The organism is gamma proteobacterium symbiont of Axiagastus rosmarus (assembly GCF_059730925.1).
This window is the reverse complement of the sequence record NZ_AP035925.1, coordinates 1,318,891-1,432,444: the sequence shown is the minus strand read 5'-3', so window position 1 is coordinate 1,432,444 and position 113,554 is coordinate 1,318,891. Positions and strand designations below refer to the sequence as shown.

The 113,554-nt window shown below is 58.1% G+C and carries 107 protein-coding genes, 1 tRNA gene and 2 pseudogenes (2 of these 110 running past the window's edge); 27 read left to right on the top strand and 83 right to left on the bottom strand.

From position 1 onward, the window contains the following. A protein-coding gene (lrhA, locus tag AC6I8F_RS06610) for a transcriptional regulator LrhA (RefSeq protein ID WP_021509211.1) crosses the window boundary here: on the bottom strand, positions 1-46 show its 5' end (the start). 878 nt of this gene lie to the left of the window's left edge; only the first 46 of its 924 coding nucleotides appear in the window; it begins with the start codon at positions 44-46; the stop codon falls past the left edge of the window. A 965-nt stretch (positions 47-1,011) separates the two neighbouring features. Here lrhA and AC6I8F_RS06605 point away from each other — a divergent pair. Together AC6I8F_RS06605 and yfbR are read left to right on the top strand one after the other, a co-directional pair. Continuing rightward, on the top strand, positions 1,012-2,229 hold the full coding sequence (locus tag AC6I8F_RS06605; protein ID WP_021509208.1) for a pyridoxal phosphate-dependent aminotransferase: 1,218 nt from the start codon (positions 1,012-1,014) through the stop codon (positions 2,227-2,229). A 70-nt stretch (positions 2,230-2,299) separates the two neighbouring features. After that, positions 2,300-2,899, top strand: coding sequence for a 5'-deoxynucleotidase (gene yfbR, locus AC6I8F_RS06600; protein ID WP_021509207.1), 600 nt, complete (start codon positions 2,300-2,302; stop codon positions 2,897-2,899). Positions 2,900-2,924: 25 nt separating this feature from the next. On the opposite strand, the gene AC6I8F_RS06595 is transcribed toward yfbR, so the two are convergent. The 3 genes from AC6I8F_RS06595 to yfbV all read right to left on the bottom strand — a co-directional run bounded on the left by AC6I8F_RS06595 (position 2,925) and on the right by yfbV (position 4,696). Continuing rightward, entirely contained in the window at positions 2,925-3,584 is a 660-nt protein-coding gene (locus AC6I8F_RS06595; protein WP_058769909.1) for a sugar phosphatase, read from the bottom strand. A gap of 14 nt (positions 3,585-3,598) precedes the next feature. After that, complete coding sequence (locus AC6I8F_RS06590; RefSeq protein ID WP_021509205.1) at positions 3,599-4,093, bottom strand: YfbU family protein; 495 nt, start codon at positions 4,091-4,093, stop codon at positions 3,599-3,601. A gap of 150 nt (positions 4,094-4,243) precedes the next feature. Continuing rightward, positions 4,244-4,696: a terminus macrodomain insulation protein YfbV gene (yfbV, locus tag AC6I8F_RS06585; protein WP_021509204.1), complete on the bottom strand. Its 453-nt coding sequence runs from the start codon at positions 4,694-4,696 to the stop codon at positions 4,244-4,246. Positions 4,697-5,035: 339 nt separating this feature from the next. On the opposite strand from yfbV, the gene ackA reads away from it, so the two are divergent. The 3 genes from ackA to AC6I8F_RS06570 all read left to right on the top strand — a co-directional run bounded on the left by ackA (position 5,036) and on the right by AC6I8F_RS06570 (position 9,858). Continuing rightward, entirely contained in the window at positions 5,036-6,238 is a 1,203-nt protein-coding gene (ackA, locus tag AC6I8F_RS06580) for an acetate kinase (RefSeq protein WP_021509203.1), read from the top strand. Between the two features lie 69 nt (positions 6,239-6,307). After that, entirely contained in the window at positions 6,308-8,452 is a 2,145-nt protein-coding gene (pta, locus tag AC6I8F_RS06575) for a phosphate acetyltransferase (protein ID WP_176428128.1), read from the top strand. A 146-nt stretch (positions 8,453-8,598) separates the two neighbouring features. Beyond that, a complete protein-coding gene (locus AC6I8F_RS06570) occupies positions 8,599-9,858 on the top strand; it encodes a 4-aminobutyrate--2-oxoglutarate transaminase (RefSeq protein WP_498028648.1) in 1,260 nt (419 codons plus the stop codon). A gap of 45 nt (positions 9,859-9,903) precedes the next feature. Here AC6I8F_RS06570 and yfcD read toward each other — a convergent pair whose 3' ends face one another. After that, positions 9,904-10,449: an NUDIX hydrolase YfcD gene (gene yfcD, locus AC6I8F_RS06565; RefSeq protein ID WP_498028647.1), complete on the bottom strand. Its 546-nt coding sequence runs from the start codon at positions 10,447-10,449 to the stop codon at positions 9,904-9,906. Between the two features lie 105 nt (positions 10,450-10,554). Further along, positions 10,555-11,196 (bottom strand): glutathione transferase, encoded by a 642-nt coding sequence (gene yfcF / locus AC6I8F_RS06560; RefSeq protein WP_021509199.1) that lies wholly within the window; start codon positions 11,194-11,196, stop codon positions 10,555-10,557. Between the two features lie 204 nt (positions 11,197-11,400). On the opposite strand from yfcF, the gene AC6I8F_RS06555 reads away from it, so the two are divergent. Further along, on the top strand, positions 11,401-12,297 hold the full coding sequence (locus AC6I8F_RS06555) for a TIGR01777 family oxidoreductase (RefSeq protein WP_262264420.1): 897 nt from the start codon (positions 11,401-11,403) through the stop codon (positions 12,295-12,297). A gap of 17 nt (positions 12,298-12,314) precedes the next feature. Here the strand turns inward: AC6I8F_RS06555 and AC6I8F_RS06550 are convergent, their stop codons facing one another. Beyond that, positions 12,315-13,202 (bottom strand): LysR family transcriptional regulator, encoded by an 888-nt coding sequence (locus tag AC6I8F_RS06550; RefSeq protein ID WP_498028646.1) that lies wholly within the window; start codon positions 13,200-13,202, stop codon positions 12,315-12,317. 172 nt (positions 13,203-13,374) lie between these two features. On the opposite strand from AC6I8F_RS06550, the gene AC6I8F_RS06545 reads away from it, so the two are divergent. Then, the gene (locus AC6I8F_RS06545; RefSeq protein WP_498028645.1) at positions 13,375-14,244 is read left to right on the top strand and encodes an MBL fold metallo-hydrolase; all 870 of its coding nucleotides are present in this window, start codon (positions 13,375-13,377) and stop codon (positions 14,242-14,244) included. Positions 14,245-14,300: 56 nt separating this feature from the next. On the opposite strand, the gene budC is transcribed toward AC6I8F_RS06545, so the two are convergent. Then, positions 14,301-15,065: a meso-2,3-butanediol dehydrogenase gene (gene budC, locus AC6I8F_RS06540; RefSeq protein ID WP_021509195.1), complete on the bottom strand. Its 765-nt coding sequence runs from the start codon at positions 15,063-15,065 to the stop codon at positions 14,301-14,303. 281 nt (positions 15,066-15,346) lie between these two features. Between budC and AC6I8F_RS06535 the strand changes: the two genes are divergently transcribed. Genes AC6I8F_RS06535 through AC6I8F_RS06525 form a run of 3 tightly spaced genes read left to right on the top strand, consistent with a single transcriptional unit; the run spans position 15,347 to position 19,071 of the window. Further along, positions 15,347-16,093 carry a gluconate 2-dehydrogenase subunit 3 family protein gene (locus AC6I8F_RS06535; RefSeq protein ID WP_498028644.1) on the top strand — a complete coding sequence of 249 codons (747 nt, stop codon included), beginning with the start codon at positions 15,347-15,349 and terminating at the stop codon, positions 16,091-16,093. After that, complete coding sequence (locus AC6I8F_RS06530) at positions 16,094-17,860, top strand: GMC family oxidoreductase (RefSeq protein WP_021509193.1); 1,767 nt, start codon at positions 16,094-16,096, stop codon at positions 17,858-17,860. It abuts the gene before it with no gap. Next, positions 17,857-19,071, top strand: coding sequence for a cytochrome c (locus AC6I8F_RS06525; RefSeq protein WP_058758428.1), 1,215 nt, complete (start codon positions 17,857-17,859; stop codon positions 19,069-19,071). The genes AC6I8F_RS06530 and AC6I8F_RS06525 overlap by 4 nt, the downstream gene beginning before the upstream one ends. 55 nt (positions 19,072-19,126) lie before the next feature. Here AC6I8F_RS06525 and AC6I8F_RS06520 read toward each other — a convergent pair whose 3' ends face one another. From AC6I8F_RS06520 to dalD, 3 genes are read right to left on the bottom strand one after another with little or no spacing between them, the layout of a single operon-like run. Further along, positions 19,127-20,407 (bottom strand): MFS transporter, encoded by a 1,281-nt coding sequence (locus AC6I8F_RS06520; RefSeq protein ID WP_021509191.1) that lies wholly within the window; start codon positions 20,405-20,407, stop codon positions 19,127-19,129. Positions 20,408-20,436: 29 nt separating this feature from the next. After that, positions 20,437-21,906 (bottom strand): xylulokinase, encoded by a 1,470-nt coding sequence (gene xylB / locus AC6I8F_RS06515; RefSeq protein WP_021509190.1) that lies wholly within the window; start codon positions 21,904-21,906, stop codon positions 20,437-20,439. A 12-nt stretch (positions 21,907-21,918) separates the two neighbouring features. Further along, positions 21,919-23,301: a D-arabinitol 4-dehydrogenase gene (gene dalD, locus AC6I8F_RS06510; protein WP_498028643.1), complete on the bottom strand. Its 1,383-nt coding sequence runs from the start codon at positions 23,299-23,301 to the stop codon at positions 21,919-21,921. A 196-nt stretch (positions 23,302-23,497) separates the two neighbouring features. Here dalD and AC6I8F_RS06505 point away from each other — a divergent pair, with 196 nt between their 5' ends. Then, a complete protein-coding gene (locus tag AC6I8F_RS06505) occupies positions 23,498-24,445 on the top strand; it encodes a sugar-binding transcriptional regulator (RefSeq protein WP_282996024.1) in 948 nt (315 codons plus the stop codon). A 102-nt stretch (positions 24,446-24,547) separates the two neighbouring features. Here AC6I8F_RS06505 and hisP read toward each other — a convergent pair whose 3' ends face one another. The 15 genes from hisP to AC6I8F_RS06430 form a co-directional block, all read right to left on the bottom strand. Continuing rightward, positions 24,548-25,321 carry a histidine ABC transporter ATP-binding protein HisP gene (gene hisP / locus AC6I8F_RS06500; RefSeq protein ID WP_058769896.1) on the bottom strand — a complete coding sequence of 258 codons (774 nt, stop codon included), beginning with the start codon at positions 25,319-25,321 and terminating at the stop codon, positions 24,548-24,550. An 8-nt stretch (positions 25,322-25,329) separates the two neighbouring features. Further along, on the bottom strand, positions 25,330-26,046 hold the full coding sequence (locus AC6I8F_RS06495; protein ID WP_021509186.1) for an ABC transporter permease: 717 nt from the start codon (positions 26,044-26,046) through the stop codon (positions 25,330-25,332). Continuing rightward, positions 26,043-26,729 carry a histidine ABC transporter permease HisQ gene (locus AC6I8F_RS06490; protein ID WP_282996022.1) on the bottom strand — a complete coding sequence of 229 codons (687 nt, stop codon included), beginning with the start codon at positions 26,727-26,729 and terminating at the stop codon, positions 26,043-26,045. The genes AC6I8F_RS06495 and AC6I8F_RS06490 overlap by 4 nt, the downstream gene beginning before the upstream one ends. 193 nt (positions 26,730-26,922) lie before the next feature. Continuing rightward, positions 26,923-27,705, bottom strand: a complete 783-nt coding sequence (gene argT / locus AC6I8F_RS06485; protein WP_031280032.1) for a lysine/arginine/ornithine ABC transporter substrate-binding protein ArgT — start codon at positions 27,703-27,705, stop codon at positions 26,923-26,925. A gap of 274 nt (positions 27,706-27,979) precedes the next feature. Next, on the bottom strand, positions 27,980-28,549 hold the full coding sequence (locus AC6I8F_RS06480; protein WP_058769895.1) for a UbiX family flavin prenyltransferase: 570 nt from the start codon (positions 28,547-28,549) through the stop codon (positions 27,980-27,982). Between the two features lie 113 nt (positions 28,550-28,662). Next, the gene (purF, locus tag AC6I8F_RS06475) at positions 28,663-30,180 is read right to left on the bottom strand and encodes an amidophosphoribosyltransferase (protein WP_021509182.1); all 1,518 of its coding nucleotides are present in this window, start codon (positions 30,178-30,180) and stop codon (positions 28,663-28,665) included. A 33-nt stretch (positions 30,181-30,213) separates the two neighbouring features. Continuing rightward, positions 30,214-30,699, bottom strand: a complete 486-nt coding sequence (gene cvpA / locus AC6I8F_RS06470; protein ID WP_021509181.1) for a colicin V production protein — start codon at positions 30,697-30,699, stop codon at positions 30,214-30,216. Positions 30,700-30,949: 250 nt separating this feature from the next. Then, positions 30,950-31,699, bottom strand: a complete 750-nt coding sequence (gene dedD, locus AC6I8F_RS06465) for a cell division protein DedD (protein ID WP_058769894.1) — start codon at positions 31,697-31,699, stop codon at positions 30,950-30,952. Beyond that, positions 31,689-32,957, bottom strand: a complete 1,269-nt coding sequence (gene folC, locus AC6I8F_RS06460) for a bifunctional tetrahydrofolate synthase/dihydrofolate synthase (protein ID WP_058758422.1) — start codon at positions 32,955-32,957, stop codon at positions 31,689-31,691. Before folC ends, dedD begins: the two co-directional genes overlap by 11 nt. A gap of 72 nt (positions 32,958-33,029) precedes the next feature. After that, entirely contained in the window at positions 33,030-33,938 is a 909-nt protein-coding gene (gene accD, locus AC6I8F_RS06455) for an acetyl-CoA carboxylase, carboxyltransferase subunit beta (RefSeq protein WP_021509178.1), read from the bottom strand. 132 nt (positions 33,939-34,070) lie between these two features. Then, positions 34,071-34,733 (bottom strand): DedA family protein, encoded by a 663-nt coding sequence (locus AC6I8F_RS06450; protein ID WP_010617492.1) that lies wholly within the window; start codon positions 34,731-34,733, stop codon positions 34,071-34,073. 27 nt (positions 34,734-34,760) lie between these two features. After that, a complete protein-coding gene (gene truA / locus AC6I8F_RS06445; protein WP_264442512.1) occupies positions 34,761-35,573 on the bottom strand; it encodes a tRNA pseudouridine(38-40) synthase TruA in 813 nt (270 codons plus the stop codon). Beyond that, positions 35,573-36,586 (bottom strand): aspartate-semialdehyde dehydrogenase, encoded by a 1,014-nt coding sequence (locus AC6I8F_RS06440; protein WP_498028642.1) that lies wholly within the window; start codon positions 36,584-36,586, stop codon positions 35,573-35,575. Before AC6I8F_RS06440 ends, truA begins: the two co-directional genes overlap by 1 nt. Positions 36,587-36,663: 77 nt before the next feature. Further along, a complete protein-coding gene (gene pdxB / locus AC6I8F_RS06435; RefSeq protein ID WP_338670940.1) occupies positions 36,664-37,800 on the bottom strand; it encodes a 4-phosphoerythronate dehydrogenase PdxB in 1,137 nt (378 codons plus the stop codon). A 57-nt stretch (positions 37,801-37,857) separates the two neighbouring features. Continuing rightward, on the bottom strand, positions 37,858-38,637 hold the full coding sequence (locus AC6I8F_RS06430; RefSeq protein WP_021509174.1) for an AraC family transcriptional regulator: 780 nt from the start codon (positions 38,635-38,637) through the stop codon (positions 37,858-37,860). 95 nt (positions 38,638-38,732) lie between these two features. Here AC6I8F_RS06430 and AC6I8F_RS06425 point away from each other — a divergent pair, with 95 nt between their 5' ends. Next, positions 38,733-39,638: a DMT family transporter gene (locus AC6I8F_RS06425; RefSeq protein ID WP_215480527.1), complete on the top strand. Its 906-nt coding sequence runs from the start codon at positions 38,733-38,735 to the stop codon at positions 39,636-39,638. Here AC6I8F_RS06425 and AC6I8F_RS06420 read toward each other — a convergent pair. Both AC6I8F_RS06420 and tctD read right to left on the bottom strand, forming a co-directional pair. Next, positions 39,625-41,001: a sensor histidine kinase gene (locus tag AC6I8F_RS06420; RefSeq protein WP_498028641.1), complete on the bottom strand. Its 1,377-nt coding sequence runs from the start codon at positions 40,999-41,001 to the stop codon at positions 39,625-39,627. The two genes, AC6I8F_RS06425 and AC6I8F_RS06420, sit on opposite strands and share 14 nt — an antisense overlap. Further along, positions 40,992-41,663, bottom strand: coding sequence for a transcriptional regulator TctD (gene tctD / locus AC6I8F_RS06415; protein WP_104093057.1), 672 nt, complete (start codon positions 41,661-41,663; stop codon positions 40,992-40,994). Before tctD ends, AC6I8F_RS06420 begins: the two co-directional genes overlap by 10 nt. Before the next feature lie 120 nt (positions 41,664-41,783). On the opposite strand from tctD, the gene AC6I8F_RS06410 reads away from it, so the two are divergent. From AC6I8F_RS06410 to flk, 4 genes are all read left to right on the top strand, one after another. Next, entirely contained in the window at positions 41,784-42,761 is a 978-nt protein-coding gene (locus AC6I8F_RS06410) for a tripartite tricarboxylate transporter substrate binding protein (protein WP_127834373.1), read from the top strand. An 11-nt stretch (positions 42,762-42,772) separates the two neighbouring features. Continuing rightward, entirely contained in the window at positions 42,773-43,204 is a 432-nt protein-coding gene (locus tag AC6I8F_RS06405; RefSeq protein ID WP_278427104.1) for a tripartite tricarboxylate transporter TctB family protein, read from the top strand. Positions 43,205-43,216: 12 nt separating this feature from the next. Beyond that, positions 43,217-44,725, top strand: a complete 1,509-nt coding sequence (locus AC6I8F_RS06400; protein WP_058782030.1) for a tripartite tricarboxylate transporter permease — start codon at positions 43,217-43,219, stop codon at positions 44,723-44,725. Between the two features lie 118 nt (positions 44,726-44,843). Next, positions 44,844-45,875, top strand: coding sequence for a flagella biosynthesis regulator Flk (gene flk / locus AC6I8F_RS06395; protein ID WP_021509167.1), 1,032 nt, complete (start codon positions 44,844-44,846; stop codon positions 45,873-45,875). 14 nt (positions 45,876-45,889) lie between these two features. Here flk and AC6I8F_RS06390 read toward each other — a convergent pair whose 3' ends face one another. After that, positions 45,890-46,333, bottom strand: a complete 444-nt coding sequence (locus AC6I8F_RS06390; RefSeq protein WP_021509166.1) for a rhodanese-like domain-containing protein — start codon at positions 46,331-46,333, stop codon at positions 45,890-45,892. Between the two features lie 86 nt (positions 46,334-46,419). On the opposite strand from AC6I8F_RS06390, the gene pdxR reads away from it, so the two are divergent. Then, a complete protein-coding gene (gene pdxR / locus AC6I8F_RS06385; RefSeq protein ID WP_132464970.1) occupies positions 46,420-47,838 on the top strand; it encodes a MocR-like pyridoxine biosynthesis transcription factor PdxR in 1,419 nt (472 codons plus the stop codon). A gap of 62 nt (positions 47,839-47,900) precedes the next feature. On the opposite strand, the gene fabB is transcribed toward pdxR, so the two are convergent. Next, the gene (gene fabB / locus AC6I8F_RS06380; RefSeq protein WP_021509164.1) at positions 47,901-49,121 is read right to left on the bottom strand and encodes a beta-ketoacyl-ACP synthase I; all 1,221 of its coding nucleotides are present in this window, start codon (positions 49,119-49,121) and stop codon (positions 47,901-47,903) included. 155 nt (positions 49,122-49,276) lie between these two features. On the opposite strand from fabB, the gene mnmC reads away from it, so the two are divergent. Then, the gene (gene mnmC, locus AC6I8F_RS06375) at positions 49,277-51,289 is read left to right on the top strand and encodes a bifunctional tRNA (5-methylaminomethyl-2-thiouridine)(34)-methyltransferase MnmC2/FAD-dependent 5-carboxymethylaminomethyl-2-thiouridine(34) oxidoreductase MnmC1 (protein WP_498028640.1); all 2,013 of its coding nucleotides are present in this window, start codon (positions 49,277-49,279) and stop codon (positions 51,287-51,289) included. 29 nt (positions 51,290-51,318) lie between these two features. Here the strand turns inward: mnmC and AC6I8F_RS06370 are convergent, their stop codons facing one another. From AC6I8F_RS06370 to prmB, 6 genes are all read right to left on the bottom strand, one after another. Next, on the bottom strand, positions 51,319-51,600 hold the full coding sequence (locus AC6I8F_RS06370) for a YfcL family protein (RefSeq protein WP_010617478.1): 282 nt from the start codon (positions 51,598-51,600) through the stop codon (positions 51,319-51,321). Positions 51,601-51,633: 33 nt separating this feature from the next. Next, complete coding sequence (locus AC6I8F_RS06365) at positions 51,634-52,179, bottom strand: elongation factor P hydroxylase (RefSeq protein ID WP_021509161.1); 546 nt, start codon at positions 52,177-52,179, stop codon at positions 51,634-51,636. Positions 52,180-52,245: 66 nt separating this feature from the next. Continuing rightward, on the bottom strand, positions 52,246-53,043 hold the full coding sequence (locus AC6I8F_RS06360; RefSeq protein WP_021509160.1) for a sulfite exporter TauE/SafE family protein: 798 nt from the start codon (positions 53,041-53,043) through the stop codon (positions 52,246-52,248). Between the two features lie 9 nt (positions 53,044-53,052). Continuing rightward, complete coding sequence (gene mepA, locus AC6I8F_RS06355) at positions 53,053-53,880, bottom strand: penicillin-insensitive murein endopeptidase (protein ID WP_428833746.1); 828 nt, start codon at positions 53,878-53,880, stop codon at positions 53,053-53,055. Between the two features lie 5 nt (positions 53,881-53,885). Beyond that, complete coding sequence (gene aroC / locus AC6I8F_RS06350) at positions 53,886-54,971, bottom strand: chorismate synthase (RefSeq protein WP_058758410.1); 1,086 nt, start codon at positions 54,969-54,971, stop codon at positions 53,886-53,888. A 46-nt stretch (positions 54,972-55,017) separates the two neighbouring features. Then, complete coding sequence (gene prmB / locus AC6I8F_RS06345) at positions 55,018-55,950, bottom strand: 50S ribosomal protein L3 N(5)-glutamine methyltransferase (RefSeq protein WP_498028639.1); 933 nt, start codon at positions 55,948-55,950, stop codon at positions 55,018-55,020. A gap of 153 nt (positions 55,951-56,103) precedes the next feature. Between prmB and smrB the strand changes: the two genes are divergently transcribed. Continuing rightward, entirely contained in the window at positions 56,104-56,652 is a 549-nt protein-coding gene (smrB, locus tag AC6I8F_RS06340; protein WP_021509156.1) for an endonuclease SmrB, read from the top strand. 328 nt (positions 56,653-56,980) lie between these two features. Here smrB and sixA read toward each other — a convergent pair whose 3' ends face one another. From sixA to AC6I8F_RS06320, 4 genes are all read right to left on the bottom strand, one after another. After that, complete coding sequence (sixA, locus tag AC6I8F_RS06335; protein ID WP_021509155.1) at positions 56,981-57,463, bottom strand: phosphohistidine phosphatase SixA; 483 nt, start codon at positions 57,461-57,463, stop codon at positions 56,981-56,983. A gap of 195 nt (positions 57,464-57,658) precedes the next feature. Continuing rightward, positions 57,659-59,788, bottom strand: coding sequence for a fatty acid oxidation complex subunit alpha FadJ (gene fadJ, locus AC6I8F_RS06330; RefSeq protein ID WP_262264402.1), 2,130 nt, complete (start codon positions 59,786-59,788; stop codon positions 57,659-57,661). Beyond that, positions 59,788-61,098 (bottom strand): acetyl-CoA C-acyltransferase FadI, encoded by a 1,311-nt coding sequence (gene fadI, locus AC6I8F_RS06325; RefSeq protein ID WP_021509153.1) that lies wholly within the window; start codon positions 61,096-61,098, stop codon positions 59,788-59,790. Before fadI ends, fadJ begins: the two co-directional genes overlap by 1 nt. Positions 61,099-61,266: 168 nt before the next feature. Continuing rightward, positions 61,267-61,563, bottom strand: a complete 297-nt coding sequence (locus AC6I8F_RS06320; protein WP_021509152.1) for a YfcZ/YiiS family protein — start codon at positions 61,561-61,563, stop codon at positions 61,267-61,269. Between the two features lie 358 nt (positions 61,564-61,921). On the opposite strand from AC6I8F_RS06320, the gene fadL reads away from it, so the two are divergent. Beyond that, positions 61,922-63,205, top strand: coding sequence for a long-chain fatty acid transporter FadL (gene fadL / locus AC6I8F_RS06315; RefSeq protein ID WP_498028638.1), 1,284 nt, complete (start codon positions 61,922-61,924; stop codon positions 63,203-63,205). Positions 63,206-63,276: 71 nt separating this feature from the next. On the opposite strand, the gene mlaA is transcribed toward fadL, so the two are convergent. Genes mlaA through ccmA form a run of 10 tightly spaced genes read right to left on the bottom strand, consistent with a single transcriptional unit; the run spans position 63,277 to position 71,036 of the window. Further along, a complete protein-coding gene (mlaA, locus tag AC6I8F_RS06310) occupies positions 63,277-64,044 on the bottom strand; it encodes a phospholipid-binding lipoprotein MlaA (protein ID WP_021509150.1) in 768 nt (255 codons plus the stop codon). Positions 64,045-64,079: 35 nt separating this feature from the next. Further along, positions 64,080-65,291 (bottom strand): c-type cytochrome biogenesis protein CcmI, encoded by a 1,212-nt coding sequence (gene ccmI / locus AC6I8F_RS06305; RefSeq protein ID WP_058769878.1) that lies wholly within the window; start codon positions 65,289-65,291, stop codon positions 64,080-64,082. Further along, the gene (locus AC6I8F_RS06300; RefSeq protein WP_394521553.1) at positions 65,291-65,746 is read right to left on the bottom strand and encodes a cytochrome c-type biogenesis protein; all 456 of its coding nucleotides are present in this window, start codon (positions 65,744-65,746) and stop codon (positions 65,291-65,293) included. The genes ccmI and AC6I8F_RS06300 overlap by 1 nt, the downstream gene beginning before the upstream one ends. Further along, positions 65,743-66,300, bottom strand: a complete 558-nt coding sequence (locus tag AC6I8F_RS06295) for a DsbE family thiol:disulfide interchange protein (protein ID WP_010617464.1) — start codon at positions 66,298-66,300, stop codon at positions 65,743-65,745. Before AC6I8F_RS06295 ends, AC6I8F_RS06300 begins: the two co-directional genes overlap by 4 nt. Then, positions 66,297-68,255: a heme lyase CcmF/NrfE family subunit gene (locus tag AC6I8F_RS06290; RefSeq protein ID WP_498028637.1), complete on the bottom strand. Its 1,959-nt coding sequence runs from the start codon at positions 68,253-68,255 to the stop codon at positions 66,297-66,299. Before AC6I8F_RS06290 ends, AC6I8F_RS06295 begins: the two co-directional genes overlap by 4 nt. Beyond that, positions 68,252-68,737 carry a cytochrome c maturation protein CcmE gene (ccmE, locus tag AC6I8F_RS06285; RefSeq protein ID WP_021509145.1) on the bottom strand — a complete coding sequence of 162 codons (486 nt, stop codon included), beginning with the start codon at positions 68,735-68,737 and terminating at the stop codon, positions 68,252-68,254. The genes AC6I8F_RS06290 and ccmE overlap by 4 nt, the downstream gene beginning before the upstream one ends. Next, entirely contained in the window at positions 68,734-68,967 is a 234-nt protein-coding gene (gene ccmD / locus AC6I8F_RS06280) for a heme exporter protein CcmD (protein ID WP_058769876.1), read from the bottom strand. Before ccmD ends, ccmE begins: the two co-directional genes overlap by 4 nt. Then, on the bottom strand, positions 68,964-69,704 hold the full coding sequence (locus AC6I8F_RS06275) for a heme ABC transporter permease (protein ID WP_498028636.1): 741 nt from the start codon (positions 69,702-69,704) through the stop codon (positions 68,964-68,966). Before AC6I8F_RS06275 ends, ccmD begins: the two co-directional genes overlap by 4 nt. Positions 69,705-69,762: 58 nt before the next feature. After that, complete coding sequence (gene ccmB / locus AC6I8F_RS06270) at positions 69,763-70,422, bottom strand: heme exporter protein CcmB (RefSeq protein ID WP_058758454.1); 660 nt, start codon at positions 70,420-70,422, stop codon at positions 69,763-69,765. Continuing rightward, positions 70,422-71,036 carry a cytochrome c biogenesis heme-transporting ATPase CcmA gene (gene ccmA, locus AC6I8F_RS06265; RefSeq protein WP_498028635.1) on the bottom strand — a complete coding sequence of 205 codons (615 nt, stop codon included), beginning with the start codon at positions 71,034-71,036 and terminating at the stop codon, positions 70,422-70,424. The genes ccmB and ccmA overlap by 1 nt, the downstream gene beginning before the upstream one ends. A gap of 243 nt (positions 71,037-71,279) precedes the next feature. On the opposite strand from ccmA, the gene AC6I8F_RS06260 reads away from it, so the two are divergent. From AC6I8F_RS06260 to AC6I8F_RS06250, 3 genes are all read left to right on the top strand, one after another. Beyond that, positions 71,280-72,212, top strand: a complete 933-nt coding sequence (locus AC6I8F_RS06260) for a formate/nitrite transporter family protein (RefSeq protein WP_058775841.1) — start codon at positions 71,280-71,282, stop codon at positions 72,210-72,212. 88 nt (positions 72,213-72,300) lie between these two features. Beyond that, positions 72,301-72,375, top strand: a tRNA-Arg gene (locus AC6I8F_RS06255). Positions 72,376-72,833: 458 nt separating this feature from the next. Beyond that, entirely contained in the window at positions 72,834-73,154 is a 321-nt protein-coding gene (locus AC6I8F_RS06250) for a tyrosine-type recombinase/integrase (RefSeq protein WP_498028787.1), read from the top strand. Positions 73,155-73,394: 240 nt separating this feature from the next. Here the strand turns inward: AC6I8F_RS06250 and AC6I8F_RS06245 are convergent, their stop codons facing one another. The 28 genes and pseudogenes from AC6I8F_RS06245 to AC6I8F_RS06110 all read right to left on the bottom strand — a co-directional run bounded on the left by AC6I8F_RS06245 (position 73,395) and on the right by AC6I8F_RS06110 (position 106,584). Continuing rightward, on the bottom strand, positions 73,395-74,099 hold the full coding sequence (locus tag AC6I8F_RS06245; RefSeq protein ID WP_498028634.1) for a retron Ec48 family effector membrane protein: 705 nt from the start codon (positions 74,097-74,099) through the stop codon (positions 73,395-73,397). After that, positions 74,092-75,276, bottom strand: a complete 1,185-nt coding sequence (locus AC6I8F_RS06240) for a reverse transcriptase family protein (RefSeq protein WP_498028633.1) — start codon at positions 75,274-75,276, stop codon at positions 74,092-74,094. Before AC6I8F_RS06240 ends, AC6I8F_RS06245 begins: the two co-directional genes overlap by 8 nt. 473 nt (positions 75,277-75,749) lie before the next feature. Continuing rightward, a complete protein-coding gene (locus AC6I8F_RS06235) occupies positions 75,750-77,114 on the bottom strand; it encodes a VasL domain-containing protein (protein ID WP_498028632.1) in 1,365 nt (454 codons plus the stop codon). 124 nt (positions 77,115-77,238) lie between these two features. After that, complete coding sequence (locus AC6I8F_RS06230; RefSeq protein ID WP_072208960.1) at positions 77,239-77,628, bottom strand: YdcA family protein; 390 nt, start codon at positions 77,626-77,628, stop codon at positions 77,239-77,241. 62 nt (positions 77,629-77,690) lie between these two features. Further along, positions 77,691-78,146: a type VI secretion system baseplate subunit TssE gene (gene tssE, locus AC6I8F_RS06225; RefSeq protein ID WP_498006989.1), complete on the bottom strand. Its 456-nt coding sequence runs from the start codon at positions 78,144-78,146 to the stop codon at positions 77,691-77,693. Further along, the gene (tssJ, locus tag AC6I8F_RS06220; protein ID WP_498028631.1) at positions 78,146-78,691 is read right to left on the bottom strand and encodes a type VI secretion system lipoprotein TssJ; all 546 of its coding nucleotides are present in this window, start codon (positions 78,689-78,691) and stop codon (positions 78,146-78,148) included. Before tssJ ends, tssE begins: the two co-directional genes overlap by 1 nt. Continuing rightward, positions 78,669-79,754 (bottom strand): type VI secretion system baseplate subunit TssG, encoded by a 1,086-nt coding sequence (gene tssG / locus AC6I8F_RS06215; protein WP_477529529.1) that lies wholly within the window; start codon positions 79,752-79,754, stop codon positions 78,669-78,671. The genes tssJ and tssG overlap by 23 nt, the downstream gene beginning before the upstream one ends. Beyond that, complete coding sequence (tssF, locus tag AC6I8F_RS06210; RefSeq protein WP_498028630.1) at positions 79,718-81,472, bottom strand: type VI secretion system baseplate subunit TssF; 1,755 nt, start codon at positions 81,470-81,472, stop codon at positions 79,718-79,720. The genes tssG and tssF overlap by 37 nt, the downstream gene beginning before the upstream one ends. A gap of 41 nt (positions 81,473-81,513) precedes the next feature. Further along, positions 81,514-83,115, bottom strand: a complete 1,602-nt coding sequence (tssA, locus tag AC6I8F_RS06205; protein ID WP_498028629.1) for a type VI secretion system protein TssA — start codon at positions 83,113-83,115, stop codon at positions 81,514-81,516. Next, complete coding sequence (locus AC6I8F_RS06200; protein WP_498028628.1) at positions 83,112-86,552, bottom strand: ImcF-related family protein; 3,441 nt, start codon at positions 86,550-86,552, stop codon at positions 83,112-83,114. Before AC6I8F_RS06200 ends, tssA begins: the two co-directional genes overlap by 4 nt. Beyond that, positions 86,536-87,675 (bottom strand): KPHS_23130 family T6SS system protein, encoded by a 1,140-nt coding sequence (locus AC6I8F_RS06195; protein WP_059009082.1) that lies wholly within the window; start codon positions 87,673-87,675, stop codon positions 86,536-86,538. The genes AC6I8F_RS06200 and AC6I8F_RS06195 overlap by 17 nt, the downstream gene beginning before the upstream one ends. Next, entirely contained in the window at positions 87,672-87,929 is a 258-nt protein-coding gene (locus tag AC6I8F_RS06190) for a PAAR domain-containing protein (RefSeq protein ID WP_059009080.1), read from the bottom strand. The genes AC6I8F_RS06195 and AC6I8F_RS06190 overlap by 4 nt, the downstream gene beginning before the upstream one ends. 18 nt (positions 87,930-87,947) lie before the next feature. Beyond that, entirely contained in the window at positions 87,948-90,395 is a 2,448-nt protein-coding gene (locus tag AC6I8F_RS06185) for a T6SS phospholipase effector Tle1-like catalytic domain-containing protein (protein ID WP_059009079.1), read from the bottom strand. Then, on the bottom strand, positions 90,383-90,913 hold the full coding sequence (gene tli1a / locus AC6I8F_RS06180; protein ID WP_059009078.1) for a Tli1a family immunity protein: 531 nt from the start codon (positions 90,911-90,913) through the stop codon (positions 90,383-90,385). Before tli1a (AC6I8F_RS06180) ends, AC6I8F_RS06185 begins: the two co-directional genes overlap by 13 nt. A 98-nt stretch (positions 90,914-91,011) precedes the next feature. Then, a pseudogene (locus AC6I8F_RS06175) lies at positions 91,012-91,201 on the bottom strand (hypothetical protein); the annotation flags it as partial. Beyond that, positions 91,189-91,719 carry a Tli1a family immunity protein gene (gene tli1a / locus AC6I8F_RS06170; RefSeq protein ID WP_059009076.1) on the bottom strand — a complete coding sequence of 177 codons (531 nt, stop codon included), beginning with the start codon at positions 91,717-91,719 and terminating at the stop codon, positions 91,189-91,191. The pseudogene AC6I8F_RS06175 and the gene tli1a (AC6I8F_RS06170), both read right to left, overlap by 13 nt. A 98-nt stretch (positions 91,720-91,817) precedes the next feature. After that, a pseudogene (locus AC6I8F_RS06165) lies at positions 91,818-92,054 on the bottom strand (hypothetical protein); the annotation flags it as partial. Next, positions 92,042-92,572, bottom strand: a complete 531-nt coding sequence (tli1a, locus tag AC6I8F_RS06160) for a Tli1a family immunity protein (RefSeq protein ID WP_059009074.1) — start codon at positions 92,570-92,572, stop codon at positions 92,042-92,044. The gene tli1a (AC6I8F_RS06160) and the pseudogene AC6I8F_RS06165, both read right to left, overlap by 13 nt. A 57-nt stretch (positions 92,573-92,629) precedes the next feature. Further along, positions 92,630-93,415: a toxin Tle1 chaperone Tla1 gene (gene tla1 / locus AC6I8F_RS06155; protein WP_127834385.1), complete on the bottom strand. Its 786-nt coding sequence runs from the start codon at positions 93,413-93,415 to the stop codon at positions 92,630-92,632. Next, positions 93,416-95,794, bottom strand: a complete 2,379-nt coding sequence (locus AC6I8F_RS06150; protein WP_498028627.1) for a type VI secretion system Vgr family protein — start codon at positions 95,792-95,794, stop codon at positions 93,416-93,418. It lies immediately after the preceding gene. Further along, positions 95,791-98,448 carry a type VI secretion system ATPase TssH gene (gene tssH / locus AC6I8F_RS06145; RefSeq protein ID WP_498028626.1) on the bottom strand — a complete coding sequence of 886 codons (2,658 nt, stop codon included), beginning with the start codon at positions 98,446-98,448 and terminating at the stop codon, positions 95,791-95,793. Before tssH ends, AC6I8F_RS06150 begins: the two co-directional genes overlap by 4 nt. 338 nt (positions 98,449-98,786) lie before the next feature. Beyond that, positions 98,787-99,278 carry a type VI secretion system effector Hcp gene (gene hcp, locus AC6I8F_RS06140; RefSeq protein WP_058776563.1) on the bottom strand — a complete coding sequence of 164 codons (492 nt, stop codon included), beginning with the start codon at positions 99,276-99,278 and terminating at the stop codon, positions 98,787-98,789. 3 nt (positions 99,279-99,281) lie between these two features. After that, positions 99,282-100,988: an OmpA family protein gene (locus AC6I8F_RS06135; protein WP_498028625.1), complete on the bottom strand. Its 1,707-nt coding sequence runs from the start codon at positions 100,986-100,988 to the stop codon at positions 99,282-99,284. Beyond that, on the bottom strand, positions 100,985-101,674 hold the full coding sequence (gene tssL / locus AC6I8F_RS06130) for a type VI secretion system protein TssL, short form (protein WP_498028624.1): 690 nt from the start codon (positions 101,672-101,674) through the stop codon (positions 100,985-100,987). Before tssL ends, AC6I8F_RS06135 begins: the two co-directional genes overlap by 4 nt. After that, positions 101,671-103,011 (bottom strand): type VI secretion system baseplate subunit TssK, encoded by a 1,341-nt coding sequence (gene tssK, locus AC6I8F_RS06125; protein WP_498028623.1) that lies wholly within the window; start codon positions 103,009-103,011, stop codon positions 101,671-101,673. Before tssK ends, tssL begins: the two co-directional genes overlap by 4 nt. 17 nt (positions 103,012-103,028) lie before the next feature. Further along, a complete protein-coding gene (gene tssC, locus AC6I8F_RS06120) occupies positions 103,029-104,576 on the bottom strand; it encodes a type VI secretion system contractile sheath large subunit (RefSeq protein ID WP_031280019.1) in 1,548 nt (515 codons plus the stop codon). Between the two features lie 33 nt (positions 104,577-104,609). Next, positions 104,610-105,107 carry a type VI secretion system contractile sheath small subunit gene (gene tssB, locus AC6I8F_RS06115; protein WP_498028622.1) on the bottom strand — a complete coding sequence of 166 codons (498 nt, stop codon included), beginning with the start codon at positions 105,105-105,107 and terminating at the stop codon, positions 104,610-104,612. A 613-nt stretch (positions 105,108-105,720) separates the two neighbouring features. Next, positions 105,721-106,584: a helix-turn-helix domain-containing protein gene (locus tag AC6I8F_RS06110; RefSeq protein WP_021509109.1), complete on the bottom strand. Its 864-nt coding sequence runs from the start codon at positions 106,582-106,584 to the stop codon at positions 105,721-105,723. A 182-nt stretch (positions 106,585-106,766) separates the two neighbouring features. On the opposite strand from AC6I8F_RS06110, the gene AC6I8F_RS06105 reads away from it, so the two are divergent. Further along, entirely contained in the window at positions 106,767-107,666 is a 900-nt protein-coding gene (locus tag AC6I8F_RS06105; protein WP_498028621.1) for a DMT family transporter, read from the top strand. A 36-nt stretch (positions 107,667-107,702) separates the two neighbouring features. On the opposite strand, the gene AC6I8F_RS06100 is transcribed toward AC6I8F_RS06105, so the two are convergent. After that, positions 107,703-107,942 (bottom strand): hypothetical protein, encoded by a 240-nt coding sequence (locus AC6I8F_RS06100; RefSeq protein WP_021313687.1) that lies wholly within the window; start codon positions 107,940-107,942, stop codon positions 107,703-107,705. A gap of 280 nt (positions 107,943-108,222) precedes the next feature. Here AC6I8F_RS06100 and AC6I8F_RS06095 point away from each other — a divergent pair, with 280 nt between their 5' ends. Next, positions 108,223-109,440 (top strand): L-lactate MFS transporter, encoded by a 1,218-nt coding sequence (locus AC6I8F_RS06095; protein WP_498028620.1) that lies wholly within the window; start codon positions 108,223-108,225, stop codon positions 109,438-109,440. Positions 109,441-109,722: 282 nt separating this feature from the next. Beyond that, the gene (locus AC6I8F_RS06090) at positions 109,723-109,875 is read left to right on the top strand and encodes a hypothetical protein (protein ID WP_021509106.1); all 153 of its coding nucleotides are present in this window, start codon (positions 109,723-109,725) and stop codon (positions 109,873-109,875) included. Positions 109,876-109,948: 73 nt separating this feature from the next. Here the strand turns inward: AC6I8F_RS06090 and AC6I8F_RS06085 are convergent, their stop codons facing one another. From AC6I8F_RS06085 to AC6I8F_RS06070, 4 genes are all read right to left on the bottom strand, one after another. Next, positions 109,949-110,230 (bottom strand): membrane lipoprotein lipid attachment site-containing protein, encoded by a 282-nt coding sequence (locus AC6I8F_RS06085; RefSeq protein WP_021509105.1) that lies wholly within the window; start codon positions 110,228-110,230, stop codon positions 109,949-109,951. Between the two features lie 255 nt (positions 110,231-110,485). Further along, on the bottom strand, positions 110,486-111,289 hold the full coding sequence (locus tag AC6I8F_RS06080; protein ID WP_498028619.1) for a hypothetical protein: 804 nt from the start codon (positions 111,287-111,289) through the stop codon (positions 110,486-110,488). 9 nt (positions 111,290-111,298) lie between these two features. Beyond that, positions 111,299-111,751, bottom strand: coding sequence for a universal stress protein (locus AC6I8F_RS06075; RefSeq protein ID WP_058758371.1), 453 nt, complete (start codon positions 111,749-111,751; stop codon positions 111,299-111,301). 7 nt (positions 111,752-111,758) lie between these two features. After that, positions 111,759-112,544, bottom strand: a complete 786-nt coding sequence (locus AC6I8F_RS06070) for an IclR family transcriptional regulator (protein ID WP_058770796.1) — start codon at positions 112,542-112,544, stop codon at positions 111,759-111,761. A gap of 149 nt (positions 112,545-112,693) precedes the next feature. Here AC6I8F_RS06070 and AC6I8F_RS06065 point away from each other — a divergent pair, with 149 nt between their 5' ends. Then, positions 112,694-113,554, top strand: the 5' portion of a protein-coding gene (locus AC6I8F_RS06065) for an MFS transporter (protein ID WP_394516004.1). It continues 741 nt past the right edge of the window; the window shows 861 of its 1,602 coding nt (coding positions 1-861); the start codon lies at positions 112,694-112,696; its stop codon lies off the right edge, out of view.

Here is a 113,554-nt window from a genome sequence, read left to right as displayed (position 1 = left end):
GCAGATCGAGGTCGAGATTCAGTATCGGACGATTTGCATTAGTCATGTTATTTCTTCACTTATAAGATTTTTTGAAACTACTACCCTGGTGTATTACCATACTTATCAAAGAGATAAGTGGTAATGGTGCTTAATGATCGCCCTGTGTGAAGGCGCTCATGAAAAAAACGAGTCAGGCGGATGCCGACGAACACATCACCGCAAAACGGGCAATGGCGTCGTAAAAGTCAGAACAACTTCCTGGGCCAGGGACGTCAGTAGAACGTTGCTGGAAGCTGTGTAGTTGCCTGGTTTCCCGCCAAACTGTCCTGCGGGGCAAAAAGGAATAACATCTTGTTATGCTGATGCGAAGCGATAAAGTGCATCAAATAATAAATTATACTTAATCATTTTTACGCTATAAATGGAAATGTTTTTGTTCAAAACATCGTAATTTTTGACCAAAAGCCATTTCCGGCACATCCTGCCACAACGCTGCTGATTTTTTAACCCGCCTGGTTCTTAAACTGAATGATAAGCGTTAAAGTGACAGCGTAAATGCTATTTAAGCCGCTGCCACGCGGTTTTATCCCCGGCTGACGGGGCCTGGTTTCAACCGCCTGGCAAAGCAAATAACCGTCGTCATCGCCTCATGCCAGATAGTGCTTAATCATTGCTGCACATTTTTTCGGCATCTAACAAGATTTCTTTAACTATTTCATCAAGTCGCTAACCATTCCTCAGACCGCAGTTAAATGAAAAATTGCTGAATGGCGCGGCGCGCGGCTGGATATCCCGGTTTACAGGCGACCCGATCAGCGCAAGCATTTAATGTTGATTCCTGCCATTTTAATAGATAATTAAACCAGTTTTAATAGTTAAAAATGCGTTTCGCGCCACTGAATCCGGCAAAGCCTGGCTATCGCGCCAAAACCCAGCGCTGCCCTTCTTTTGTTACGGTGAGAGGAGTAAATTGAGCAGGTTTGATTTTAGTGGCAGGTTAAAAGGACTCTGCCCATTAAGGCGGTAACGATGAATTTTCAAATTGATAAATCCGGCAAGCTGGAAAATGTCTGTTACGACATTCGTGGCCCGGTACTGAAAGAAGCTAAACGTCTCGAAGAAGAAGGCAACAAAGTTCTCAAACTCAACATCGGCAACCCTGCCCCGTTTGGTTTTGAAGCCCCTGATGAAATCCTGGTAGACGTGATTCGTAACCTACCGAGCGCGCAAGGCTATTGCGACTCGAAAGGTCTCTATTCAGCACGTAAAGCCATCATGCAGCACTACCAGGCGCGCGACATGCGCGACGTTACGGTAGAAGATATCTATATTGGCAACGGTGTGTCTGAACTGATCGTGCAGGCGATGCAGGCGCTGCTGAACAGCGGCGATGAGATGCTGGTGCCCGCGCCAGATTATCCGCTGTGGACGGCGGCGGTTTCGCTGTCGAGCGGCAAAGCGGTGCACTATCTGTGCGACGAATCCGCGGGCTGGTTCCCGGATCTGGATGATATCCGCAGCAAAATCACACCGCGTACCCGCGGGATCGTGATCATCAACCCCAACAACCCGACCGGTGCGGTGTACAGCAAAGAGCTGCTGCTGGAGATCGTGGAGATCGCCCGCCAGCATAACCTGATCATCTTCGCCGACGAGATCTACGACAAGATTCTGTATGACGAAGCCCAGCATCATTCGATTGCCGCGCTGGCACCGGATCTGCTGACCGTGACCTTCAACGGGCTGTCCAAAACCTACCGCGTGGCCGGTTTCCGCCAGGGCTGGATGGTACTGAACGGACCGAAGAAGCACGCCAAAGGCTATATCGAAGGTCTGGAGATGCTGGCCTCGATGCGTCTGTGCGCTAACGTGCCAGCGCAGCATGCCATTCAGACTGCGCTGGGCGGCTATCAAAGCATCAGCGAGTTTATCGCGCCGGGTGGACGGCTGTTCGAGCAGCGCCAGCGCGCCTGGGAACTGATCAACGATATTCCCGGCGTCAGCTGCGTGAAGCCGCAGGGCGCGCTCTATATGTTCCCGCGCATCGATGCGAAGAAATTCAACATCATGGACGACCAGAAAATGGTGCTGGATTTCCTGCTGCAGGAAAAAGTGCTGCTGGTGCAGGGCACCGCCTTTAACTGGCCGTGGCCGGATCACGTGCGCATCGTTACCCTGCCGCGCGTGGACGACCTCGAGATGGCCATCAACAAGTTTGGTCGCTTCCTGCAAGGCTATCGCCAGTAATCTGTGACGCGTATACTGTTTGACTTTCGGGGAGCCGCACAAGCTCCCCGCCGTGCAACAGGAACCGTCCATGACCCGTAGCCACTTTTTCGCCCACCTCTCCCGCCTGAAACTCATCAACCGCTGGCCGCTGATGCGCAATGTGCGCACGGAAAATGTCTCCGAGCACAGTCTGCAGGTCGCCATGGTGGCGCACGCGCTGGCCATCATTAAAAACAAAAAATTTAACGGCAATCTGAATGCCGATCGCATCGCCATGCTGGCGCTGTATCACGATGCCAGCGAAGTGCTGACCGGCGATCTGCCCACGCCGGTGAAGTACTACAACGCGCAGATTGCCCATGAATACAAGAAGATCGAAAAGATTGCGCAGCACAAGCTGATTGAGATGCTGCCACCTGAGTTGCAGGACGCGTATCGTCCGCTGCTGGATGAGCACCTGCATAGCGAGAGCGAGCAGGCGGTGGTGAAACAGGCTGATGCGCTGTGCGCCTACCTTAAGTGCCTTGAAGAACTGTCGGCCGGCAACAACGAGTTTCTGCTGGCCAAAGCCCGTCTGGAGAAGACGCTGGCGCAGCGGCGATCGCCGGAGATGGATTACTTCGTTGAAGTCTTCATCCCCAGCTTCAGCCTGTCGCTGGATGAAATTTCCCAGGATACGCCGCTGTAATCTGCGCCGCTCAGCGTGGGCTGTTTCAGGCGCGGAGCGTCACGCTGAAATAACCGTCCGGCTGTTTACTGATGTGCAGCGGCTGCAGATTTTCCACCTGCAGCGCCACTTCACTCAGGCGTGGCGCATCGGCTGGTGGATTGACCGCCACCACCGCGCTGCCTGCTTCCAGCCCGGCGATAATGCCCGCCGGTGCATCTTCCACCACCACGCATTCTGGCGCAGAAAGCCCGAGCCGCTCAGCGCCCAGCAAATAAGGTTCAGGATTGGGCTTACCGAATTTAATGTCCTCGGCGGTAATAAACACCTCCGGCAGCGGTAAACCGGCCGCTTTGTGACGGGCATGCGCCACCGGGATCGATCCCGAAGTCACAATCGCCCAGGGAATGTCGAGTGCGTTCAGGGTGGTCAGCAACGCGTGTGCACCGGCAATCGCCTGCACGCCTGCCGTGTCTTCTGCTTCCAGCTGCTCCAGCCAGCGAAATTCGGCCTGGATCGCTGCTTCAGACTGGCCCGCCATAAAGTGGCGCAGCGAGTTGATCGCCGGTTTGCCGTGAATGTAGTCCAGCACCTGCTGCGCAGCAAGGCCGTGGCGTGCGCCCCAGCTTGACCAGGCGCGATTCACGGCCGGCAGTGAATCCACCAGCGTCCCGTCTAAATCAAACAGAAACCCCCTGTACTTCACACGTTGCTCCTTATTCAGGCATTGAGGATTTGCGCGATCTCATTCTCGCTGAGGTGATACTGACGCGGACAAGTGTGCCACACCGCCAGCATGCGTTGGTATTTTTCCCACATCGGGGTTTGCGCATTGAAGCCGTGGGTGCCGGAATCGAAATGGGTATAGCGCCCTTCCACGTTAACCATAAAGCGTACGTAGCCGAGGTAACGCGCTTCGGTGGCCGCGTCGAAGCCGAGAAACGCCAGGCGACGCTCTTCAATGTTGCACGGCGCCTTGTGATTGGACCAGGAAACATGCAGCGCATGATGCATTTCCATAATGTCGATCAGCGTACGGCAGGTCGCCTCGCTCAGCTCGCCGAACTCTTTGTCCAGCTCGCGCAATTGCAGTCCATAGCCGCGTTCAATAATGGTCTGATAGCGGCGATAGCGCTCGGCGTTATCCGGCTCAAGCATCGCCATCATCTGGTATTGATTAGAAAGAATCAGTCGCTGTGCATGGGTCATTTCCATGGTTTACTCCCGGGCCGCAGGGCCGCTTAAGTTTTAAACAATGCAGAAATGATTACACAACGAAAGCGATGCGTGTATGTCCGCATCACTATTCTTTGATTTGAACCGGGATTGGGCGCAAATTCTCTGGCAGAGAAAAGCGCCATTTGATCAAAGATCGTCGAGGAAAGTACGGTCGAGCTGCTTAAAAGCACGCTTGAGCACATCCGCCAGCGCCTGGTAAGTCGGCTTGCCGTCGACGGGGGCAATGGCCTGTCCGGCCTCTTCCAGTTTGGCGCGCACTTCGTGGAACCAGTGCAGCAGCGTTGGCGGCAGCGGCGTGACGGAACGTTTACCCAGCCACCATAATCCCTGCATCGGCAGGCTACAGGCAAACAGCGCGGTGGCAATCGCCGGACCGAGCTGCCCGCCGAGCGCGATTTGCCACGTCAGCGTAAAAATGGCCAGCGGTGGCATAAAGCGAATCGCAAAGCGGGTTGCCGTCACCACACGGTTCTCAGGAAACACCGGCGCCAGACGTTTGTCGGCGGGCCAGGTTTTCATGTAGTGCTGGCCGCGCTGAAATAAGCCGAACCAGCCTGGATTGCCTGCGTCATTCGCCATGGTAGACCTCAACTATTACTACAACATTTAAAAAAATTTTATAACTACACAACTTTACGTGACATCCTTCAAAAGATTTTGTCTTTGCGGGCCACAGTGGGTATTCTGACGCCGTTTTTGCAACATTACCGGAAGCCGCAGCTCAATAAAAGAGCGCGCTGGAGCCATGTTTCGCTTCGTGGATTTCAAAAATCTGCGTAAAATTACCGAAATTTTTTGCGTGTCGTTTCTTTTTTGACTAGCGCATGATGTTAATCATTAATCTACCAGCTTTCATAGGCTACGCTGTTAGTCTGATTGCGTTATTTTTAGCCACTATTTAACAAAATAGGTACTTCCATGTCGACGAAGTTAGTACTGGTCCTCAACTGCGGCAGCTCCTCTCTTAAGTTTGCCATCCTCAATCCAGCCAGCGGTGACGAATACCTTTCCGGTCTGGCGGAGTGTTTCCACCTGCCGGAAGCGCGCATCAAGTGGAAACTGGACGGCAGCAAACAGGAAGCCCCGCTCGGCGCGGGCGCAGCGCACAGCGAAGCGCTGAACTTCATCGTTAAAACTATTCTGGCACAAAAACCAGAGCTTTCGGCACAAATCGCTGCAATCGGCCATCGTATCGTTCACGGCGGCGAGCAGCTGACGCAATCGGTGGTGATTGACGAGTCCGTCATTCAGGGCATCAAAGACGCGTCGTCCTTCGCGCCACTGCACAATCCGGCGCACCTGATCGGTATCGACGAAGCCATGAAAAACTTCCCGCACCTGTCGGATAAAAATGTCGCCGTTTTCGACACCGCCTTCCATCAGACTATGCCGGAAGAGTCCTATCTCTATGCCCTGCCGTACAACCTGTATAAAGAGCACGGCGTACGTCGTTACGGCGCGCATGGCACCAGTCACTACTATGTGACGCAGGAAGCCGCCAAAATGCTGAACAAGCCGGTCAGCGAGCTGAACATCATCACCTGCCATCTCGGCAACGGCGGTTCTGTTGCGGCCATCCGTAACGGCCAGTGCGTGGATACCTCAATGGGTCTGACGCCGCTGGAAGGCCTGGTGATGGGCACCCGCAGCGGTGACATCGATCCGGCTATCGTCTTCTTCCTGCACGATACGCTGGGCATGAGCGTCGATGCGATCAACAAACTGCTGACCAAAGAGTCCGGCCTGCTCGGCCTGACCGAAGTCACCAGCGACTGCCGTTATGTGGAAGATAACTACGCCACCAAAGACGATGCCAAACGTGCGATGGATGTGTTCTGTCACCGCCTGGCGAAGTACATCGGCAGCTACACCGCGCTGATGGAAGGCCGTCTGGATGCGGTGGTGTTTACCGGCGGTATCGGTGAAAACGCGGCGATGGTGCGTGAGCTGGCGCTGGACAAACTGGGTCTGCTTGGCTTCGAGGTTGACCACGAGCGCAACCTGGCTGCACGCTTCGGCAAGTCCGGCTTCATCAATAAAGAAGGTACCCGCCCGGCGGTGGTGATTCCAACTAATGAAGAGTGGGTCATCGCCCAGGACGCCGCGCGCCTCACCGCGTAATGTTTCTCTCCGTCAGCTTCGGCTGACGGTGTTGTTTTTGACACCCTGTAACACCGCGAGGTTTCTATAGTGTCACGTACAATTATGCTTATTCCTACCGGCACCAGCGTCGGCCTGACCAGCGTCAGCCTTGGCGTGATTCGTGCCATGGAGCGCAAAGGCGTGCGCCTGAGCGTGTTCAAACCGATCGCCCAGCCGCGCGCTGGCGGCGATGCGCCAGACCAGACCACCACCATCATTCGCAAAAACTCCGCTATTCCGGCCGCGGTTCCGCTGCCAATGTCCCGCGTTGAGTCGCTGCTGGGTTCTAACCAGCAGGATGTGCTGATGGAAGAGATCATTGCCAACTACCACGCCAACGCCAAAGATGCGGAAGTGGTGCTGGTGGAAGGCCTGGTTCCGACGCGCAAACATCAGTTTGCCTCGGCGCTGAACTATGAAATTGCCAAAACGCTGAATGCGGAAATCGTCTTCGTCATGTCGCTGGGTAACGACTCACCGGCACAGCTGAAAGAGCGCATCGAACTGACGCAGAGCAGCTTCGGCGGCAGCAAAAACAAAAACATCACCGGCGTCATCATCAACAAACTCAACGCGCCAGTAGATGAGCAGGGCCGTACCCGTCCGGATCTGTCAGAAATTTTCGACGACTCCTCGAAAGCCAGCATTGCCAACATCGATCCTAAGCAGCTGTTCGCCAACAGCCCGCTGCCGGTGCTGGGCTGCGTGCCGTGGAGCTTTGATCTGATCGCGACGCGCGCCATTGATATGTGCCGCCATCTCAACGCGGAGATCATCAACGAAGGTGAAATCCACACGCGTCGCGTCAAATCCGTCACCTTCTGCGCGCGCAGCATCCCGCATATGCTGGAGCACTTCCGTCCGGGCTCGCTACTGGTGACCTCAGCCGACCGTCCTGACGTGCTGGTGGCGGCCTGTCTGGCGGCGATGAACGGCATCGAAATTGGTGCGGTGCTGCTGACCGGCGGCTATCAGATTGAAGCGCCGATCGCCCGTCTGTGCGAACGCGCCTTCCAGACCGGCCTGCCGGTGTTCATGGTAAAAACCAACACCTGGCAAACCTCGCTCAGCCTGCAGAGCTTTAACCTGGAAGTGCCGGCTGACGACACGCAGCGCATCGAAAAAGTGCAGGAGTATGTGGCCGGCTTTATCAATGCTGACTGGGTTGAATCACTGACCGCCACATCCGAACGCAGCCGTCGTCTGTCACCGCCGGCATTCCGCTATCAGCTCACCGAACTGGCGCGTAAAGCCGGCAAGCGCATCGTCCTGCCGGAAGGCGACGAACCGCGTACCGTTAAAGCGGCGGCGATTTGTGCCGAGCGCGGCATCGCCACCTGTGTGCTGCTGGGCAATCCGGATGAGATTCAGCGCGTGGCCGCAGCGCAGGGCGTTGAGCTCGGTAAAGGCATTGAAATTGTCGATCCGCAGGTGGTGCGTGACAACTACGTGCCGCGCCTGGTTGAGCTGCGTAAGAGCAAAGGCATGACCGAAGTGGTCGCGCAGGAGCAGCTGGAAGATAACGTGGTGCTGGGCACCATGATGCTGGAAAGCGGCGAAGTTGACGGTCTGGTCTCGGGCGCGGTTCACACCACCGCCAACACCATTCGTCCGCCGTTGCAGCTAATCAAAACCGCGCCGAACAGCTCGCTGGTCTCCTCGGTGTTCTTCATGCTGCTGCCAGAGCAGGTGCTGGTGTACGGCGACTGCGCCATCAACCCGGATCCTAATCCGGAGCAGCTGGCCGAGATCGCGATTCAGTCCGCCGACTCCGCTAAAGCCTTCGGCATCGATCCACGCGTAGCGATGATCTCCTACTCTACCGGTAACTCCGGTGCCGGTAGTGACGTAGAGAAAGTGCGTGAAGCAACGCGCATTGCGCAGGAAAAACGCCCGGATCTGGTGATTGATGGCCCGCTGCAGTACGACGCCGCAATCATGGAAGACGTCGCCAAGTCTAAAGCACCGAACTCAGCGGTGGCCGGACGTGCGACGGTATTTATCTTCCCGGATCTCAACACCGGTAACACCACTTACAAAGCGGTGCAGCGTTCTGCCGACCTGATCTCCATCGGGCCGATGCTGCAGGGCATGCGCAAACCGGTTAACGACCTGTCACGCGGTGCGCTGGTCGATGATATTGTCTACACCATTGCGCTGACGGCGATTCAGTCGCAGCAGGCTGAAGGCTAATCCCCTTCCCCGCTCCGCATCAGCACGCCCGCCCGGGCGTGCTTTTTTTTATCCTGCGCCACAACCCTGCCCGTATAAACGCACTGGCAAAATCCCGCCTGCGCGCTAACACTGATTACACTCTCCCGCGACTTACGAGGTCAGCAATGAGCAACAGTGATGTGCACAGCCGTCGGTTACAGGCCACGCCGCGAGGCGTGGGCGTGATGTGTGATTTCTTTGCGGCGAAAGCCGAAAACGCCACGCTGTGGGACCAGCAGGGGCGGGAATATATTGATTTCGCCGCCGGCATTGCGGTGCTCAATACCGGACACCGGCATCTCAAAGTGCTGGCGGCGGTACAGCAGCAGCTGACGTGCTTCACCCATACCGCGTTTCAAATCGTGCCCTATGAGAACTACATTCACCTTGCGGAGCGTCTGAATGCGCTGGTGCCGATTGAAGGCGCCGTGAAAACCACTTTCTTCTCTACCGGCGCCGAGGCGGTTGAGAACGCGGTGAAAATCGCGCGCGCAGCCACCGGCCGCCCGGGGATTATCGCCTTCAGCGGCGCGTTCCACGGTCGCACCAATATGACCATGGCGCTGACCGGCAAAGTGCTGCCTTACAAAACCGGCTTCGGCCCGTTTGCCAGCCCGGTGTTTCACGCGCGCTACCCCAATGCGCTGCATAACGTCAGCGTGCACGATGCGCTCGACAGTCTGGAGACGATTTTCCGCAGCGATATCGCGCCACAGCAGGTGGCGGCCATCATCTTTGAACCGGTTCAGGGCGAAGGCGGATTCTATGTCGCGCCGCCAGAGTTTGTGACGGCGCTGCGCCAGCTGTGCGATCGCCACGGCATCCTGCTGATCGCCGATGAAGTACAGAGCGGTTTTGCGCGCACCGGCAGGCTGTTTGCCAGCGAATATTATGAGGTACAGCCGGATCTGATCACACTGGCGAAAAGTCTGGCAGGCGGGTTTCCGCTGTCGGCGGTAAGCGGCCGGGCCGCGGTGATGGATGCACCGGAGCCGGGTGGTCTGGGCGGCACCTATGCCGGCCATCCGCCAGCAATTGCCGCCGCGCATGCGGTGCTGGATATTATCAGTGAGGAAAAGCTGTGCGAGCGTGCGCAATGGCTCGGTACGCAGCTGGCGGAAGCGTTGAACGGCGCCGGCTGCCGTGCGCTGGCCGAGGTACGCGGCTATGGCTCAATGATGGCGGCGGAGTTTCATGACGCCAGCGGCCGGCCCTCGGCGGAAATCGCCAAAGCGATTCAGCAGCAGGCGCTGGCCGAAGGATTGATTCTGCTGACATGCGGCGTGCACAGCAACGTGATCCGCTTTCTTTATCCGCTAACCATTCCGGACGCCCAGTTCAGTACGGCGCTGAACATTCTCACCCGCATTCTCAGCCAGCATTAAACACAAAAGGCACCCTTAGGGTGCCTTAATGCGGAAGCGCAGGAATCAGGCTTCGCTGCTTTGCTTACTGCGCACCGCGTCACTGTTGCGGCTCAGCCACAGCGACAGGGCTTTGAGTGAATCATCGGTGAATTCATCACAGCGGGCGGTGATCTCTTCCGGCGTCATCCAGAACACTTCATCCACTTCCTCTTCCTGCATGGCAAACGGACCGTGCGACACGCAGCTGAACAGTCCACCCCATACGCGGCAGTGCTGATCTTCGAAGTAGAATTTGCCGTGCTCGGCGAACGGGACATCGGCGATGCCGAGCTCCTCTTCCGCTTCACGACGGGCGGATTCCAGCAGGTCTTCACCGCTTTGCACCACGCCGCCCGCAGTGGCATCCAGCATACCCGGCATGAAATCTTTGCTCTCGGTACGGCGTTGCACCAGAATCTTGCCCAAGCCGTCGTGCACCACAATATAGGTAGCGCGATGGCGCAGACATTGCGCACGCATCTGCGCACGGCTGGCCTGCGCAATCACTTCGTTTTCTTCGCTAACGATATCCACCCACTCGATACCGTCACCTGCCGTTTGATCCACCATCCGGTAACCCTTTCTCTGTTTTCGGCGTGCCCAGCACGCGCCTGTTTGCGATGCTTTATTAGAATGAGCGCTAAGGTAAAGCGTTCTTTTCGCCGCCGCAAGGTTTTAGCGTGCTTTACCCGACTCGGCCAGCCACAGCTGCACCGAGGCGCGCTGCCACTGGAATTCTGCATAGTGCTGCAGCTTCACCGGCAGCGGATCGCCGTGCAGCGCCAGCCGGTTAATCATCACCGCCAGGTCGGTGTCGGCAATCGACCACTCGCCAAACAGGTTCTGTTGGCCGTCCGGCAGCAGGCGCTGCACCGCGGCAATCAGTTTACTGGCGGCCTGTTCGCCAGCGGGGGTGAGCGGAGCAAAGCGTTCAGCAGCAAACAGCACTTCGGTGGGTCGCTCCGTGCGCAGCGCCAGTAAATCGCTGCGCAGCCATGCCTGCACTTCGCGCGCGTGAGCACGTTTTTCGCGATCGCGCGGATAGAGGCGCTCAAACTCCGGCGCCGGAAAACGCTCTTCGAGGTATTCGGCGATGGCCGAGGATTCATTCAGGCTGACATCATCAATTTGCAGCGTGGGCACACGGCAGGTCAGCGACAGGCCGCGGTATTCATCGTCAAGCTGTGCATTGCGCGACAGGTCAACGCGCCTGACAGTAAAGGGAATGCCTTTCTCGGTAAGCGCAACATAAACTGACATGGCATACGGGCTAAAAAAACAGGAATCGGACCACAACGTAATGGCGGGATAGTTCATCAGCTGCCTCGGCTAAGCGTCAGGTGTGCATCATGTTTACCGATTTTTGCCGGCTAAGGCAATGGCGCGCTGGTCCGATGTTTTGCCGCAGGACCACGGCAAACTGGCGGTTTTTCATCATAAGCGTAAGCGCTGTCACGCCCCAGCGGCACTTCTCTTCTATGCTCAATTCAGAGCAGATAATTAATGACAGGGAGACTAAACATGCACCTGCTTATTACCGGCGGTACCGGCTTGATAGGTCGCCATTTAATTCCGCGCCTGCTGCAGCTGGGCCATCAGGTGAATGTGGTAACGCGTGACGTGGCGGCCGCGCGGGAAAAACTCGATGCGCGCGTGATGCTGTGGTCGGGCATTAACCAGCAGTCCGATCTCAATGCTATTGACGGCGTCATCAATCTGGCGGGAGAACCGATTGCCGACAAGCGCTGGACCGAGCAGCAGAAGCAGCGCCTGTGCGAAAGCCGCTGGCAAATCACTGAACAGATCGTCTCGCTGATCCACGCCAGCAGCAATCCACCGCGCCTGTTGATTTCCGGCTCGGCTACCGGCTTTTATGGTGATACCGGCGATGTGGTGGTGACCGAGGACGATCCGGGCCACGAGGAGTTTACTCACACCCTGTGCGCCCGCTGGGAGCAGCTGGCGCTGAAGGCGCAAAGCGAGCGCACCCGCGTGTGCCTGCTGCGCACCGGCGTGGTGCTGGCGCGCGAAGGTGGCGCGCTGAGCAAAATGAAGCTGCCGTTCAAACTTGGCGTCGGCGGACCGATTGGCAGCGGCAAACAGTACCTGCCGTGGATCCACGTGGACGATCTGGTCAACGCCATCCTGTGGTTGATCGATAACGATCAGTTGCAGGGCCCGTTCAACATGGTGGCGCCTTACGCGGTGCGCAACGAGCAGTTCGCCGCCACGCTGGGCCAGGTGATGCATCGTCCGGCCTTTATGCGCACACCGGCCAGCGCCATCAAACTGATGATGGGAGAATCCGCCGTGCTGGTGCTGGGCGGGCAGCACGTGCTGCCGAAGCGGCTGGAGGAGTCCGGCTTTGGTTTCCGCTGGTACAATTTGCAGGAAGCGCTGCAGGATGTCGCCGGCTGATGCGTCTCCGCTCAGGCTTACCGCGGCGCCACGGCGGGCGTGAGGCAAAGCTGCTGCAGAAAACGCGCCGTTAACGGCCGGGTATCCTGCCTGCGCCAGACGGCATACAGCACAATCTCCAGCGCCAGATCGGGTAGCGGCATCAGCACAACGTTATCCGGTACGATGCGCGCCAGGCTATGCTGGATCAGGGTGAAACCCAGCCCGGCTTCAACGCAGGCAAGCGCGGCCAGCGGACCATTCACTTCAAAACGAATATCCGGCTGGAAGCCGGCGCGCTGGCAGGCTGCCAGTAATCGCGCCCGCGCGGCAGGGTTGAGATTTTCCTGGTCGGCAATCCACGCCCGGCCGTGCAAATCAGCCGGTACGGGCGCGGTCAGCGCACTGGATGCTGGCATCGCCAGCAGCAACGGTTCGGTCGCGATCTTCTTATGCACAAAATCCGCGTCATCGTGCGGCAGCGTATGCACAATGGCAATATCGATCGCCCCCGCCTCTAACCGGGCAATTTGCTGTGCGGAACGTAACGCATGCAGCCGGACATCAATGCCCGCCCCCGGTGCCAGCCGCGCCAGTGCCGCGGGCAGCAGGCGCGAGTGAATAGCCGCCTCCACATATCCTATATCCAGCCGGCCGACGTCACCCTGCTGCAGATGCTGCGCATACTCTTTTAACCGTTCGTGATGCTGCAAAAAGGGCGTCACCTCGGTGAGAAAGCGCTTACCCTCGTCCGTCAGGCGCAGACGTTTCTTTTCACGGTGAAACAGCACCATGCCCAGTTCGCTTTCCAGCTGCTGAATTTGCCGGCTAAGCGGTGACGGCGAAATATGTAACCGTTCCGCAGCCTGACCAATATGCTCCAGCGCCGCGACAGTGGCAAAGGCGCGCAAAATTTTTATGTCCATGACAATCCGGGTCTCAACTCTGTCAAAAATGACACTGGTCACCTTAACGGTGTTAGCGTCATTATCGCGCTAACAGCCACTGACGCAGCATTATCATCGCGCTAATCCGCCGCGAAAATTGCCGCGTTATTTTGTTTAACGTGAACGAATAAATTAGCGCACAGAGATCATTATGAGCCAGGCAATATTTTCATACACCACAGGGAAATATCAGGTCAGCGCCATCAGCGACGGCACTATGCAAGCCAGTCTGAGTTTATTAACGGATATTCACCACGACGATGCGGTCGATCTGCAACGCCAGGCAGGCATAGCACAGCCGGGCGACATCCATGTGTTTTGTTATCTGATCCGCGGTCAGGGACGCGTGATTCTGGTGGATACCGGGATGGGAAAACGCGATGCGCAGAGCGGCAAATTACTGCCTCATCTGCAGCTGGCCGGGGTGACGCCGGACGACATCGATACCCTGTTATTAACCCATGCGCACCCCGATCATATTGGCGGCTTGCTGGACAGCGCGGGTCAGCCGGTCTTTCGCCATGCCCGGCTCTGCCTTAGCCACAGCGAAGCCGCCTTCTGGCAGGATGATGCGGCGATCAGCCAGCTGAGTGAACGCGCGCAGTTAAACGCGGCGCTGGTGCGGCGCACCCTGCAGGCTTATGGCCCGCGGCTGCAGCTGATGGCGGATGAGGAGATCAGCCCGGGAATCCGTGCGCTGGCGTTACCCGGCCATACCCCGGGGCATTGCGGTTTTCGCATTGATTCAGACGGCGAGCGTTTATTGATTTGGGGTGATATTGTGCATTACCCGCCTGTTCAGCTGGCCTGTCCGCAGGTTTCTATCGCCTTCGATATTGATCCCGTCATGGCCAGCGAGACGCGCCGGCGTATTTTGCAGCAGGTGGCAGCGGAAAATACGGTGATTGCCGGCATGCATTTTGGCGCGTCTGGCTTTGCCAGAATCGTGGCGTTAGCGAACGGCGGTTATACGGCCAGCTATGTGTCAGCGTGTCACGATGGCGAAGCGGGTGAGCAATGACCGAATAACAGGCGGATTGACGGTGTGATTACACCTGATGCTCCGCCTGTTATCACTCACGCCTGTTTCGGCTGGCCGTTCGACGCCGTCAGGCCGCCATCGACCGGCAGGTTAACACCGGTGATATAACGCGCGTCGTCGCTGGCGATGAAAGCAATCGCGCTGGCGATATCTTCCGGTTCACCGGCGCGGCCCAGCGGAATACGGTCATAGAAGCGTGCAAGCAGCGCCTCATCGTTTTTCATCTCTTCGGTGAGATCGGTGAAGGTAAAGCCGGGACAAACGGCGTTAACGCGCACGCCGTCCGTGCCATAATCCATCGCCAGCGCGCGGGTAAAATTGGTCACCGCGCCCTTGGCAGCGTTGTAGACACTCATGCCCCAGTCGCCGCCCAGTCCGGATACCGACGAGGTATTTACCACGTTGCCTTTACTGTTGAGCAGCGCGGGCATAAAGAAGTGGGTGCAGTAAAATACACCGTCGAGGTCAGTGCTCATCAGCGACTTCCAGTCCGCTATCGACACTTCGTGAATTTTGCCCTGCACGATGCTGCCGGCGTTATTCACCAGCACATCCACGCGCCCATACTGCTGCTGCACCTGCTCTGCCAGCTGTTTAACCTGATCCGCATCGCCGACGTCGCAGGGTGCCACCAGATGCTTCTCGCCGCTCAGCGTGCTCAGCACCTGTTCCAGCTTGTCGCGGGTTCTGCCCACCAGCACCACCTGTGCGCCTTCACTGGCGAAACGCTGCGCCGCTGCGGCACCAATGCCGGATCCGGCTCCGGTAATCACCACCACTTTCTCTGCAAAGCGCGACATATTTCCTCCTGGTTATTTCGTGGTTGAAACGGTTAAGCCTGGCAGCCAGCGCGCTGAGTTCAAGCGAAGCCTGCAGATTTAACGTGGCGCTTAGTTCAGGAAATAACCGGCGGATTATCAAATAGTGCACTTTTTTGTACGGTTATTGGTCGCCACCACCCAGCCCGTCTACAGTTAACATTCGCCATAAAAATTTACAAAAACTGAAGATTCCGGCCCGTTGTGTCGCCGCACACGCCGGCCGGTTACGCCTTATCTTGTTACTCTGTCTGGAAGCGATAATGAAAAAACGAGCCAAAACCCTGCCTGGTGTCACACGACGCCAGGTACTGACCTGGTCGACGCTGGGCGTTGCCGCTGGCGTCACCCGCGCCGCCGATGCTGTCTCCCTCAAGGGCGCTCCCGGCTGGACACCCTTCGCCGATAACCCACCGGAACAGCTCCAGGCTCAGGGCTGGCTGTTCTTCACCGAGGAAGAAGCGCGCACCGTGGAAGCCATGGTTGACCGCATTATCCCGGCGGACGAGCTGAGCGTGGGCGGCAAAGAAGCCGGCTGCGCTGTCTTTATCGACCGCCAGTTGCACGGCTTTTATGGCACCTTCGAACGCCTCTACATGCAGGGCCCGTTTCAGCAGGGCACCACCGAGCAGGGCGACCAGTCGCCGCTGGTGCCGCAACAGCGCTATCGCCTGGGGCTGGCGGCGCTCAACCGCTACGTGCAGCAAACCTCGCAAAAGAACTTTGTCGATCTGACGCCGGCGCAGCAGGACGCGCTGCTGGCAGACATGGAAGCCGGAAAGGTGCATTTCAGCGGCTTTGATGCGCAGTCGCTGTTTCTTGAGGTGCTGAACAACACCATGGAAGGCTTCTTTGCCGATCCGATCTACGGCGGCAACAAAGACATGGTGTCATGGAAGATGCTGGGCTTTCCCGGCGCGCGCTACGACTATCGCGAATACGTTGAGCGCCACAACGAAAATCTGGGCTTAGAGCCGATCAGCATTGCGCAATGGAAAGCACGGGGATAGATGATGAAGAAATTACCGAAAACCGATGTGGTGGTGATTGGTCTCGGCTGGGCCGGATCGATTATCGCCAATGAACTGGCCGACGAAGGCCTGGAAGTGATCGGCATTGAGCGCGGCCCGTGGCGCGACACCGCGCGCGACTTCAATATTGGCACCGTCACCGACGAGCTGCGCTACGTGATGCGCGAAGAGCTGATGCTACGCACGCGGCAGAACACCTGCACCATGCGCAACAATCCGTCGCAAACCGCCCTGCCGATGCGTACCTGGGGCTCGTTCCATCCGGGCAACGGCACCGGCGGCGCGGGCAACCACTGGGCCGGCATTACCTTTCGCTTTCAGCCGGAAGAGTTTCGCCTGAAAAGCCACCTGACCGAACGCTACGGCGCCAGTGCCATTCCGGATGAGCTGGTGCTGCAGGACTGGGGCACCAGCTGGGAGGAGATGGAGCCGCACTACATGCAATTTGAGCGCGTGGCCGGCACCTCGGGTTACGCCGGCAATATTCAGGGACAGAAACGGGCGGGCGGCAATCCGTTCGAAGGTGCGCGGTCGGCCGACTATCCGACGCCGCCGCTGCGCCAGCCCTATGGTCCGACGCTGTTTGCCGAAGCAGCAAAAAATCTCGGCTACCAGCCGTTTCCGGTGCCGTCCTCGCTGGTCTCCGAGGCGTACACCAATCCCTATGGCGTCACCATGGGTCCCTGCACCTTCTGCGGCTTCTGCACCAACTACGGCTGCGCCAACTACTCGAAAGCCAGCGCCATCACCACCGTGCTGCCGGCGCTGATGCGCAAAGAGAACTTTACCGCGTACACCAACTGCGAAGTGCTGGAAGTGCTGACCGATGCCAGCGGCAAACAGGCCACCGGCGTCACCTACATCGACTCCTCCGGCGATAAGTGGGAACAGCCGGCCGATCTGGTGATCGTCGCCGCCTTTACCTTTGAAAACGTGCGCCTGATGCTGCTCTCCGGCATTGGCCAGGCCTATGATCCGGTCACCAATAAAGGCACCACCGGTCGCAATTACGCCTACCAGACCGCCAACGGCGTCACGCTGTTTTTCGACAACAAAAACTTTAACCCGTTTATCGGTGCCGGCGCGGTGGGCATGGGCATTGATGAATTCAATAACGATAATTTTGACCACAGCGGTCTGGGCTTCTTCGGCGGCGGCAGCATCCGCGTGACGCCCATCGGCTCGGCACCGATTGGCTACCGGCCTCTGCCGCCCAACACGCCCAAATGGGGCTCGAAGTGGAAGCGCGCGCTGAAAGACAACTACCTCAGCACCATGTCGATTGGCTGCGAGGCCAGCAGCTACACCACGCGCACCAACTATCTGTCGCTGGATCCCAACTACAAAGATCCGCACGGCCGACCGCTGCTGCGCATCACTTTCGACTTTGCGGCGAACGATCTGAAAATGGCGCAGTACTGCACGGGTAAAGTGGCGGAAATCGCTAAATCGATGAACCCGCGCGAGATGATTGTCAAACCGATGACCGGCCACTGGAGCAGCGTGCCGTATCAGTCGTCGCACGTGGTTGGCGGCTTTATCATGGGCAGCGATCCCTCAACCAGCTCGGTCAATAAACATCTGCAGGTGTGGGATGTACCGAACCTGTTCGTGGTGGGCGCGTCAGCCTTTCCACAAAACCCGGGCTATAACCCGACCGGCACCGTCGGCGCGCTGGCATTCAAAGCGGCGCATGCGATTCGTCACTACTATCTGCAACGTCCCGGGGAGATGATTACCGCATGAAAACACGCCTCTCTCTGTGCGCTGCCGCGCTGCTGCTTACCAGCTTTGTGTCTCACGCCCAGCCGGAATACGATCAGTACGCGCGCGGCAGCTATATCGCCACGCTGGCGGACTGCACCGCCTGCCACACCGCCGACCCGCAACAGCCGTTTGCCGGGGGCGTCAGGTTGCAGACGCCGTTTGGTACACTGGTCGGCGCTAACATCACGCCGGACCGCGAAACCGGCATCGGCAACTGGCGCTATGAAGATTTCCGCCGCGCCATGACCGAGGGTATCGGCCACGGCGGCAAGCGGCTGTACGGCGCGATGCCGTTCACCGCGTACACCAAAATGTCGGATAAGGATCTGCAGGATTTGTGGGCATGGATGCAGACGCTGCAGCCGATACACAACCCGGTCGAGACCAATCAGCTGCCCTTCCCTTTCAACATCCGCACCAGCCTGATGGTGTGGAACTGGATCAACTTTGACCAGGGCGCGTTCCAGCCGGACGCCCGTCAATCCGCCCAGTGGAATCGCGGTGCGTATCTGGTGCAGGGCGCGGGCCACTGCGGCACCTGCCACACGCCGAAAAACCTGCTCGGCGGCGATAAAAATGGCGCGTTCCTGCGTGGTGAAGTGGTCGAAGGCTGGATGGCGCCGGACATCACCGCGAACCCGCACAGCGGACTGGGCAAATGGAGCCAGCAGGATATCGTCAGCTACCTGCGTACCGGCGTGAACCGTTTCGATATCGCTTCCGGTCCGATGGCCGACGCGGTGCGTCACTCCACGCAGCACTGGCGCGATGAAGATCTGCAGGCGGTGGCGGTGTACCTGAAAAGCGGTGAATCGCGTGATGAGAAAGCCCCCGCCGCACTTGCCGCGACGGACGATCGCATGAAGCTGGGCGCGCAAATCTATGCGGCGAAGTGCTCAGCCTGCCACAGCCCGGGCGGCCGCGGTGAGAAGAATATCTTCCCGCAGCTGGCGGACAATCCGTTGCTCAATCAGGAGGATGCCACCTCGCTGATTCGGGTGGTCGCCGCCGGCAGTCGCGGTGTCGATACCGATGCCCGCCCGACGGCACCGGCAATGCCGGCCTTTGCCGGCACGCTGGGTGATGAGGAGATCGCCGCAGTGGTGAGCTACATCCGCAACAGCTGGGGAAATGCCGCCGCACCGGTCAGCGCTGACGACGTGAAGAAAGTGAAACAGAAGCTGGAATAGCGCCGTGTCAGCACCGGCAGTCCTTGCTGCCGGTGCGACAGGTTGACACTTAGCTTTAGCTGCGCTGCTGCACCACCGACGACTTCACCGCTGACGCTTCCCGCGTGTGTCCCGGCTGCGGCACGCGGATGATAAAGGTCAGCACGCCGGCGAACAGGTAGAGCGCGGTATAGGCCCACACCACCCCGACGATATCGAAGAACGGCAGCAGCAGCGAGGCAATCGCCGGGGCAACAAAGTTACTCAGCCCGGCCGACAGATTGTAAATCGATACCGCTGCGCCCTTATGATGCGGTTCCAGCGTCGGGAACACCGCGGTCATCGGCACAAAGGCAGCGACAAAGATCCCCAGCATAATCGCCGGAATCAGCGCCACCCAGAAGTTATGCCCGGCATACAGCGGCAGGTAGTAAAACGCCAGGCTGGAGATCGCCATACCGAGACAGCCGAACCAGCGCACCTGACGGATCCAGCCCAGCTTCTCACCGGTAATGCCCCAGAAAATATTGGTAAAGATGGTGACGAAGAAAAACACCGCCCAAATCTGCAGCCATTCGGAGATGGTAAAGCCGAGCCGATCGACAAACAGCAGCGGCATGATGATGGCAAAACCGAACAGCGACAGCGTATTGATGATGCGGATCAGGCAGGCATAAAACACATGCTGGTTGGTGAACAGAATGGTTACGGCACGCGACATCTCCGTCATCTTATCGCGCAGCGGCAGATTAACGCGGGAACGGTCCACCGGCACGTTGCGCAGGCTGAAGTAGGCCAGCACGCCGCCGCACGCCACCCAGACAATCGCCAGCCATAAGGTGCCGGTTTCGCCCAGCATCGGGATGGTCAGGCTCGGCAGATAGCTGCCCACCACGCCAATTCCCACGGAGTACATCGCCCAGAACCAGCCGGTAGCGGCGGCCAGTTTGTCACGCGGCAGCACCTGCACCAGCATCATCATGAACGAGTAGATAAACAGCGGATAGGCCAGGCCGCGAATGCCGTAGAACAGCACCATCAGCGGATAGTTACGCAGCCCAAGCCCCAGCGACATAAACAGCGCATGCATGACGATCCACAGCACAAAGCCAATCATCATGGCGCGCTGCGGCGTAATCAGCTCCGCCACCACGCCGGAGGCCCACGCCGCCAGCGCGGCGGCCAGGCCGTAAAACGTAAACACCACCGCCGACTGGGCCGGCGAAAAGCCCATGTCAGTGATGTGGCGCGAGAGAAACGCCATTTCGAAGCCGTCGCCGGCCATGAAAATGGCGATGGCCAGAAAGCCCCAGAACATCTTTTTCGGTAAGCCAAACCAGTATGCGTTCGATTGCATGACAATCTTCCTTCCGTTCGCTAATCCGATCAGGCAGGCAGCAACGCGCGCGCCTGCTGTTGTTGTACATAGAGTTCACGGAACAGGCGCAGCCGCTGCTGCAGCACGGCCCCGCGCGCCGCATCGGGCTGATAGCGCGCCTGCACCGGCGGCTTCAGGCACACGTCGGCTTCACTGCCGCCGTCGGCCAGCCACGCCAGCCGTGCCGCACCCAGCGCGCCGGAGGCGCTGGCCGGATGGGTCACTATCGGCAGCTGCAGCACGTCGGCAATCAGCTGCGCCCACAGCGTGCTGCGCGCACCGCCGCCGGTCAGGCTGCACTGCTGAATCTGCTGCTGCGTATCGCCCAGCACCGCCAGACCATCCGCCAGGCCAAACGCTACGCCCTCAATCACCGCATAGCCGAGCAGCGCGCGCGGCGTTTCGTGGCGCAGATGGAAAAATGCCCCGGTCGCCTGCGGATCGTTATGCGGCGTGCGTTCGCCGGAGAGATACGGCAGAAACAGCGGTGCCTGACGCAGCTGTTCCGCGCTGAGCTGTGCCATCTCATCCATCAGCTGGCTTTCGGTGACCGACAGCAGATTGCACAGCCAGCGCAGACAGCTGGCGGCGCTGAGCATCACGCTCATCTGGTGCCAGCGTCCCGGCAGCGCATGGCAGAAAGCGTGCACGCCGGATTGCGGATCGGCACGCAGCCGATCGTTAACCACAAAAATCACGCCCGACGTGCCGAGCGAGATAAAGGCATCGCCCGCATTAACCGCACCGACGCCCACCGCCGATGCGGCGTTATCACCGCCGCCGCCGGCCACGCTCACCGTGGCGGCTAAGCCCCATTCGCTGGCCAGATCGGCGCGCAGCGTGGCGCTGACCGCGCTGCCCTCAACCAGTTCGGGCATCTGTGCGCGCGTCAGCCCGCTGATCGCCAGCAGTGCGTCAGACCAGTCGCGCTGCGCCACGTCGAGCCACAGCGTACCGGCGGCGTCCGACGGCTCGCTGACAAAGCGCCCGGTCAGACGCCAGCGCAGGTAGTCCTTGGGCAGCAACACCTTGTCGATGCGGCGGAAGATTTCGGGCTCATGTTCCGCCACCCAGTGCAGTTTCGGCGCGGTAAAGCCGGGCATAATCAGGTTGGCGGCGATTTCCATCATCTGCGGATGGTGCTGGCGCAGCGCATCACACTGCGCCGCGCTGCGCGTGTCGTTCCACAATATGCACGGCCGCAGCACCTCACCGGCGGCATCCAGCAGCACGGCGCCGTGCATCTGACCGGAGAGACCGATGGCGCGAATCGCGGCCCACGCGTCCGGTGCCTGCTGGCGCAGCCCGGCGATCGCCTGACCACACGCCTGCCACCAGCGCTCGGGGTCCTGCTCCGCCCAGTGCGGATGCGGGCGCTGCACGCTGAGCGTGGCGTGATTCGACGCCACAATCTCGCCCTGCGGGTTGACGATCAGCGCTTTGAGTTCTGAGGTGCCAATATCAATGCCGAGATACATGCTGTGCGCTCCTTACACCGTCGCCGGCTGCAGCAGTTGCTGCTCAATGGCGTCTACGCTGCGCGTCACCAGCGCATGAAAAGCGCGGTCATCGGCCAGTTCGGCAAACAGCGCGCGGTCGCTGAGGAAGGTTTGTAGCGCATTCTCGCCGCTCAGCTGCTGGCGCAGCGCGTCAGCATTGAGCACGCCATCCGGATACGCATACGGCAGCTGGTTGCTGGCCCAGCGTTGCAGGAACAGGTAGAACAGCGCCGGCAGCACGGCGGTAGCGGTCGGTTCTGCGCCGCGCTGATAGCATTCGCGCAGCGTCGGCGTCACCATGCCGGGGATTTTCGATAGCCCATCGGCACCAACGCGCTGGTTGGTATCTTTGATATAGGGATTGCTAAAGCGCGCCAGCACCACGTCGCGATAATCCGCCAGATCGAGCGGGCTGGGCGACAGCGACGGGATCACGTCCTGCGTGATGTAGTCATACGCCAGCTGATAAATCGCAGGCTGACGCGTGCTGTCATCAATGTAGTCATGGCCGGTGAGCGTGCCGGCCCAGGCAATCGCTGCGTGCGTGGCATTGAGAATGCGGATTTTCGCCTCTTCCCACGGCAGCACCGACGCCACCAGCTCCACGCCCACCTTTTCCAGCGCCGGGCGTCCGGCGATGAAATCATCCTCAATCACCCACTGGATAAACGATTCCGCCATCACCGCCGCGCCATCGTCTTTGCCGGTGGCCGCTTTGACGCGTTCGGCGACATCCGGCGTGGGGCGCGGCGTGATGCGATCCACCATGGTGTTTGGCGAAGTGGTGTTATCGCGCACCCAGCTGGCCAGCGCACTGTCGCCCTGCGCGGCGAGAAACGCCAGCATGCCGTGACGGAAACGTTCGCCGTTGTGACGCAGGTTGTCGCAGTTGAGCAGCGTGACCGGCGCACCGCCGCTGGCCACGCGCTGGCGCAGAATGCGGGTCAGCGCGCCGTAAATAGTGCGCGCCTCACCACGGAGATCGGCCTGGATATCCGCCTGGCTGAGATCGAGCTCATGCGCCGGCGTCAGGTAATAACCGGCTTCGGTCACGGTAAAACCGATCACTTTTGTCTCAGCGCTGGCGCCCTGTGCCACCAGCGCACTGATCTCCGCGTCCCACGGCAGAATGGTGCGCAGCGAAGTGATGGTTTCATACGCGCGCTCGCCCTCCGGCGTCACGGTTTCCAGCACGTACTCGCCGTTTTGCGCCTGCAGCTGGTTGAGCAGCGCTACCGCATCGCCGCGGATGTTGCCGAGCGCGATGCTCCAGCTGTCATCGCCCTGCTGGCGCAGCTGGTGCAGATACCACGCCTGATGCGCGCGGTGAAAAGAGCCTGCGCCGATATGCATCCACACTGATTTCGTCGTCATAGTCGCCTCGAAATAAACATTTGCCACAATTGAGGGCATTTGCCCGATGAGGCGTAGCATAGTCGCCGCCGGGGCGATCGTTCTGCGAGATCCATCACATTTAATACTTTTGCTCTTTTTTAGGGCTTTTGCTCAGTTAACGCTTCAGGGGCAAGACGCGATAAACTGGCGTATCGGAGTTTGACGGAACAAGGCGATGAGCAGAGAAGAGAAGAAGCAGGAGCTGGCGGCGCGGGCAGCGTGGATGTATTACGTGGCGGGCGTCACGCAGCAGGAGATTGCGCGCGCGCTGGGCTTATCGCGGCAGGTGGCGCAGCGGCTGGTCTCCAGCGCGCGTGAAATGGGCATGGTCAGCGTGAAGATCGACCATCCGGTCACGCACTGCCTGCATCTGGCGCGCGAGATCGAACAAAAGTTTGGCCTGACGCTGTGCCGCGTGGTGCCGTCAGCCGGGCTGGATGATGAGGCGATTCAGCAAATGCTGGCGGTGGAAGGCGCGGCGGTGATGGCGCAGTTTATCAACGAAGAGACGCCGCAGGTGTTTGGCATCGGTTCCGGCAAAACGCTGCGCTCAATGATTGATGCGCTGCCGTGGGTTGAACGGCCACAGCATCAGTGTGTGTCGATGATCGGCGCGATTGCGCGTGACGATTCCGGTACCCGCTACGACGTACCGCTGAAAATGGCGGAGAAGATGCAGGGCAAATATTTCTTCATTCCGGCGCCGCTGTATGCTGACACGCCGCAGGATAAGACGATGTGGGTGCAGCATCAGGTCTATCAGCGCGTCACCCAGCGTGCGCTACAGGCGAACGTGGCGTTTGTCGGCATTGGCGAAGTAATGCCGGGCTGCCCGCTCAATGCCGAAGGCTTTATCACCGATGCGCAGGTAGAAGCGCTCAACGCGCGCGGCGTGGTAGGTGAAATGCTGGGGCATTTTTTCAATCGGCAGGGAGAGCGGGTGTACGGCGAAACCGATGAGCTGCTGACCAGCGTGCTGCTGGAGAGCCAGACGCAGCGCAATATCATCGGCTTTGCCGGCAGCGCGCGCAAATACGCAGCGATTCACGCCGCGCTGCACGGCGGCTGGATCTCCGGGCTGGTGACGGATGAAGACACCGCGCTGAAACTGCTGAATGATTAATTAAAAATTTCTGTGATTCGTCGCGGCGCGCTGTATCGCGTGGATTTGTCCGCCGCATCGCCGGGAAACGCGCAGTACATTGCGCCGCTACGGTTCAGAAACCTATTTCAACGATCCCTTCAAAAACTGCTGCAGGCGCGGGCTTTTCGGGTTGCCGAACAGTTCGTCTGGCGCGCCCTGCTCTTCGATTTTGCCCTGATGCAGGAAAATCACGTGGTTGGATACGTGACGGGCGAACTCCATCTCGTGCGTTACTACCACCATGGTTTTGCCCTCTTCGGCCAGCTTCTGCATGATGCGCAGCACTTCGCCTACCAGCTCCGGATCGAGCGCCGAGGTCGGTTCGTCAAACAGCAACACTTCCGGCTCCATCGCCAGCGCGCGGGCAATCGAGACACGCTGCTGCTGGCCGCCTGACAGATGCACCGGGTATTTGGCACGCGCGCGCGCATCAATACCGACTTTATCGAGGTATTTAATTGCCCGCTCACGCGCTTCGGCTTTGCTCAGCCCCAGCACCTGAATCGGTGCTTCAGTGACGTTATCCAGCACCGTCATGTGGCTCCACAAATTAAAGTGCTGGAACACCATGGTCAGCCGGGTACGCAGCGAACGCAGCTGCTCCTTGTTGGCCACTTTCAGCTGGCCATCGGTGTCGCGCACCAGGTTTATCGCCTCGTTGTTAACCGCGATGGTGCCTTCACTCGGCTTTTCGAGGAAGTTGATGCAGCGTAAAAAGGTACTTTTCCCGGAACCGGACGAGCCAATAATGCTGATCACATCGCCGGCGTTGGCCTGCAGCGACACGCCCTTCAGAACTTCATGTTCACCGTAACGCTTATGCAGTTCGGTAACGCTTAATTTATTTTCAGCCATAGTCATACTCAGTGCGACGAAGAGGGTTTCACATGCGCGAGGAAGCGGCGCTCCGCAAGGCGGAACAGGCTAATCAGCACGTAAGAGATAATCAGGTACAGCACCGCAGCGATGCCGAACGCGGTGAACGGCTGATAGGTCGCCGAGTTGATATCGCGCGCGATTTTTAGCAAATCCGGCACGGTGGCGGTGAACGCCAGCGCGGTGGAGTGCAGCATCAGAATCACTTCATTGCTGTAGGCGGGCAGCGCGGTGCGCAGCGCCGACGGCAGAATGATGCAGCGGTAAAGTTTAAACGGCGAGAAACCATAGGCGCGCGCGGCTTCGATTTCACCGTGTGGCACGGCGCGAATGGCACCGGCAAAAATCTCGGTGGTATAAGCACAGGTGTTCAGGGTAAATGCCAGCAGCGTACAGTTCAGGCCGCTGCGGAAGAAGGCGTTCAGCAGCTCGGAGCCTTTCACCACCTCCAGCGTGTACATGCCGGAATAGAACACCAGCAGCTGCACATACAGCGGCGTGCCGCGAAACACATAGGTAAACAGCCACACCGGCGTGGAGATATAGCGATTTGGCGACACGCGCGCGATGGCCAGCAGCACCGCAAGGCTGCCGCCAATTACCACGGAAAGAATCAGCAGCCACAGCGTGATGGCCACGCCGGTAAAACGGTAACCGTCGGTCCAGAGCAGTTGTTTCCAGTACTCCTGAATAATCTCGATCATAACTCTGCCCTTTTCACCCCTACCGAGTAGCGGCGTTCAAGCCACCACAGCACGCCGTTGGACAGCGTGGTAAACACCAGATAAATCACCCCGGCAACAATCGCGAAGTAGAACGGTTGCCAGGTACTTTTGCCAGCCAGCTGCGTGGCTTTTACCACATCTTCAAGGCCGAGCAGCGACACCAGCGCGGTGGCTTTGAGGATCACCTGCCAGTTGTTGCCGATGCCGGGCAGCGCAAAGCGCATCATCGCCGGGAACAGAATGCGACGGAAAGTTTGCGAGCCGGTAAAGCCGAAGGCGGTGGCGGCTTCAATCTGCCCTTTCGGCACCGCGAGAAACGCGCCACGGAAGGTTTCAGTGAAGTAAGCACCGTAGATGAAGCCGAGCGTAATAATACCGGCCACCATCGGGTCGATATCAAACTGCGCCATGCCGAGCGCATCGGTTACGGCGTTGAGGGCAATCTGCAGACCGTAAAAGATCAGCAGCATCAGCACCAGGTCGGGCACGCCACGGATGAGCGTGGTGTAGCCTTCAAAAATCATCGCCAGCGGGCGATTGCGGGAGAGTTTGGCGCCGGCCCCTATCAGGCCCAGCACCACGGCCAGTACCACCGAGCTGAGCGCCAGCTCAAGGGTCACCAGCGTGCCTTTGAGAATTACTTCAGAATAGCCATAAAACATGGGTTCGATCCTGTCGTGAGGGAAATAAACAAACGCTGTCCAACAACACACGGACAGTCCTGACCAGGATGTGAATCACGGAAGGATGGTGGCAAGCGTATGAACTCCGGGAGTTTACATAAGTAAGCGCCCGGAGTGAATAGTTATGACCCACGTTAGCGTGACTCAATACACCCGTTCAGGAACAGGAGTCTTAATCGCCGTAAACGTTGAAATCAAAGTACTTCTTCGCAATCTTGTCGTAGGTACCGTCTTTGCGCATGTCGTTAAAGGCTTTGTCAATGGCAGCTTTCAGATCGGCGTCATCTTTACGCAGGCCCATACCGGTGCCGACGCCAAAGATTTTGTCATCTTTCACCGCAGGACCGGCGAACGCGTAGTTTTTCCCGACCGGCTGCTTAAGGAAGCCTTCGCTCGCCTGCACTTCATCCTGGAACGCCGCATCAATACGGCCAGCGTTCAGGTCCTGATACACCAGATCCTGGTTGGCATACGGCGTGACGGTCACCCCTTTTGGACGCCAGTATTCATTGGCGTAGGTTTCCTGCGTGGTGCCCTGCAGCAGGCCGATGTTCTTGCCCTTCAGCGACTCAATGGTCGGCTGCAGTTTAGACCCCTTCGGCGCCACTAAACGCGCGTTCGCTGCATACAGTTTTTCCGAGAAGGCGATCTCTTCCTGACGTTTCTCGGTGATCGAGAGTGAAGAGATGATGGCGTCGATCTTCTTCGCTTTCAGCGACGGGATCAGCGCATCGAAATCACTTTCCACATAAGTACATTTGGTCTTGATACGCTTACAGATCTCGTTGGCCAGGTCGATATCAAAGCCAACCAGCTGGCCCTGCGCGTTCTTGGACTCAAACGGCGGGTAAGTTGGATCGGTCCCGATGCGCAGCGACTGCGGTACCGCTGCGAACACGCTCGCAGCGCCGGACATAGCCAGCATCAGAGAAAGAGCCAGAACTCGCTTTTTCATAGGTAACCCTCAAGTGAAGTGCTTATTGTTATGTGGTGCGTGATGTGTTTGCGCTGAATGTTTTGCAGGTTTCATGCCAGTTGTGCAAATCGGCGAAACTGTGCGCAGGCGCACTAAATACCGCGTCCATCTGGGACGCAAGCACTTAGTTTGTGAGGGAAATATAACAGCGGTGTGAGGAAGAAAAAGTGAGATTGTTAACTTTTGGTGCACAAGATGCACGAACAGTGATCGGCCCCGCGCTTTTGCACGCATTCAGTGCATTATTGCACCATCATGCACCCTGCCAGCGGGTAAACAGATCTTCCGGCAGCTCGATATCAAACTGGTCCAGCACGCGGTTGACCGTCTGATCAATCAAATCGTCGATGCGCTGCGGGCGGTGATAAAACGCCGGCACCGGCGGCATAATCAGCGCGCCGAGTTCGGCGGCCGTGGTCATCATGCGCAGATGACCGAGATGCAGTGGGGTTTCCCGCACGCACAGCACCAGCCGGCGCTGCTCTTTCAGCACCACGTCGGCGGCGCGCGTCAGCAGACTGTCGCTGTAGCTGTGCACAATGCCGGACAGGGTCTTCATGGAACACGGCAGAATTGCCATACCCAGCGTTTTGAACGAGCCGGACGAGATGCTGGCGGCGATATCGCGCACATCGTGCACCACATCGGCCAGCGCCTGCACGTCACGCAGGCTGTAATCGGTCTCCAGCGCCAGCGTTTGCCGCGCCGCCGGGCTCATCACCAGATGGGTTTCCACTTCGGCTAACGGTTGCAGCACCTGCAGCATACGCACGCCGTAGATCGCGCCGCTGGCGCCGGAAATACCAATGATGAGTCGTTTCATAATTCAGCCTTGCTGCAAAAGAGTGCGCCAATAATAGCCGCTCCGCCGCCATAAATACAAAAACAAACAGGGCGGGATTGCGCCCGCCCTGTTTCGTCTGCCTGAGACTGACCTTAACCTTCGTTATGCAGTTCCAGGTTCTCCACTTCGTTCTGACGCGCAATCGCTTTGGCATCGTCGTTACGCAGCGACTGCAGATATTCCAGATACTGCAGATCAACGTCTTTGGTGACGTAGATGCCGTTGAACACTGAGCATTCGAACTGGGCAATATCCGGGTTCTCTTCACGCACCGCGTCGATCAGATCCTGCAGATCCTGGAAAATCAGCGCATCGGCTTTAATCAGCTGACGAATCTCTTCCACTTCACGGCCGTGCGCAATCAGCTCGGTAGCGCTCGGCATATCGATGCCGTAGACGTTAGGGAAGCGAATTTCCGGTGCCGCCGACGCCAGATAGACGCGTTTCGCGCCCGCTTCACGCGCCATCTCGATAATCTGCTCAGAGGTGGTGCCGCGCACAATCGAGTCATCCACCAATAGCACGTTTTTATCGCGGAACTCAGCGCGGTTGGCGTTGAGCTTACGGCGCACCGCACTGCGGCGCAGCTGCTGGCCCGGCATAATAAAGGTACGGCCCACGTAGCGGTTTTTCACAAAACCCTGGCGGTACGGCTTATCAAGAATACGGGCGATCTCCAGCGCGGTATCGGTCGAGGTTTCCGGAATCGGGATCACCACGTCAATATCGAGATCTTCCCACTCGCGGGCAATTTTCTCGCCCAGCTTGGTGCCCATGCGCACGCGTGCGCTGTAGACGGAGATCTTGTCGAGGAACGAGTCCGGACGCGCAAAGTAAACGTACTCGAACAGGCACGGATTGCTTTTCGGGTTCTCTGCGCACTGGCGCGTCGAGAGCTGCCCCTGCTCGGTGATGTACACCGCTTCGCCTGGCGCAACGTCACGAATAAATTCGAAGCCGAGCGTATCCAGCGCCACGCTCTCTGAGGCCACCATGTATTCGGTGCGGCCATCGGCCAGCTCACGCTTGCCCAGTACCAGCGGACGGATACCGTTAGGATCGCGGAACGCAACCATGCCGTGACCGATAATCATCGCCACCACGGCGTAAGCACCGCGCACCTGCTGATGCACCGCCGCCACGGCAGCAAAAATGTTGTCAGCTTCCAGCGGATAGTGCTGAAAACGATCCAGCTCCTGAGCAAAGATGTTGAGCAGGATTTCGGAATCTGAGGTGGTATTCACATGACGGCGACCGACTTCGAACAGCTGCTTGCGCAGTTCATGGGCGTTGGTCAGGTTACCGTTGTGAGCCAGCGTGATGCCGTACGGCGAGTTCACGTAGAAGGGCTGCGCTTCAGAGGCGCTGGAGCTGCCGGCAGTCGGATAACGCACGTGGCCGATACCCATATTTCCCTGCAAACGCTGCATGTGGCGCGCTTCAAACACGTCGCTGACCAGGCCATTGGCCTTACGCAGACGGAAGCAGTTCAGCGCATCGATGGTACAAATGCCGGCGGCATCCTGCCCGCGGTGCTGCAGCACCGTTAACGCGTCATAGATCGACTGGTTTACTGGCATAAAACCGGTGATACCAACAATACCGCACATGTTGTCATTTCCTCATTAGCCGCACTCCCGGTGTTACCGGGGTAAAAAACTCGACGTGCTTTTCAGGTAATCGAAAAACCACCTGATGATGTAACTGAACTGGGGAATGAGTTGAGACTGTTGCCAGTCCGGACTTTTTGAAAAGCCGGTGAATGTATCAAGGAAGAAGAGAATGGCGGATACAATCAGCACGCCACGCAACGCCCCGAAACAGACCCCCAACACCCTGTCGGTTCCCGACAAGCCGGTTTTCTCAACCAGCGAGCCGATCACATAGTTCACGATGGCACCCACAATCAGGGTGGCAACGAATAACACCGCGATGGCGATGCCGTTGCGAACCAGTTCGTCGTCAAAACCTGTAAACCAGACTGCAAGGTAGGCGTAGTAATGACTGGCGACAAAAAACGCGCATCCCCAGGTAACAAGAGATAAGGCTTCCCGGACAAACCCGCGAATCAGGCTGACCAGAGCCGAAAAACCAACTACCGCAATAATGACGTAATCAATCCAGATCATGAACGCTTCCAGTACAGTGCATTTGCACCCCTGCATCCAGTTCGGGGCGCATTCTAACAGAAAAAGAAAACGTTTGCGTAGGGTTTTCCGGTTCTGTCCCGAGAAAAAGGGCGATGAAAAAAACTTTCCTCGCCCTTGTTGATGTCAGCCATTTAACCTGCTGATATTCCATAAATTTTCAGTAACGCTTCGCTAAAAAACACGCCAAAAGCCGCGCCTGTTTCTGCTATCGGCGCGGCTTATCAGTTGATCAGCGTGTGCTGTACGGCTTCACAACGCCGCCGAGGCCGGAGATGCCTTTCAGCTCGCCGAGTGCGCCCTGCAGTTTCGCTTTGGACGCATCCGGCCCCACGTAAATACGGGTGATCTGCCCCTGCACCGGCGTCGACGGCACGGTAAAGGCGCGATAGCCGGAGAGCCGCAGCTGCGCCACGATCTCATTCACTTTGGCGGCGTTCTTCAGCGCGCCGAGCTGTACCACATACGCCTGTCCTGCTGGCGCGGCCGGTTCGCTCTGCTTCGGCGTTTCCGCCGCTTTAGGTTGCTCTGTAGTTTTTGGCTGTTCTGTCGCTTTCGGTTGTTCTGCCGGCTTCGGTTTCGGCTGCTCCACCGGTTTAGGCTTCGGCTGCTCCACCGGCTTCGGCTTCACCTGCTCTGCCGGTTTCTGCTGCTGGTGCACCGGCGGCGGCGTCACGACGCTGGGCTGGCTGTTTTGCGCTGGCTGCGTGCTGCCGCTGGCGGCACTGCTCTGCGTTGCGCTGCTGGCGGGCGCCTGCTGCGCCGCGCTTGCCCCTTCCGGCGGCTGCGACGGCAGCGGCTGCGTCACCGGCGGCACCATTTCGCTGTCCTGCTGATCGTCAGGCTTTGGCACCAGCGGAATCGCCGCGAACTCCTCTTTATAATGCTTTTTCTTACCGTCCAGCAGACCCGGCAACACGATGACGCCAATCGCCACCAGAATCACCGTGCCCACTAAACGATTCTGAAACTTACTTGCCACTGCCGTTCTCCGCTGCCATCGATTGCATTACCTGCGCCACGGTGTGGAACGAGCCGCACACCAGAATCACATCGTCGGGCTGAGCCTGCTGCCGCGCCGCCTGCCACGCGGCTTCAACGCTCTGCCAGGCGCTGCCGCCCTGCAGATGCGCCATCAGCTCATCAGCGGACGCCCCGCGCGGGCCGTCGAGCGGCGCGCAGTACCAGCGGTTGACCTGCGGTGCCAGCGCAGCCAGCGTCCCGGCGATATCCTTGTCGTGCAACATGCCAACCACCGCATGCACCGTGCCGTGTGCCGGCAGCTCAGCGAGACGTGAAGCCAGATAATAAGCCGCATGCGGATTGTGTGCCACATCAAGGATCACGCGCGGCGCGGTGCTGACCGTCTGGAAACGTCCCGGCAGAATCGCCAGCGGCAGATGCTGACGAATCAGCGCCTCGCTCACCGTCAGGCCGGAAGCGCGCAGCGCCGCAATGGCGGTGGCCGCATTGGGGAGCGGCACCTGGGGCAGCGGCAGATCGCGCAGTTCACCCTGGGCATCCTGCAGCGTCCAGCTGTCGCCCTCGCGCTGCCACTGCCAGTCGCGGTTAATTTGTAACAGCTGCGCGCCCTTCTCCGCGGCCACCTGGGCAATGGTGTCGGGCATATCAGCCTCGCCGACCACCGCCGGTTTACCGCCGCGGAATACGCCGGCCTTCTCGCGGCCGATGCTGGCGCGATCAGGCCCCAGCCAGTCGGTGTGGTCCAGCGCAATGCTGGTGATCACCGCCACGTCGGCGTCGACAATGTTTGTCGCATCCAGCCGGCCGCCCAGCCCCACTTCCAGAATCACGACATCCAGCTGCGCTTCACGGAACAGATTGAGCGCGGACAGCGTGCCAAACTCAAAGTAGGTGAGCGAAATATCGCCGCGTCCGGCCTCAATGGCGGCAAAGCTGGCGCTGTGCCGGGCTTCATCCAGCTCAGCACCCTGCACGCGCACGCGTTCGGTGTAACGCACCAGATGCGGCGAGCTGTAGACGCCAACGCGATAGCCTGCGGCCATCAGCAGGGTTTCCAGCGTACGGCAGGTGGTGCCTTTGCCGTTGGTGCCGGCGACGGTGAAGACAAACGGAGCGGGTTTTAGCAGGTCGAGGCGTGCGGCGACGCGCTGAATACGGTCCAGGCCCAGATCGATAGCCTGAGAATGCAGATGCTCAAGATAATGAAGCCACGTGGCCAGAGGCGACGTGGCTTGCGGGAGGTGAAGAGTGTCCATGTGCCCTGTTAGCTCTTTACGATGTGGTGCATGAATAAAAAGGCGCATCACTCTGCACCTTTCGGTTGCCTGTCAGGCTTCGTTGCTCTCCGGCTCAGCCGCAGTCGGGCGATCACCATCCTGCAGCGGTGCCGGCAGGTTCATCATTTTCGCCAGCAGGCTGGCCAGCTTAAAGCGCATTTCCGGACGACGGATGATCATGTCGATCGCGCCTTTTTCGATCAGGAACTCACTGCGCTGGAAGCCCGGCGGCAGCTTTTCACGTACCGTCTGTTCAATCACGCGTGGGCCGGCAAAGCCGATCAGCGCTTTTGGCTCTGCGACGTTCAAATCGCCCAACATCGCGAAGCTGGCGGAGACGCCACCCATGGTCGGGTCAGTCAGTACCGAAATATACGGCAGACCGCGCTCCTGCATTTTTGCCAGCGCCGCACTGGTTTTCGCCATCTGCATCAGCGACTGCAGCGCTTCCTGCATACGCGCACCACCAGAGGCGGAGAAGCAGATCAGCGGGCAGTTGTCTTCCAGCGCCTGCTCAACCGCACGCACGAAACGGGCGCCGACCACCGAGCCCATTGAGCCGCCCATAAAGGAGAACTCAAACGCGGCAGCCACCACCGGCATACCGTGCAGCTGGCCTTTCATTACCACCAGCGCATCTTTCTCGCCGGTCTCTTTCTGTGCCGCAACCAGACGATCTTTGTACTTCTTCGAGTCGCGGAACTTGAGCAGGTCTTTCGGTTCCAGCTCGCTACCCAGCTCTGTCATCGAACCTTCATCCATCAGGCTATGCAGACGCTCGCGCGCGTGCATACGCATGTGGTGGTCGCACTTCGGGCAGACTTCAAGGTTGCGCTCCAGCTCGGCGCGGTACAGCACCTGACCACAGCTATCGCATTTGGTCCACACCCCTTCCGGGATGCTGGCTTTGCGCGAAGGCGTGGTAGTGCTTTTATTCAGTATGCGTTCAATCCAGCTCATTGATGACCTTTCTGTTTAATGCTGACCTGGTCCAGTCTTGTCGTTACTGCTGAAATCACCTTCAGCAGGCCGTAAATGTCGCTCATTAAACCACAACCCGTTCACGCTGTGGATAAAAATCTGGTAACAGGCTTACTGCGACTTGTGCTGACGCGCCTGGCGGCGGTGACGCCACACTTCAATCACGCCTGGCAGTACCGAGACAATGATGATGCCAACAATCAGCAACTTAAGGTTTTCCTGCACCACCGGCAGGTCACCAAACAGGTAACCGGCATAGGAGAATAGCAGCACCCACAGCAGCGCGCCTGTCACGTTAAAGAGCGCGAAGTGGCGATAAGACATGTGTCCCATTCCCGCCACAAAGGGGGCAAAGGTTCGCACGATTGGCACAAAGCGCGCAAGTATAATGGTTTTGCCGCCGTGGCGATCGTAAAACGCGTGGGTTTTGTCGAGGTAGCTGCGGCGGAAAATTTTCGAGTTCGGGTTACTGAACAGCTTCTCGCCAAACAGCCGGCCAATGGTGTAGTTAACCGCGTCGCCGAGAATGGCGGCAATCACCAGCAGCGTCACCATCAGGTGCACGTTGAGGTCGTTGCCCGGCAGCGCCGCCAGCGCACCGGCGACGAACAGCAGCGAATCACCCGGCAGGAACGGCGTAACCACCAGCCCGGTTTCACAGAACAGAATCAGGAACAAAATGGCGTAAATCCAGATGCCGTACTGCGCCACCAGCTCGGCCAGATGCACGTCAATGTGCAGAATGAAATCGACGATAAAGTGGATAAACTCCATAACAGCTAACTCCCTGACACTTTCCGATTAAAATGAATCCGCGAGGAACAACGGTCCCAGCGCAGGCTGAGGTAACGCAAACTGAGCAGGGTAATCCACCGCCACCAGATACAGCCCTTCGGCTTTCGCCGTTGCCGCCGCCAGCGTGCGATCTTTTGCCGCCAGCAGCGTGGCCATCCACGTTTCCGGCTGATTGCCGCAGCCAATCTCCAGCAGACTGCCGACGATATTGCGCACCATGTGATGCACAAAGGCGTTGGCTTTGATATCCACAATCACGTACGGCCCCAGGCGCGTGACGTTGAGATGCATCACGTTGCGCCACGGCGTGCGCGACTGGCACTGCACCGCACGGAACGAGGTAAAATCGTTCTCACCCAGTAAAGCCTGAGCGGCGCGGTGCATCTTTTCCGCATCCAGCGGATGGTAAAAATGGGTAATGCCGTTGCCGAGAATTGCCGGGCGCAGCCGCTGGTTGTAAATCACGTAGCGATAACGGCGCGCGGTGGCGCTGAAGCGCGCGTGAAAGGTTTCCGGCACCGCTTTCACCCAGCGCACCGCAATATCGTCCGGCAGGTTGGCGTTCACGCCCAGCGTCCAGGCGCTGTCGGCACGTGAGGAGGTGGTCTCAAAATGCACCACCTGGCCGGTGCCGTGCACGCCCGCGTCGGTGCGTCCGGCGCAGAACACGTTTACCGGGTGATTGGCCACTTTCGCCAGCGCTTTTTCCAGCTTTTCCTGCACGCTGCGTACTTCATTCTGGCGCTGCCAGCCGTAGTAACGGCTGCCGTCATATTCAATGCCAAGCGCCAACTTAAACGGGGTCGCGTCTTCCAGCATTAATACAGATACTCCTGCTGCACCAGCTTCTCTGCGGTTTTCACCGCCATCAGCGCGCCGCCGAAGCGGATGTTGTCGGCCACCGACCAGAACTGCAGCAGCTCCGGGATGCCGTAGTCGTTGCGCACGCTGCCGATGCTCAGGGCTTCACTGCCGGAGGCGTCGCTGACCGGCGTCGGGTAATCACCGTCGTCGCTCAGGCTGATATCGTCGGCGCGCGCCAGTTCGTCACGCGCTTCCTCCGCCGACAGCGGCCGCAGGTTTTCGATATAGACGATCTGCGCGTTGCCGTAGAACACCGGCGCCTGCACGCTGCTCACCGCAATCGGTAATCCTTCGTCCTGCAGCACTTTACGCACCTGATCGACCAGTCGGCGCTCGCTCGCCACGCTGCCGGCACTGTCCGCCTGCTGCGGCAGCAGGTTGAACGCCAGCTGGCGGCCAAAATAGTGCTCATCGGCCGGTACGCCGTTCAGCAGCCGCGCGCTCTCACCGGCCAGTCCATCAACTGCTGCTTTACCGTGGCTGGAGACCGACACCAGGTTGGTCACCTGCAGACGGCCTAAACCGGCGGTATCCACCAGCGGTTTGATGGCGCTTAACAGCTGGCTCACCAGCGCATCGGCCACGGTAATGATGTTGCGATTACGGTAATCCGCCAGCACCTGTGGATTGACATCCGGCACCACCAGCGGCACGTCCGGCTCCAGCGCGAACAGGTCGCTGCTGTCGATTACCAGGCAACCCTGGCTGGCGGCTTCTTCGGCATAACGCGCCGACGCCTCGCGACCGGCGGTAAAGAACGCCAGCTGCGCCTGCGACCAGTCAAATTCCGCCGCGTCCTGCACGCGCAGCGAGCGGCCGTCAAAACGCACGCTTTCACCGGCGCTGTTTTCACTCGCCAGCAGATACAACTCACCAACCGGGAACTGGCGTTCCGCCAGCAGTTCCAGTACAGCGTTCCCCACTGCGCCTGTCGCGCCCAGTAGCGCAATATTCCAGCCGTCAGACATGTTGGTTTACTCCAGACAATGACATAAAAAAGAGAGGCGATGACATGCATCGCCCATTAATTCAGAAAAATCAGAGATTAGTGATTCGCCTGCAGCGTGGCGCTGAAGCCAAGCTGATTGAGCAGTGCCGCGCTCTCCGCCTCATCACAGATCACCTGCAGCGAAGACCACTCGCGGCGCTCGACATACTGCTTGCGCAGGCGATCAAATTCGCCCGGCTGCGCGGCCACTTTGCGCAGCGGCGCATCGTCGCGGCGCACATCATACACCAGATGCACCAGGCGTTTCAGCGTCGGCTGATCGAGCTTGCCGTGCAGCGTAAGGGTGTCAAATTCGGGGCGCGGCAGCAGCGTGTCCAGCGCCACCTGCTGCGGCTGACCAATAAATTTGCTCCACGCCTCAAACACCTGAGTGGTGCCGCGCGCTTTCCCTTCAAGGGTATAACCGGCGATATGCGCGGTGGCGATATCGACCTTGTCCAGCAGATCGAGGTTGAGATCCGGCTCCGGTTCCCACACGTCCAGCACCACGCTGAGATCGTTACGCAACCGGAGCACCTCCAGCAGCGCGGCGTTATCCACCACCGGACCCCGGCAGGCATTGATCAGAATGGTGTTGGGGCGCAGCGCCATCAGCAGCGCGGCATCCGCCAGATGCCAGCTTTTGTAGCGGCCGTCTTTAAACAGCGGCGTGTGAAAGGTCAGGATATCGGCCTGGGCCACCAGCGCGTCGAGCGAGTGGAAATCTTCGTCATCGCCGCGATCGGCGCGCGGCGGATCGCACAGCAGGGTTTTTACTCCCCACGCGGCGAGGCGTTTAGCCAGCCGTCCGCCCACATTACCGACGCCGACGATGCCCACGGTGCGATCGCGCAGATCAAAGCCGTCGCGTTCGGCCAGCAGCAGCAGCGCGGAGAACACATATTCCACCACCGCAATCGCGTTACAGCCCGGCGCGGCCGAGAAGCCGATCCCGGCCGCCGCCAGCGAGGCATCATCGACATGATCGGTGCCGGCAGTGGCGGTGCCGACAAACTTCACCGGCGTGCCGGCCAGCAGCGCGGCATCCACTTTGGTGACGGAGCGCACCATCAGCGCGCTGGCATCCTGCAGTTCGGCTGCCGGCAGCGGGCGGCCCGGCACCGCCACCACCTCTCCGGTGCGGCTGAACAGTTCACGGGCGTAGGGCATATTTTCATCGACGAGAATTTTCACGGCGGCGGTCCTGTCTGCTTGAAATAAACGGGGCATATCATGGCACAAAGCCGGGGATTAACCTAACCGACTGCGATAGCGATCCGGCGTGGTGCCAGCCTGCTGCTGAAACATCACGATCAGCGCGGAGGCGGAGCTGTAGCCCAGCTCGTGGGCGATGCCCTGCACGCTGCAGCCCTGCTCCAGCAGCGCGATTGCGCGCAGGAAACGTAAACGCTGGCGCCACTCGCTGAATGACATCTGCAACTGCTGCTGACAGCGCCGCGCCAGCGTACGCTCAGTGGTAAACACGCGCTTCGCCCATTGTGCCAGCGTGGTGTTATCACCCGGGTTCTCTTCCAGCGCGCGCAGAATCGGCGCGAGGAATTTATCGTCGGACATCGGCAGATAGCTGGTGTTCACCGGTGCAAGACGCAGCCGATCAATCAGCACTTCGCACAGCCGCCAGTCGGCGTCGCTCTGCGGCTGCTCCAGCGCGCGGCGGGCAAAATCATTCATGATGGCGTGCACGATGGCATCCACGCTCAGCAGGCAGGCTTTTTCCGGCATGCCGGCGCATAAATCAGCGGCAAGGTTGAAGGTGCGAAACTGCGCCTGACAGTGGTTGTAGCTGCTGTGGCGCTGGCCCGGCGGGATCCAGATCGGCATTTCGGCCGGCGTCAGCAGCCGCTCGCCTTCCACTTCCATCTCCAGCACGTGGCTGGTGACAAATATCGCCTGGCCCCAGTCGTGCTGATGCGGCAGGTATTCGGTTTTGGCGTTGGTTTGCTCATAGCGCATGAAAAAACGCAGCAGCGGCGCGTCGCGCGGTGGCTGATACTCAACCTGAAGATTCATTCTGTCCGGTCACTAACGAATTTTGTCCGATTTTAACTATCTGCTTTAAACCGGTCAAACGTAAGCTAGTCGCGATTTACATTTGGAGCCGTACTATGAACTTATTGTTACCGCTGGTGGCGGTGCTGATCTGGTCGATCAACACCATCGTCAGCAAGCTGTCTGCCGGCAGCATCGATCCTGCTGCCATCTCTTTTTACCGCTGGTTGCTGGCGCTGCTGGTGCTTACGCCCTTCTGCCTGCCTGGCGTATGGCGCCATCGTCACACCATCAAAACCCAGCTGTGGCGCTTACTGGTGCTGGGCCTGCTCGGCATGGTGCTGTACCAGAGCCTCGCCTATTATGCGGCACACAGCGTTTCGGCGGTGATGATGGGGATTCTCGGCGCCACCATTCCGCTGCTGACCATCCTGCTAAGCCTGGTGGTACTGCGCCTTGCACCGACGCGCGGTATTCTGATTGGCGGCCTGCTGTCGTTTGCCGGGCTGGTGTGGCTGGTGAGCGCCGGCAATCCGGCGCAGCTGCTCAGCCAGCGCCTCGGCAACGGCGAGCTGATGATGCTGGCGGCCTCAACCTCCTACGCGCTGTACGGCGTACTGACGAAGCGCTGGGCAATCCCGCTGCCGACGTGGCAAAGCCTGTACGTGCAAATCTTCTTCGGCGTGCTGTTGCTGCTGCCCGGCTTCTGGCACGCGCCGGAGGTGGCGCTGAACGCCGACAATATTCCGCTGGTGCTGTTCGCCGGGCTGTTTGCCTCGATTGTGGCGCCGTTCCTGTGGATCCTTGGCGTGCAGCGCCTCGGCGCCAGCACCACCAGTATTTTCATGAACTTCGTGCCGGTGTTTACCGCCATCATTGCCGTGCTGTTCCTGCACGAACAGTTGCATGCTTACCACTGGATTGGCGGCGGTCTGACGCTGGTCGGGGTGATTCTGGCGCAGCGGCTGAAAACTCCGCTGCGTAAAGCGCGCGTGATGGCTCCGCCGATCAGCGAAAGCTAACCGTCACCCGCAGTCCGCCCAGCTGCGGGCTGCGGTCCAGCTGCAGCTGCGCGCCGTGCCAGGCGCAGATATCCTGCACCAGCGCCAGTCCAATGCCCGCGCCGGGCTGGCTGTCGTGATCGAGCCGGCCAAACGGCTGCAGCGCCTGCCGCTGCTGATCCGCCGCGATGCCCGGCCCGCTGTCTTCAATTTCCAGCACCTTTTGCCGCAGCCGCGCGGTCACCGTGCCGCCGTGCGGCGTGTATTTGATGGCGTTATCCAGCAGGTTGGCGCACAGCTCGGCCAGCAGCAGCGCATCGCCCTGCACCTGGCTCGCCGCCTGCTCTTCAAAACCCAGATCGATCTGTTTACGCCGCGCCGCCGCATAGCCGCTGAAACAGGCCTGCTGCACGATGTCGCTGAGATTGACCTTACTGAAGGGCTTATCTTCGCCGTGGCGCGCCTTAATTTGCGCCAGCTGCAGCAGGCGATCGGTGAGCTGGACGGTGTCATCCAGCGTATGACGCATGCCCTGCAGGCTTTCACGCCACTGTTGCGGATCGTCGCTGCTGAGCGCGACGCCGACCTGGGTTTTCAGGATGGTGAGCGGCGTGCGCAACTGGTGAGACACATCGGCGCTAAAACGCTCCTGCCGCGCCAGCAGTCCGCGCAGCCGCTCCAGATGGCGGTTGAAGGCGATGATCAGCGGCTGCAGTTCTGACCACGGCAGCAGCGACGGCAGCGGTGTCAGTTCTCCCGGCGCGCGGCGCAGCATCATGCGCGATAGCCGGCGCAGCGGGCGCAGCACTTTACGCAGCAGCAGCCCGGCCAGCAGCAGCGTGATCAGCACCAGAAAACTCTGGCTGATCAGCGCGGTGCGCAGCAGACTGTCGGCAAAGGCGTGGCGTGAGTTAAGCGTTTCCGCCACCAGCACCAGCGCCATGCCCTGTACGCCTTCCTCGTTCACCGGCTGCCACAGCGCGGCCACGCGAATCGGCTGCTTGCGGTAGTGCGCATCGTAGAAGTGCACCAGCGCCGGATAGACATCGGACAGCGGCGCGTTGCCCGGCACCAGCGGTAAATCCGGGTAGCCGGACAGCGTGCGACCTTCGGGCGAAATCACCTGATAGAACAGCTGATCGTTCATGTTGCGCTCAAAGCTGTCCAGCACCACCCAGGGCACATCCACCTCCAGGCGTTGATGACGCACCACCAGCCGCTCGGCCACGGTGCGCGCCGAGGCCAGCAGCGAGCGATCGTAAGCCTGATTCGCCGCCTGCAGCGCGCTCTGATAATGGGTGTAGACCGACAATCCCCACAGCAGCAGCAGCGGCGCGCCCAGCCACGCCAGCAGTTCACCGCGCAGCGAGTGGATCAGTCGCACGGCTGGCACTCCAGGCTGTAACCGAGGCCGCGCAATGTGACGATCGCCACGTCGCTGCCCGCCAGCTTTTTACGCACCCGATGCACATACAGCTCAATGCTCTCCGGGCTGGCCTCATCCGCCAGCGTGAACGTTTGCTCGTACAGATGCTGGCGCGACACCGGCCTTCCCGGGCGCTGCATCAGCGTCGACAGCACGCTGGCCTCGCGCGGCGTCAGCGGCAGCGGCTTGTGATTCAGCAGGAAATAGCCTTCCGCATCGCGCTCCAGCTGGCCGAGGCTTTGCGTCTGCGTGGCCTGGCCCTGACTGCGGCGCAGCAGCGCGCGCAGCCGCGCGTCCAGCTCGTCCAGCTCAAACGGCTTGGTGAGGTAATCATCGGCGCCCGCATTCAGCCCCTGCACGCGCTGTTGCAGCGCGCTCTGTGCGGTCAGCAGCAGCACCGGCACGCGTTGTCCGCGCTTGCGCAGGCGCGCCAGCACCGCCAGGCCATCGAGCCGCGGCAGCGACACATCCAGTACCACCAGCGCATAATCCTCACTCTGCAACACATGATCCGCCGCCACGCCGTCGGCCACCCAGTCCACGGCGAAGCCTTTTTGCGTCAGCGCTTTCTGCAGCCAGTTGGCCAGCTCGACGGTATCTTCCACCAGTAAGAGACGCATATCACATCCTGTTAGTTTTGCCGATGGCTGAAAGGTAAATGAAAGGTTGCTGTTTTAACAATTCAGCAACCCCGAATGTTCGGTGGCAATCACACTCTGGAAGAAACAATGGAGCGACAGATGAAAAAAACAATGCGCACCGCCTTTGCCACAACCCTGCTGGCTTTTTCCCTCGCGGCGGCTCAGGCCGCAGCACCCGAGCGTACCGAATGTATCGCCCCGGCCAAACCCGGCGGCGGTTTTGATCTGACCTGTAAACTGATCCAGGTTTCCCTGCAGGAAACCGGGCAGATCACCACGCCGATGCGCGTCACCTACATGCCGGGCGGCGTCGGTGCCGTGGCATATAACGCCATCATTGCGCAGCGGCCCGCCGAAGCAGGCACGCTGGTGGCCTTCTCCGGCGGGTCGCTGCTGAACCTGTCACAGGGCAAGTTTGGTCGTTACTCAGTGGATGACGTGAAGTGGCTGGCGGCCATTGGTACGGACTACGGCATGGTCGCCGTGCGCGCTGACGCGCCGTGGAAAACGCTGGGCGAACTGCTGGAGGCGATGAAACAGGATCCGACTAAAGTGGTGGTCGGCGCTGGTGCCTCCATCGGCAGCCAGGACTGGATGAAAACCGCGCTGCTGGCACGGGAAGCCGGTATCGATCCGCGCAAAATGCGCTATGTGGCGTTTGAAGGCGGCGGCGAGCCGGTTACCGCGCTGCTCGGCAACCACATCCAGGTGGTATCAGGCGACATGAGTGAAATGGTGCCGCACCTGCAGGGCGGCAAGATGCGCGTACTGGCGGTAATGAGCGACAAACGCCTGCCGGGCGAACTGGCTGACATCCCGACCGCCAAAGAGCAAGGCTTTAACGTTGAGTGGCCGATTATTCGCGGCTATTACCTCGGCCCCAAAGTCAGCGATGCCGATTATCAGTGGTGGGAACAGACGTTTAAAAAACTGGTGACCACCAAAGAGTTTCAGCAGCAGCGCGATCTGCGCGGCCTGTTTGAGTTCAACCTGTTTGGTAGCGAGCTGGACGCCTACGTCAAGAAACAGGTGGCAGATTACCGTGAACAGGCGAAATCGTTCGGCCTGGCGAAATAACGGAGGCACAGATGAGCGATCGTATCTTTGCGGCGGTGTGGCTGGTGCTGTGCCTGGCCGGACTGTTTATCGGCTGGCAGATTCAAAGCGAGTACAGCTACGAGCCGGTTGGCCCGCGTCCTTTCCCGCTGCTGCTGCTCGGCCTGATGGCGATCTGCGCGGTGATGATGCTGCTGCGCAAGCCGGACGCCGTACAGTGGCCGGTGGCGGCAACGCTGAAAAAGCTGCTGGCGCTGTGCGTAATGCTGATGGTGTACGGCTGGCTGTTTGAGAAGCTGGGTTTTGCCCTGTGTACCACGCTGCTGACCTTCGGCATCGGCATGCTGTTTGGCGCACGCTGGTGGGCAGCCGTCCTCTCCGGTGTGGTAATGGGTGTGGCGCTGTTTTACGCCTTCGATCGTCTGCTGGATGTTACGCTGCCGGTCGGCAGCTGGTTCAGTTAACAGGAGTCAATTATGGATACCTGGTCTTTTCTGATGCAGGGTTTCGCCGTCGCCATGACGCCGGAAAACCTGATGATCGCCCTGATTGGCTGCTTTATCGGCACCATCGTCGGCCTGCTGCCGGGGCTTGGGCCGATTAACGGCGTCGCGATCCTGATGCCGCTGGCGTTTGCGCTGCACTTACCGGCGGAATCCGCGCTGATCCTGCTGGCAACGGTGTACATCGGCTGCGAATATGGCGGGCGCATCTCGTCGATTCTGCTCAACGTGCCGGGGGATGCCGGCGCGATCATGACCGCGCTGGATGGCTATCCGATGGCGCAGCAGGGCAAAGCCGGCGTGGCGCTGTCGATCTCGGCGGTCAGCTCATTCATCGGCTCAACCATCGCCATCATCGGCATCATTCTGTTTGCGCCAATCCTCGCCAACTGGTCGCTGGCGTTTGGTCCGGCAGAGTACTTCGCGCTGATGGTGTTCGCGATTGCCTGTCTCGGCAGCATGATGAGCCACAATCCGCTGAAGTCGTTTCTTGCTGCGCTGATTGGCCTCGGCATGGCGACGGTGGGCGTTGATGCCAACACCGGCGTCTATCGCTTTACCTTCGACAGCGTGCATCTCTCGGACGGCATTCAGTTTGTGGTGGTGGTCATCGGCCTGTTCTCGGTGAGCGAAATTCTGCTGATGCTGGAATCCACCAGCAGCGGCCAGAAAATGGTGCGCGCCAGCGGCCGCATGCTGTTCAACATGAAAGAAGCGGCGCAGGCTACCGGCGCAACGCTGCGCTCCTCGTTCATTGGCTTCTTTGTCGGCGTGCTGCCGGGTGCCGGCGCCACCATCGCCAGCGCCATTGCCTATATGAGTGAGAAGAAAATCAGCGGCAGCGATCAGTTTGGCAAGGGCGACATTCGCGGCGTGGCAGCGCCGGAAGCGGCGAACAACGCCTCAGCGTGCGGATCGTTTATCCCGATGCTGACGCTGGGCATTCCCGGCTCCGGCACCACGGCGGTGATGGTCGGCGCGCTGACGCTGTATAACATCACGCCCGGTCCGGCGATGTTTACCGAGCAGCCGGACATCGTCTGGGGGCTGATCGCCGCGCTGCTGATCGGTAACGTGATGCTGCTGATCATGAACATTCCGATGATCAACATCTTTGCACGCATGCTGACCATTCCGCTGTGGTTCCTGGTACCGGCAATTGCCGCGATTTCGGCGGTGGGCGTGTATGCGGTGCACAGCACTACGTTTGACCTGCTGCTGATGGTCGGGCTGGGCATTTTCGGCTATATCCTGCGTAAGATGGATTTCCCGATGTCGCCGCTGATTCTCGGCTTTGTGCTGGGCGAAATGCTGGAGCAGAACCTGCGCCGCGCGCTGTCAATCAGCAACGGCAACCTGCCAATTCTGTGGGAAAGCCTGATCTGTAAAGTGCTGCTGGTGCTGGCTGTCGCCGTGCTGGTGGTGCCGCCGCTGTGGAAGCGCTGGCGTCGCAAGCGCATGAAGCTGGCCGCCGCCGAATAAATCCGTGTCTTATTGTTTTTCTCCCTGCCGCCCCCGTGGATTTCCCGGGGGCTTTTGCTATCATGTGCCATCGTTTTTCCGGCGCACCCGGATCTGACTCGTTTTCAAGGATTCCGCCATGCAACCTCTCAGCGGTCCCGGTGTGCCCGCGGGCGATCGTTCCTCTGTTAACCCGGCTAACGGCACCGGCCGCCCCGGCGCGGCACTGGGCGACCAGCCGCTCTCCCCGGCCCAGCGCACCACGCTGGAACGCCTGATCGTCCGTATCATGTCACTCAGCACGCTGAAAGCGCCCGAACTGTGGGCTGGCATACGCCACGAAGTGGGCGTGAAAAATGATGCCGAACTGCAGTCGCGCCACTTTCCGGCGGCGGAGCAGCATCTTAACAGCCGTCTGACGCAGGTGCAGAACAGCCACGCCACGCGTCAGCTGTTGCAGCAGCTGCTGGAAAAGCTGCCGCAGGGCAACAATCGCCAGGCGGTGAGCGACTTTATCCGCCAGCAATTTAACCAGACGGTGTTAAGCGCGCTGAGCCAGGATCAGCTGCGTCAGGTGCTGACCATGCTGCAGAACGGCCAGATGGCCATCCCGCAGCCGCAGCAGACGCGCACCACCGATCGCACCCTGTTACCGGCCGAACAGCAGGCGCTTAACCAGCAGGTCACGCGCCTTGCCGCCGCGACCGGGGAATCGCCGGTAAAAGTGCTGGCCGACACGCTGAAACTGGTCAATCTGAAGAGCGGCGACCCGGTTCCGTCGCGCCACTTCCCGCTGCTGACGCAGTTTTTACAGGTGCGCCAGACGCTGAGCCAGCACAGTGCGCCGACGCTGCAGCTGCTGGAAAGCTCGCTCAAACAGCCGCTGAGCCACGACGAGCAGCGTATGCTGGAGGATTACAGCCTGCAGCGCTTCCAGGCCACGCCGCAGACGTTGCTGACACCGGCGCAGAGTCAGGATCTGCTGATGCTGCTGTTCAGCCGCCGCGCCGAGCGCAACAGCGAAACGCCGCTGGCCGACAGCGAGCTGCGTCCGCAGCCAATCTGGGCACCGTTTGTCGAAATTCTGCCGCGTCCACTGGCGCAGCGCCCGGCGCTGACGCTGGTGCTCGGCCTGGCGCTGTTCTTCTTTTTGCTCTGGCTGCTGCTGTAGTTAAGCCATCGCGCTCAGCAGCCGCACTCCGCCGCGGATGTCGCGGCGGGCCACTCGCCTGCCGCCGCGCCCCACGCCATCGGGTGGCCGTCGCGCTTCCAGAAATCCAGCCCGCCAATCAGCTCTTTAACCTGAAACCCCAGCTCAGCCAGCTTTAGCGCCGCTTTGGTCGAACCGTTGCAGCCAATGCCGTCGCAGTAAGTCACATAGACGCGGTGACGATCGAGCCGAGCGGTGCTGGCCGCATCCATCTCGCGATGCGGCAACGACAGCGCGCCGCAGATATGTCCGGCCTGATATGCGTCGCGGCTGCGGGCATCAATCACCACAATCTGCGTGACGCCCTGCGCCAAATCCGCCGCCAGATCCCAGGCATCGGTGTAATAGCTGAGTTTGTGCTGCAAATAAGCCACGCTGTGCTGCGGGCTGGCGGGCGGATAAAACAAAACGGCTGACATGGCATTCTCCTGTTGTGATGTCCCTGCAGTGTACGGCAAAGTGGTCTGCATCCTGATACCACTTTGACTGTAGCGATAAGACCATTATGCAGCACGCCTTTTTGCCACTGTTTCGCCATCAGACGCAGGGCGGTTTACGTCAGCGGCTGTGCGCCACGCTGCGCCAGGCCATTGTCAGCGGCCATTTGCGCTTCGGGCAGAAGCTGCCTTCGAGCCGCCAGCTGGCTGCCGATCTGGCGCTGTCACGCGTGACGGTTGAAGCCGCTTACAGCCAGCTGGAGAGCGAAGGCTACGTGCAGCGGCACAGCGGACGCGGCACCTTCGTCGCTATCGCCCTGCCGCCACCGGCGGAAAAGGCGACAGCGCAGCGCGCACCGCGCTTTTCGCAGCGCGGCACGCAGGTGCTGGCGACCGGTGGCTGCCAGGATCCCCCTTTTCCCCTTGCCTTTGCCGCCGGATCACCGGAACTGCGCGCGTTTCCGCACCGCCAGTGGCAGCGGCTGAGCCACAGCGTACAGCGCGCGCTGGGCAGTCAGGTGATGGGCTATGGCGATCCGCTCGGTTATGCGCCGCTGCGCCAGGCGGTGGCGGATTATCTGGCGCTGTCGCGCGGCGTGCGCTGTACGGCTGAGCAGGTCATCATGCTCACCAGTTCACAGCAGGCGCTGCAGCTGCTGGCGCTGATGTTTCTGGATGCAGAGGATGAAGTGTGGCTGGAGGAGCCGGGCTACCGTGGCGCGCGGAACGCCTTTCTCGCCGCCGGTGCCCGCTGCCGCGCCATGCCGCTGGACGATCAGGGCGCGCTACCACTCAGCGGCCGGGCGCAACTGGTGTATCTGACGCCCGGCCACCAGTATCCGACCGGCACACCGATGAGCCTCGCGCGGCGGCTGCAGTGGCTGGCGTGGGCACGTCAGCACGATAGCTGGCTGATCGAGGATGACTACGACAGTGAATTTCACTATGACGGTCGCCCGGCGCCGGCGCTGCAGGGCATGGAAGCCGATAGCCGGGTTATCAGCCTGGGGACCTTTTCCAAAACCCTGTTTCCGTCGCTGCGGCTGGCGTGGATGGTGGTGCCCGCAGCGTTGGTGACGGCGCTGGGTCGCGCGCGCAGCGTACTGGACGGCCACAGCGCCCTGCTGCCGCAGGCGATCACCGCCGAATTTATCCAGCAAGGCTATTTCGCCAGCCATCTGCGGCTGATGCGTCAACTCTATCATAGCCGGCGCGATCGGCTGCTGATGCAGCTGGAACAGCATCTGCAGCCGTGGCTGCGGCCGCTGCCGGCGACAGGCGGGTTGCAATTGACGGTTGAGTTATTACAGGGAGATGAGGCGCGGCTCACGCAGCAGGCGCAGGCCGACGGTCTGCTGCTGCCGCCGCTGTCACCCCTTTACGCCGGCGCATCGCGACAGCAGGGCTGGATACTCGGCTTTGCGGCGTTGACACCCGGCGAAATTGACCGCGCCTGCGCGAAGCTGGTAAGGCTGCTGGCAACCTGAATCCGTCAGCGACAAAAACAACAAAGGCCGGATTAACCGGCCTTTGAGCATTAGCGCAAGCGTTACGCCTGGTATTTACGCAGGGTCAGCGTGGCGTTGGTGCCACCGAAGCCGAAGCTGTTGGACATCACCGTGGTCAGCGCTTTTTCGGTTGGCTGCGTCACAATGTTCATGCCTTTCGCTGCGTCATCCAGCTGTTCCACGTTAATGCTTGGCGCGATGAAGCTGTGCTCCAGCATCAGCAGGGTGTAAATCGCTTCCTGCACGCCTGCCGCACCCAGCGAGTGACCGGTCATGGCTTTGGTCGCAGAGATGTATGGCGTGTTGTCGCCAAACACTTCGCGAATCGCGCCCAGCTCTTTCACGTCGCCGACTGGCGTTGACGTGCCGTGAGTGTTGAGGTAGTCGATTGGCGTATCCAGACCCTGCATCGCCATCTTCATGCAACGCACCGCGCCTTCGCCTGACGGTGCCACCATGTCAGCGCCGTCAGAGGTTGCGCCGTAGCCGACGATCTCAGCGTAGATGTGGGCACCACGCGCCAGCGCATGCTCCAGCTCTTCCACTACCACCATACCGCCGCCGCCGGCGATCACGAAACCGTCACGGCTGGCATCGTAAGTACGCGACGCTTTTTCCGGGGTTTCGTTGTATTTAGTCGAGAGCGCGCCCATGGCGTCGAACTCACAGGCCATTTCCCAGCTCAGCTCTTCGCCGCCGCCAGCAAATACCACATCCTGTTTGCCCAGCTGAATCTGCTCCACCGCGTTACCGATGCAGTGTGCTGACGTCGCGCACGCCGAGCTGATGGAGTAGTTAACGCCGTGGATTTTGAACGGCGTGGCCAGGCAGGCAGAGACGCCGGACGCCATCGCTTTGGTCACCACGTACGGGCCAACGCCTTTCAGGCCGCGCGGGCCACGCATTGCGTCGGCACCGAACACCTGATAACGCGGGGAACCGCCACCGGAACCGGCAATCAGACCGACACGCGGATTGTTCTGGTACTGCTCATCCGTCAGGCCGGAATCTTTGATTGCTTCTGCCATCGACAGATAGGCATAGATTGAGGCATCACTCATGAAACGCACGATTTTGCGATCGATGAGCCCGTTAGTGTCCAGTTTGACGTTACCCCATACATGGCTGCGCATGCCGGCATCTTTCATCTCTTCGGAGAAAGTGATTCCGGAACGGCCTTCACGCAGGGAAGCCAGCACTTCCTGCTGGTTATTACCAATACTGGAAACGATACCCAGGCCAGTAATCACTGCACGTTTCATTCAATAGTCCTCATTCCACTTCTTTTGGATTGACGTGCACTCTAGCTTACAGTTGTACGCCGAACAAGTCCGATCAGCCATTTCCTTTTGTAAATTTGCGTCATGTGACGCCACTCGCTAAAATCGCGCCACTGCCTGAAAAATGAGCCTTTCCCGTGAAGTTATCCCCGGTTGAACACGCGCAATTAAACTGGAACGATCAGGGTACACCTGTTTCCCGAGCGTTCGACGACGTCTATTTCTCCAACGACAACGGACTGGAGGAGACGCGCTATGTGTTCCTCGACGGTAACCATCTTCCGCAGCGATTTGCCACACATCCGCGCGATCTGTTCATCGTTGCCGAGAGCGGTTTTGGCACCGGACTCAACTTTCTTACCCTGTGGCAGGCATTCGATCGCTTCCGCGCCGCCCATCCGCAAGCCGGGTTGCGCCGCCTGCACTTTATCAGCTGCGAAAAATACCCGCTGACCCACGCCGATCTGGTGAGCGCGCACGCGCACTGGCCGGAACTGGCCCCGTGGGCCGGACAGTTACAGCAGCAGTGGCCGCTGGCCCTGCCCGGCTGTCAGCGCCTGCTGTTCAATGGCGGCGAGGTGACGCTGGATCTGTGGCTGGGTGATATTAACGCGCTGATTGATACTTTTGATGACAGCCTCAACGGTCAGGTTGACGCGTGGTTTTTAGATGGCTTTGCGCCGGCGAAAAACCCGGAGATGTGGACGCCTTCCCTGTTCGCCGCCATGGCGCGGCTGGCGCGTCCCGGCGGCACCTTCGCCACCTTTACCTCGGCGGGCTTTGTGCGGCGGGGCTTACAGCAGGCCGGATTCAGCGTGGCGAAGCGCAAAGGCTTCGGCCACAAGCGTGAAATGCTGACCGGCGTGCTGGACAGCGCGCCCGGGCCGCTGCCGGCTCAGCCGTGGTATGCGCGTCCGCAGGCCGACAGCCACGAGGTGGCGCTGATTGGCGGCGGCGTGGCCAGCGCGGTGCTGGCACTGGCGCTGCTGCGCCGTGGCTGGCAGGTTACGCTGTACTGCGCCGATGCCGCCCCGGCGCTCGGCGCATCGGGTAACCGTCAGGGCGCGCTCTATCCGTTGCTTAACCAGCACGATCCGGCGCTCGCCACTTTTTTCCCGGCGGCGTTCAGCTTTGCCCGTCGCCTGTATGATGCGCTGCCGGTGATGTTCGAACATCAGTGGAGCGGCGTGCTGCAGCTCGGCTGGGATGCCAAAAGCGCGGAGAAGATCGCGCAGATGCTGAGCATGGATCTGCCGCACGCGCTGGCGCACGGCGTCAGCCCGCAGCAGGCGCAGCAGCTGGCCGGCGTCGATCTCGACTGCGGCGGCATTTTTTATCCGCAAGGCGGCTGGCTGTCGCCGTCACAGCTCACCAGCAATCTGCTGGAGTATGCCCAGACTCAGGGGCTGCGCATGCACTGGCTGCATCGCGTGACGCAACTGGTCCGCCAGCAGGCAGGCTGGACGCTGCAGTTCGCCCAACAGCCTGCGGTAAGCCATCAGCAGGTAGTGCTGGCCAACGGCCATGCGCTGCAGGCGATCGGGCAAAGCCGCGATTTGCCGGTGTATGCGGTGGCCGGTCAGGTCAGCCATGTGCCGACCAACGCGGCGCTGAACCCGCTGCGCACCGTGCTGTGTTACGACGGCTATCTCACCCCGGTCAGCCCGAACTTTGCCACGCACTGCATCGGTGCCAGCTACCATCGCGGTGAAACGACAACCGCTTTCCGCGCCGACGATCAGCAGGAGAATCGTCAGCGGCTGATTAACTGTCTGCCGCAGGTCAGCTGGCCGACACAGGTTGACGTCAGCGCTGATGAAGCGCGCAGCGGCGTGCGCTGCGCCACGCGCGATCATCTGCCGATGAGCGGCAGCGTGCCGGATTACGCGGCGACGCTCAGTGAGTATGCGGATTTACCGGCGCAGCGCGCGCGCGGCGAGCAGATTGCGGAAGCGCCGGTGCATCCCGGCCTGTTCGTGCTTGGCGCACTAGGGTCGCGCGGACTGTGCAGCGCACCGCTGGCGGCAGAAGTGCTGGCGGCACAAATGAGCGGTGAGCCGCAGCCGCTGGACAGCAGCACGCTGGCGGCGCTGCATCCCAACCGTTACTGGGTGCGCAAATTGCTGAAAGGGAAAAAGGCAGGACGCTAAAGCGCGGGGCGAGCGATCGCCCCGGCCAGTCAGGCAGTGAGGCGCGCCTGGGTAAACAGGTTATCCCACATGCCCACCACCAGCGCCTGGTCGCGCGGCGACAGTTCACCGGCGGCGATGGCGTTTTGCAGGCTGTTGGTGACCTGAATCTGCAGCGCTTCCGGCGTGTGTTCGCCGCTCTGCTCAATTTCCGCTACTGCCAGCGTCAGATGGCCACGCAGATAACCGCTGGCAAACAGTTCGTCGTCGCTGGCGTGTTCGACCATATCGTCAATCAGCGCCAGAATGCGGGACTCGAATTCTACGATCATCTTCTCATCATCCTTCATTTATCGGAGTGCGGCTCACAGATCTTCCGGCCACGGAAACTGTGCCGCCGTCAGTGCAGGCGTACCATAATAGCTGGCTAACGCATCAATAAAGCGCGCCGGACGCGCCGGAATACCGTGCTGCAGATAATGCATTACCTGCGCATGCACCTTGCGCTGAAACGCGATGCGATCCGGTTCACAATCGCCGTCGAGATTGTCACAGCTGACGTTGAAGGGAAAGCCGGCTGCCACACAGAACAGCCACTCCAGCGCCTGCGGCTTAATCTCCACCGCTTCAAACTGGCCCTGCGTTTGCGCATCGCGCCCGTCCGGGCAGTACCAGTAACCAAAATCCACCAGCTTACGCCGCGCTTCACCGGCAATGCACCAGTGCGAAATTTCGTGCAGCGCGCTTGCGTAAAAGCCATGGGCAAACACCACGCGGTGCCACGGCGAGGTGTCATCCGCTGGAAGATAAATAGGTTCATCATCGCCTTTAATTAGACGCGTCTGAAAATCGTCAGCAAAGCAGCCGTCAAAAATCTCCACCAGCTGCTGATAATGGTGCTCTTTACTCATAATATTTTAATCTTTAAACAAACCGCCGCCATTGTCGCACTGGCGGCCGGTTTTGACGAGTGCAGATTACAGTGCGGCAAACCAGGCGAGAATGACACTGCCGTGGCTGTCCCACAACAGCTTAGCGCTCATCACGGCAGACACCGTCACCACCATCGGGCGAATCAGCTTCTGACCGCGGCTCAGCACCAGCCTGGCGCCGAGGCGTGCGCCAATAAACGCCCCCAGCAGCATAATCACGCCGGTGCCCCACACCACCTTGCCGCCGAACATAAAGAACAGCAGACTGGCGAAGTTGGAGGTGAAATTTAGGATTTTGGCGTGGGCGGTGGCTTTGGCCAGATTGAAGCCGCAAAGCGTGACGAAGGCCAGCGCATAGAACGAGCCGGCACCCGGGCCGAAGAAGCCATCGTAAAAGCCGACGCAGCCGCCGCCCACCAGCGCAAACGCCAGGCCATGCAGGCGCTGCTCGCGATCGGCCTCGCCAAGACGCGGCATCAGCAGGAACCACAGCCCGATGCTGATCAGCAGCAGCGGCAGTATCTGGCGCAGTATCTCAGCCTGAATATGCTGAATCAGCAGCGTTCCGCCAATCGCGCCGAGAAAGGTCATGGCGATATTCAGCCGCTGCTCGCGCAGTTTCACCGCGCCGCGCCGCACAAAATAGAGGCTGGCCGAGAAAGAACCGCCGACCGACTGCAGCTTGTTGGTCGCCAGCGCCTGCGCCGGCGAGAGACCGGCCGCCAGCAGCGACGGCACGGTCAGCAGACCGCCACCGCCGGCGATGGAATCAATAAAGGCCGCCAGCACGGCGACCAGAAACAGCACGCCAAGCACGATCGGACTCACAACAAACAGATCCATCTCAGGTTCCTACAGTAGATGCTTATCAAGTAACGCCTGGCAGGAAGGCGGCAACGGCGGCGGCGACTTCTTCACCGGCGGCGTAGTGCCCGGCTTCTTCGGCAGGAACCAGCTCTCCAGCTCTGCGCCGCAGCCATCGCCCGGCGGCGGTGGCGCCTGATCTTCACACTCCAGGCTGCCCGGCGGGCAGCGCAGGCGCACGTGCATGTGTGCCCGGTGGGCGAACCACGGCCGCACTTTGTGGAGCCACGCACGATCGCTACCGGCATCGGCACAAAGCTGCTTTTTAATCGCCGGATTGACGAAGATGCGCGTGACGTCGTCATCTTTCGCCGCCAGCTTGATCAGGCTGTCGATCTGCGGCTGCCAGTGACGCGCGATGACCTGGCGGTCGTCCGGCCCAACCAGATCGAGCGGCTGCGGCTTCAGCAGCTGCTGTGCCGTCCAGCGGCTCTGCGGCAGCTGCAGCCAGATATCCACGTCGAGACCGGTCTGATGGCTGGCGTGACCGCTGCTAAAACGTCCGCCGGCGGCCATGCCCATATCACCAATCAGCACCTGGCCCAGCTGCAGCTGGTGCGCCTGGGTGCTGAGGCGCTGGATAAAGGCGATCAGGTCCGGGTGGCCGTAATAGCGGCGCTGATCCTGACGCATCACCTGATAGTTAGGCGAGTTGAGCGGCAGCTGCTGCGCCCCGACGATACAGCCGTTGGCAAAGCTGCCGATGGACTGCGGGCTGCCGGCAATCGGTTGATGGATTTGCTGCCACGGCGTGGCAGCCAGGCTGGCCGCACTGCACAGCAGCGCGGCAAGGGAGAGAAGCAGGCGACGTATCATGCGGCTTACCAGCGCGGGACGCTGCTGTTGACGTCAGCGTTCTGCCCACGCTGGCGCAGCAGGTGATCCATCAGCACAATCGCCATCATCGCTTCCGCGATCGGCACCGCGCGGATGCCAACACAGGGATCGTGACGGCCTTTGGTAATCATCTCCACTTCCGCGCCGTCGCGGGTGATGGTGTTGCCCGGCACGGTGATGCTGGAAGTGGGCTTCATCGCTAGGTTGGCGCTGATGGTCTGGCCGCTGCTGATCCCGCCGAGAATGCCGCCGGCATGGTTGCTTTGAAAACCATTGCTGCGGATTTCATCACGGTGCTGACTGCCGCGCTGGTTGATTACCGCGAAACCATCACCGATCTCCACGCCTTTCACCGCGTTGATGCTCATCAGCGCGTGGGCCAGGTCGGCGTCAAGGCGATCGAACACCGGCTCACCGAGGCCCGGCGGCACGTTTTCGGCCATCACCGTGACTTTGGCACCGATGGAGTCGCCCTCTTTTTTCAGCGCGCGCATCAGTTCGTCCAGCGCATCGAGTTGGTCGGCATCGGGGCAGAAAAACGGGTTATCTTCCACGATACTCCAGTCTTTCAGTTCGCAGGCAATGTCGCCAATCTGCGCCAGATAGCCGCGCACCACGATGCCGTGCTTCATCTGCAGATACTTTTTAGCAATGGCACCGGCCGCCACGCGCATGGCGGTTTCGCGGGCCGAGGAGCGGCCGCCGCCGCGATAGTCGCGCAGGCCATATTTCTGTTCGTAGGTGTAATCCGCATGGCCGGGACGGAACAGATCTTTAATCGCGCTGTAATCCTGCGAACGCTGGTCGGTGTTTTCAATCAGCAGACCGATGGAGGTGCCGGTGGTGACGCCTTCAAACACGCCGGACAAAATCTTCACCTGATCCGGCTCGCGGCGCTGGGTGGTATAGCGCGAAGTGCCGGGACGACGACGATCGAGATCGTGCTGAATATCGGCTTCGGTCAGCGGGATGCCGGGCGGCACGCCATCAACAATGCAGCCAAGCGCAATACCGTGCGACTCGCCAAAGGTGGTAACGCGAAAAAGTTGTCCGATGCTGTTTCCGGCCATGGGGGTTCCTTGTTGCGATGTTGCGGGCGAGCGCTCGCCCCGATTTTTAGTCTTTATAGAATGAGAAGTGCGACTGCGCCGCGACGATTTGATCGCGCGTCAGCATGAACACGCCGTCACCGCCGTTATCAAACTCCAGCCAGGTAAAGGGCACATCCGGATACTGCTCCATCATGTGCACCATGCTGTTACCGACTTCGCAAATCAGCACGCCCTGCTCGCTGAGGTAGTCCGGCGCGCAGGCCAGGATGCGGCGCACCAGCTTCAGGCCGTCGCTGCCCGCGGCCAGGCCGAGTTCCGGCTCGTGGCGATATTCGTTCGGCAGGTCGTCCATGTCTTCGGCATCGACGTACGGTGGATTGGTGACGATCAGGTCATATTTAACCTGCGGCAGATTGCGGAACAGGTCGGCGCGAATCGGCGTGACGTGATGCAGCAGACCGTGCTCTTCGATATTCTGTTCAGCCACGGCCAGCGCGTCGGTGGAGATATCGACAGCATCCACTTCCGCTTCCGGGAAGGCGTACGCACAGGCGATGGCGATGCAGCCGCTGCCGGTGCACATGTCGAGAATATGGCGTGGCGTTTCGTAGATCAGGCCGGCAAAGCGGTTTTCGATCAGCTCGCCAATCGGTGAACGCGGCACCAGCACGCGCTCATCGACGTAGAATTCATGGCCGCAGAACCAGGCTTTATTGGTGAGGTAGGCCACCGGAATGCGCTCGTTAACGCGACGGATTACTCGTTCCACGATGCGGTGACGTTCGCTGGCGGTCAGGCGCGCGTGGCGCATGTCTTCCGGAATATCCAGCGGCAGCCAGAGCGTCGGCAGCACCAGTTGGACCGCTTCGTCCCAGGGATTGTCCGTGCCGTGGCCGTACCAGATGCCCGCCGCCGAAAAGCGGCTTACTGCCCAGCGCAGCATATCCTGAATGGTGTGCAGTTCGTTCACTGCCTCATCGACGAAAATCTTGTCCACGTAGCCCTCCGCAGGCCATAAAATCAATCGGCCGATAGTGTGCCATGAAGCCGGGCAGAATTCAGCGCAGCGAGGTGAAAAAGCTGACATTTGTTGACGCTTAGCGGTAAGGTAACGGCCAGACACCCGCCATTTCTGATGATTCACTAAGACATGAGTAAAAAGACGCCGCTAAGCCAGGACGACCAGGCGCTGTTCCGCCAGCTAATGAGCGGTACGCGCCAGCTGAAACAGGATACGATTGTGCACAAACCGGCAGTGAAAAGCCGTGAAGTGCCGCTGAAGCGGCTGCTGTCTGAGCAGGCCGATAACAGCCATTATTTCTCCGACGAGTTTCAGCCCCTGCTCTCCAGCGACGGGCCGACGCGCTATGTACGCGCCGACGTCAGCCATTACGAGCTGAAAAAATTACGGCGTGGCGATTACACGCCAGAGATTTTTCTCGATCTGCACGGGTTAACCCAGCTTCAGGCGAAACAGGAACTCGGCGCGCTGATTGCCGCCTGCCGCCGCGAGCATATTTTTTGTGCCAGCGTGATGACCGGCCACGGCAAGCACATTCTCAAGCAGCAAACCCCGCTCTGGCTGGCACAGCATCCGCACGTGATGGCGTTTCACCAGGCACCCAAACTGTTTGGCGGCGACGCCGCGCTGCTGGTATTGATTGAAGTCGAAGAGTGGCAGCCGCCGGAATTACCCTGACCGGCAAAGGGGCAGCGAGTGGGAAATAAAGTGATCTCTATTATTCCCCAAAATAATTCAGGTTGCAGCAAGGCGGCAAGGAAATGAATCCCCGGGAGCTTACATTAGTAAGTGACTGGGGTGAATTGACGCAGCCAACGCCGCTGCGGCCTGAAGTATGACGGGGAATCCCCGGGAGCTTACATCAGTAAGTGACTGGGGTGAATTGACGCAGCCAACGCCGCTGCGGCCTGAAGTATGACGGGGAATCCCCAGAAGCTTACATCAGTAAGTGACTGGGGTGAATTGACGCAGCCAACGCAGCTGCAGCCTGAAGTATGAAGGGGAATTACATGGCTTTGGCTAATTTGGCCGGACTCACCTGCCACGCCAGCTTGCCTTCGCAGGCGTCGGCATCGAACTCCACGCAGGCAATGGCGGAGGTGGCGAACATCGGTGGCGCTTCCTGCGGGCAGAGTTCAGATACCAGATAACCCACCAGCGGCAGATGCGAAATCACCAGCACTGCGTGCGCACCCTGCACCGCCAGCGCCTGTAAATGACAGGCGACCATGCCCGGATCGCCGCCTGGCGTCAGTTCTGGCAGCACTTCCTGCCCTTCCGGCAGTTTCAGCGCTTCACGTACCGTGGCGAGCGTTTGCCCGGCGCGCAGATAAGGGCTGACCAGCACCTTATCGATTCCCGGCGTCTGACCATTCAGCCAGCTCGCCATCTGACGTGATTCGTCGCAGCCACACAGGGTGAGAGGACGAACCGCATCACTCGCTGCTTCCAGAGCTGCGTCGCCGTGACGCATGATAAAAACTTGCATAAAGCACCGCTGTTGTTTGTCGATATCGCCGGGTACCACAGCACCAGACGCTTCATTCTGCGAATGAACGCTGTGTTTTACCCCAATGGCTTGAGTATAGTCAACCGGTTGTTTATTAAATAAGCACATCTCAGAATGGTGCCGCGCCAGGCACTGCGCGGCCCCGATTCTAACCCGCTGAATCCGTGCGGCTATTCATGAATGTGCAGAAGTGTAAAAATTCGTTTTCCCTTCTGACATTGCCACTAACGCGTCACAGGGCGTAAAACGCTCGCCGTATTGCTGCATTAATGTACGTAATGTATTGACGATCTCGCCCGCACCACGCTGGTCAATATAGCGGAACGGCCCGCCGAGAAACGGCGGAAACCCGATGCCAAACACTGCCGCGATGTCGCCGTCGCGGGCGCTGCGGATCACCGCTTCGTCGAGACAACGTACCGCCTCGTTAAGCATCAGCATCACACAGCGCGTGGCGATCTGCTGCTCGCTCTGTTTCGCCTGGGGTTTTAACTGCAGCAGGCGGTACAGACTGGCATCGGCCTGACGTTTGCGCGGCCAGCGCGTGCGCTGATAATCATAAAAACCTTTCTGGTTTTTGCGCCCTTTGCGATCGTCGGCCAGGATAGCGCTCACCGCCTGCGGCGCGCTGAAGCGTGAACCGTAGGCCTGTTCGAGAATCGGGCTGATTTTGCTGCCGACATCAATACCGACTTCATCCAGCAGCTGCAGCGGGCCGACCGGGAAACCAAATTTCACCAGTGCGCTATCAATGTGTTCAATGGGCTCGCCCTCCAGCAGACAGCGCATGGCTTCATTTATATAGGGCGCGAGAATGCGGTTAACATAAAAGCCGGGACGGTCAGCCACCACCACGGCGGTTTTGCCCTGACGACGCGCCAGATCCACCGTGGTGGCCAGCGTCTGTGCTGAAGTGCCGCTATGCGGAATCACCTCGACCAGCGGCATCTTGTCTACCGGACTGAAGAAGTGCAGGCCGATAACATTCTCCGGGCGCTGCGCGCCGGCGGCGATCTGCGCAATCGGCAGCGAGGAGGTGTTAGACGCAAAGATAGTGTGCGGCTGACAGTGTTCTTCAATCTCGGCCACCATTTGCTGCTTCAGCGCCAGATCCTCAAACACCGCTTCGATCACCAGATCGCGCTGGCGGAAGCCCTGATAATCGGTGCCGCCGCTGATGCGCGCCATCTGCTGCTGGCGTTCCGCCGGCTTGAGCTGGCGACGTTTTACCTTTTTGCTCAGCAAATCCCAGCTGTACTGCAGCGCGTGGTTAACGCCGTTAAGGTTGATATCGCGGATTCGCACCGGCAGACCGGCTTTCAGCGCGGTGACGCTGGCAATCCCGCCGCCCATCAGCCCGCCGCCCAGCACGCCAATCTGCTGCAGCGGGCGCGGCGGCGCATCCGCCATCGGCTCTTTCTTCAGGGCGGTGGAAGCAAAAAACAGGCTGCGCAGTGCGGCCGACTGCGCGGTCATCGCCAGCTCGCCAAACGCACGCGCTTCCGCGGCGTGACCGGCGGCGCTGCCCTGCTCCAGCCCGATGCGCACCACCTGCAAAATGCGGTCGGTGGCCGGATAGTTACCGTGGGTTTTACCATCGGTCTGGCGTTTGGCCAGCGTAAACAGCAGCGGACGCGCCAGCGGCCCCTGCAGCAGGCGATCGCGGCGCGACAGGCTGCGTGCGGCGTGCTTTCCTTTATGTACACGTGCCACGGCGGTTGCCAGCAGAATCGCCTGCGGTACGGCATCATCCACCAGGCCAAGCTTTAGCGCCTGCTTAGCGCGCAACTGTTTGCCGCTGAGGATCAGCGGCAGCGCCTGCTGCACACCTATCAGACGCGGCAACCGCTGGGTGCCGCCGGAACCGGGCAGCAGGCCGAGCTGCACCTCCGGCAGGCCGAGACGGGTTTTCTCATCCAGCGAGCAGATGCGCGCATCGCAGGCCAGCGCCAGCTCCAGCCCGCCGCCAAGACAGGCTCCGTGAATGGCGGCGACCACCGGGAACGGCAGCGCGGCGATCTCCGCCATCACTTCCTGTCCCTGCCGCGCCAGCGCTTCAGCCTGCTGCGCCGTTTCACAACTGGCGATCATGCTGATGTCCGCACCGGCGACGAAGTTGTCGCGTTTGCCTGAAATCAGCACGATGCCCGCCAGCTGCGCATCGCTGCGCGCCTCCGCCAGCACCGCGCGGATTTGCGGCACAAACTCCGCTTTCAGGGTGTTCATCTTTTCGCCCGGCACATCAATGGTGATCACCGCAACGTGATCCGGACGCATCTGTAAATGGAATGCAGATTCGCTCATTATTCGGCCTCCAGAACCATCGCGCTGCCTAATCCGCCAGCGGCACAGGCGGTCACCAGCCCTAAGCCGCCGCCGCGCCGCCGCAGCTCATGCAGCGTTTGCGTGATCATGCGCGCGCCGGTGGCGGCGAACGGATGACCGTAGGCGATGGAACCGCCCAGCACGTTGAAACGCGTCTCGTCGACTTCGCCCAGCGCGCGATCGCGCTTCAGCACCTCGCGCGCAAAGCGTTCATCGTTAAACAGCCTGAGGTTGGCCAGCGTCTGCGCGGCAAAGGCTTCATGCATGTCGATCAGCGTCAGATCGCCGAGGGTAATGCCGGCGCGATCCAGCGCCAGCGGTGATGCGTAAGCCGGTCCGAGCAACATGTCCTGCCAGACATCAATCGCGGCAAACGCATAGCTGCGCAGGTAACCGAGCGGTGTAATGCCCAGCTCACGCGCGCGCCCTTCACGCATCAGAATCAGCGCCGCCGCGCCATCGGTCAGCGGCGTGCTGTTGGCCGCGGTGACCGAGCCGTGGCGACGGTCAAACGCCGGACGCAGCTTTGCATAATCCGCCGCACTGGCGTTAAAGCGAATGTTGTTGTCCTGCTCAATCGGTGCTTTCCACGGCGGCACAAACGCCGGCATCACTTCCTGCGCCAGCACGCCGGATTGCCAGGCCTGTGCCGCACGCTGGTGCGAGCGCAGCGCCAGTGCGTCCTGCTGCTCACGCGTAATACCGTGCGTTTTGGCCATCTGCTCGGCGGTGTCGCCCATGCGTAAACCGGTGGAGTATTCCGCCACGGCCGGCGGCACCGGCAACAGATCGCGTGGGCGCAGGCGGCGTAAGATGTGTAATTTTTTGCTCAGGGTGCGGGCTTTGTTGAGGTCAACCAGCGCGCGCGCCAGCGTTTTGCTGACGCCAATCGGCAGCACCGAGGAGGAGTCAGCGCCACCGGCAATACCTGCATCAATGGTCCCGGCCATCAGGCTTTCCGCCACGTTGGCCACCGCCTGAAAGCTGGTGGCGCAGGCGCGGCTCACGCTGTAGGCATCGGTGTGCACGCTCAGTCCGCTGCTCAGCACGATTTCACGCGCGATATTGGGGGCTTCCGGCATCTGCACCACCTGGCCGAACACCAGCTGATCGATCACCTCCACCGGCAATTCGCTGCGCGCCATTAATTCGCTGACCACCATGCGCCCCAGCTCCAGCGCCGGAATGCCATGAAAGTCGCTTGCCTGGCGGGCAAACGGGGTGCGTAATCCGTGGGTAATGGCGATACGTTCGCCCTGACGCGTCAGCAGCGGCTGCGCTTTGCTCATTGCACTCACCTGTAATTTACGACCTGAGCATCATTGCCCAACAGGTCTGACCTGATCATCAGTGTTAACCAGGTGTTGCTAAGTCGCCAATAACAGAAGAAAAAAAGTGCGAGGAGTAACACGAAAAAGAGGCAACGCTGCCGAAAAAGCGGGTCGGCAGCGGCGGGATTAGCGTAAGCCGAGCTGGAAAATTAGCGTTTCGGCCTGGCAGGCAAAGGTGAAATCGACGTCCAGGCGCACGCCGTCTGCTTCGTCGGTAAAGCGCGAATGAATCTCACACGGATCGGACTCGACCTGACGCGCTTTGGCGCTCAGTTCGGCCAGCATTGCTTCAGCCGCCTGACGGTCAGCGAACACGCCTGACCAGCTGGCGCTGCAATCGGTATTGTCCATCACGGTGCCCACGTCAACGCAGCAGCAGGCTGCCGTTTCGTTCGCACTACAGTTTCTAATGGCATCAGTCATGTTTTTCTCCTGACGATAAATCAACACTATCGGATCATTTTCTGCTGCAAAGTGTACGCCGGATGCCACGTCGCGGCTATCTTCCGCCCGCTAAGTGACGAATATCACACTAAAATTTGATCCAAAACAAATTTGACTCGCTATGCTGGAGCAGAACCGCAAGGATTTTGTTAAGCAGATCTGATTTTATCGATCAAAGCAGAAATATTTTAAAAACAATATTGCAACAAATACACAGGTCGGACCTATACTCGTCGCACTGGTCTGATATGTGTCTGTATCGTCAGTCCCTACAATCCGCCGTCCTTTGTTACGCGACGTAACTACGTTTAATAATAATTTAGATGAGGTTGTGGTCATGAACCATAAGAACCTGTTTGCAAAGTCAGCTGTGGCAGCTGCAGTGGCGCTCGTCTCTTCTCACGTCTACGCCGCAGGCTTTCAACTTAACGAATTCTCAGCAATCGGCCTGGGCCGCGCCTATTCCGGTGAAGGCGCCATGGGTGATACCGCCGCCTCTGCCAGCCGTAACCCAGCCACCATGGCCCTGATGGACCGCCCTTCTTTCTCCATCGGTGCCGTCTATATCGACCCGAAAGTGGATATCAGCGGTAACAGCCCGACCGGCAACAGCCTCAACGCCAGCAATATTGCGCCAAACCAGTGGATCCCGAACATCCATTATGTGCATCCGATTAACGATCAGTGGTGGATTGGCGCCTCGGCCACCTCGAACTACGGTCTGGCCACCGAATTTAATAACGGCTACACCGCGGGCGGCTTTGGTGGCAAAACCGATCTGATGACCGGCAACTTCAACCTCAGCACCGCTTATCGGTTAAATGATAACTTCAGCTTCGGCGTTGGCTTTGACGCGGTGTACGCCAAAGCGAAAATTGAGCGCTACGCCGGTGAAGCCGGTGCCCGCGCCGGTCTGCCGGCCGATACCCAGGTCGCGCACCTGAAAGGTGACGAATGGGGCTACGGCTGGAACGCCGGTATCCTGTATGAAGTGGATAAAAACAACCGCTTCGGCTTCACCTATCGTTCTAAAGTGAAGATCGACTTCGACGGCGATTACAAGAGCAATATCCCGCGCGCCTTCAACGGCACACCGCAGGCGATTGCGCTGGGTCTGCCGTATGGCACCAGCGGTGCCACCATTCCGGGTTCGCTGACGCTGAACCTGCCGGAAATGTGGGAAGTGTCCGGCTGGCATAAAGTGGCGCCACAGTGGGCGGTTCACTACAGCCTCGCTTATACCAGCTGGAGCCAGTTCCAGGAGCTGAAAGCCACCGGCAGCAACGGCCAGACGCTGTTCTATAAAGATGAAGGCTACCGTGATGCATATCGCATCGCGTTAGGTACCACTTATAACTACGACGATAACTGGACGTTCCGTACCGGTATCGCGTTTGATGACAGCCCGGTGCCGGCGGATAAACGCTCTATCTCGATTCCGGATCAGGATCGCCTGTGGCTGAGCGCCGGTGCGTCTTACGCCTTCACGCCGGATGCGTCGGTTGATGTCGGGGTTTCCTATATGCACGGTCAGCACGTGACGGTGAAAGAAGGTCCTTATACCTTTAATTCCGAAGGTAAGGCCTGGCTGTACGGCGCTAACTTTAACTACAAGTTCTGATAATCAGTGCAGCGGCCCATGCGGGTCGCCAGCTGAAAACAAAACGGCGACCTGTTGGTCGCCGTTGTCATTTATTGAGAGTCGATATCTTTTAAATCGTCCTGAATCGCGCTGGCGTTCGGGTTCTCCTCCGGCTTCAGCTTGCCGCCGCTGGCGAGGAAATCGTTACGCTGGAAATAGGCGTTGCGGATAAAGGCGTACGGATCCTGCTGCTGTCTGAGCAGGCCGTCGGAATCAAGCAGCTGCGCGCGCGTTTCCACCCCTTCCAGCGTCCATTTACCGATCGACATCGGCCAGGTAAGCCAGCTCAGCACCGGATAAAGCGTATCGACGTAGTCGCCGCCATCCTGACGCACGGTAAAGCTGCCGTAACCTGGCAGTACCACGTACGGACCGTAGCCAACGCCATAACGGCCCAGCGTGCTGCCAAAGTGGTGCGGCACTTCACGCGCCAGCTGGGGATTAGCTTTGCCGGCGACGTCGATGAAACCGCCGAGGCCGAGCACGGTATTCAGGAAGAAACGGGTAAAGTGAATGCCCGCCTGACGCGGCTCGCCGACCAGAATCGAGTTCACCATGCTGGCCGGTTCATCAAGGTTACCGAGGAAGTTGCTCAGCCCGGTACGGGCCGGCACCGGCACGTAATCACGCCAGGCAACCGCCACCGGGCGCACTACATAGGGATCCAGCACGTTGTAGTTGAAGTTAAACATCGTGCGGTTGAACCCTTCGAGCGGATCGCTGCGCTGCGCAGGCGTCGTCTCGTCGGCCGGTTTGGAACTGGCACATCCCACCAGCAGTAAACTGGCCAGCGCCAGGCCGGTCAGGCGATTATTCATTCTTCTCTCCCTGTGCAGATAAAAGGTGTATCGCTTCAGGGCTGCTGCTGATTGACCTCAACAGCCATCGGCTGGTGACCATCCCAGGGGGTGACCGCGCTTAAACCAAACCAGTCGCCGGACTGCGGATTAGCACTACCATCGCGCGAAATGCGCACCCTGACCTGCACCTGATGCTGCGCCGAAAGCAGGCGATCCGGCATCATGGCGTTGCTGTCATCCAGCGTAAGCGATAGCGGGAAGTGGCTGAGCGGTAAACGCTTTACAGCCACAGGCACCGGTGAAACACCGTCAGACACAGAAATATACAACACTCCGCCCGGCGGTAACATTTTTTCTGCCTCTGGCGTTAAGCTCACCGTCAATGCCAACTGGCTATTTTGCTGTCCCGCGTCGGTTTTCGCTTGTTCAATGCTGCGCTCTATCATGGTAATGCGTCGATCGCCGGCCGGCAGCAGCTTCAGCATCACCTGCCAAGCGCCAATCGCTTCGCCATACTGCTGCTGCTCAAAGGCATTGAACGCCAGCAGACTGAGGGTGCGCACGTTGCTGTGGTCGCGCTTCAGCAGGTCTTTCAGCAGCATATTGGCCTGGCGGTTATCCTGCGGATCGCTGGAGCGCGTCAGCACTTCGGCATAATCCTGCTGCAGTTCAAGGTTGTCCGGCGCCAGCTGCAAAGCGTGCTCAAAGGCCTGGCTGGCATCGGTGGCATTGTTCAGCACCATGCCGAGGCGGCCCAGCATCGCCCAGTCATTGAGGTTTTGCGGATCGTTTTGTAGCGAGGTGCGCAGGCCGAGCTGCAGACGCGCCAGCTCTTCCATGGTCAGCGGCTGCGCATTGGGATCCATCACCCGCGCGCGCAGCGCCGGGTACTCCTGCTGCACGCTCTGCCAGCCCGCCAGCTGGGCGAGGCCACCGGTTTTCAGATAAACGCCCACCGACACCAGCACCAGGACGATCACGCCCGGCAGCAGCACCCAGCGGCTGCTGTGATGCGCGCGGGCCGCCGCGTCGCCGGGCACGTCGGTCAGCAGCGTTTGCTGCAGTTCGCGCACCATCTCCGGACGTTCACTGACCACGCCCTCGGCTTCATCATGCTCCAGCTCGCGCAGACGCTGCTGATAAAAATCGGTATTGAGACGATCGCGATCGCCGCTGCTGGCCTGACGCTGCCGCCAGCCGGCACCGACAAACAGCGCCGTCGCCGCCGCCAGTAAAATAATCAGGGTAATCCAGAATCCAGTCATTACGGCTTCCCGTCACGCTTCAGAATCGCCGCAAGGCGCTGTTGTTCATCGTCATCCAGCTCGCTGCGCGCGTTGCCGCGTCGGCTGCGCAGAATAATAATCAGCCCGCCGAGCACCACAAACAGCGCCGGTCCGACCCAAAGAATCAGCGTCGACGGCGTCACCGGCGGTTCATAAGTGACGAAGTTGCCGTAACGCGCCACCATGTAATCAATGATCTGCTGGCGGCTCTGGCCCTGCTTCATCAGCTCATACACTTTCAGCCGCATGTCGGCGGCAATCATCGCGTTGGAGTCGGCAATACTGTTGTTCTGGCACTTCGGGCAGCGCAGCGATGCGGTGAGCTCGCGATACTGCTCCTCCTGCTGGACCGAATCGAACTGATAAGTATCGATCGCGGCCCACAGGCTGGTGCTCAGCAGCAGACCCGTGAGCAACATAAGCAGCTGTTTCATACGCCTGCCTCCTTGCTGTATTTCTGCCACAGCGGCTTCACCTCTTCATTCCATACCCGGTCGTTCATGTCGCCGGCGTGGCGGTAACGGATAATGCCGTGGCCATCAATCAGGAAAGTCTCCGGCGCGCCGTAGACGCCGAGATCCAGACCGAGCATGCCGTCGCCGTCATACAGGCTCAGCGCATACGGATTGCCGAGCGTGTTAAGCCAGGTGACGGCTTTGCTGCGGTCGTCTTTGTAGTTGAGGCCAACCACGCGAATGCCCTGCTCCGCCAGCGTGTTGAGATATTGATGCTCGGCGCGGCAGGTCGGGCACCAGGTGGCCCAGACGTTCAGCAGCAGCGGTTTGCCATCGGTCAGCACCTGCTGGTTATAGATTTTACCCGGCTGATCCAGCGCTTCGAGTTTAAACACCGGCACCGGTTTACCGATCAGCGCCGATTCGAGTCGCGTAGGATCGTCACCGCTGGCGTTGCGCGTCAGCTGCCACAGCAGCGCTGCCGCCAGCAGCAGAAACAGGACTAAAGGAATAAACAGGATCTTTTTATTCATGCCAGTTCCTCGCGCTGCGCTTTTTTGCGCGAGCGATAGCGCGGATCGAGCAGGCACAGCAGGCCGCCCACCGCCATAAACACGCCGCCGAACCAGATCCAGCGCACAAAGGGTTTGTAATAAATACGCACCGCCCAGGAACCGTCATCCAGCTCTTCGCCCAGCGCCGCGTAGAGATCGCGCGTGAAGCCGCCGCTGATCGCCGCTTCCGTCATCATGGTGCGCGCTGCGGTATAGAAGCGCTTCTCTGCATGCAGCACCGCTTCTGGCTTACCGTTGCGTGTGACATCGATAATCGCCACGCTACCGCTATAGTTAGGGCCCTGCAGATTGTGCACGTCGCGGAAAATAAAGTGATAGTTGTGGATATCCACGCTGTCGCCGGCCTTCATGCGCACGTCACGCTCAACGCTGTATTGGGTGCTGAAGGCAATGCCCACCACCGTCACCGCCACGCCAAGATGGCCCAGCACCATGCCCCAGTGGCTGCGCGACAGATGGCGCAATCCCGCCAGAAAACGATGCCGATGGGTAGCGCGTTCGTGCAGCTCCATCAGCGTCAGCAGGATCACCCAGATGGCCATCAGCAGGCCAATCACCGTCATCGCTTCAATGCGATCCTGCAACAGCCACGGCAGCACGATCGACAGGATCAGCGTCACCAGCAGACCCACGCCGAGCCGCTTCCACAGCTTTTGCGGCTCATCGCGGCGCCAGCGCACCAGCGGCCCGATGCCGAGCATCAGCGCGAACGGTGCCATCAGCCAGGTGAACATGGTATTGAAGAACGGCTCGCCAACCGAAATGCTGCCCAGCCCGAGCTGTTTATGCACCAGCGGCAGCAGCGTACCGAGCAGTACCACCAGCATTGCGGCAATCAGCAGCACGTTGTTGCCGAGCAGGAAGGATTCGCGCGACCATGCTTCGCTCTGCACGCGGCTGCGCACCTGGCCCCCTTTCAGAGCGTACAGCAGCAGCGAACTGCCGATGACAATCACCAGGAAGGCGAGGATAAACATCCCGCGCGCCGGATCCGAGGCGAACGAGTGCACCGATACCAGCACGCCGGAACGCACCAGGAAGGTGCCCAGCAGGCTTAATGAGAACGCGGTAATCGCCAGCAGCACCGTCCATGACTTAAAGCTGCCGCGTTTTTCTGTCACCGCCAATGAGTGCATCAGCGCAGTACCGGCCAGCCACGGCATAAAGGACGCGTTTTCGACCGGATCCCAGAACCACCAGCCGCCCCAGCCGAGTTCGTAATACGCCCACGCGGAACCGAGCACGATACCAATAGTCAGAAATACCCATGCCGCGGTGGTCCACGGACGTGACCAGCGCGCCCAGGCGGTATCCAGCCGGCCCGCCATCAGCGACGCGATGGCAAAGGCAAACGCCACCGAGAAGCCAACATAGCCCATATAGAGCAGCGGCGGATGGAAGATCAGCCCGATATCCTGCAGCATCGGGTTGAGGTCGCGCCCATCAATCGGAAAGTTCGGCAGCGTGCGGGTAAAAGGATTCGAGGTGAGGATGATGAACAACAGGAAGCCGAGGTTGATCATCCCCATCACCGCCAGCACGCGCGCCAGCGCATCCTGCGGCATGCCGCGGCTGAAAATCGCCACCGCTAATGTCCAGGTGCTGAGCAGCAGTACCCATAGCAGCAGCGATCCTTCATGCGCACCCCAGGTGGCGGCGATGCGGTAATACACCGGCAGCAGCGAATTGGAGTTGGTGGCAACGTAGCCGACGGTAAAATCGTTGACCACAAACGCGTGCACCAGCACGAGCAACGCGGCGGCGATGCACAGGAACATGCCCCAGGTGAGCGGACGCGCCAGCGCCATCAGTCGGCCATCCTGACGCGCTGCGCCCCACAGCGGATAAATACTCAATAACAGCGCTAAGCCCAGCGCCAGACACAGCAGAAAGCTACCAATTTCCGGCATCATGATTGCGTACCCGCCTGCTGATAGGCCGCTGCCGGTCCGTTATGATTCTTCTTCATTGCGTCCTGAATTTCCGGCGGCGTGTACTTCTCATCGTGCTTCGCCAGCACCTCTTTGGCGTTGACCAGATTCCCGTCCTCCAGCACGCCCTGCGCCACCACGCCCTGCCCTTCACGGAACAGATCCGGCAGAATGCCTTCGTAGCTGACGCTGACCACGCCGTTGGCATCATACAGTTTGAACGACACCGCCAGCGTTTTCGGATCGCGTTTGACGCTACCGGGCATCACCATGCCGCCGACGCGCAGGCGCTGACCGGCCTCTGGCTTCTGGTGATCCTCACCTTTGCCGTACAGAATTTCACTCGGGGTGTAGAACAGGTCGATGTTGGAACGCAGCGCGTACATCACCAGCGACGTGGCAAGGCCTAAGCCCACCAGCACCGCCACCACCACATACAGGCGGTTACGACGACGGATATTCACACGGACTCTCCTGCTGCTTCACTGGCAGCTTGTTTAGCTTTTGCCGCGCGGATGCGGCGCTCGCGGGACTGACGCTGGCGAATCTCTGCCAGCAGGCGGCGACGGAACAACACGGTGTGCAGCAACAGACCGATCAGCGGAATCAGCGTAAAACACACGGCCAGCCAGACGTAAAAGGCATAACCGCCCATGGCGAAAAACTCGCTCCACGATGAGAAGGCAGGCGTCATGCTTTGCGTCCTCCCTGCGCCACGTCAATCGCCCACGGGCGGTGACGCTCGGTAAACAGAATCAGGTTGCGCAGACGCATCAGGGTGAGCGCACCAAACACCAGCAGATAGCCGAGAATCGACCAGCGTAGCGGCGTGCGCATGCTGGGATCGATCGCCTGTTGCAGAACGCCCGACGAGCCCTGATGCAGCGTGTTCCACCACTGCACGGAGAAGTGAATAATCGGCAGGTTAACTACGCCGACCAGAATCAGGATGCCGGCCGCGCGTCCGGCGGTGCGGCGATCGTCGAAAGAGTGATAGAGCGCAATCACGCCCATATAGAGGAACAGCAGCACCAGTTCAGAAGTCAGACGCGCGTCCCAAATCCACCAGGTGCCCCACATCGGCTTGCCCCACGCCGAGCCGGTCACCAGTGCGATAAAGGTAAATACTGCCCCAACTGGCGCCATCGCCGCAGCCGCCAGATCGGCCATTTTCATCTGCCACACCAGGCCGATGAAGGCGGCGATGGCCATCGAGGCATAGACGCCCATCGACCACATCGCCGCCGGCACGTGAATGTACATGATGCGGAAGCTGTTGCCCTGCTGATAATCCGCCGGCGCAAAGCCGAATCCCCAAATCCAGCCGAGCAGCAGCGCGCCGACGCCCAGGATTGCGAACCAGGGAATCAAGCGACCGCATAGCTGGTAAAGCCGCTCAGGCTTTGCCCACTGGTGTAACCATTTCCACATTGACATTGCTCACACTAAATAAGAATTCGGATGGCGGCCTCTCTGCCGGAGGTCCGCCTTAATGCAGACTGATGCGCAGCGCGGCGGCGGTCGCAAACGGCGACAGCGTGGCGCTGACCGCCAGCATGGCGCCAAGAATCGCCAGATAACCGCCGATCGGTAACCCCTGACCGGCCGCATCAATCGCCGCGCTGGCAAAAATCAGTACCGGTATCGACAGCGGCAACACCAGTAAACTCAGTAATACGCCGCCGCGCCGCAGCCCGACGGTCAGGCCGGTGCCAATCGCACCGAGAAAACTCAGGGTTGGCGTGCCGATCAGCAGCGTCAGCGCCATTGCCCGCCAGCCAGCAAAATCCAGCGACAGCAGCAGCGCCGCCAGCGGCGAGAGTAAAATCAGCGGCAGCCCGGTAATCAGCCAGTGCGCAATCACTTTGCCCAGCACGGTGATCGGCAGCGGCGTCGGCAGCAACAGCAGCTGCTCCAGCGATCCATCAAGAAAGTCGTCGCGAAACAGCCGCTCCAGCGCCAGCAGCGATGCCAGCAGCGCGGCTACCCAGGCGACGCCAGGTGCGATGCGCGCCAGCTGCTGCGGCTCAGGGCCAATGCCTAACGGGAACAGCGTAATCACGATGAGAAAAAACCACAGCGGATTAACCACTTCCGCGCCGCTGCGAAAGGCAATCTTTAACTCACGCTGAATAACCCGGCCAAGCATCACGCCCACTCCGATTTAAGACGAATTTTGCGCACGCGCGCCTGGCTGTCCGGCAGGTCCTGATGGGTCGTCAGAATCACCACGCCACCGTTATCGGCATGATCGGCAAAGCGCGCCATTAATTTTTCCACGCCGTGTTTGTCGATGGCGGTCAGCGGCTCATCCAGAATCCACACCGGAGCCGGGCTGAGCCACAGTCGCGCCAGCGCCACGCGCCGCTGCTGCCCGGCGGAAAGCTGAGCCACCGGCACCTCTTCATAGCCCAGCAGATTGACCTGCTCCAGCGCGTCATACAGCGTGTCTTCACTGCGATCGCCGTGCCAGAAATGCAGATTCTCCCGCGGCGACAGCACCGATTTCACGCCCGGATGATGGCCGAGATACAGCAGGTTTTGCTGCCATATTTCGCGCTGCCGGCGAATCGACTGCTGCTGCCAGCGTACTTCGCCCTGCTCTGGCCGGCTTAACCCGGCCAGCAGTCGCAACAGTGAAGTTTTGCCTGCGCCGTTGGGCCCTTCGATTTGCACCACATCGCCCGCCTGCACCTGAAAACTCAGTCCGTGGAACAGGGTTCGCTCATCGCGAACGCAGGCGAGATTAATCACTTCGAGCATAGAAGGGAGATTCATAGCAATAAATGAGGCGGGAATAATACCACACTCAAACCAGGGGCCGAAGTCTGTGCGCAAGCTCCCCCTTCCCCCAAATGGGGTATTCATGCGCATCAGATCAAGAAAGCGCTCAAAAAACCACCTCTGCTAATCTCTTGTTACTCTTAATTTGAATCTTTGTAACATTTCGCCCTTGCTAAAAGCGTCTACGCTTATTACGCACTGGCATTATCACCGGGAGAAAAAATGAAGCCATCGCCATCAAATAACACGCATGACAATGACGTGGACAGTGAAGAAAAAGAACAGGGAACGGATATCGAAGTGGACGAAGACGCCCTGCCCTCGCGGGCTGCGGCGATCCATGAAGAGATTCGGCAGGACGGTGAAAAGGAGCTGGAACGCGACGGCATGGCGCTGCTGTGGTCAGCGATTGCCGCCGGCTTATCGATGGGTGCCTCGCTGATGGCGAAAGGCATTTTCCAGGTGCACCTCGCTGGCGTGCCCGGCGCTTATCTGCTGGAGAATCTCGGCTATACCTTTGGTTTTGTCATCGTGATTATGGCGCGCCAGCAGCTGTTTACCGAGAATACCGTCACCGCCGTACTGCCGGTGATGCATAAACCCACCGGCGGCAATTTTATGCTGCTACTGCGGCTGTGGAGCGTGGTGCTGATCGGCAATTTAATTGGTACCGCGCTGGGCGCGCTGGCGTTTAATCATATGCCGATTTTCGATGACGCCACGCGCCAGGCCTTCACTGCCATCAGCGAAAAAGTGATGGAGCACACGCCGGGCGAAATGTTTGCCAACGCAGTGATTTCAGGCTGGATCATCGCCACCATGGTGTGGATGTTTCCTTACGCTGGCGGCGCCAAAATTGTGGTGATTGTAATGATGACCTGGCTGGTGGCGCTGGGCGATCTGGCCCACATTGTGGTCGGATCGGTTGAAGTGCTGTATCTGGTGTTTGCCGGCACGCTGCCGTGGCAGGAGTTTTTGTGGCCGTTTGCACTGCCCACCCTGCTGGGCAACATCACCGGCGGTACGCTGATTTTTGCCCTGATCAGTCACGCGCAGATCCGTAACGACATGAGCGAAGCGGCCAAAGCCAAAGCGCGAGCCGAACAGAAGCGTAAAGAGAGGCAGGAAAAGCAGAAAGATCAGGAAAAAGCGTGATCGTCACCGCCTGATTGCTGACACTTTGAGCAAACAGGCGGCCCACGGTTAAAATCCCCTGCACGGTGCGCTATACTGCGCGCCGCACGTCTCCTTAGTTAAATGGATATAACGAGCCCCTCCTAAGGGCTAGTTGCAGGTTCGATTCCTGCAGGGGACACCATCTTTTATTTCATATCATCCTGCCGCGCCTAAAAAGCCCTACATATCAATAAGATAATCATTTTTCGTTACCATATTTTGCCTGCTAACGTCTAACCGAATCCTTACGCGGATATGTATAGTTTTGCGTAAAACCCGGTACGATCTTTTTTCTATACACATATGTTGACATCGATACCCAAACCCAGACTACGCGTACTAAAGCTATACCCCTTCAATAATGGCGCACGCTTATCACTGCTTATAGAACCCAATGACCTAAGGGGCTGGCGATTCAGAAATCGCTTATCAAGCGAACAGCCACTTGAATGATTGACCATCCTCTAAAAAAATTGAGAACAGTGTTGCGTTAGAGCAAGATCCGCCGCTGATGCGGTGGAGTTTTTAACTTTTCTGGTGTAACGGGCAGAGCTAAATATAATTTTGCGCCCGACATAGCCATCACATTAAACAGGCCCCATCAGAACTACTTTTTTCCTGACTCAGAAAGAGATTCCAGCCTTCGTTGAAGCGCTCAAGGGGTATCAGGGAAGCTCACTGACTAAATACGCTGCACAGCTATTTATGCTTACTGGTGTTCGCAGCGTTGAACTTAGTGAGGTTACGTGGTGTGAGTTCGATTTAGTTAACGATCTGTGGGAAATCCCGAAATGGAGAATGAATAAGCACAGCTCTCATTTGGTGCCGCTATCGTCTCAAGGAATTGAAATTTTTATTATAATGAAGGAAATATCAAGCAAATATCGATTTGTTTTTTCTGGCATGAACTCCGTTAGATAGCCAATGAGTGATGCCAGTATCAATAAGGTGAAAAAGAGGACTGAATATCATGGATGGCTTACGGAAAACAGCTTGCACCATATAGTGAGCACGATTTTGCTTGAGATGGCTTCGAAAGTAAGTGGATTAAGATGCTGCTTTTGCATATTGACAAAAGATTAATAAAATCAAATTACAATCATACGTTATCTTCAAACCATTGACAAGAAATGGTGCCATAGCATTCATAAAAATTCGGACTCAGCTATATTTCCTCGGTATCAAACTGAGCAAATGATGACCAGAAATAAACGTAGAATTAACTGAATCTACAATCTCTAAAACTTCGGCTTCAATCTCCAAATATGAATTCTTAGGACCTCGACTAACAATAACCCCTAAGACTTTGAAAGCTTCAATCATTTTCTGCTGATGAATCTTATAGACATAATCTCCAGGTGTTGAACTAATGTGATAATTTGCCTCATCTATTACTTTTTTCAATCCGTTTACTACATCGATATATGAAGAACAAAAAATCAAATCTCCATTTTTTGAATTAGGGAAAATTAAATTATACCAAACATAAACATCAACAGAAGATGAGGAAATTCTTTTTCTTTTTGCAACTTCAAGATTGACAAAATCTCTAAACATATTGATATGAGAAATGTGATTTGTAATGTTGCTATTACTTATACCTGTAATATAAGTCTTAAGAGCTAAGTATGCCCCACCAATCCCAGTAAAGAGAGTTACAATCCAACCCAATCCTTGAGCCAAGTTAATTGTCCCATCCATCTGCTTAGCCATGTATTTAATGCATTCACTCTTAAGACAAAAGGGAAGCTCATACATTTTCTTATCCATCATTGTTTGATAGAATGAACACCCTAAAAATATTACACTAACAGTGGCTGCAATGAGCAAAATAAACATCAGTTTTTTTAATGAGAAATTATTCAATTGGTTTCACCTTTGACAGTCTTTCCCTCAACTCTTTAGCGATTAGCTCAAAAGACTTAGCCCTGTTAATTATTGTAATCTGATAGCTAGCTAGGTTATACTTTCTTAAGTACCAGTCTTTATTATGGAAATTATTTTTGTGAGAGGTTTCTAAACTTGAGATTGCCTTTTTGCACGCAACAATATCTTTGTATGAAGGAAGCGGGTTTATAGCTTTAATTTTAGGTAAAAAAACATCAAACTTTTCATGCCCCATACGATTTAGTTTATATATCCTCCCCATACATCTATTATATTCTTTGCGATAGGCAATACTCGTTCTAGAGTTGTTTTTCTTGGATAGATCAATCAAATTATGCAATGAAGAACGTATTCTTTTAACTTCATCTGAAGGCAATCGTGGTTTTGAATGGTCTACTCTCAAACCATGAACTACCAATGGCTTAGTTGAGTTATGGAAAACACCACTCTTTTCGTTATTAAGAGGCAAATCCTTATCAGCCAAAAGATCTTCAATATGCTTTCTTATCTGACTAAAATCAAAATCGAAGACTTTTGATGAAACGGTTATATCATCTACAAGTCGTGTATAGACCAAACCTTTTCTTCTCGCTCTCCTTACAACATTCGTTTCTTTATCATGCAAACATAATGAGGCAATATAACTTGATGTAAGTGCGCCTTGAACAATAAAATCCCCATGAGTACACAAATCAACCAAAACTTCCAATGCAACACCGCGGAAATTAAAAAAAGAACTAAAAATATCCCTTACCAAGTCTTTATGAATATTATCAAAGAAATCTTTAATATCAATTTTAAGTATAGATTTTGCACCACAATGTAAAGAGGCACAGCTCACATAATCTCTTTTAACAGAATCACTAGTGTCATTATAACTTGGCACAGATCCAAATAAAAAATCGGGCCAAATTACGAGCTCTTTAAAAATGCGAGAATTTATCTTTCTTTGAACTTTCTTTATTTTATAATGAGGCTTATGGACAATTCTCTTAGAACCATCTGATTTTGGTATTAGTATTTTCTCGTAACGCTTATCTGATGGTATTTCTTTAATTTCTAAAAGTTCAGGTATAGAAATACCTAAAGTCTTTGATAAAGATTCAAGTGAAGAAATCCCCGCACGGCTTTTATTTTTTGGTAAGTCTGAACTCACATTAATTGTCCATGAATGAAATGAGCAAAATCACTTACGGTCTCCCCATAATCAAGGGTGTAGTTCAACAGAGATGCTTACATCAACATTCGTTAGCAGCAGCCTCTGTTTTCCTCGACCGTAAGTAATGCCGTCAGCTACGGCACCGCCGGGGATGGCGATGGTGTGGCGTCGGAACTTGTCTGGAGAAAATCCAAACGCTTTCACGAATGAAAGCAAAGCTAACAAATTTTGGGTGTTGATTGTCACATTCTAGGCGGAGCGCCTGAGCTTGTTTCTAAATTATCATCGCATTGATAAAAACACAATTATGAAATAACAAAAATGGCGCCACGCCGCGCTACTCTAGTTTCCTTATAAAGAAATTGTTTCAGTTTCACTTTTCTTCAAAGCACCATCTCCACAAGTGACAGTAGAGGTTTCACGGCCCAAGTTGAGAGTCAAGAAGCCGCTACGCGGTTCATACCCTTAGGTCATTCCCCCAGTCGATCCGCCACCCCAATGCTGTTTTTCATCTGCCACAAGGTGTAAATCTGCGATCGCAGGTGCTGTTCGAGCTGACGGATAAGCTGCTGCCGCTGGGGTGCACTGGCTGGTAGTGAGTGAATTTGCCGCAATTGTTCCTCAATGGGCTCAGCCTGCTGAAAACGGGTCATCATGCCAAATACCGAGGACTTCAGCTCACTCACCGTGATGTATTTTCCTTTTTGCTCATCCAGTCCATTCAGCCGCTCGCTCAACTGTGCCAGCTTCATCATCCCCTGATGCCAGGCCGCAAGGTTTTGCGCTGGCAACGTGCTGGCCTCAAGCTGATGCTGCCACCGCGCAGATAACGAACCCGTCTGTTCGGGCCACAGCGCCTGCGCCTGCTCCACCAGCTGCTGGCCATACGCAATATTCCAGTCGGGCGCGAGTTGTTCCAGACGAGATAACTGCTGCTGCGTGTCGGCGATCAAGGCTGATGGTAAGGACGTCCGCTGCCGCAGCACATCCCGTTGCTGTGACGTGAGTGTGGCGGGCACTGGAGCCAGCGATGCCGCGAGCTGAGCCTGCAGTGGATCGGGCCGGTGCAGATATTGCCAGCCGCCCATCGCGGCCATGCTGATTAGCAGCATGGTAAACATCCCGGCACTGAAAAATTGCCACTTATTACTACGGGACAGCGCCGCTGTCTGCACCTTTATCTTTGGCTGATGTTGCTGCTGCGCGACATACACCCATCTGGCGCTATGCGGAGTTTTCGTTTCATGCGGATGTGCGGATATCGCCCCGTTATCTAGCGTGGTGCCGGGCAAGATGTCGCTGGTCGTACCGTCACGGCTTTCCAGCCTGGCGGCACTCTTATGCATCAGAGCACGCAACGTATCAAGCTGGCTAAGATGTTTAAGCTCCAGCCGCTGTAACACGGTCCCCAGGCGGGTAAGCAGTTGTTCAGCACGATAAAGCTCACTCAGATCGCCATAATTCAGGGAAAGGGTGCGCATCTGCTGCTGCACGCGCTGGCTCAGGCTGGTGAGAATGTCCATGCGCGCGTGGATCGGATGCGGCCACAGCGCTCCCCACTGATGGCTCACCAGCGCTTCCAGTAGCGCCAGACCTTCATTCAATCCGACCAAACCAGCCAGCTGCATGCGGGCAAGCGTGTACCAGGCCGCAGTCTGCAACTCCACTCCGTTTTGTTCGAACAGAGAAAGGCAGCGTTGTTCAACGTAAAGCCAGTCTATATCCGGCCGTGCCGGATGGGTCAATTTGCTCAGCTCTTCACGCAGAGCAGCATAATCCGGCAGCTTACGCGGGTCGCTGCCGGTTTTAATCCGACGGGCATGCATGTCATTCATGACTTATTGTCCCTGTGAGGTATGTACAGCGTGGGAGGATAATTAATTATGCAGTTTGGTTTTTTGCCTGTTCTGAGCGATGAACGATGCAAATATTTCTTTACCGCCCCCCTTCCCGCCTTAATTAATATTGATTACCGGTGCAAATAGGTAAATTCGTATAGCCGGGTTGGCTGGCCATATAAAGCGGGGCGCAGGTTGGTTTTCGTGGTAGCAAATCGTTCTGATCCTGAGCCACTGGCTGTGGCTGTTTCTTTGATGTGGCGATCTTTTTGGTCTGCGTTTTTCCGCTGTTAAGCGGTGATTTTGCCTGCTGCGTGCTTTCTGACGAATCATACCTGGAGCAAATTTTCTTCGACTGACTCAGACTTCCGTCATTACAAACAAAACGTCCATCTGAGGTACAGTGTGCAATACCACCCTTTGCACCAGAACAGGGTTTTCTGCCTCTGGCCGCTTCAGCCTGCAGAGTCACTAATAAGCTAAAAACCAACAGGGGTATCAATTTTTTCATATTCAAATCCATGTGTTATTTATTATTCATCGATTATTCAGCCTTGTTTGTAATAATGCCGCTTAGATTTGCGCTTTACCATCAAGATATTGCTGCTGCCTGAGATGCCGCAACAGAACGCGCCCCTCCGGCATAAATTCAGTGCCGTACCGCACCAGACCGAATCCCTTCAGTTCCGCATCAATCGCGTAGCGCAATTCGCCGGGCTGCGCCTGCTCCAGCAGCACCACTCTGATGCTTTTCAGGCGCGGCTCATACCTGAGCAGAACAGCAGACAGGGTGCCAATCAGCTCATGGGCAGTACCCGGCATGCCCTGCAGGATTTTGGTCATATCGGGCAGACCATAGTCCGGCAGATGCGCCAGCGTGCCGGCGCGGCAGTTGAGGATGCGCTGCATATTGTCGAGTACGGACAAAATCACCTGATTTTGTTCGCTGACCTGATGCAGATCGAGGCCACCGGTGAAATTGCCGGTGAGCATTTCATACAGCGAAGGTGTGTTATGTCCCTGGGGCATCAGTCGTCCCTGAGCGGTTGTAGCGTCAAATGGTTGTTACCGGCTTCCAGAATGCGCGGCTTATCCGGGTCAAGGTCTTCACGCCCTATCACCAGCTTCCAGGTGTTGTTAACTCTATCCGGATGGCGGAACAGCCCTGCCACAGCGACAAACTGCGCACCTTCTTCCATTGGCATATCGAGGTTCGCATCACCGCCAGGTTTTACCACTACATCCCGGGTCGCCAGCAGATCGGCTTTCAGGATCGTGTCGCCATCCCTGAGTAGCTGCTGATAGACCGTTTTGTCAAAGGTTTTACGGTCTTTCAGCTGCCAGACCCGAATAACCACCGGCTCAGACAGCGAGTTACTTTCACGGGAATCGGTGTTCAGCGCCTCACGGGCGGTGAAATCCAGGTGCAGCACCTTAATCTTTTTGTAAAACACGGCGTTAAATGCCGATTTGGTGCCATCGGTGATACCCTGCGTCACCCCACACCCCGTCAGGCTGAACGCCAGTAGCGCAGGTAGCCAGCATGCGGATTTAATCAAACTTGTACGTAACACGTCGGTTTCCTTGTTGTGATGATGCAGGCTCCAGCCCGGCGTAATAACCCAGTTCCGTGGTAAAGGTCTGCGGAATATCCTCCGGGAGATCTTCATCTTGCGCGCCCAGTACGCCATTCATCCCCAGCCAGAATGGGCCTTCGCCGAGCGGCGGCGCAACCAGCAGGCGGGTTCGGGTGGTCAGGGTGATTTTTGCTTTAAAGCGCCAGCCGAGATACACCCGCAGCATCACCAGAAAGTCCTGATACAGCAGGCCGTCCGGTTTCCAGCCCTGTGATTCCTGCTCGTTATCGGTGGACAGAGCAATCAACAGCTGGCTGTTGGCATCCATCGCCTCTTCACCCAGCGGTGTGTTGCCATCCAGCAGAAAATCGTCATCGCCGTAAAAGCCCAGCGGCTGGCTGACTGCCACTGGTCGCAGGCAATACGGGCTCACCTGCACCGTCGTGTCGGGTGCCAGCAGGCTCACCAGGGCCTGTATTCCCTCCTGGGTTTTACCTGGCTGTTGCAGCACACCCAGCAGCGCCAGAAATCGGGATACCGGGGTGGCGATGTGCTCTGCGGTGCCCGGTATCCCCAGTCCCACCAGACCCAGCAGTGACTGCGAGATAGTGTCAGTACCGCCGGGCTCAAATGTGGCCGGGTAGGAGTATTTACGCCAGATACGGTAAAACTGCGTCAGGATACGGTGGCTGAAGATATCCAGAAAACCCTGCAGCGCTTCGTGACCTTCGCGACGCTGAGTGATGTCATCGAGATAGGCGGTCGGCAAAGGGGAATCAACTCCGTACATCCCCATAAAGGTCGTGCGGATGAGCGGTGGCTTGCTGTCATCCTCCTCGTCATATTCGACAGCCTTTATTTCGCTGGCCGGAAATCCCATCCCCGGATGTGGCGCAAACCGCACCGGGTCATCCGCCGGGTGGCTGGTCGAGCCCATCAGCGGCCTGCCAGGATCACGCTTCTCCAGCAGCTGGCATAAGCGGTAAAAGTTGATGCGGTGAAGGTCGGCTTCCAGCCGCGGGGTCAGCCGGGAATGCGGCGGTTGTGCTTCTCTTCCCATTCCAGGCGCTCTCCGGTCGGTTGCAGGATGATAATCAGGCGGTTGAACAGATAGATATCGGTATAAAGCGCAAAGAAACGGCTCAGCATCTCGCCGAACAGACAGATGTCGCCGCGCCCGGCAAAGCCGTGACTGTCCAGCGTCACCTCAATCTGCACACCGCGTACCAGATAGCCCTGTTCGAAACGCTCGGTTTCGCTGTGCTTCACGTCAATGATGGCTTCCAGCCGACGGCGGTTCATCTCACTATCGGTCCATTCGTACAGCGCCAGGGTGCCGCGCAGCACGTCAGCATTGTCCATCATCGACAGGAATCCGCTGCCGAGATGGCTCAGCACACGCCAGTGGAAACGGTCCTGCGCCGGTGGATAACAGGGTAGTGTCGGCGCACATAGGTTACGCACGGCGATACTGGCTGAGGTGGTTTTCATCACCGTATCAAGCACCGTGCTCTGCAGAGCTCGTCGTGGCAGCTGGCCGTTGGTGCCAGTGAGCGTCAGCGACAGGCTCTCGTCTTCCGGCACCGTGTGGTTATCAAACGCTTCACCGCCGAGGATAAGCCAGGTGTTATGCAGACCGGACGGACCGCGACGTACGCGCGTGTGGTAGTAATATTCGGGGGCCTGATGGCGCATCATGCCGCCTTTATGGCGAAAGCTCGAAAACGGCACATAGCTATGCTGGCTGGATGACATCACCGAATCCACCGCATAAATCTCGGTATGGCCATCCTGCACGCGCATCGGGCGCAGCATGTATTCGGTCTGCAGAGAATTGAGCGTCAGCGGGTCTGACTCCAGCGGGAACAGGTTAATCACCGGCACACAGTTCAGGCGCAGATGCTTTTCGGTAAAGCTGAAGTCATGTTCCCAGCGCTCCGCCAGCACCACGTCGATTTCGAACCAGGGGAGTGCAGCCGGAAAGACCACGGTCTCCAGTCCACGCAGGCCCGTGAACATGAATTTCTCGCGGAAGGTGAAATACTCCAGCAACAGCTGATAGCCGCTGAAACTGCTGCTGCCCTTCGGCCACAGGTCGTCGTTATCGCCAAAGCCCAGCGCGGTGAAATACCCGTTGAGCGGCCTTGTGTCGATGTCACCCGGCAGGCGCAGCCACAGGCGGGCGACATTCATGGTGAAGGCTTCATGCATGGCACAGGCCAGCGGCGCGTCGGCATTGAAATATAGCGGAATACAGCTCAGGTCGATGCGCGTCCAGTCAGCCAGGTCACTGCAGTGAAAACGCAGAGTCATAACCGAACGCCCGTCAGGATCAGTCGACAGACGGGCATGTTCCAGCCACAACGGCAGAAGAGTCGTCTCTTTGGTGGTGGTATACCGGCAGCGCGTGCCCTTCTCGCCGATCGGCCGCGAGTTCACCTCAAAACCTTTGACGATGCGCATCGGCTCTTTCATCTCGCGCCAGTCAGGGATGAACTCGACCACCGACATTGACGGAATGGTACGCAGGTAATGCGGCCACAGCAGGCTGACCAGCCCTTCGGTCAGTTCAGGCAGGTCGTCGTCGAGCTTTTCCCGCAGCCGGCCCATCAGGAAGGCAAAGCCCTCGAACAGTCGCTCCACGTACGGGTCGCGCGCTCCTGCTTTATCGAGATTGAGCATTGCCGCCTGCTCGGGGTGAGCACGGGCAAACTCTTCACCTGCTTCCAGCAGGTAGCGCATTTCAGCGTCGTAATAACGCAGGGTTAAGTCATCCATAAAAACCTGAATATGTGTGTTTTAAAGGTATGCCTGGCGTTTTAACCACAAAGCACTGCGCTGCTGGCCGGATCGAGCGCAATCAGACCCGCCAGAAGCTGGTCCATCTCTGGCTGTAACCGTAATTTATCGGTTTCACTGCGTGTGGCTTTCATGCGTAGCAGTCTGAGGCGGCGGGATTTCACTTCAAACAGCAATGCCGGTGTCCACTGCGTGAGGGTAATTGACTGTGCGGCACTGTCGAGCTCTCCCAGCAGATGCAGCGCCAGTTCATTTTTGCCCTTCTGCTCGGCTACACGGGCCATCAGCAGGCGCAGCAGCCATTTGTCTTTCGCGGAATCCGCACCCGGGCGCGTCTGGAGCCAGTGGAGTGTGGCATCCAGACCGTCGGTGTCCGCTTTCTCCAGCGCTTCCGGCTCGAGAGCCAGGATATCGTTATCTGTTTCACCGGCGGCACTGACCGGCTCATCCCGCCAGCCGGACATATCGTCCAGTACGTTCTGATTTATCCAGTTCAGCGTCACTTCATCGGCAAACGGCGTACCGTCATTAAAGGCCAGGGTTTCAAGCCCGGTAAGGCGACGCAGTAATCCTTTCAGGTCGGCGGCGATGATCCCGGCAAGCACCTCCTGCCCCGATTTCATCAGCGCCTGGTGGATATACCACTGCAAATCCAGCCAGAGGTGATTAGCGCCACGCGAAAAGGCGCTGTCTGCCTGCTCCAGTATTTCGCCCCAGCTCTGCTGCAGATACAGACGTTTGAGCATGGCACGCTGATCTGCGCGAGGCGGATCTATACGGGTTTTGCCTTGTGCATCCGGCGCAGGAATGCTGTGCAGCGTGTCATGACGCAGGCTTTTCATCAGCCGGTGTGCGGCAAGCCAGCCATCGGGTTGCTCACGCAGATATCCGGTCAGTGTACGGGCCTGGGCCAGCAAATCCTGACCGGAGGTGATGCGGCTCAGCACAGGCGCATCTGGCTCCGTCACAGGCGTGGAGATCTGTGACAGCGCCTTATTACCTGCATTCTGCGGTACCACGGCATCCACACCACCGGCCTTCATCAGGCGGGATTCCAGCGCACTGTGCAGGGCATTCAGCTCTGGCCGCGACGCTTCCGGCTCTGTGTCCAGACAGTCGCGCAACAGCAGCAGCGCACCGGCAGTGCGCAGTGCATCGTCGCGAATCACTTCCGGCCAGAGTGACAAGCTATCCAGAACACGGGAGCCTGCGAGCCACTCCAGCGCCGGTTTACGACTCCGCTCGCGCTGAGGATGAAGCTGCGTGCCATAGCGCTGTAGCAATCCCGCCAGCAGCTCAAGTCCTTCGGCAAAACCGGCTTCGCCGTCCTGGTGCAGGCGCGCCCAGCAATAATAAGTCGCAACGCGGATATCTTTGGCCGCAGTGGTCAGCAGTTTTTCGGCAAGCGTACAAATCAACCCGGTATCAATGCCGGAGAGCTTATTGACCTCTTCGCGGATACGCTGAAAATCATCATCATAGCCCGGGTCTTCACCGGTCGGACTGGTGCTACTTACCGGCGCAAACCAGGGCTGCCCGTTTTCCGTGCGTGCCTGCGCCTGCTGCCGCAGCTGAGTTTCGTCAGCCTGACAGGCGGTGACCAGATTCTGCAGTGTGCTCATTCTTCGACCTCCTCCATGTCACTGTTTGCGGTGTCAGCCATCAGCGCCTGCGCGGTGGCTGCGCTGTCGACACTGAATATCTGATCCGGCAGCGTGAAGCCACGCAGATCCAGCAACGCCAGCGGACCTTTCCCGAGTTGTGAGCGCAGCACCCACTGCAAAGTGCGACCGTCCGGGGCAGTAAAGCTCATCATCCACTGGCTGCGGTCAAGCTGCTGGCGTCTGCCCTGGTCCAGCCAGCGAATAAAGCCCCAGGTTCCGCTGTAATCCCCGAACAGGCGCGCACCAGCGTTGACTGAGGTCCAGGTCAGCATCGTCCCCGGCTTGTAAGTGTCACCCGGCCAGCGGAAGCTCTGCCAGTCGGCCATCTGGTTGAAGTAGTGCAGCTTTTGTCCATCAATAATCAACTGGGTTTCCACTACCTGCGGTACAGGACGCGCCTGCAGCTCAAAGCTGATGCCCTGGCTGCCATCGGTGAACAGAATGTCTGACAGTTGGCTCAGCTGATTAATCGCCCGCAGCAAGGCCGGGTTAAAGCTCAGCCCCTGGCTGTTGACCTTATCCGGCACCCACTGGCTGCCCTCTTTGTGCAGCACTCCGTTGAGCTCTGTGGTCAGGAAGCGCTCGATACGCCCGCTGTCCTTACGCACAAATTCAGCCAGCATGGGTAAAGAGGCATCACTTTTGCTGGCGGCAAACGGGAAACGTCCGTCAAAGGCAGTTTGCCAGTTGGCGACAATCGAGCGGCTCCATTTATCATTCAGGCTCGCCGCCGACGGCTGAAGCACGGTCTCCCAGGCCTGAGTCAGAGGCTGCACAAACATCGTGCTGCCAAAACCACTCCACTCTTCGCCCAGACTTGCTGAAATCAGACTGCCGTACTGCTGGGTGTCGGTCAGATCCACACTTTTGCCCTGGAACACGGTCTGCGCCAGAGTCTGCATCATCGCCTGCGGATCAGAGGCGCTGGCTACCTGCTGCAGGCGCAGACGCACGCGGGTGATGCGGGTCAGATACGTCTGCAGACTCAGTGACGTGTCCGCCGACATAACGTTGCTGCCTTTGTTTTTACCTAAAAGCTGAAGCAGTGGGCCAAAGGTGTCATCCAGCGGGCCCTGCGGCCCTGATGCAGACTGGTCAATCGCTGGCTTGTCCTGTCCACTTACGAGATCTTTAGCCGATTTGATAATGGAATCCGACAGACTTTCGCTGTGCTGGCCGGTCTGCCCCTGCCAGGCAATGGTATTCATCAGGGCAATCAGTGGCGACTGGCGGACATCGCTCATCAGCGTCAGCTGATCGGTAACGTCTGCGATGTTGTTCGCAGGATTAAGTCGCAGACTGTTAAGGAAGCTCAGCCAGCTACCGGCAAAGTCGGTGAAGTAACGTTGCGTCAGACGTGCTTGCAGGGCCTCCGGCGACAGGTCTGAAGAGACCGCTTTCCGGCTGTCACTCAGCACCCAGTCAATTTCATCCCGGCGGGAGTTGGCGGCCTTTTCGATAGCCTGCTGAATACCGCCCTCCCACGCCTGACGGGTGAACATGCCCGGTACCACTTCATCAGTGGTGAACAGGCGGCGGGCATCAGTACCGCTGGTCATGTCTTCCAGCGACACATCGGCAAAGTTACGCCGCACCGATGTGAGCATGTTTTCATACAGCGTGCTTTCGGCGTTGCGCCGGCCAATCTGTTGCAACAAAACCTGGCGGCTCTGGCTCACCAGCTGCGCATCCGGGGTGATTTTCCACTGTGGTTGCCCGGGCAGTTCGTTGATGTAGAAAGCCCACAAATCCGGCGCCAGGCTTTGCCACAGGCCGGTTGAAATGCCCTTTCGCGTCGGCTGCACGGCTTTCATGGTCTGGGCGTAATACGCGCCGTCGGCTTTATCCGGACGCGCCATCATCAGCCAGGCCTTCAGCTGGTCATAGCCCAGCGTCGCCAGCTGAGCGCGCCGATCGCTGTTCGGTTCGGAATTCACCAGCGCATTGAGTTTTTTAGTCAGCGCAGCACTGGCCGGATTGCGGATCAGGCGATTGTTCGCCACGCCATACCAGGGCAGCAATGCCTCGAGCAGTTGCGGGTTATGGTCCAGGCCAAAACGCTGATACCAGGGTGCGCCTTCCTGAATACGATGCTGCAGGCGACCGGCATGATTACGCAGCGTATGCAGCGCCGTCAGCTGCTCATCCGATACCGCAGGATGCTCCACCAGGGCATGGGCCTGCTCAGCAACAGAAACGATCTGTTGACGGTTGACCGCGAACGACAGCAGCGTTCCCGCGCCCCAGATACCCATGATGGCCATCAGCGTCCAGGCAAGCGTCTGTTCCCACGCCATACCGACTCGGCGGCCACGAACACGGGTACAGTCGTCCACGATACCCTGCCAGGTCACCGGCAAAGTCAGCGCATGGCGTTGTGATTCCGGGATAAATTTCTCAGCGTCGGCTGTTTCCTCTGTCGGATGAATTGAGTGACTGTCCGGCAGGCTGAACATCAGACCACGTAGCGGAACGCGCTGCTGGGAGGCTGTCAGCCATGGCACCAGTTGCTGAGCCCAGCGGGCGATACCGCCGTCTTTGAGGTGCTGACCCAGACGCAGCAGGAAGTCGTGGCCGTTGTTCTCAGCGACCTGGCTCACCCCCTGCGTCCGCAGAGTCGGCAGCATCCGTTCAAGCTGACAACAAATATCGTCAGGCTCAGCAAGCAGAGGAAAAGTAGCCCCTACCGTCTGTTCAGTGCGTTTTGCCTGCGACCAGGCGCTGTCGCACAGCTGCCACAAATAAACCGGGGCGGAATAGCGCAGCAGTTCGCTGATTTTTTCCAGGCCGCGTAAATCGTTGTCACTCATTTGCGGAGTCAGATTAAACGACTGTGGCATGACGCGGACAATCCCGTCCAGCGGGCGGCCGCGGCGCAGTTTACGCAGCGCGGTGTATTTTTCCTTATCGGGTTCAGCAGTCAGGCTGCCGCCATAAATCAAGACCGTGCGGTTGCCTTCCAGCCACTGGCGGGCTTGCAGATTGGGCACCAACTGAGCGATGGCGTTTTCATCGCCTGTGACTAACAGCAGGCGGACTTTACTTCGCCAGAAGAGGCTATAACGACGACGGAGATGGTTGCTGATGTCCGCCCTGAGCGGCAGACGGAGCGTTCTTTTCTTTTTGACCGGTCTGGAAGAAGCCTCTCCCATTACTTTTTCCCGAATCATTAAATGAAACGCGATAAACCCCAGCACCAGTACGCAGAGCGACACTCCCCAGACAACAAAACAGGCCGTCATGATTCGACGTATCACGTCCCATTCCGTGGAGAGATCTTCCCCCCAATACCACCACAGTAACCCACCTGCCAGCACAAGTAGCGTGACAGTAGCAACAAACAACACCGCCGTGGCAAACACCGAAAATTCAGCGGGTTTATTTTCCTTCACCATAAGGTTTAATAATTCCAAGAGCGAGAGTATGTAGAGGATCTTTGGCTATCCAGCCGCAGGGTTGTTGATAATTTTTTGCGTAAAGAGCCGCCAGAATCAGCACGATAAGCATTTCCATATCACCGGGGTTCCCCCAGTTGAGGTCCTGAACGTGATGGGTCACATTCCAGCCGCTTTGCGCCAGGGCGGGCAGCGCCGGCTGTGAGAACAGCATGCAAGTGTCAAGCGGCGTTTCGAGGTCGCTTTGCTGCTCCGCTCGTTCGCAGACTGCGGTTAAAACCTCTTTCCCGGCGATATCGTAAACTTCCCCCCGGGTGAGGCTGACCAGCCCTTTCTGCGCGACCAGACACAGTGCAGCGGACTCACCGGCAGGCTGCGCAGAATTAAACGAGGCAGCTATTGAATGACACCCGGCGACCAGAATGGCCTCTGTTTCAGGGAGCGTTTGAGCCGTTGCGGCAAGTGCAGACAACGTCTCTTCGCCTTGCCATGTCTCCGGTTTTTCAGGAAGCGCCACGTCCGGAAATGAAACCTGCATTTGGCTACAGAATGCACGCCAGGCATCCAGAGAACCCTGCCAGTAGCAGCGCCATAAGTGTGGCGGAGAGGAATCTGCGTGCTGCGTCCGCCATTGCAGCACCAGCATTTTTGCCAGCAAAGCCTCGCGTTCAGCCACCGTATCGACCAGCGTTCGACCGATACGCAGCGCTTTCCCGCTCGACTCATTTTTTATCTCAGGAACCCGATGCTCACGCTTTAGCAGCCGCAGCCAGTGTGGCGTATCGGTCCCGCCCGGGCCCAGCAGCACCATTTCACTGAGCGCGAAACGGTTCTGATGCCGCTGCCACCAGGCCTGCTGCTGCTGCTCAACCAGTTGTTGGTAATACCGGGCGTTATGGGCCGACGTCCGGTAATACAGCAAACGTATTAACCAGAGCACGCCCATCAGAATCACCGCGCCAGCCATTCCTTTTATCACCAGTCCGGCAGCGCTCCCGGCAGGATGAAGCAGCGCGCCGCCTCCTCCGCACAGCAACACCATCAGCGCCCCCGCTAATAGCCATCGCTTGCCGTCAGGGGCACGTGCCACCCGGTAGGGTGGATACTCCGGTAACGGCCTCACAGCTCAATGCCGCAATCGGGAAAAGAGCTCACCAGCGTGCAGCCACAGGCACAACGATGGCCATGCAGCGCCACCGGCTGTCCGTCCACTTCCGATAACGAACTGCCTTCGCTGATGACCGTGATGCCATGTTTATTGCACTTCACTGCATCGCCTTTACAGGCGATCCCTTTCCCGAAGCAAAGATAATGCCCGCCCAGCACTTTCCCACCGTACTCCCGCAGGGTATCGCCCTCGCGTATCACTGCTTTCATCCTTCATCCTTCCCTGAATCAGGCCGTTACGGTCGCCTTAAGATTTTCCGCCCAGCTGGACTCAATCATCGTTTTTGCCAGTGCCAGCCGCTGATCGCTGATGAGCTGCGTTTGCTGTGCCACCACTGTGCCTGGCTCCATCGTTGGCGCCTGCAGCTGTGCAGCGTTGGGCAGCATTGGCAGCGGTTTGCCGGAAAGCAGATCGATGGCCTGCGTTTCGAGGTAAACGGCTCCCACGGTACCGGCAAGCCCCGCCAGTTTGCCCTTCGCGCTTTTCTGTCTGATGATAACGGCCGCGCCTGCGGCAAGAGTCGCGACGCCCACCACCGCTCCAGCAATCATCAACGGCGTCATTGGCTTACTGCTGCAGCTGCCGAAATAGATCATCCGATAAAGGAAATAGCTGCCCCAGGGTTCGCGGGAGCCGAAGGCGTTGTGCATAAACCACGCGCGGGAATCGTGGATCTGATCGTCAAACAGTGCCCGCACCAGCCCGCCTGGTTCAGTGGCGTTACTCGCTTCGCCGGCCGCCGGAAAAAGCACTTTTACACGATCGTCTCCGGCGGTTTTCATGCTAAGCCATTCGCCATACTCATTATCGTTGTTCAGCAGGAAGATGGCGTTACTCATTGAATCAACGGCTGTAAAAATCCAGTTACCAGTACCCGAGCGGGAGAGGCCGTGGTAATCCTCTCTGAACTCCTCTGCGGCCTGACGCAGCTGGGTTTGCCCCAGCGCGGCGTCGAAATCCTTTGGCCCCGGCGGGAGCATCAGGAAGCCATCTTCAGGTTTATGTTCGGCAATTATTTCCTTACGAGCATCGTCAACTTTTTTCTGTGCTTCTTTCCAGTCATCCTCAGCCTGCTTTCTGACCAGCGGATCGCTGTCTTTATCCAGCCCGTTCGCCGCCGAATCGACATAGAAGCGCTGGGTCTTGTAGGTTCCCCCGGCATAGCGGTTAATACGCCAGGCGGTGATCCAGCCCATCTGATCTTCAAGGGCTTTCTCCAGGCTGACCGGCGCGCGCGGCGGATCATATATTGCGGCTTGTTCGGGGAGAATCGGGACTGTGGACGAACTCAGACCGAGGGTAAGCTCGCGCCAGGCGTTGAAACGATTGACTAAAGCAGTATCAATATCGAATTCTAAGACTCTATCGGCATCCATTACCCTCCAGCGCTGAGTTTTAAGATCCTCAGGTAAACTATCCTCTGGAACTTTTAGAGGGGCACCTGATTCAAAAGCAGCGGCGTACATTTCATTTAAAGCAATTTGTGACAACAGCAAACTATCGCCATCACCATTGGCCTTTCCCTGATCTCCCGGTGGATATCCCCCGCCTAAATCCGAGTGCATTCCCGGATAAACCACCTCCTGGCTGTTCGCCGGATACGTACCATCCGGACGGCGGATCGAATCCAGCGGGAAACACAGCCGCTGCTCGTGGGAAGAGACCAGATGGACACACTTTTTAATCAAGCCGCCGTAGATCTTCTCTGCCGGCAGTTCCTGGGTCTCGTCTGCCCAGCCCATATGCCCTTCCGCCACCGGGGCGATATGCGCCACGCCCACCGAGGCCACCGTGTCCAGCAGGCCTAGGAACTCCACACTGAGCGGAATTTTCAGCTCGCCCACAGCCAGGCACTGCTCGGGTTTGTCTTTTCCCTCTTCAGGCTTTGGCAGCAGTTCACTAAGCCAGCGGACAAAAGCTCGTGCTGCCGCTGCCCCGCGCGAAAAGCCGTATACGTACAGCTTGATTCCCACCAGCTTTGGCTTTCCGGGCTCGACAGGTACCAGGGCCTTTTGCAGCTCTGGTGCCATATCTTTCAGCAGGCTCTGGAAGGTCTCAAAACGGTTAGCGCTGCCGCTCAGCCCAAAGGACGCCATAGAGGTGGCCATTTTATCCACCGCGCTCCAGCTCGCACTGTTCGACAGACTCTTCCTGGTTGTCGTCCGCTTCAGGGCATCGATAATCCGCAGCAGACCCCAGTTGATTCTGTCCTCTCCGTAGGTCGCTGTCGCCAGCCCCATCATGCTGAAATCCAGATCGTTCACCTCGGGAAAAGGCGTCCCGACGCCGGGGATATAATATTTGTAGTATTTGTCATCGCCGCTGCCGTCAGCATCCAGCAACTCCTCCCCTTTTGCTACCCCCCCGGCAGTCCCCTGCCCGATGGTGGCGCGAAACAGACGGGCTATATTGGTGGGATGCTTCGGGTCAGCAATATATAAGTCGTGATTGAGGTTATTGCCGGTGCCGTCAAAAAACAGGCTGATGTGTAAAGTTTTACAGCAGGGAGGCTCCACGCGCCGCCTGGCAGCCAGGCACAGCTTCTGCCGCCAGGCCAGTTCTTCGCTGTCCTGCAGCGCGCAGTTTGCACCAACCAGCGCAGCCTTGGTGGGTAGACGCCCCTGAGCCGGAAATGCTGGCGGGAACCACGCCAGATCGGTGATTATTTTGGACATACTTTTGGCTCCGGCATCTTAAGGGGCTCTTTGATCGGATGTTCCGGATGGCCATAGTTGGCGCAACTGGTCGTCACTCTCACCTCATCACAGGGCAGAAAATGCAGCGTTATCCCGCAGATTTCTTGTCCCGTATAGTCCGGAACCGGTACCACCGCGCTGTGCTGCTTATTCTGGGCCTGCATATCTTTTTTCCATTTTTTGAACTTCTCTCTATCTGCAAAGCCGGGAAAACCTTTTGAGCCGCCCACCCCCGTTTCCCAGTCGACTTTCACCGTCATACCCGGTCGCCATTTCGCCGGCACGCCATAGCAGCACCCCCCGCCGCCACCCTGATACGGACCAATAGCATCGATGCCAGACTGACCGTCGACGCTGAAATGGTTGATTGCCCATCTGGTGTGGTTAATTGCCTCTATGGTTCCGCCGCCCCCCCGGCTTTCCGCGTTCGCCGCAGGCTGACTACAGCCCGCCAGCAGCAGGGCACCCAGTACCACGAGATAATGTCGTATTTTCATTTTGCATTCCTTTGATGAAGAAACGGATGATGTCCGTCTTGCTCAGCCATGACTTTTCGGGATGGCATGGCTGAACATTACTGAAGAGGGATAAAGGCCAGATGGTGATTAAGGTTATTGCCGGTGCTGTCGAAAAACAGACTGATATGCCCAGTCCTGCCGCCAGGTAAGCTCGTAGCTGTCCTGCTGCGCGCAGTTTGCGCCAACCAGCGCAGCCCTGGTAGGTAAACGCCCCTGAGCCGGAAACGCCGGCGGGAACCATGCCAGATCGGTAATTATTTTGGACATACTTTTGGCTCCGGCATCTTAAGGGACTCTTTGATCGGATGTTCCGGATGGCCATAGTTGGCACAGCTGGTCGTCACTCTCACCTCATCACAGGGCAGAAAATGCACCGTTATCCCGCAGATTTCCTGCCCCGTATAGTTCGGAACCGGTACCACCGCTCTGTGCTGCTTATTCTGGGCTTTTATTTTTTTTGCCCAGGATAAAAATTTTTGTTCATCGGCATAACCCGGAAAATCCATTGAGTATCCAACTCCTGTTTCCCAGTCTATTTTGACCGTCATACCCGGCCGCCACTTCGCCGGCACGCCATAGCAGCAGCCGCCACCGCCGCCCTGGTACGGCCCGATAATGTCTATCCCCGACTGACCGTCGACGCTGAAATGGTTGATTGCCCATCTGGTGTGGTTAATTGCCTCTATGGTTCCGCCGCCCCCCCGGCTTTCCGCGTTCGCCGCAGGCTGACCGCAGCCCGCCAGCAGCAGGGCACCCAGTACCACGAGGTAATGTCGTATTTTCATTTTGCATTCCTTTGATGAAGAAACGGATGACGTCCGTCTTGCTCAGCCATGACTTTTCGGGATGGCATGGCTGAGCATTACTGAAGAGGAATAAAAACCAGATCGTGATTAAGGTTATTGCCGGTGCCGTCAAAAAATAGGCTGATGTGTAAAGTTTTACAGCAGGGAGGCTCCGCGCGACGTCTGGCGGCCAGGCACAGCTTCTGCCGCCAGGCCAGTTCATCGCTGTCCTGCAGCGCGCAGTTCGCGCCAACCAGCGCAGCCCTGGTGGGTAAACGCCCCTGAGCCGGAAACGCCGGCGGGAACCACGCCAGATCGGTGATTATTTTGGACATATTTTTGGCTCCGGCATCTTAAGGGGCTCTTTGATCGGATGTTCCGGGTTGCCATAGTTGGCACAACTGGTCGTTACTTTCACCTCATCACAGGGCAGAAAATGCACCGTGATCCCGCAGATTTCCTGTCCCGTGTAGTCCGGAACTGGTACCACCGCACTGTGCTGCTTATTCTGGGCCTTAATTTTATCTCGCCATTCTCTGTATTTTTTTGAATCAGCGAATCCTGGAAACCCTTTTGTTGATGCTTCGCCACTTTCCCAGTCCACCCTCACCGTCATACCCGGCCGCCACTTCGCCGGCACGCCATAGCAGCAGCCACCACCGCCGCCCTGGTACGGCCCGATAATGTCTATCCCCGACTTACCGTCGACGCTGAAATGGTTGATTGCCCATCTGGTGTGATTGATTGCCTCTATGGTTCCGCCGCCCCCCCGGCTTTCCGCGTTCGCCGCAGGCTGATTACAGCCCGCCAGCAGCAGGGCACCCAGTACCACCAGGTAATGTCGTATTTTCATTTTACATTCCTTGTATGGCAGCCTCTCCGGAAGGCGAACTGCCTCATGAACCCACTTTCAGACTTCTGCTGAGGACCGTCCGATCAGGTTCTTAATCACCCAATCCTCGCGCTCTTTATCCAGTATCATCCCTTTAGCAGTGGCTGAAAGCATGCCGACGAAACAAGCCGTAAACCGTTCAGCCTGCGAAGCAAATCCCGTATCGGGAACGTCCCGATAGCGAAGCATCAGCCTGGCATCGCAGATGCACATCAGGGCTTCAAACTGGCTATCGCTCAAAGCGATGTTTTGGCACTTCTCGTTGATGGCGGGCTGTGCTCCCTGCCCCATCAGCAACCCCGGCTTCTCGTCAGGATCCAGCCAGCTCCAGAACAGCGCCGGGCGCTGCAACTGAGCCTGCTGATCAGGTTCCAGAATATGAGAGAACAAATAAGGAAAAATACGGGCATCAAAGTATCTGAACAGTCCCGCCCGTCCTTCATGTGTCGCATCGGTGCAGGTTGTTAACCATTCCGCCAGTGTCGCGAAAGTCCAGGGAGAACAGAGCACCAGTAGTGGAGCAGTCTTTTGTACTTTCTGAGCCAGCTCAATCAACCACTGTTTCTGAAGCGGATCGTTCAAAGAGATCCTGATCAACAGCGGCGACTCTTCTGGCAGGGCATCTTCCGGCAAGCCCTGATAGAGAGACTGCCATACCAAAGGTGGTGAAAAATCGTGCAGTACCGGAATGACGGAAAAATCAATACCGCACTGGTCGAGAATAAAATCAAGGTGAGTCAGATTTATATCAGCGCAGGTTTGCTGAAGCAGATTCACCCAGTCAGTGATATGGGTCGTGTTCATTTATGCCTCCCTTGGCACAAAGCCCTGTGCCAGCCGCTGCGCCTTTTTCAGACACTCTTTGCATACTGATGAAGGCAATTCAGGTAGCGGATAATCCTCACTCGCCGGGCCCTGTAATTTATGTTGCCCCTTGAGGCTTAACAGGCCTGGACCATGCACGTTGATTTCGCCCTGTGGCGTGAGCTTGATGTAAGCGCCACCGCAGGCGAGCGTGATCCCATTCTTTGCCGTCAGCTGCAGGTGTCCCTGCGTTGACTGGACGGTGACATCCTTCAGGGAAGTCAGCGACAGCACATCACTATGTGATTCAATCTCCAGTGCACCTTTGGCAGATACCAGCCGCATTCCTTCCTGTAGGGCTAGCAGCGAAACCGCCTGACTTGCGTTCACCGAATAGCGCTGTGCTGCGGTGATATTGACTTCTCCCAGGCTCTGCAGGTACAACCCTTTCCCGCTGTGCATCAGAGTCGTTTCCGGCGTAACGGCGGCAATACCTTTAGGTGAAGACAGCAGCAGCGCAGGCTCTTTAAGCTCACTGGCAGCGGAAACAAATGCTCTTAACGGCTCAGAATCAGGCGTTATGTTGTGGTGAGTCTGCGTAATCGTTCCCCATCCAGTTACCTGATTCAACGCTCCTTTTAGCAGACTGACCGCCGGCTGCATCTCCAGCACCTGGCCCTGTGCTTTCGTCTGGCCATCAGCGCTGATAAACATCCCTTTCTGTGCCCGGATGGCGCCCCAGCTGTCGGTTCTGAGCTCGAAACCCTCTCCACGCTTCTGCTTTTCGCTGTCGACCAGGTGCCCCAGATTCAGTTGGCTCTTGCCGCCGTACTCGGTGCTGACCTTGACATGCTCTTTTCCGCGCTCGTCGTCGAGGCGGATTTTGTTGTTCGCTGGCGTGCGCAGCACGTTGCGTTTGTAGTTGCGGATGGTGACGTGGTCGCCATGCGCCGAGTCGTGCAGCACGCCGGCGATGTATGGCCGGTCCGGGTTACCGTCCTCAAAGCCAATCGCCACTTCGGTGCCCGCCAGCAGCGGCAGGTGCAGACCGTAAGTATCGCCGGCATACGGGCGGGACTGGCGCACCCACAGACTCTCGAACCCGGCTTCCCGGTTATCCCGGTCAAACAGCATGTTGACGCGATAGCGGCCGTCTTTATCGATGTGGCCGTAGGTGTCGTTCTCTGTGGTGCTGGTTACGCGGGCCGGTAATGTGCCGGCCATCACCGGGCGTGAGCCTGGCTCAGGACGGAAACTAAAATCCGTGCTGTCCGGGATCCCGTCAAAATGCACTTCAAAATCCCGCTCACGCCGCGCATGGCTGCGCATCGCCGTGATGACCACGCCCTGAGCAAACACCTCGGCCACTTCATACCCACCGGTGACGTTGAGCACCTGGCCCGGAGAGAGGGTCGGACAGCTGGTGATGGCATGGGTCCGGGTCTGGCCATTCAGGTAGCGCTCATGACGAATGCGGGCATAGAACGCCCCCGACTCCGCAGCCGGATTGCGGTCGTACGCATTACCCTGAGTAAGGTAGTTGTCCCCCCAGTGGTAGGCATCTCCACAGGTGGTGGCATCCCCGCGGGTCACATCAACCTCGGTATTCATGTCATCCGTGGCCTGTCGGTAGTTGTAGTCGCGGGTGCTGACCTGCTTCTGTACCACGTTATGATGGCTCTCCATGCCCCACACCGCGTCCACTCCGTCTGAATGCTGGCCCGACGGCGGCACTGAGGGCAGCGTCAGGCCTTTTTCATACCCCTGCTGACCGTCGTAAAACTCCACCACGTCGATGTTCAGACGCGTATCCGTGGTAAAGCGAAACCAGATACCCACCTCACCCAGCAGGCGGGTAATGAAGTGCAGGTCATCCTCGCCGTACTGCATCACCTGCTCCCGGCGCGGGTACTCTTTTGAGAGCGAGAACAGAAAATCCTGACCGCGCAGGGTGTGACGCTCGCGCAGGATTTTTTCCACAATCTGCGGGACCGACATGTCCTGATAAATCGCGTTCTGGTGTGAACGGTCAAGCAGCGCCAGGCGTGGCTGCAGCGTCAGGGCATAATGGGTCTCATCTTTTGAGGTGCCGAGGCGTTCAAAGCCGCTCACCACGCCCTGAAGGGTGCGCACCGCCTGCTGTATTTTGATGCCGTAACCCTGGTCAACCGAAGCCTGCAGCGTCAGGGAGGCTGCTTTCATCAGCATCATCTCTTTGCTGATGGCATGGTGAGAGCTGGTGAATTCAATACGGTAGCTGAACGGCCGGCTGAGCGCCTCATCGCCTTCAAACGCCAGTACATCGAGCCCGGCTTCACATCCCTTCACCGACAACTGATGATGGCTGTGGCTGAATCTGATCGGGAGACGGGTGTTCATGCGTTATCTCCTTCAGTCCGGTCAAACTCCAGCCCGATCTCCTCTTCCTCGCTCCAGCTCAGCCATAGCGACTGTGGTTTCTGTCTGGCGGCCATGTGTCTCAGCAGTTGCTGACTCAGCACCGGCAAAATCTGCTGATTGAGCAGGCTGTCGACGTTGCGCGCCCCGGTATCCGGCAGCAGGCAGGCGGCGGTCAGGGCGTCATACAGGCTCTCATCAATGTGCGTGATCAAACCGTAGTGACGATGTAAGCGCTTGCTGACCTGTGACAGTTTCATTTCCACAATGCTGCGCATCGCAGCTTCTGCCAGCGGGCGATAAATCACCGTCTGGAAGCGCGCCAGCAGCGCCGGCTGGAAATGGTCGCGCAATATCGGGCGCAGCAGTTCGTGTAAATCGCCTTCGCTGGCGTCCGGCCGTTCGTCCAGCAGCTGCATCAGATGGTCGCTGCCGAGGTTAGAGGTCATCAGAATAACGGTGTTACGGAAGTCGATTTCACGCCCTTCGCCGTCGCGCATAAAGCCGCGATCAAACACCTGATAGAACAGATTCATCACGTCGCGGTGCGCTTTTTCCACCTCATCGAGCAGTACCACGCTGTACGGGCGCTTGCGTACCGCTTCGGTGAGAATGCCGCCCTGACCGTAACCTACGTAGCCCGGTGGTGAACCTTTCAGCTGGGAAACAGTGTGCGGCTCCTGGTACTCGGACAGGTTGATGGTAATCAGCGATTTTTCACCGCCGTACAGCACATCCGCCAACGCCAGCGCGGTTTCGGTTTTACCGACGCCGCTCGGACCGACCAGCAGGAACACGCCCTGCGGGCCGTTCTCTGACGTGAGTCCGGTCTTCGCCGCGCGCAGGCGCCGGGCGATGGCGGTCAGCGCCACGTCCTGCCCGACCACACGCTGGCCGATTTCGTTTTCCAGCATCAGCAGTTCGGTTTGCTCGTCTTTCATCAGCGAGGACAGCGGCACGCCGGTCCAGTCGGCAATTACATTCGCGACGGTGCGGGTGTCCACATCCACCTGAACCAGCACATCGCCCTGCTGCGCCTGTTCGAGCCGCTGTTGCAGGTCGGCAACGTCAGCCTGCTGGGTGAGCTCCTGACGGCTGGCCAGCAGTTGCTGTGCCAGCGCCTTTTCATGGCTGAAACGCGCTTCCTGCTCTTCGATGCGCGTCTCCAGTTCAGTCCGCTGCTGCTCAATGGCACCCAGGCGGTCATCATGACGGTTGCTGCCGGCGGCGATATCTTCGTAAAGCGCCTGCGCTTCCAGTGCCAGCGCGGTCAGTTGTGCTTTCAGGCGCACAATTTGTTCTGGCACGGTATCAAGACTCATGCGCACACGTGCGGCGGCGGTATCCAGCAGGTCAACCGCCTTGTCCGGCAGCTGGCGGCCGGTCAGATAGCGGCGGGACAGCGTGACGGCTGCGCGTACTGCATCATCAGTGATATGCACGTTGTGGTGTTCGGCGTAGCGGGCTTTCAGGCCGCGCAGCATCAGGCAGGCGGTCTCGTCGTCCGGCTCGTCGACCTTCACCATCTGAAAGCGGCGCTCCAGCGCGGCATCGCGTTCGAAGTATTGCTTGTATTCAGACCAGGTAGTGGCGGCGATGGTACGCAGTTCGCCACGCGCCAGTGCCGGTTTCAGCAGGTTGGCGGCATCCGCGCCGCCCGCCTGATTGCCGGCACCAATGATGGTATGCGCTTCATCGATAAACAGCAGAATCGGTACCGGGGACTGCTGCACCGCATCAATCACGTTTTTCAGGCGCTGTTCGAATTCGCCCTTCACGCCTGCGCCCGCCTGCAACAAACCAAGGTCGAGGGTGCGCAGAACAACCGGCTTCAGGCTTTCCGGAACGTTGCCTTCAGCGATACGTAAAGCCAGGCCTTCCACCAGCGCGGTTTTGCCGACGCCCGGTTCGCCGACCAGAATCGGGTTGTTCTTGCGGCGACGCGAGAGAATATCCACCATCTGGCGGATCTCCGTATCGCGCCCAAACACCGGGTCGATTTTGCCTTCTCTGGCTTTGGCAGTAACGTCGAGCGTGAATTTATCGAGTGCGTTCTGCAGCGCCGGATTGAGTTCGCCTTCCTTTATGGCCGCGCCGACCGGGCGCCCGACAAATTCCACCTCACCACCATGACTCTGCGCGAGTTCCGCTGCCTGTTGCCGTTCCGGGCGTTCCTCCGACTGCCCATCAAGCAGCGGGCGCAGACGCGCCAGCTGACTGTGGCCCAGCGTCAGCAGCGGCCACAGCCCGTCACAGCGCACCAGTTTCTGTTTATCAACCAGCGCCATCAGCAAATGGACGCTGCGGATCTGTTCCTCACCGTTGAGAGAAGCAATCAGCCAGGCTTCCTGCATCAGCGTCTGAAGAGTGTCAGATAACTGCGGACGCTGACGGACTGAACGCGGCAGTTTATACAGCCAGGCAAGCAAATCCTGCCAAAGCATATCCATATCCCACTCATAGCGGCGTGCCAGCACCGTCAGGTCACCTTCCCCCTGTTCGAGCAGCTTCAGCAGCCAGTGCTCAGGCAAAATCTCCGCATGGGCGCGGGTCTGACACAGGGAGGCGGCGGCTTCCAGTGCCTGCGCGCAGAATGGGTTAAGACGACGCAGAAGCGCGGCTGACTGACTGTCCATAGCAAAAATCTCCTGATTGGGGGCACGCTACCGCCCATCGCTGTAAACCAAAGCGCATAAGGCAGCAGGAAAGAAGGAAATGACTTGTGATTTCACCCGCCGCGGATGAAATCACCAGACATCTGACAGAATGCGTATCACGGTCGCGAACAAGGCAACACGGCCGAATTTGGGCGGCCAGAATGCCGCCCCCACGACGCCATCACACAGTCGATTACGCTAAATAGTTCGTGTCGCAGGAAGGCGGCAAGCTCATCCGCCCCGGAAGCATAGATAACTATGTGACCGGGGCGGACGAGTGCGGCCAACGCACCTGCGGCACGAAATATGACGCGTAATCAGGCGGTGGCGCGTTCGTTCCAGCTATCTGAATGAATGATGTTGCCGTCTTTATAGGTCCAGGTGATTTTTTCGTAGCGCAGTTCGATCTGCTCAAGGTGGTTGTGCTTCTCGAAAGAAGGATTTTTGATGTCATGCATCACCGGATTCACTTTCACGACTTTCACGTTTTCCAGTTTGGTGTTGAAGTACTCCACTTCCTGGCCCGCGTCGTTGATTTTGTACCACTTGAATTCCGCAGACTTGAGGGTCTGGCCGGTGGTCACCGCCTTGTACAGGTAAGGACTGGAGGAGTCGATTTCCTTGGTGAACAGGAACGGGGTGTGGATACGGGTACCGGTCAGCTTGCCAGTGTTGTTGTCGGTCGGGATGTACAGGTTATGCTGCTGTGCCACCACTTCGATGCTGCCTTCACGATCCTGAACGTCCACAGAACCTTTAATGTCCGCACCACCGTCGTCTTTCAGCCAAAGATAAACAGGGATTGCCATGGATTACTCTCCGTTGTGTTGTGATACGTCATCATCCTGCGATGACGTCTGGGGGTTGCCCGGTATCTGGCAGGCATCAGCCTGCGGTACCAGACTGATTTCGACGCGACGGTTGAGCGCGCGCCCATCCGTCGTGTCATTGGTTGCGACTGGGCGGCTTTCGCCATAACCCTGCACCGCAAAACAGCTTTCCGGTACATCACCGGTGTCACGCATCCAGTCGCGTACCGCTTCGGCACGTTTCAGAGAGAGCGTCTGGTTCAGTTGCGGGTTACCGGTGTTATCGGTATGGCCGGCGACCACAATCAGCCAGCCCGGCTTCGCTTTGATGCCGACCAGTGAGTTCACCAGCATTTTGGTGGACCCGGCTTTCAGCGTGGATTTGCCGGAATCGAACAGCGACATGCTGTCGAGGCGAACAATTTTCGGCACCGGTTTCGGCTGCGGTTTTGGCGGCGGTGGCGGGGGCACATACGAACGGATCGCATCCAGCACAGGCATTCGCAGACGCTCGCCCTGATACAGACCAAGGCCCATCCGCATCGGTACGCCATTGCGCGCCTGGTCATCCAACCCGGCCGCATCGTCACGCAGAACGGCAACGGCGTCGGCTTTGGGTGCGAAATCCTGCATCGGGATACGTTCATAGCGGGCAATATCGAAGCTGACACGCTGCAGCAACTGGCGATTGTTCCAGCCACTGCTGAGCAGTGCAGCCATGGCCGCCAGCGTGAAAATCGCGAGCGCATAACGGAAGGCTTGCCCACGCGGCGTCAGGCCTCGCCCTTCCGGCAGCAGCGACAGGATAAAATCCGGCAACGCGGCAATAACCGTACTGTCCGTTCCCACCGGCTGCCAGCCCGCAACCTGTTGCATCGCAGTATGACGGGACAGCCATGCCGTCCACACCGATGTGGCCAGACTTCCGGCCAGGATCGGTCCCAATCCCCATAGCACCGCAACCGGTGCAATGACCGGAACATCCGGGCTCTCATCAATGAAGACCGCTTTAACGTGCAACCGGAACCAGCTCATCAGGCTGTTCATCAGCACCTGTTGCTGCATCGCAGGCGCGCCACCGGTGGTGACCCATGCAGCGACTGAGCCCGGCGCTGAAGACGCACGCCAGACCCTCACCCCTTCCCCCGGGATAACCGCCTGCCAGAGCAGATCATTGGTCACCGCACTGCCAACCTGACCATTCAGAACCAGCGGCACAGAATGCCCGGTTTCTTTACGCAGCCGGCTGATTTGCCAGCGCAGGGCCAGCAGACGACGGGTAAGCCGCTCGCTGTCGGCGTGTTTTTGCGGACAGACGCTGACCATCACCGACAGCTGGCGGCCCCAGTCAGGACGCAACCCCAGTATCTGACGGGCAACCTGTTGCAGATCCTGATATTCCTCCACGCGGATCCAGCATCCCTGTGTCACTGTAAGCACCGATGACTGCTGCATACATGCCAGCGGCAGGTCGCCACAGACCAGCACCACAGGCTGACGGTAAGTGGCTTCCGGGAGGTCATCCAGATTTAGGGCGACGTCATGCTCCGCACGACGCCTGGCGACAATCCACAACGCCAGGATAAGCCCCAGCACCGCAAGCAGAAAGAGCACCGAAACCAGTCGCGATACCGGCAGGAAACTCAGGCAAACCACGGCACTCAGCAGGGCGGCCCACAGCGCAAGCCCGCGCTGCTGTGCAGGACTCATTTCACGGCTCCCGGCAGCAGGGTCACCAGCATCTGATCCAGCCAGTGGCTCAGTCCCCACCAAAGCGCAGCCACCAGCACCACGCTCAGGCCGATACGCACGGGCCATGACGCCAGCCAGCCACCCATTTCTCGTCCGGTACGGCTTTCCGCCAGAACCGGATGGGTTGGTGGATAGCTGAACGGCGTGACATGTTCACTGAGCGCGTTGACGAGTTTCTGGCGCTCCGGATCGTTCAGAGAGCGGAAACTGCCGAGGAACCCCAGCATCATGACCCGCTGAAAGCAGGTCATAACAGCCTGGTCTGGCGCCGGTTCACGCAACACATCACGCATGCGATCGCACAGCGTATCACCGGCATCCATGGTGCCGAGAAAGTGCCCCTGCAGGGGAATGTCATACCACTGCACACAGGCGTCATCCTCCACACCACGACCTTTGACCGCCTCATCAAGCAGCGCACACTGTGCGGTGAGAATATGCTGACAGCTGACTTCATCGAGTTCGCTCGCTTTCAGCTCACGCTGCACACGTTCGACATCGGCAATGCAACGCTCCCACAACGTGCGCCCCTCTCCGTCCTGAAACGTCGGACCGTGACGCAGGCTGATGACCTGCAGCCAGGTATTCTGCAGCAGAGCATCAATATCAATGGGTGCAGCAGTACTGCGTTTAGGCTCACTCATGTTCTCAGTACCGCAAAAAGTTCAAGTTCAGGCTCGCCGAGCATGCCTGGAACGTAAAACATACAGGTGCCGCTCTGAAGCATTTCACTGGCCAGAGGATGCGAGACATCAAGGCTGAAATACTGGTTTTCCAGACGCAGCGGAATGGCTGCCGGCACATGGCGCAGTGGCGTCAGCGGCACGCCCACCCGTGAGGAATTGACGATACTCCTGACATGATCGGGACTGCCGATCTTGCACTGTCGCGGGAACTGCTCCTGCAGTTGTGCCACCGGCATCGGTGAACGCACGGAAAGGTAGTAATCCGCCCCTTCGCGCAGACGGGAGTCATGCAGACGGGCCTGCCAGACGTGCAGCCGGGCATCGTGCTCAAGCGCAATCGCCACCACCCGTGACGGCAGGCTGGCTTCCAGCAGATCGCCCAGTAAGTCAAACAGCGGCGGGAAGACGCTATTCAGCTGTTCATGCTGCCAGACCGGAATAGCACTCACCTGATGTTCCAGCGAGAAAGTCAGCAGGCTGCCCGCAAGCCGCGCCAGTTCCGGGTACAAACGCTCCGGTGGGCTTTGCAGGTTACGCTGAAACTGGCTGAGCACCGGTTCTGCGCTGTTCAGGGCATTGAGCAGCCAGAACAACGACACATCAGCCACGGCAAAGTCGGCCATGCGCTCGTTACTTTCACGTCGCATCGCCATCAGTCGACTCAGACGGGCACGCAATTGCGTCATCAATTGTTCCAGCTGGGTTACCAGCCAGCGGCTGCCCTGCAGAGCCAGCAGTGGCGGAAGCCAGGTTTCATCGAGTGCCCAGCTGCCCTGGGAATCCTGCTGCAGACGGGCGACCGGACAGGTCAGATAATCACTGTTGTTCTGATGGGCAAAACGCAGCGTCAGCTCTGGCTGCATCACTGCAATCTGCCGGGTATCATCGCCAAAGGTGTTGCGGACATCCCGCCAGCGCTGGCGATAACGCACAGGGCGCTCGGCCACCTCATCGGGTTTAAGGCAGTTGCCGCCATTTGCCCGCAGCAGCGGAAGCGCCAGCACCACTACCACGTCCTGTGATTCGCCCTCAAGCATCAGCACCGGCGGCAGGTCATCGGCGTTATCGGTGTCGATAAGCGTGCCATCGGGAAAACGGATGTGCAGATGACGGGCCTGCAGGCGGCCCAGCTTCAGTGCATCAGGTTCGAAAGTGGCAGCAATCATCCCCCAGGGATGGCAGAGGCCCAGCCGGGCGATACATTCCGCAGACCAGGCCGCATAGGCGACCTGTTGCTGGAAGTGCTGGGGAGAGACCATAACGCCCCTACCCCATAACGGTTGTTCCGTTTTCATTGGCTTCCTGCCTTCGCTTACGATTTCGCCTTCGGCATCTGGGAAACCAGTGACAGGTTGACGTCCATGCCCTCCACCTGGAAGTGTGGGATGGCGTACAGCCTGACGCGGAAGAAGCCCGGGTTGTCGTCGATATCTTCCACTACCACCTTCGCGTCGCGCAGCGGGTGAGAAGCCTGCAGCTCATCGCCCGGATCGGTCATTTCGGTCACAAGACTGCGCACCCAGGTGTTCAGCTCCAGTTCCAGCAGACGCCGATCCTTGGTGGTGCCGATGTTCTCACGCTGAATCAGCTTCAGATAATGCGCGATACGCGACAGCAGGAAGATATACGGCAGACGGGCATTAATGCGGCTGTTGGCGGTGGCATCCGCAGTGTCATACAGCGCGGGTTTCTGGGTGGAGTTGGCTGAGAAGAAGCAGCTGTAGTCGCGGTTTTTGTAATAGGACAGCGGAATGAAACCGAGATTGGCGAACTCAAATTCGCGGGTTTCCGGGATCATTACCTCACTCGGGATCTTCACCTGATTACCGGTGCCCAGATCGTACAGATGAATCGGCAGATCCTGCACCGCACCACCGGCCTGTGGACCACGGATTTGCACGCACCAGCCATTGTTAATGAAGCTGCGCACCATGTTGGATGCGAAGGCAAACGAGGCGTTGGTCCACAGATATTTGTCGTGATCCGGACCTTTGACTTCTTCAACGTAGTTGAAACTGCGCACCGGAACGGTATCCGGGCCATACGGCAGGCGACCCAGTACGCGCGGCATCACCAGACCGATGTAGCGCGAATCGTCCGTCTCGCGGAAGGATTTCCACTTGATGTATTCAGCGCGGTCAAAATAGTTACCGATATCTTTGATGGCCGCCACGTCTTCCATTGAATCCTTGAGGAAGAATTGCGGGCCGGCAGAGCCGATAAACGGCATATGCGCCGCAGCAGACACTTTTGAAATATTGCGCAGCAGGGCAACATCCTGCGCAGACGCATCAAACTCATAAGCGGAAATCAGCGCCGCAATCGGCTCGCCGCCTGGTGTGTCATACTCATCAATGTAGGTGTGTTTATACAGGCCGCTCTGGATAATTTCCGGGCTGTCTTCGAAGTCCTGACGCAGATCTTCTTTAGACATATCCAGCAGTTCGACTTTCACGTTCTGGCGGAAATCGGTTTTATCAACCAGCGATTTCACGCCGCGCCACAGGCTCTCCACTGCCTGGAACTCTTCGCTGTGCATGACCGCATCCAGCTGACGACTGATCTGGTGATCCAGCGCGGCGATATGATGGTCAATCAGGTTTTTGTCGAGTTTTTCAACTTTTGCGCCTGATTTTTTCAGGCACTCCAGAAATACCTGCATGCCGGCGGTTAAACGCTCATCCGCCGTTGCATCCGACATCGCCTGCGCATCCTGCCAGATATCCAGCGCGCTCAGCTCAGAAACCGGGTTAAGATTGATTTTTTCAAACAGGGTGGCATACACCCCACCGGCTGCCGGACGTTCCAGCACCACGCTCTCGCCACCCGTCGCATTCTCATTATTTACAGACATCAGCATCTTCCTTATTAATCCGTTAAATCATCGTGATGGTTATGGCTGTTTTGGTGTCAGGGTTGAGAGCTCAGCGCGCAGTTCTGCGCTTAACGCGGGGTCCAGCAGAATTTTTTCCAGCTCTTTTCGGAAGGCCTGGTTATCCAGCAGGTTGGCTTTTAAATCACGCAGTAAATTACGCATAGAAAGCATGGCCTTCAGCTGAGGTATTTGCCGGGAGACCTGTTCCGGAGAGAAATCTTTCATACTCTGGAAAGTCAGACTGATGCTGTCTTCGCTGCCGTCATCGGCCAGCGTATTTTTAACGGCAACCGTGACTTTGGGCGAATATTCGGAAAGCACTGCGTCAAAATTATTTTTGTTCAGATTAACCTTGGCTCGCTCTGATAATGGTGCGGTCGCCTGACCATGACTGAAGTCGCCTGCCACCAGTAATTTCAGCGGAAGCTCGGTTTTCTTGCTTGCGCCCCCGGTATGCAGGTCAAGTTTTAAGTTAATACGTGCCTTTGGCACTTCATTCTGGAAACTATCTGCCATTTCATCACCCCTCTGTTTATCTCAGCGCACATTTTTCGCGCCATACTACTTTAGAGGTAACAGCAGAGCAATGATCGACATAAAAGCAAATGAACAGATCTTTAAGCTGCAAAAGTGACGCACACAAGCCATTAACACTAAAAAAGGCAGATCATTGTCACCTGAAACCAGCTAAAAAAACTGGCAAAGACATTAAAGGCCACACATTAATGCCAATAAAAAATAAAGATGTGGATTAATATTAACAAAGCGTAAATTTGTTGATTCAGGTCAAAATAAAAAATCCGCCCAAAACCATCACACCATCAAGAAAGAAATGACATAAAAAGATAAAAATTGCGGATAGCAGCAGTGCGGAATTTCATACAGGAGGGTAATGAGATGAAGTAAAGATTTCAGGTAAAACAGAGCGCAACTAAGCCCCGTGCTACATCCGTTCAACGTAATCGTATAAATCATCACCCATGCGGGAAATTTCGTATAAATAACGTTCGGGTGCGACCAGAGGGATCAATCAGGATAGCGTGGTTCATGCAATAATGACGTACGCGATCAATCGCGCCGCTGCTAATTCAGTAATCTATTCCTCGCAAACTTCATTCCAACTGTCCCGTCAGCGCTGACGCCATGCCGAGGGTGCCATGCCGTGCAGCTGACGGAAGCGGTTGCTGAAATGGCTGGAGGAGTGGAAACCGCAGCGCAGGGCAATCTCGGTGAGCGACAGCGCGCTGAATTGCAGCAGTTGCTGCGCGGCTTCCATACGGCGGCGCATCACATACTGGTGCGGCGCTTCGCCGGTGCTGCTGCGGAACATACGTGCAAAATGGTATTCGCTGAGCGCCGCCTCTGCCGCCAGTTGGGCCAGCGTTAACGGCTGATCCAGCTGCGTATCGATCAGCGCCAGCACGCGGCGCAATACCACCGGTGCCAGTCCGCCGCGCACCTGCGGCAGCTGCCACTGTACCTGACTGTAGCGCTGCAGCAGATGGGTCATCAGCAGGGTTGAGGCGCTGCTCAGCATCAGCTGGTTAGCCGGCTGCTGCCAGTCGGAGCTCAGCAGAAAATGGCGATACAGCTGGGTGATGCGATCATCGTCGGCAAAAATCTTCTCATGCAGGTTAAGCTGCGCCGGGCTGCGATCCCACACCTGCTCACCGAGGTGACGCAAATGCGCATCGGTGCAATAAAGGTGCACGAAGGATAAATCCGCGCGCAGATCCCAGGTCGACTCGGTGCCAGACGGCATCAGGCAAAAGCGATCCGGCGCGCCGCCGTTGCGCCAGCCGTGCGGTGTTTTGTGCCAGGTGTCGTAACCATCGGCAACGTACAGGCTAAGCGTATGGTGATCGCTGAGGTTGGTCACGCGATCGCCACTGTTGAACCATGCCGCCAGCCGAATGCCGCCGCTCAGCTGCACGCTATCGCGCAGCTGCGCTTTGTGACGCTGAAGCATAGTAAACGTCTGATATTCCGGCATGGTCTGACATCGCTCTCTGGGTTGATGTCCTGTAGTTTACGCAACTGACCGGACAGAAAACAGGCCAATGCCGGACCAGGCGGGAAAAAGCGCAAGAATTTGCAAGTGCTGCGCAAAGTCATGCAAGCCGCGCTCCTGTCGCTCAGGCACACTGCGAGCCTGATTCCGCCGGAGAGTTTCTGATGAACCTGATGTTATACCTCGCGGTGGTGCTGATTTGGGGCACTACCTGGATTGCGATTTTTCTGCAGCAGCAGGCCGCCGATACGCCGGTACTGGTGGCGGTATTCTGGCGCTTCCTGTTCGCCTCGTTGACCATGCTGGTGCTTCTCCGGCTGTTGAAACGTCTGCGTACGCTGGATGCGCGTGACCACCTGTTTTGTCTGTTACAGGGCGGCTGCGTATTCGGTTTTAATTTTGTCTGCTTTTACCATGCGGCAGCGATGATCAGCACCGGACTGGAGTCGGTGATTTTTTCGATGGCGGTGCTGTATAACGCGCTCAACAGCTGGATTTTTTTCCGCCAGCGCCCGCCTTTCCGCCTGCTGCCCGCCGCCGCGCTGGGCCTCGGCGGGATTGTTGCGTTGTTCTGGCAGGATATTCAGTCAGCCCATGTTGCGCCGCAGCTGCTGTGGGGCGTGGGACTGAGCGCGCTGGGCACGCTCGGTTTCTCCTTTGGCAATATGATTTCTACCCGCCATCAGCGTCGTCAGCGCGACGTGCTGACCACCAACAGCTACGCCATGCTGTACGGTGCGCTGATCATGGCCGTGCTGGCGCTGGTGAATGGCGACGCGCTGGCACCGGCACTCAATCTGCAGTGGCTGGGGGCAATGAGTTATCTGGCTTTGTTTGGCTCGGTGCTGGGCTTTGGTGCCTACTTCACGCTGGTGGGGCGCATCGGTGCCAGTCAGGCGGCTTACAGCATCCTGCTGTTTCCGCTGGTGGCACTGACGCTTTCGACGCTGTATGAAGGCTATCAGTGGCATAGCAATGCTATCGTCGGGCTGGTGATGATTCTGGCAGGGAATATGGTAATGTTCGTGCGCTGGCCGGCTCATCGCCGGTTACGTCTGGCCTGAAGCAAGAGCGGGCTTGACGCCCGCTCTGTCACTCCTCTAGCGCCAGCCCCCGACGCCGATGTTGAGCTGGTGAGGTTGGTTAATGGCTTTTCTGGCAATCCAGTAAAGCAGAACGCGTTCATCATCTCTGTCGCGGTCGGCCATCGCCAGTAATTTCAGCGACAGGGTGGACCTGGTCACAGGCTGCTGTTCATCGCTTAACTCGATCACCGCCTGACCGATGATGCAGCAAACCTCATCCCCGCTGGATACGGATTCATATGCCCGGTCTTTCATATTTCCTCCTGTTGAATGAACTATAAGCCTGGCAAAGTTCCTGCGTTTTGCCGCGCAGATGCTGCGCTTAAAACACCCTGTTACACATGCTCACCTGTCGCAACGTCTGTTCATGTGACGACATCCGCGCTGCGCTTAAGCAAAGGCGCAATGCCATTCATACCGGTTTCACAGCATTTCATTCCGTCTCCCGTTCCGTTCACGCCCGTCCGCGCCACCCGCGTACGCGTGAGGCTTATTATCGCTGCAGATTCCGTATTCCCGGATGGGAGAGAGAAAAATGACAACAGCCGTTACCCCTAATCATCAGCGTGTCCGTATCCTTACCCTCGCAGGCACCATCATTACCCAGTTCGCGCTCGGCTCGGTTTATACCTGGAGCCTGTTTAATGGCCAGCTGGCACAGAAACTGGATGCGCCGGTCAGCCAGGTGGCTTTTTCCTTTGGTCTGCTCAGTCTCGGTCTGGCGATTGCCTCCTCGCTGGCCGGCAAGCTGCAGGAGCGCTTTGGCGTGCGCAACGTCACTATCGGTGCAGGCATTCTGATGGCGATTGGCTTCTGGCTGACCGCCCATGCTGACAACCTGATGATGCTGTACCTGAGCGCCGGCATTCTGGTTGGACTGGCCGATGGCGCGGGTTATCTGATGACGCTCTCTAACTGCGTGAAGTGGTTTCCGGAGCGCAAAGGGCTGATTTCGGCCTGTTCGATCGGCGCTTACGGCCTCGGCAGTCTAGGCTTTAAATTTATCTGTGGCGCGCTGCTTAGCACTCAGGGGCTGGAAAATACCTTTGTGATTTGGGGTGTGCTGGCGATGACGATGATTATTGCCGGGGCCCTGATGATGCGCGATGCGCCGCTACAGCAGGCCGGTTCACGTCAGCAGCAGGCCACACAGGAGTTCACGCTGGCGCAGTCGGTGCGCCTGCCGCAGTACTGGATGCTGGCACTGATGTTCCTGACGGCCTGCATGAGCGGTCTGTATGTGATTGGCGTAGCGAAGGATATTGGTGAAGGCCTGGTGCACCTGAGTACGCAAACGGCGGCCAATGCGGTGACGGTAATTGCCATTGCCAATCTGAGCGGACGACTGATTCTCGGCGTGCTGTCGGACAAAATGGCGCGCATCCGGGTCATTTCGCTGGCACAGCTGGTTTCGCTGAGCGGCATGAGCATCCTGCTGTTCACCCACATGAATGAAATCACCTTCTTCCTGTCGCTGGCCTGCGTGGCGTTCAGCTTTGGCGGCACCATCACCGTCTTTCCGTCACTGGTCAGCGATTTCTTCGGCCTTAACAACCTGACCAAAAACTACGGCCTGATCTATCTCGGCTTCGGCATCGGTAGCGTACTTGGCTCGCTGGTGGCTTCGGTGTTCGGCGGCTTCACCGTGACCTTCAGTCTGATTATGACGCTGCTGGTGATCTCGCTGGTGCTGTCGCTCAGTATCCGTCTGCCAAATCGTCAAAACCTGGTCGCGCCGGTACTGCATAATTAATTCACCCACCCTGCCGTGTAAATGCACGGCAGGCTTTTTACTGATAACCACAGAATTGATCACGCGTTGAGACTGACTGTTATTTAACCTTGCATTTCAGAGTAATCGGGTTATTATCAGGCGCTATTCAGCTTATTCCGATTGGTTTATTTCCCGCTCTGTCACTTTTAGCTTTTAATTGACATATCTGGTAATAATTACGGAAATAACTCTACATTCACTGCATCTTCACTCCACTTTTCCCGGTTAATCTGGCCTCATTGGAAAAGAGGAGGACTCTCCATGAAGAAGTTAATAAAAGTCGCTTCGGTGGTGGCGATGATGACCATGCTAAGCGGGTGTATTATCGAGCATGACCATGGACGCGGTCCCGGCTGGGGCCACGGGCACGGCGGCGGCTGGCATCACGGCCATGGCGGCTATCGTCACTGGTAATTGGGCAAAGCACACACAGCACATAATAAAAAATGAATAAAGAAAGGGCGGGAATCAATCCCGCCCTTATTTTTTAGCTTTTCACCGCGTAATTACATTGATACCAGACTTTCTTCAGGCCAGGCAAATTGCTGTCCTGCGCCGGAAGCGATTCGACTTTATCGAAGCCGCGCTGGTTACAGTAATTCGCCAGATCAAGTTCCAGCGCATCTTTATCCAGCTTCTGTGGATCGTAACGATACTGTACGGTATTTGAACGGGCATCTTCATCTACGCGCTCAAAACCCCCGGGTTTGCTGACACTACAACCGGCCAGCATAAAAAGCGCTAACGCGCTAATAAGCATTTTATTCATTAGGATGTCCTCATCAGACGTTGCAGTGTAAAAGGCAACGCCACACGCCTCTATAGGAAAAAGACGCGAAATGTCCGATTGATGCAAAGCTTTCGCCAATCAAATCAATAAAACCAAACGGTTTTCCTTATCACATCAGCAGTGAGAAGATGACTTCAGACAAAACGAAGTCTGCACCACACCAGGTGATACCCACAAAAAGACATACTGAAAGTGACCTTTATGCCCGTGCTGAGCGGGCTTTTTTTTCGCCCGTTATCCGGTAAGGCTGACCATCTTACGCAAAAGATTGGCCGCTTGTTTGTCCGGCAATGCGAGAATTCCGCTGTAAAGATCTATCGACATCGCGCACATCGTGCTGCGATCCACCGCCGTATCCGCCGGCATATTTAGCTGCTGCAGCTTATCGCCCCACTTGCCATACAGTTTTTCCACCACGCGCTGCAGATCGCGCTGCGCCTGAGGCTGCTCCACCGCCAGCTCATCGCCGGTACTGTTTTGCAGCAGTGCCTCGAGCGCTTCACCATCGCGCTGATTAAGCTCCGGCGACAACACCTGTTGCAGATTGACGCCACCGCTGACCTGCGGATAGAGGAAACGGAAGCAGCGCTGCGTATCCTGCTGCTGCAGCGCCTGCATCTCCTGCACCGAAACGCGGATATAGTTGATGATCGCCGCATCGCTGGCGCGCGCCATGCGCTGATTCACCAAATCCATCAGCCAGCCGCGCATATCGCCCAGCGCCTGCTCCGCAGGTACGCCCTCTGCCAGCTTGTGCTGCAGCTCGCGATTCAGCAGTTGCCACAGCGCCGGCTCCTGCACTTTCAGCACGCGATAACCCGGCGCGTCGCTCAGTTGGGTAGCCACCTGCGCCGCCAGCGCCTCGCGCTCCTGACGCGGATGCAGCCAGCTAAACCACAGCAGATTGGCCAGCAGCACAGGCAGCAAAAACAGCAGGACACCCTGCCAGACGCGCAGCGCAGTGGTGCGCAGCAGTATCACGATGATGATCGCCAGCAGCACAAAAGCGGCCAGCGTGAGCGGGAAAAGCGAGAACATGGAGCGACATTAATCCTTGCGAACGTCAATTAAAACCGGACAGCTGGCGCGTTCAATCACTGCTGCGCTTACCGAGCCTTTCAGCAGGCGGTTGAGCGGCGACAGGTGACGACGGCCCATTATAATCATACTGGCGTGCAACGCCTCAGACTGCGCCACAATGGTTTCCGCCGCTTCACCGGCCAGAATCAGCCCGCGTGCGTCAATGCCAGCGCGCAGCAGCGGTGCCAGCGCATGGCGTACCACCATTTCAGCTGTATTTTGTTCATCCTGCGCCACGACAAAATCGTCCGGGTCTTCCCCGGCGTCGATCTCAATCGGCTGATTGCACGACGAATATGCCGGATCGACACAGCACAGCACGGTGACCTGCGCCTGTTGCGCCAGCGCCTGTTCAATGGTCAGGGCGATCACTTTTTCCGCCACCGGTGAGTTATCGATGGCCATCAGCAAGGTTTTCATCAGTCGGTTATCCTTCCGCAGCAGTTATTTTGCCAATTTCGCGAATCAGCGCCTCTTTACACTTTATCAGCGCTGTCCGGTAATGCGCTTCCTGGCGCTGAAAACGTGCCGTCGGCACCAGCAGTGAGATCGAGAAGCGCCCGAACAGCGTATCAATCGCGACCGCCATGGTGGAAATGCCCTCCAGCGTTTCGCCGCGATCGATAGCCAGTCCGCTGGCGCGCACCTCCGCAATCAGCGTCAGCAACTGCGGCAGCGTTTTTACCGTCATTTCCGTCAGTTCCGCATAGGCTTCACCGACCATCACCCGCACATCTTCGTCGCTCTCCAGCGCCAGCAGCGCCCGGCCACCGGACGTACTGTAGAGCGGCAGATTCAGGCCGATGTGTGGCACCACGCGCAGCTCACGCGTGGCCACCACGTAATGGACAATCGCCAGTTGCGTCCCGCTGGCCCGCGCCAGCGATACCGTTTCATTGATTTCCGCCGAGAGTTGTTCGAGGAACGGCCGGACAATTTCCACCACGTCACTGTGCACGCTGGAGATCAGCTTCAGCAACGCCGGACCGAGGCGCAGTCCGCCTGCCCCGCCGCTGCGCACCAGCTGCGCGCTATCCAGCGCCGCCACGATGCGCTGCACCGTCGAGCGCGGCAGATCGACCACCTGCGCAATTTCACCCAGACTCATGCCGCCCGGATGCTCACCGAGCGCATTTAAAATTTTTGCCGCACGCGCAATGACCTGAATGCCACCCGCTTTTTCATCCTCACGGCTTGAGGGAGGTTCTACCATGATACGTTCCTTTTTGGCCTGCCCTACTTTAGCGCGAACGATCGCACTTTTACACCCTGTATCACATTGCAATACACCATATCGAAATGTAAGATGCGAGCTGTATCACATCGCAATACACTGCATCAACTAATAACGAGACACCTGCTATGAATGCCCAGCCCGTCGCGGCACCGGCACCGCATCCTTTTACCCTGCGCCTCGCGCTGGGGCTGGTGGGGGTGCTGATCGCCGCGCTGACCTCCGGATTAAACGATCGCGTCACCGACATCGCGCTGGCCGATATCCGTGCCGCAATCGGCATTAGCTACGATGACGGCAGCTGGATTATCTCGGCCTATCAGGCAGCGGAAGTCGCCGCAATGATGATTGCACCGTGGTTCGCCGTCACCTTTTCGCTGCGCCGCTTCGCGCTGGCGGTGTCGGCCGGTTTCATGGTGTGCGGTGTCCTGCTGCCCTTTATGCCCACGGCCCCGCTACTTATTGCGCTGCGCGTGGTGCAGGGACTGTTTGGCGGCGCCCTGCCGCCGCTGCTGATGACGGTGGCGCTGCGCTTTCTGCCACCGCCGATCAAACTTTATGGGCTGAGTGCTTACGCCCTCACCGCCACGTTTGGCCCGAATCTGGCGGCGTCGCTGGCGGCGTTCTGGACCGATGACGTCAGCTGGATGTTTGTGTTCTGGCAAGTGGTGCCGGCCATGCTGATCGCCATGCTGCTGATCGGCTGGGGTCTGCCGCAGGATCCGCTGCGCACTGAGCGATTTAAACAGATTGACCTGTTCGGCATGCTGAGCGGCTGCTCGGGCATGGCGCTACTGATTCTGGCGCTGACGCAGGGTGAGCGTCTCGACTGGCTCAGCTCGCCGCTGTTTGTCGCCCTATTATTCAGTGCGCTGGCGTTGCTGATTGTGTTCTTTATTAATGAATGGTTTCACCCGCTGCCGCTGTTTAAGTTGCAGATGCTGCGCCGGCGTAATTTGTCGCACGGTTTGCTGGCGCTGGCGGGTGTA

What these genes read in the sequence shown, in the direction of transcription:
- AC6I8F_RS06605 (WP_021509208.1), top strand. Translation starts at nt 1,012, where the DNA reads ATGAATTTTCAAATTGATAAATCCGGCAAGCTGGAAAATGTCTGTTAC.
- yfbR (WP_021509207.1), top strand. Translation starts at nt 2,300, where the DNA reads ATGACCCGTAGCCACTTTTTCGCCCACCTCTCCCGCCTGAAACTCATC.
- AC6I8F_RS06590 (WP_021509205.1), bottom strand. Translation starts at nt 4,093, where the DNA reads ATGGAAATGACCCATGCACAGCGACTGATTCTTTCTAATCAATACCAG.
- yfbV (WP_021509204.1), bottom strand. Translation starts at nt 4,696, where the DNA reads ATGGCGAATGACGCAGGCAATCCAGGCTGGTTCGGCTTATTTCAGCGC.
- ackA (WP_021509203.1), top strand. Translation starts at nt 5,036, where the DNA reads ATGTCGACGAAGTTAGTACTGGTCCTCAACTGCGGCAGCTCCTCTCTT.
- AC6I8F_RS06570 (WP_498028648.1), top strand. Translation starts at nt 8,599, where the DNA reads ATGAGCAACAGTGATGTGCACAGCCGTCGGTTACAGGCCACGCCGCGA.
- yfcD (WP_498028647.1), bottom strand. Translation starts at nt 10,449, where the DNA reads ATGGTGGATCAAACGGCAGGTGACGGTATCGAGTGGGTGGATATCGTT.
- yfcF (WP_021509199.1), bottom strand. Translation starts at nt 11,196, where the DNA reads ATGAACTATCCCGCCATTACGTTGTGGTCCGATTCCTGTTTTTTTAGC.
- AC6I8F_RS06555 (WP_262264420.1), top strand. Translation starts at nt 11,401, where the DNA reads ATGCACCTGCTTATTACCGGCGGTACCGGCTTGATAGGTCGCCATTTA.
- AC6I8F_RS06550 (WP_498028646.1), bottom strand. Translation starts at nt 13,202, where the DNA reads ATGGACATAAAAATTTTGCGCGCCTTTGCCACTGTCGCGGCGCTGGAG.
- AC6I8F_RS06545 (WP_498028645.1), top strand. Translation starts at nt 13,375, where the DNA reads ATGAGCCAGGCAATATTTTCATACACCACAGGGAAATATCAGGTCAGC.
- budC (WP_021509195.1), bottom strand. Translation starts at nt 15,065, where the DNA reads ATGTCGCGCTTTGCAGAGAAAGTGGTGGTGATTACCGGAGCCGGATCC.
- AC6I8F_RS06535 (WP_498028644.1), top strand. Translation starts at nt 15,347, where the DNA reads ATGAAAAAACGAGCCAAAACCCTGCCTGGTGTCACACGACGCCAGGTA.
- AC6I8F_RS06530 (WP_021509193.1), top strand. Translation starts at nt 16,094, where the DNA reads ATGATGAAGAAATTACCGAAAACCGATGTGGTGGTGATTGGTCTCGGC.
- AC6I8F_RS06525 (WP_058758428.1), top strand. Translation starts at nt 17,857, where the DNA reads ATGAAAACACGCCTCTCTCTGTGCGCTGCCGCGCTGCTGCTTACCAGC.
- AC6I8F_RS06520 (WP_021509191.1), bottom strand. Translation starts at nt 20,407, where the DNA reads ATGCAATCGAACGCATACTGGTTTGGCTTACCGAAAAAGATGTTCTGG.
- xylB (WP_021509190.1), bottom strand. Translation starts at nt 21,906, where the DNA reads ATGTATCTCGGCATTGATATTGGCACCTCAGAACTCAAAGCGCTGATC.
- dalD (WP_498028643.1), bottom strand. Translation starts at nt 23,301, where the DNA reads ATGACGACGAAATCAGTGTGGATGCATATCGGCGCAGGCTCTTTTCAC.
- AC6I8F_RS06505 (WP_282996024.1), top strand. Translation starts at nt 23,498, where the DNA reads ATGAGCAGAGAAGAGAAGAAGCAGGAGCTGGCGGCGCGGGCAGCGTGG.
- hisP (WP_058769896.1), bottom strand. Translation starts at nt 25,321, where the DNA reads ATGGCTGAAAATAAATTAAGCGTTACCGAACTGCATAAGCGTTACGGT.
- AC6I8F_RS06495 (WP_021509186.1), bottom strand. Translation starts at nt 26,046, where the DNA reads ATGATCGAGATTATTCAGGAGTACTGGAAACAACTGCTCTGGACCGAC.
- AC6I8F_RS06490 (WP_282996022.1), bottom strand. Translation starts at nt 26,729, where the DNA reads ATGTTTTATGGCTATTCTGAAGTAATTCTCAAAGGCACGCTGGTGACC.
- argT (WP_031280032.1), bottom strand. Translation starts at nt 27,705, where the DNA reads ATGAAAAAGCGAGTTCTGGCTCTTTCTCTGATGCTGGCTATGTCCGGC.
- AC6I8F_RS06480 (WP_058769895.1), bottom strand. Translation starts at nt 28,549, where the DNA reads ATGAAACGACTCATCATTGGTATTTCCGGCGCCAGCGGCGCGATCTAC.
- purF (WP_021509182.1), bottom strand. Translation starts at nt 30,180, where the DNA reads ATGTGCGGTATTGTTGGTATCACCGGTTTTATGCCAGTAAACCAGTCG.
- cvpA (WP_021509181.1), bottom strand. Translation starts at nt 30,699, where the DNA reads ATGATCTGGATTGATTACGTCATTATTGCGGTAGTTGGTTTTTCGGCT.
- folC (WP_058758422.1), bottom strand. Translation starts at nt 32,957, where the DNA reads ATGGACACTCTTCACCTCCCGCAAGCCACGTCGCCTCTGGCCACGTGG.
- accD (WP_021509178.1), bottom strand. Translation starts at nt 33,938, where the DNA reads ATGAGCTGGATTGAACGCATACTGAATAAAAGCACTACCACGCCTTCG.
- AC6I8F_RS06450 (WP_010617492.1), bottom strand. Translation starts at nt 34,733, where the DNA reads ATGGAGTTTATCCACTTTATCGTCGATTTCATTCTGCACATTGACGTG.
- truA (WP_264442512.1), bottom strand. Translation starts at nt 35,573, where the DNA reads ATGCTGGAAGACGCGACCCCGTTTAAGTTGGCGCTTGGCATTGAATAT.
- AC6I8F_RS06440 (WP_498028642.1), bottom strand. Translation starts at nt 36,586, where the DNA reads ATGTCTGACGGCTGGAATATTGCGCTACTGGGCGCGACAGGCGCAGTG.
- AC6I8F_RS06430 (WP_021509174.1), bottom strand. Translation starts at nt 38,637, where the DNA reads ATGAATCTTCAGGTTGAGTATCAGCCACCGCGCGACGCGCCGCTGCTG.
- AC6I8F_RS06425 (WP_215480527.1), top strand. Translation starts at nt 38,733, where the DNA reads ATGAACTTATTGTTACCGCTGGTGGCGGTGCTGATCTGGTCGATCAAC.
- tctD (WP_104093057.1), bottom strand. Translation starts at nt 41,663, where the DNA reads ATGCGTCTCTTACTGGTGGAAGATACCGTCGAGCTGGCCAACTGGCTG.
- AC6I8F_RS06410 (WP_127834373.1), top strand. Translation starts at nt 41,784, where the DNA reads ATGAAAAAAACAATGCGCACCGCCTTTGCCACAACCCTGCTGGCTTTT.
- AC6I8F_RS06405 (WP_278427104.1), top strand. Translation starts at nt 42,773, where the DNA reads ATGAGCGATCGTATCTTTGCGGCGGTGTGGCTGGTGCTGTGCCTGGCC.
- AC6I8F_RS06400 (WP_058782030.1), top strand. Translation starts at nt 43,217, where the DNA reads ATGGATACCTGGTCTTTTCTGATGCAGGGTTTCGCCGTCGCCATGACG.
- flk (WP_021509167.1), top strand. Translation starts at nt 44,844, where the DNA reads ATGCAACCTCTCAGCGGTCCCGGTGTGCCCGCGGGCGATCGTTCCTCT.
- AC6I8F_RS06390 (WP_021509166.1), bottom strand. Translation starts at nt 46,333, where the DNA reads ATGTCAGCCGTTTTGTTTTATCCGCCCGCCAGCCCGCAGCACAGCGTG.
- pdxR (WP_132464970.1), top strand. Translation starts at nt 46,420, where the DNA reads ATGCAGCACGCCTTTTTGCCACTGTTTCGCCATCAGACGCAGGGCGGT.
- fabB (WP_021509164.1), bottom strand. Translation starts at nt 49,121, where the DNA reads ATGAAACGTGCAGTGATTACTGGCCTGGGTATCGTTTCCAGTATTGGT.
- AC6I8F_RS06370 (WP_010617478.1), bottom strand. Translation starts at nt 51,600, where the DNA reads ATGATCGTAGAATTCGAGTCCCGCATTCTGGCGCTGATTGACGATATG.
- AC6I8F_RS06365 (WP_021509161.1), bottom strand. Translation starts at nt 52,179, where the DNA reads ATGAGTAAAGAGCACCATTATCAGCAGCTGGTGGAGATTTTTGACGGC.
- AC6I8F_RS06360 (WP_021509160.1), bottom strand. Translation starts at nt 53,043, where the DNA reads ATGGATCTGTTTGTTGTGAGTCCGATCGTGCTTGGCGTGCTGTTTCTG.
- mepA (WP_428833746.1), bottom strand. Translation starts at nt 53,880, where the DNA reads ATGATACGTCGCCTGCTTCTCTCCCTTGCCGCGCTGCTGTGCAGTGCG.
- aroC (WP_058758410.1), bottom strand. Translation starts at nt 54,971, where the DNA reads ATGGCCGGAAACAGCATCGGACAACTTTTTCGCGTTACCACCTTTGGC.
- smrB (WP_021509156.1), top strand. Translation starts at nt 56,104, where the DNA reads ATGAGTAAAAAGACGCCGCTAAGCCAGGACGACCAGGCGCTGTTCCGC.
- sixA (WP_021509155.1), bottom strand. Translation starts at nt 57,463, where the DNA reads ATGCAAGTTTTTATCATGCGTCACGGCGACGCAGCTCTGGAAGCAGCG.
- fadJ (WP_262264402.1), bottom strand. Translation starts at nt 59,788, where the DNA reads ATGAGCGAATCTGCATTCCATTTACAGATGCGTCCGGATCACGTTGCG.
- fadI (WP_021509153.1), bottom strand. Translation starts at nt 61,098, where the DNA reads ATGAGCAAAGCGCAGCCGCTGCTGACGCGTCAGGGCGAACGTATCGCC.
- AC6I8F_RS06320 (WP_021509152.1), bottom strand. Translation starts at nt 61,563, where the DNA reads ATGACTGATGCCATTAGAAACTGTAGTGCGAACGAAACGGCAGCCTGC.
- fadL (WP_498028638.1), top strand. Translation starts at nt 61,922, where the DNA reads ATGAACCATAAGAACCTGTTTGCAAAGTCAGCTGTGGCAGCTGCAGTG.
- mlaA (WP_021509150.1), bottom strand. Translation starts at nt 64,044, where the DNA reads ATGAATAATCGCCTGACCGGCCTGGCGCTGGCCAGTTTACTGCTGGTG.
- ccmI (WP_058769878.1), bottom strand. Translation starts at nt 65,291, where the DNA reads ATGACTGGATTCTGGATTACCCTGATTATTTTACTGGCGGCGGCGACG.
- AC6I8F_RS06300 (WP_394521553.1), bottom strand. Translation starts at nt 65,746, where the DNA reads ATGAAACAGCTGCTTATGTTGCTCACGGGTCTGCTGCTGAGCACCAGC.
- AC6I8F_RS06295 (WP_010617464.1), bottom strand. Translation starts at nt 66,300, where the DNA reads ATGAATAAAAAGATCCTGTTTATTCCTTTAGTCCTGTTTCTGCTGCTG.
- AC6I8F_RS06290 (WP_498028637.1), bottom strand. Translation starts at nt 68,255, where the DNA reads ATGATGCCGGAAATTGGTAGCTTTCTGCTGTGTCTGGCGCTGGGCTTA.
- ccmD (WP_058769876.1), bottom strand. Translation starts at nt 68,967, where the DNA reads ATGACGCCTGCCTTCTCATCGTGGAGCGAGTTTTTCGCCATGGGCGGT.
- AC6I8F_RS06275 (WP_498028636.1), bottom strand. Translation starts at nt 69,704, where the DNA reads ATGTGGAAATGGTTACACCAGTGGGCAAAGCCTGAGCGGCTTTACCAG.
- ccmB (WP_058758454.1), bottom strand. Translation starts at nt 70,422, where the DNA reads ATGCTTGGCCGGGTTATTCAGCGTGAGTTAAAGATTGCCTTTCGCAGC.
- ccmA (WP_498028635.1), bottom strand. Translation starts at nt 71,036, where the DNA reads ATGCTCGAAGTGATTAATCTCGCCTGCGTTCGCGATGAGCGAACCCTG.
- AC6I8F_RS06260 (WP_058775841.1), top strand. Translation starts at nt 71,280, where the DNA reads ATGAAGCCATCGCCATCAAATAACACGCATGACAATGACGTGGACAGT.
- AC6I8F_RS06235 (WP_498028632.1), bottom strand. Translation starts at nt 77,114, where the DNA reads ATGAATGACATGCATGCCCGTCGGATTAAAACCGGCAGCGACCCGCGT.
- AC6I8F_RS06230 (WP_072208960.1), bottom strand. Translation starts at nt 77,628, where the DNA reads ATGAAAAAATTGATACCCCTGTTGGTTTTTAGCTTATTAGTGACTCTG.
- tssE (WP_498006989.1), bottom strand. Translation starts at nt 78,146, where the DNA reads ATGCCCCAGGGACATAACACACCTTCGCTGTATGAAATGCTCACCGGC.
- tssG (WP_477529529.1), bottom strand. Translation starts at nt 79,754, where the DNA reads ATGGGAAGAGAAGCACAACCGCCGCATTCCCGGCTGACCCCGCGGCTG.
- tssF (WP_498028630.1), bottom strand. Translation starts at nt 81,472, where the DNA reads ATGGATGACTTAACCCTGCGTTATTACGACGCTGAAATGCGCTACCTG.
- tssA (WP_498028629.1), bottom strand. Translation starts at nt 83,115, where the DNA reads ATGAGCACACTGCAGAATCTGGTCACCGCCTGTCAGGCTGACGAAACT.
- AC6I8F_RS06200 (WP_498028628.1), bottom strand. Translation starts at nt 86,552, where the DNA reads ATGGTGAAGGAAAATAAACCCGCTGAATTTTCGGTGTTTGCCACGGCG.
- AC6I8F_RS06190 (WP_059009080.1), bottom strand. Translation starts at nt 87,929, where the DNA reads ATGAAAGCAGTGATACGCGAGGGCGATACCCTGCGGGAGTACGGTGGG.
- AC6I8F_RS06185 (WP_059009079.1), bottom strand. Translation starts at nt 90,395, where the DNA reads ATGTCCAAAATAATCACCGATCTGGCGTGGTTCCCGCCAGCATTTCCG.
- tli1a (WP_059009078.1), bottom strand. Translation starts at nt 90,913, where the DNA reads ATGAAAATACGACATTATCTCGTGGTACTGGGTGCCCTGCTGCTGGCG.
- tli1a (WP_059009076.1), bottom strand. Translation starts at nt 91,719, where the DNA reads ATGAAAATACGACATTACCTCGTGGTACTGGGTGCCCTGCTGCTGGCG.
- tli1a (WP_059009074.1), bottom strand. Translation starts at nt 92,572, where the DNA reads ATGAAAATACGACATTACCTGGTGGTACTGGGTGCCCTGCTGCTGGCG.
- tla1 (WP_127834385.1), bottom strand. Translation starts at nt 93,415, where the DNA reads ATGAACACGACCCATATCACTGACTGGGTGAATCTGCTTCAGCAAACC.
- AC6I8F_RS06150 (WP_498028627.1), bottom strand. Translation starts at nt 95,794, where the DNA reads ATGAACACCCGTCTCCCGATCAGATTCAGCCACAGCCATCATCAGTTG.
- tssH (WP_498028626.1), bottom strand. Translation starts at nt 98,448, where the DNA reads ATGGACAGTCAGTCAGCCGCGCTTCTGCGTCGTCTTAACCCATTCTGC.
- hcp (WP_058776563.1), bottom strand. Translation starts at nt 99,278, where the DNA reads ATGGCAATCCCTGTTTATCTTTGGCTGAAAGACGACGGTGGTGCGGAC.
- AC6I8F_RS06135 (WP_498028625.1), bottom strand. Translation starts at nt 100,988, where the DNA reads ATGAGTCCTGCACAGCAGCGCGGGCTTGCGCTGTGGGCCGCCCTGCTG.
- tssL (WP_498028624.1), bottom strand. Translation starts at nt 101,674, where the DNA reads ATGAGTGAGCCTAAACGCAGTACTGCTGCACCCATTGATATTGATGCT.
- tssK (WP_498028623.1), bottom strand. Translation starts at nt 103,011, where the DNA reads ATGAAAACGGAACAACCGTTATGGGGTAGGGGCGTTATGGTCTCTCCC.
- tssC (WP_031280019.1), bottom strand. Translation starts at nt 104,576, where the DNA reads ATGCTGATGTCTGTAAATAATGAGAATGCGACGGGTGGCGAGAGCGTG.
- tssB (WP_498028622.1), bottom strand. Translation starts at nt 105,107, where the DNA reads ATGGCAGATAGTTTCCAGAATGAAGTGCCAAAGGCACGTATTAACTTA.
- AC6I8F_RS06110 (WP_021509109.1), bottom strand. Translation starts at nt 106,584, where the DNA reads ATGCCGGAATATCAGACGTTTACTATGCTTCAGCGTCACAAAGCGCAG.
- AC6I8F_RS06105 (WP_498028621.1), top strand. Translation starts at nt 106,767, where the DNA reads ATGAACCTGATGTTATACCTCGCGGTGGTGCTGATTTGGGGCACTACC.
- AC6I8F_RS06100 (WP_021313687.1), bottom strand. Translation starts at nt 107,942, where the DNA reads ATGAAAGACCGGGCATATGAATCCGTATCCAGCGGGGATGAGGTTTGC.
- AC6I8F_RS06095 (WP_498028620.1), top strand. Translation starts at nt 108,223, where the DNA reads ATGACAACAGCCGTTACCCCTAATCATCAGCGTGTCCGTATCCTTACC.
- AC6I8F_RS06090 (WP_021509106.1), top strand. Translation starts at nt 109,723, where the DNA reads ATGAAGAAGTTAATAAAAGTCGCTTCGGTGGTGGCGATGATGACCATG.
- AC6I8F_RS06085 (WP_021509105.1), bottom strand. Translation starts at nt 110,230, where the DNA reads ATGAATAAAATGCTTATTAGCGCGTTAGCGCTTTTTATGCTGGCCGGT.
- AC6I8F_RS06080 (WP_498028619.1), bottom strand. Translation starts at nt 111,289, where the DNA reads ATGTTCTCGCTTTTCCCGCTCACGCTGGCCGCTTTTGTGCTGCTGGCG.
- AC6I8F_RS06075 (WP_058758371.1), bottom strand. Translation starts at nt 111,751, where the DNA reads ATGAAAACCTTGCTGATGGCCATCGATAACTCACCGGTGGCGGAAAAA.
- AC6I8F_RS06070 (WP_058770796.1), bottom strand. Translation starts at nt 112,544, where the DNA reads ATGGTAGAACCTCCCTCAAGCCGTGAGGATGAAAAAGCGGGTGGCATT.